Genomic DNA, 115343 nt, shown 5'->3' on the forward strand with positions numbered 1-115343 from the left:
CTGCCGCTTCCGGAAGATTTCGGCCATCCGCTCGGTAGCTTTCGAGGTACGTCCGAACACAACCAATCCGCTGACAGGCCGATCGAGCCGGTGAATGGGGTTTAGAAATACGTCGCCGGGTTTGTTGTATTTTTCCTTGACGTATTCTTTCAGCAGTTCCGTCAGCGACGGGTCGCCGGTGCGGTCGCTTTGGACAAGCACCCCCGGCTCTTTATTCACAATTAACAGGTGGTTGTCTTCATAGACCACCGAGTAAGGCAAACGCTTCTTCATAAAAACAAACCTATAGGGTTTTCAAAACCTTATAGGTTTAAGGTCAACTTAGTACGCTTCCGATTCGTTCGGGAAGTCGTTGGTTTTCACATCATCTACGTAGTGGCTGATGGCTTCCTGCATGGCGGTGTGCAGGTCGGCATAGCGGCGCAAAAAACGGGGCTTAAACTCCTTGTTGATGCCCAGCATATCATGGATAACCAGAATCTGCCCGTCGGCATCTGGCCCGGCCCCAATACCGATGGTAGGGATAGCCAACTCCGTCGACACCTGCTTGGTCAGCGCCGCCGGAATTTTTTCGAGTACCAGTCCAAAGCAGCCGATGTCTTCGAGCATGTGCGCATCGTCGATTAGTTTCCGGGCTTCATCCTGCTCTTTGGCCCGTACGGCATACGTACCAAACTTATAGATCGATTGGGGGGTAAGGCCCAAGTGCCCCATTACGGGCACCCCCGCGCTCAGAATACGCGTGATTGACTCCCGGATCTCCTGCCCGCCTTCCATCTTCACGGCATGCGCCCCCGACTCTTTCATGATCCGAATAGCCGACCGTAACGCCTCGGATGAATTACCCTGGTACGACCCAAACGGGAGGTCAACCACTACCAACGCGCGTTTTACGGCCCGCACCACAGAGGTAGCGTGGTAGATCATCTGATCGAGCGTAATGGGCAGCGTGGTTTCGTGACCCGCCATCACGTTGGAGGCCGAGTCGCCCACCAGGATCAGTTCAACGCCAGCGGCATCGACTACGCGCGCCATCGAAAAATCGTAGGCGGTTAGTGCTGAAATTTTTTCACCCCGGCTTTTCAGCTCCTGGAGTGTGTGCGTGGTAACGCGCTTGATGTCGGGGTTATGTACAGACATGTGGGAATGACTTTTCGCAAAGATAGAGTGGGGAAGAACGCAATGGCCCAGAAACCATTCCCGCCCACTGGTCGTTGAGTGCCGTAGGGCCCTGCTGCGCCGTTGTGGCCAACTGCCCTTCTTTTGTTTCTATATGGTTACCCTTGGTCGGTACTTTATCTTTCTGGGTACGTTGTTTCGCAATCGCGAACGCCTGTCCGTATACATGCGCCTGATCCTTGACGAATGCGTCAGCATCGGCGTCAATTCCATCTTCATCGTCTCGATCGTCGCCTCCTTCATTGGCGCCGTCACCTGCGTTCAGACGGCCTATAACCTGGATAACCCGTTTGTGCCGCGCAATATTATCGCCTTCATTGTGCGTGACAGTACCATCCTCGAATTTGCCCCGACGATCAGCGCCATTGTACTGGCTGGCAAGGTAGGGTCAAACATTGCGGGGCAACTAGGCACGATGCGCGTGACAGAGCAGATCGACGCGCTCGAGGTAATGGGCATCAATTCGAGTTCATACCTGGTTTTGCCCAAGGTGATCGGCGCCATGTTTATGTTTCCGTTACTCACTATTATGGCCGCGTTTCTGGGCATTGTGGGTGGCTACATCGCCGGTATGCTGACCAATGTGATTTCAAACGAAGATTTTCTGGCAGGTCTTCGCCTCGATTACAATCCCTTCGGCATAAAATTCGCCCTGATCAAAACGGAAGTCTTTGCGTTCCTGATCGCCACGATTTCCGCCTATCAGGGCTTCAACGTCAGCGGCGGTGCGCTTGAAGTAGGTAATGCGTCGACCAATGCCGTAACAGCCAGCTGTATATCGATTATCATTGCCGATTTCGTGCTCACGCAGTTGTTATTGGCGTAGATCACCCCCTCCCTAAAGGGGGTCTTTCGGCGCAGTTGTAGTGTCGTCCGCTCTACCGTTGTGCATCAACAATACGCATGCGCAAGCAAAGCTCCCTTTAGGGCGGGGGGTGTTTTGACTCATGATTGAAATCAAAAACATACAGAAAACCTTCGGCGACCGGCAAGTGCTGGCGGGCATCAGCGGGCAATTTCAACAGGGCGAGACCAGCCTGGTTATTGGCGGCTCGGGTACGGGTAAAAGCGTATTGCTGAAATGCATGATTGGCTTGGTGAAGCCCGATGAAGGCGAGGTGCTCTACGACGGCCGTAACTTTCTGACGAGCCACGAAGACGATATCAAGGCTATCCGCCGCGAAATGGGTGTCCTTTTTCAGGGATCAGCGTTGTTCGATTCGAAAAACGTGCTCGATAACGTCCGCTTCCCGCTCGATATGCTTACCGAGATGAAGGAAGACGAAAAGCTCGACCGCGCCCACGCTGCCTTGCAACGGGTTGGGCTGGAAAATGCCGAGCAACGGATGCCGTCGGAGATTTCGGGCGGGATGAAAAAACGAGTGGGTATTGCGCGGGCTATCGTAATGAACCCTAAATACCTGTTTTGCGACGAACCCAACTCAGGCCTCGACCCACTCACGTCGATCAAGATTGATCAGCTCATCAAAGAGATCACCGACGAATACAAGATCACCACGGTCGTGATTACACACGACATGAACTCGATGATGGAGATCGGTGAGAAAATCATGTTCCTCTACCAGGGCAAAAAATTGTGGGAAGGCAACAGCGAAACCCTCCCCCACTCCGACGTAAAAGAACTGAACGAATTCATCTATGCCAACAAGCTATTGCGCGAGATGGAAGGGAAGTAAGAATATGTTCAATGTCCAAGGTTCAAGGTCCAATGTAACTGGTGCAGAAACGTGTTCTGATCGCTACGTTAGACTTTGAACCTTGGACATTGAACGAATGACTATTTCGCCGCAACACCCTCTTTGCGGGTTTTGGCCCGAACAAGTACGTGTTGCCCAACTTTCGCCCCCATGGCAACCCCATTATCCAGCGCCGACCGGTAGTGAATCCCACCATACAGGCGACTAACCGATGCTTCGTTGGCAGCGTCGTTGAAGGACTTGAACGAACGTACCCCGTGGCCGTATTTATATTCCGTCGAATCGGTAAAGGCGATGTTATCACCCATCAACTGAGTCAGCACAGTAGCAGCGGCAGATGAGATGGTGCTGTGCCCGCTTGGATATTCGGGGAACGGCGGCGTTTGCAGGAAGGGGGCCCACTTCGGATCGATCGATTTGTTGATGACCGTTTCGGGCCGGACGGTTCGGCTACGGTACTTCTCATCCCAGCAGGCAATGAAGCCATCAGCCAGCGCGAAAGAGGTCAGCACATACGCCTCGGCCATCCGCATCAGGTCCAGCTTTTGCTGACGACCCACCGTTTGCGCAATCGCCAGCCAGTGACCACCCGGCGTCATTTTTTTGGAAGCGTACATCACGTGCCCGGCTACGTTCATCACAAAGGCATTGTCATCCCAGAAATAGGCAATGTCGTTTTGCTCTTTGGTTAGTTTCCTACCGGTTTCGTATACTTCCATAACCTCTTTCTCGTACGGGCTACCTTTGGCTAAACTGTAAGCGTATGGACGCGGGGGCATAAACTGATTGCAGGTATCCATTGTCCAGCAGCGGATGTTGTTCCACTTCGGCTCGGCGGCATCCATGTAGGCTGGCGGGGTGGGCACCCAGGTGCCATCCTCATTGGTGACGGTGTGTTTGAAACCCCGCGTCTGTTTGTAATGGTCTTTGGCGGCAAACTCGAGGATATTTTTAGCTACGGCCTCACCATAGGCCATCGACCGTTCCCGCACGTCTTCAGGCACGCCATCGGCTTCAAACTGTTTGTAAAAGTCAGGCTCGAATTCGTCGTAGAAATTGGCCGAGAACGTCAGCGCCCGCGCTACCGTTAAGAACGCCTTGGCACCAGCGATTGGGTAGCAATACTCCTGCCCGGCTTCAGGCTTGGCGGCATTGCTGAAGCCCTTCATTTTACCGCTCAGCGACTCATAATTGGCGTTGAAAGGGGCCATTGCCTCGTAACCGGCCAGGGTAGCATAGCCATAGATACGGCTGGCAACCGGCGGCGAGAAAATGTCGTGGATAACTACCTGCGTCAGCTTGTCCAGGCAGGCATTATATCGTTCAGGATTGCTGGCTTTGGGCATGTACTCGGCCGGTGACGCCGATTTCTGGCAACCCGCCAACACCAACAGGCACAAGGCAAACAACCCGCCAAGAAGCCGTGATTTCTTCATTTCTATAATTGGTTAAACAAGAGTACCGCACCGGCGAACCGATCTTACAAAATTAACAAAATAAAGAGGGATCGTGAAAGTCTGGGCATAGCAAAAGCGGCCATTACCAAGCTGGTAATGGCCGCTTTTGTATAAAAATCTAAACCTATAAGGTCTTGGAGACCTCACAGGTTTGATAGGTTTGCCTAATTCCCCTGACTAGTTGCTTCACCTTTCCAAACGTTGTTGCGTGGATTGTAGTCGGGCAGTTTCTCGTCGGGATCGATGGTGACCCGGCTGATCGGCGCGGTTGTGTTGGCGCGAAAGCTCCACGTACCGCCACGTTGCCACACTTCCACGGGCAGGTTCACCCGGCTCTTTTTGCCGTTGCTTTCCTGAATCTCGATCACCGCCGGCATCGCCAGTTTGTCCAGATTTTCAATAGTGATCACGCTCCCTTTCTCGGGCGATTCGGGATACTGCACATTCTTAACGGCCTGATCGAGCTTCCAGGTTTCGAAGAACCAACCCCGCCAGAACCAGCCCAGGTCTTCGCCTGCACCATTTTCCATGCTCCGGAAGAAGTCGTGCGGTGTGGGGTGTTTGAACGCCCACCGGTTTACATATTGCCGGAAAGCGTAGTCGAACCGCTCGGGGCCGAGAATGCTTTCGCGCAGAATGCGCAACCCCATACCGGGCTTGTAATAGGCCAGGATGCCCAGTGCCTGCGCCGGTTGCACATCTGGAATGGTCAGGATGGGTTCTTTGGGTTGATACAGGGCCGGAGCCACATCGTGCATAGTGCCACGCTCCCGGTTGTATTCGCCTTTGTTGAAGGCCGCCAGCGACAGGAAGTTGATGAAGGTATTGAAGCCCTCATCCATCCAGGCGTACTTCCGTTCGTTGTTGCCCACGATCATTGGGAACCAGTTGTGGCCAAATTCGTGGTCGGTTACGCCGAAGAGCGCGTCGTTCTTATCACGGTGGTCGCAGAAAACGATACCGGGATATTCCATACCGCCTACGATACCAGCCACGTTGGTAGCAACCGGGTACGTGTATTCGTAGACGTACCCAGAGTAGAACTCAATGCTGTGTTTGACGTACTCCGTCGAGCGGTTCCACGAATCGTTGGTCGCGCTTTCGGCTGGGTAAACCGACTGAGCCAGTGCCGTTTTGCCACTCGGCAGATTGATTTTAGCGGCATCCCAGACAAACGCTTTCGACGAAGCCCAGGCAGCATCGCGGGTGTTGGTTACGCGGAACCGCCACGTTAGCCGCCCCGATTGCTTGGGCCGCGAGTTGGCGTTATTTACTTCATCTTTGCTACGAATCAGAACGGTTTTGTCGCTCTGCCGCGCCTGCGCCAGCCGCTTGATCTGTTCGGCGGTGAGTACTTCGGCAGGGTTCAGCAGTTCGCCCGAGCCCACGACGATGTGGTTCCAGGGTACGTTGACGGCGTATTCGATGTCGCCGTAGTCGAGGTAAAACTCGCCCGCACCGAGGTAAGGCAGCGTGTTCCAGCCCTGGATATCGTCATATACGCACATACGCGGGTACCACTGCGCCAGTTCGTAGATGATCCCGTCGCGGCGTTTCACCTGCCCCATCCGGTCAGAACCGTATTCGGGAACTTTGAATGAGTACGTGATTTTCACCTTCACCACATCGCCACCGGGCTTCATGGCTTCGCTCAGCTTCACCTGCATCCGGCTGTCGGTCAGCACATAGTTGGCGGGCGCAAACTTCTTGGCACCCTGCTCCACCTGTACAGCCGTAATTCCGAAGCCACCGTTGAAGTCTTTATTTCCGAACCGGCCACCTTGGATGGGCGTCGTTTTAGCTGCCCGCGAGCTATCGCTGAATGCATTCTGATCGAGTTGCAGCCAGAGGTAGTTGAGCGATTCGGGCGAGTTGTTCTTGTAGGTGATCTCGACTTCGCCCATCACGACGTTCTGCTCGTCGTCGAGGTTAACGTTGATTTTATAATCAGAGCGGTTTTGCCAGTAACGCGGCCCCGGCGCGCCGCTGCCGGTCCGGTAGTCGTTGCCCGGCTGCATGTTGAACAGCGGGTGAAAAAGGGCTTTCTGGTCGTAGCCCGCGGTGCCACTGGTTGACGAAGATGTCTGTGCCAGACCCTGCCAGCTTACAAAGCAGGCGGCAGCGACAAGTAGTTTTTTCATTGAAAACAGCGTTGCGGCAGCGTCACCAACGTAGGCAACGTACCTATTTACTTGTAAAAATAACAAGATGCCGGAAACTATAGGGCGAGTATAGGATAGACGGTCGTGGGTACGTTATCACACCGTTTACCGCAGCGCCTCAAACAGCACCTCGGCCGGGTGAAGCGCTGTGCGGTGCGCCCCGTCATGAATCTGATGGCGGCACGACGTACCTGCGGCGGCGATAATCACGTCGGCTGGTTGCTGCCGTACCGTGGGCAACAGCACTAGTTCGCCCACCTGCATCGACACGTCGTAGTGCTCTTTCTCATAGCCAAACGACCCCGCCATCCCGCAACATCCCGACGGAATCAGCTCGACGGTGTAGTTTTTGGGCAAGGCCAGAATTCGTTTACTGTGGGCCATGTTCGACACCGCCTTCTGCTGGCAGTGACCGTGCACTTTCACCAGCCGTTTTTCGTCGGTAAACACCTGCGGATCGATCCGTTTATGATCCAGTTCGCGGGCGATAAACTCTTCAAACGTCAGCGCGTTTTTGGCGATGCGCCGGGCGTCTTCGGCCAGCGACGCATCGACCAGATCGGGGTATTCGTCGCGGAATGTCAGGATAGCCGAGGGCTCCAGACCCACGAGCGGGGTGTCGTCGGTTACCCGTTCACGCAGGGCCAGGATGTTTCGCTCGGCGAGTTTCTTCGCGTATTTCAGCATGCCTTTCGAAAGAGCTGCCCGGCCGCTTTCGCCATGATCGGGCAAGACTACTTCGTAGCCCAGCTTACCCAGCAGCCGCACCGCCTTTTGGCCCACCGATACATCGTTGAAGTTGGTAAACTCGTCGGCAAACAGATACACTTTCTTACCGCCTGCGGGGCGGTTTTCGGGTGCCGTTGGCCAGGTACGTTTGAGCCACCCCGACAGCGTTGTGCTGTGCAGGAGGGGCATGGTCCGGTCGGGGTGGAACCCAACGATCCGGTTGGCAATCCGGCGTAACGACGACGTACCCAGCACGGCGTTCCACGCCCAGGGCACATAACTAGCCAGGCCCGACAGCCGCGCAAAATTGGCGACTAACTGCGACCGAATCGGTACGCCATTGGCGTCGTAATAATGTTGCAGGAATTCGGCCTTTAGTTTCGCCACGTCCACATTCGACGGGCACTCCGATTTGCAGGCTTTGCACGAGAGGCAGAGATCGTACACCTGTTTGATCTCGTCGTGGTCGAAGCGGTTTTCTTTGGGCGAGCGCGTCAGCATCTCGCGCAGGATGTTGGCCCGCGCCCGCGTCGTATCTTTCTCGTTACGGGTAGCCATATAGCTGGGACACATCGTTCCACCTGACAACTCCGTTTTTCGGCAATCGCCCGAGCCGTTGCACTGCTCGGCATGTTGCAGCACCGTCTGATCCTGATACCGGAAGTACGTCTGAAAATCGGGCGTCTGCTGATTGGCCTCGTAGCGCAGGTACGTGTCCATCGGCGGCGTATCCACGATCTTGCCGGGGTTGAAGATGCCTTTGGGGTCCCAGAGCTGCTTTATCTGCCGCATCAGCTCGTAATTGTGCGCCCCCACCATCTGCGGAATAAACTCGCCCCGTAGCCGCCCATCGCCGTGCTCACCCGACAGCGAGCCGTTGAATTTCTTCACCAGCGTAGCAATTTCTTCAGCAATCAGTCGGAATTGGCGGTGCCCTTCCGCCGTTTTCAGGTTAATAATCGGCCGAAGGTGTAGCTCGCCCGAACCGGCGTGAGCATAATGCACCGACGCCATGTTGTGCTTCTTCAGAATCTCGTTGAATTCGCGGATGTAATCGGGCAAATCGTTCACGTCGACGGCCGTATCCTCGATCACTGCTACCGCTTTCTCATCGCCGGGCAAATTACCTAACAGCCCCAGCCCCGCTTTCCGTAAAATCCAGATCTTTTTGGTGTCATCGCCAAAGAGCAGTGGGTAATGGTAGCCTAACCCCGCCGCCCGCATATCGGCCTCCATCTGGGCTGCGGCTTCTTCTACTTCGGCCCGTGTCGGTCGCGACAGATCGACAACCAGAATGATCGGGAAGCCACCCGTAGGCGTTTTCTGCACGAAGAAGCTGTTCTTGCGCTGTTCGGCGTTGGAGTCGGCCCGTTCCAGAATGATGTCGTCTATTAGCTCAACGGCCTGCGGTTTGTACTTCAGCGCCACCAGCGTTGCGCGCAACGATTCGTCGATCGTGTGGCAATGCACACACACCAGCCCGCCTTCTTTGGGCGGCAGCGACACCAGATTCAGCGTAATCTCGGTCAGAAAGCACAACGTTCCTTCTGAGCCGGCAATGAGCTTACAGAAATTGAATGGCTCGCCACCCGGCGTAAACGGCTCACAGTTAAGCAGCTCGTCGAGCGCATATCCTGTGTTGCGGCGCTCAATAGTGGGTTTGGGAAAATGCGCCCGTATCTCGGCCTGATTCGTCGGATTGGCCAGTAGTGCGTTGGTTTTCAGCAGGATCTGATCGGCCAAGGTGGGGTGATCGGTCGGCGTCTGCCCCACCTTACGGCTGGCCTCGGCCACCGCTTTGGTGTATTCCCAACCCGACAGATGGCTGAATGACACCTCCGAGCCGTCGGCCAGCAGTGCTTTTACGGCCAGCGTGTGCTCACGGGTAGCCCGGTATACTACCGAGTTGGACCCACACGAATTGTTACCTACCATGCCCCCGATCATGGCCCGGTTGGCGGTACTGGTCTCCGGCCCGAAATAGAGGCCATATGGTTTCAGAAACAGGTTCAGTTCATCCCGAACGACACCCGGCTGAACACGTACCCAGCGCTCCTCGGGGTTGATTTCCAGAATTTTAGTAAAGTGTTTCGACACGTCCACGACAATCCCCGCCCCCACTACCTGACCCGCCAGGGACGTACCTGCAGTGCGCGGAATCAGCGGGATGCCCTGCTGCTGAGCCAGTTGAATCAAGGCTTTCAGATCGCCAACCGTTCGGGGAATAGCCACCGCACGGGGCATTTCGCGATAAGCTGATGCATCGGTGGCATAAAGGGTACGCAGCGTAGAGTCCGTAAAAAAATCGCCGGTGTAGTCGGCCGGTAAGGCGATTGATTCGTCGTGAGTAATCATTCGAAACGGTCAATGAACAGAAGCCTGACAAGCTTCCGCGGAAGTATTTCTGAAGGCTAAAGGTACGACAAAAGCATACTACAGGAGCTTGTCTGACCCGCTAAACTAAGTCGACAACACCCAAAAAACCCTTACTTACCGATAAGCCAAAAACATTGATAATCAACAAATTATAATCTATGTAATTATACTCATTGCACGATCCACAAAAGCACCCACTAGTTATATTTAATTAGTTCAGAATTGACCATATGAGTATTAATACAAATTAATTTTAAGCAGTTAACTATTGTATCTTACTGACTATTTATTGTAATTCGCCACTCATTTCAGGGCTAACAACAATAATTTCTTCCAGAAATGCAGCATAAAGCGAGTCGGCGTAAGGCGAATACACGAATCGTATCAGCTGCTTTTACTTAGAAATAAGTCTCAGCCCTGTGAATGTTGAATGTTTATCAAAATCTATTGCTAACCATTTTAAACCTATGATGGACAACTCCTACTTAGTAGGTGGCGCCGTAACCACCCGGCGTATGCAGTCTGCCCAGCTTTTTTTGAAAGCTGGGTTTCTGGCAGTGCTCATGCTATTTCTGACGTTGAGCAGCCAGCTGACGTTCGCTCAAGACAATAGCATATCGGGGAAAGTGTCGGATGCGAGCGGGCGGGGCCTGCCGGGCGTGAGTATCAGTGTGAAGGGCACAACGCGGGGTACCAACTCCGATGCCGACGGGAATTACAAGATTAGTGCAGCCAGCAATGCCGTACTCGTCTACAGCTTTGTGGGCTTCGAAAGTCAGGACATTAGCGTCGGCAACCGGTCTACGATTAACGTAACGCTGCAGGAAGACAACAAAACGCTGAACGAGGTTGTCGTTATCGGTTACGGTACCGCCAAGAAAAAAGACCTCACCGGTGCTGTTAACACGATCGGTACTAAAGACTTTAACAAAGGAATTATTTCGTCGCCGGAACAACTCCTGCAAGGTCGCGTACCGGGAGTAGCGATTACCCAAAACAGCGGTGAACCGGGCGGTGGTATCAACATCCGTATCCGGGGTACGTCGTCAGTACGGAGCAACAACAACCCGCTCTTCGTGGTCGATGGTGTACCACTGAGCGGCGACGCCACGTCGGCTGGTGGTGACAACTCGGGTATCGGATCAACAGCTCCCAAAAACCCACTGAACTTCCTGAACCCGGATGATATCGCCAGCGTCGACATCTTAAAAGACGCCTCAGCTACGGCTATTTACGGGTCACGGGGTGCCAATGGTGTGGTCCTGATCACCACGAAAAGAGGCAAAACGGGCCGTGGTAGCCTTGAATATTCGCCTTCTATTGGCTTTAGCACCATTACGCGGCGGTATGACTTGCTAAGCTCCGACGAGTATCGCAAGCTGCAGCCGACGCAAGATCAGGGCGGTAACACGAACTGGCAGGATCAACTGTTCCGCACGGGTGTAACCAACCAGCACAACCTGGCCTACGGCGGGGGCGATGGAAACGGTGGCAATTACCGGTTCTCGCTGGGTTACCTCGATCAGCAGGGTATCATGCAGAAAAGCTCCCTGAACCGGGTGGCGGGTACGTTCAACGGCAACAAAAAGTTTATCAACAATAAACTGGCCATGGGTGTGCAGGTAACTGTATCACAAACGAAAGATGGCAACATCCCCGTAACCGACAACGCCGGCTACCAGGGTGACCTGCTGGGCGGTATCCTGAAGGCTAACCCCACGGCAGTCGTTTACAACGCCGATGGTACCTACAAGCAGTCGACCAACGTAGCTGAGCCCAACCCGGCTGCCCTGCTTGGTCTCTCTAAGGATAACACGGTCACGTTGCGTACGCTGGGTAACATCAATGCGGAGTATGAAATCTTCAGCGGATTGAAGTTCAAAGCCATCTACGGGTTCGACAAATCAATGTCGTCGCGGAAAGCCGCTTTCTCTCGGGACCTGTTGTACCAGGATATTCAGAAAGTGGGCCGGTTGATCCTGAACGACATTGAGGTGAATAACACGCTCTTCGACGGCTATTTCTCGTACGACAAGGAATTTGGCAAAACGACCGTTAGCGCTACGCTGGGTTACGAATACCAGAGCTTCGACGTTTTCTCGAAGCGCACGACGGCTACCAACTTCCGGACAAGCGATCTGGACTTGATGATCAACAACGCCGCTGCCGCCGACAACTCAAAAGGCCTGTCGGGTAGCTTGCTGGCCAACTCGAACGCCTCTTTCGATGAGATCCGGTCATACTTTGGCCGGGTTAACGTTGGCTTTGGCAACATCCTGGCTACGGCAACACTCCGGGCTGACGGCTCAACGCGTTTTGGTGGCAGCAACCAGGTGGGTTACTTCCCGTCGGCCGCTCTTGCTTACAAGCTGAGCGATGCCTCATTCGTACCGAAGACTGTCTTCTCAGATCTTAAATTGCGCGTTGGTTATGGTATCACCGGTAACCAGGAACTGCCGCACAACCTGTACACGCAACGTCAGCGCTACAGCGACTGGGGCACAAACTCGGATGCCAATGACATCAACGGGGGCGGTCTGAACGACGTGGCTTTCCCGAACCCGAACCTGAAGTGGGAGCAAACGGCTCAAACCAACATCGGTATCGACTTCGCGATCGCTGGCAACCGTTTGTCGGGTAACATCGAATACTACTACAAGAACACGACTGACCTGCTGATTCAGGTGACGTCGGCCCAGCCCGCCCTGACGCCCTTCGTCTGGAAGAACCTGGACGCCAACGTGATCAACCAGGGGTTTGAACTAGGCCTGAACCTGGTTGCCGTTGATAAGCCGCAATTTGGCTGGGACATCCAGTTCAACGCCGCTTACAACAACAACGTCGTCAAGAACTTTAACGGGATCATCGACACCGGTCAGATCAGCGGTCAGGGCCTGACGGGGGCATTCGCTCAGCGGATTGCTGATGGCCAGCCCCTGTTTGCTTACTTCCTGCGGGAATTCGGTGGCTACGATGAGTCGGGCAACTCCATCTATACCGGTGGTGACTTCCAGAAGTTTATCGGCAAAAGCCCGCTACCGACAGTTACGGGTGGTCTGACGAACAACTTCCGTTACAAGAACTTCAGCCTGAGTCTGTTCTTCAATGGCGTATTCGGCAACTACATTTACAACAACACCGCCAACGCCTATTTCACGAAAGGTTCGTATAACAACGGTCGCAACGTAACGCGCGACGTACCCAACCTGAAGGAAGGGAATTTCAATGCACCGGACGTATCAACGCGCTTCCTCGAAAACGGCTCATTCATTCGCCTACAGAATGCCAGCCTGGGCTACAAGTTCAACACGGGTAATAGCTCAGTGCTGTCGAACCTGCGCCTGTTCGTGACGGGTCAGAACCTGCTGCTTTTCACAGGCTATACTGGTCAAGACCCGGAAGTAAATACCAACAAAGCCATCAACGGCGTACCGTCGCTGGGTATCGACTACACGGCTTACCCCCGCGCCCGGACCTTCACGGTTGGTGCCAACCTTGCTTTCTAATTGAAAAACACAAAAAAACCAATGAACAAGAGAGGATCTATCAATCTCCTTACACTCGGTTTGAGTGTTGGTCTTGCTACTCTGTCGGGCTGTACCGACCTGGTAGTTAAAGAGAACAGTTCCATTGTCGTGAATACCGCCGGTTCAACGGGTGGCTCAAAAATCAACGCTTCCGAGGCTCTGGTAGCTGCTTACAAGGATCTGGGCATGTATACCGATCAGGGCAATATTTACGCGCTGAACGAGCACACCACCGCCGAGATGATTCCACCTACACGGGGGGTTGACTGGGGCGACAATGGCGTGTGGCGGACACTTGACCAGCACACCTGGGATGCTACGCACTCGGCGGTCAGGGATGCCTGGAACGCCCTGAACCAACGGGTGTACAAGAACACACAGATTATTGGTGGTTCGGATGCCAACGCTCAGCAAATTGCCGAGGCCAAGTTTCTGCGTGCCTGGAACATGTATCACGTCATGGATGCTTGGGGACAGGTACCGTTCCGGGAACTGAGTGAAGGGGTAAACGACAATCCGAAAGTGAAAAGCCGCTCGGAAGCGTTTGACTTCATTGTGAAGGATCTAACGGAAGCGTTGCCTGCGCTACCGGAAGCGAAACCGGCCAACCGCGAAAACTCATTCGCATCGAAAGCCGCCGCTAACTTCCTGCTGGCAAAGCTGTTCCTGAACAAGGCCGTTTACAAGGCCGCCAAACCCGAAGGCCCCTACACCTTCGACAAGGCCGATATGGATCAGGTAGCCAAATACGTAGACGCCATTACGGCAGCCGGTTTTAAGCTGAATACAGACTACTACGCTACCTACACGGAGAAAGGGAAAGATGAGATCATCTTCACCAGCCCGGAAGGTACCGCCCAGAACCGCTGGTACATGACGCTCCACTACGACCAGAACCCGTCGGGTTGGAATGGTTTTGCTACGCTGGCAGACTTCTACGATAAGTTTGAAGATAAAGATGTTCGGAAAGGCGTACCTGCGAAAAAAGACGGTACGCAGTATTCAGGCATCAGCCGTGGTTTCCTGATTGGTCAGCAGTACGACGACAAAGGGGTGGCAATCAATGACAGCCGGGCTAAAAAGCCGCTTCAGTTCACTCGCGACGTAGTACTCTCGGGCTGCCCCACCGACAAAGGGATTCGGGTTATCAAGTATCACCCCGCTGATGCTGGTAAGTACATCCTGATGCGCTATGCCGACGCTTATCTGATGAAAGCCGAAGCATTGCTGCGTAGTGGAAATGCCGCCGGTGCTCTGGCGCTGGTTAACGATCTGCGTAAAATTCGCGGCGCATCAGCGCTGGCCTCCCTGAACGAAGAGTCGATGTTCGATGAAATCGGCCGCGAAACGTATTGGGAAGGGGGCAAACGGCCCGTCGAAGTACGTTATGGCAAATTCTTGGTGAGCACGGGCGTCGACAAAAAAGACGCTACGACAATTTTGTTCCCGATTCCGGCGGACGCTACCTCGTCGAACCCGAACCTGAAACAAAACGCGGGCTATTAAGCCGCTTTATTCAGCAGAGTTCCAGAAAGGCCCGCTAGCGGGCCTTTCTGCATTTGCATTCAACCTGTTTCTTTGTAGTATGTATTGTCTGCGCTTTTTTGGTTTACCCCTGCTGATCAGTCTCTGTCTACTGAGCTGTGCTACCAAACCCGATGCCCAAACGGTGTATCAAAATCTAAAGGAGGGCGAAGCCCACTTTGAGATCAATATGGATGGTGATGCTTTTTACCCAGCCGACAGCCGTTTTAAAGGTGAGGTGACCGTTACGGCCAATACCCTACGGCTCAATCTGTTCGATCAGTACGAAAGCAACACCATTATCACGCTGGACAGCCAAGACCTGTTTGCCCAGCGCCCCGTCAAACGAACCATCACCATCGACAATCAGGTGGCTGGCAGCATCATGATCGGCCGGGTACGTGACAAGGCGAAACGTACCGGCGACGGGTTTCTGATGACCGAGGGCGAGCTGACGATCGAATCGCTTTCAGACGACAAAATCGTGATTCACCTGACCGGCAAAACCGGCAACTTCAATACAATGCAGAACCGCCAGACCTGGAAACGGCTGAATGGCCTGCTGGTCTACCGTAAGCCTACCATCACGGTCACGGGCTCCCCACGCGCGAGCTTACTTTACTGACCGCCAACTCAACGTATTTTTTTAACCACCGCTCTCGTTATCGTTGGGTAAATTTGACAAATGTACCGTAACCAACCTATGCCTGAATCAGCAGCCCTTCGGCTCGCCCTGGGTGCTTGCCTGCTTGTTTTTCTCTTTTCAGCCTGTTCGTCTAAAAAATCCGATACGTTGTTCGAGAAAATGGACAACGAGACCATTGGGGTCACGTTTCAGAACAAGGTCGAAAACCGGGCTGACTTCAACATCTTCAATTATCGCAACTTCTATAATGGCGGCGGCGTAGGCATCGGCGACCTCAACAACGACGGGTGGTCCGATATCTTTTTCACGGCCAATATGGGGTCAAACAAGCTATTCCTGAACCGGGGCAAACAGGGTAGCGAACCCTGGAAGTTTGACGACATCACCGAGCGGGCCGGGGTTGGCAGCAAAGGCAAATGGGGAACGGGCGTGGTCATGGTCGACATTAACAACGACAGCCGCCTCGACATCTACGTGTGTTACGCCGGTTACCAGAAAGGTGTGGATCAGCGTAAAGAGCTGTATATCAACCAGGGTAACGGCCCCGATGGCGTACCCACGTTTAAAGAGGAAGCCCACCTGTATGGTCTCGATGATAACGGCTACACGACCCACGCTGCTTTTTTCGATTACGACAAAGACGGTGATCTCGACTGCTACATCCTGAACAACAGCTTCATCCCGGTCAATACGCTCAACTTCGAGAACAACCGCACCCTGCCCGCCAAAGACTGGCCCGTTAAAGACTTCCTGAAAGGCGGTGGCGACCGGCTCATGCGCAATATGAGCGTGGAGCGGGGGATAAAAGGCGCCCAGACCCCAAGCTCCACGCCCACAGCCCCGCTCTTCGTCGACGTTTCTAAAGAAGAAAATATCTATAGCAGCCTGATTGGTTTCGGGCTGGGCGTAACTATTGGCGATGTCAACGGCGATAACTGGCCCGATATCTACGTCTCTAACGACTTTTTCGAGAAAGATTACCTATACATCAATCAGCACGACGCGTCGGGGCGGCACACTGGGTTTAAGGAGGAAATCGAGGAGCGGATGAAGCACCTGAGCATTGCGTCGATGGGGGCCGATATGGGCGACATCAACAACGACGGCTACGCGGAAATCTTCACGACCGAAATGCTGCCCCGCGATGAGCTGCGGCTAAAAACCACCACGTCATTTGAGAACCATTACGTAGCTGGCCTGAAGCGCGACAAAGGCTTTTACAACCAGCTTCAGCAAAACTGCCTGCAACTCAACAATCAGAATGGTACCTTCAGCGAGATTGCCCACTATGCCGGGGTCGCAGCCTCTGACTGGAGTTGGGGCGCGCTGTTATTCGATGCCGAGAATGATGGTTACAACGATCTGTTTGTTTGCAACGGCATCTACAACGACATCATCGACCAGGATTTCATTGACTTCTTTGCCAACGAAGTCGCCCAGAAAATGGTATTGTCCGGCGAGAAAAAGCAGTTCGATGAGATTGTTCGGAATATGCCATCGCGGCCCATTCCCAACTGCTTTTTCAGCAACCAGAAAAACCTGCGTTTTACCGAAAAAGCCGCCGATCTGGGCCTCGACGAACCTTCCTTTTCAAACGGGGCTGCCTACGGCGACCTCGACAACGACGGCGACCTCGACCTGGTTGTCAACAATGTCAATCAGCCCTGCTTTGTGTATCAAAATCACGCGGACAAGCAGGCAGCAGGCAACCAATTTCTGAAAGTGAAGCTGACCGGCGATGGTCAGAATACGTATGCCATTGGGTCGAAGATCGAGGTGTTTGTCTCAAGTCCAACGGGCAAACAGATCATCAGCCGCTACATAGCGCCGTCGCGGGGCTTTCAGTCGAGTACCGAATACGTGCAGACTATTGGGCTGGGTACGTTGCCCGGCATCGATTCCGTACGAATTACGTGGCCCGATGACCGCAGTACGTTGGTGCGATCGCCGAAAGCGGGCACAACGCTGGCGCTGGCACATGAGGATGCAAAGACCTCGCCCCTCAAAGCCAAGGGCGGGGAACAAAATCTCCGCGAAGGTTCCTCGCTCCTCACCAATGTACCGGCTCCATTTGCTGCGCATGTCGAAGACAGGTACGAAGACTTCTTTGACGAACGGAATATTCCCATGAAGCTATCGCAGGAAGGCCCAAAAGCGGCAATCGGCGACGTGAATGGCGATGGCCGTCAGGATGTGTACATCTGCGGTGCCAAGGGGCAGGGCGGTCAATTGTATATTCAGACAGGTAATGGCTTCACGGCATCGGTGCAACCTGCGCTGGCCCAGTTCCGTGACTTTGAAGACACGGCTGCCCTCTTTTTCGATGCGGATAAAGACGGCGATCTCGATTTATATATAGGCAGTGGTGGCAATGAAGTTCCTACGGGGTCAGGCAGTTTGCGCGATCGCCTGCTGATGAACGACGGCAAAGGACAGTTTACGCTGAATGCCCGCGCGCTACCGCCCGCCACAATGAACACCGCCGTGGCGATCCCGTACGACTTCGACAACGATGGCGACCTCGATCTGTTTGTGGGTAGCCGCAGTTACCCCAAGGAATATGGCGTTACCCCTACCAGTTACCTCTACCAGAACAACGGCACGGGCGAATTTACGGATGTAACCCCACGCCTTGCTCCTGAACTGGTCAACGTAGGCATGGTGCGCGACGCCGCCTGGGCCGACCTGACGGGCGACGGCCGCGCTGAGCTGATCGTTGCTGGTGACTGGATGGAACCCACTGTTTTTGGGTACGTTAACGGTCGGTTTTCTAAGCAAGACGTCGGTTTCACCAATATCAATGGCCTTTGGGGTAGTGTAGGAATCGCCGATCTCGATGGCGATGGCGACAATGATATGGTGCTGGGGAACATTGGTGAGAATTTTTCGCTGGCTGCCGACACTGACCATCCGCTAAAGCTCTGGATCAATGATTTCGATAAGAACGGCATCCTCGACAAGGTGACAACCAAAACTATAGACGGCCGCGACGTACCTGTCTTTCTGAAACGCGAAATGGCCGAGCAGTTTCCGTTCCTGAAAACCAAAATCCTGAAACATAGCGATTACGCTACCAAATCCTTGCAGGATCTGTTTACGGCCGACGTACTCGACAAATGCCAAGTCAAAACCCTTACGTACCGGCGCTCTATTGTTGCTATAAATGACGGCAAAGGACCGGGGGGTATCCCGCATTTTACCATACGCGACCTACCCGCTGCCGTGCAGATGACTTGCGTAAATGCGATCGCCTGCGAAGACCTCAACAACGATGGCCGAAAGGACCTTGTATTGGGTGGCAACTTCACTCACTTTACCCCTCAATTGGGGATGATCGACGCCTGCCAGGGATTGGTACTGATGAACCAGAAGAAATGTTCGTTCCAGGTGCTGTCGAGCCGGCAAAGCGGTTACCTGACCAATGGCGAAGTGAAGCAGGTTAGCCCACTTATGGTAGGCAAGCAACGCTATTTACTAAGCCTGATCAACAACGCCAAACCTGTGTTGAGCCGGGTTCGGTGAGTTTTTTAGTGGTCGAGTGCAGGTGTCACTCCGTAATAGCGCCTGCACTCGACCCACTTTCCCAGACTATTAATCGCTACTACCAGTCGAACCTACCGGCTAGCTACTGACGGGTAGCTTGTCAACGGTAATGGATCATCGTTCCGTAATCTTATACAGTATTGTTTCTATCTTTTTTCCAACCTGTTTTTTAGTAATTATCGACTAATAATTGGCTAATATCAAGATTTTGGCGCCTTTTCTTACAATTAAGTAAGGAACTATTCAATTAATCCCGCACTTTTATTGACAAGATGTGCTAAGCGCCATTTGAACTTTTCAATCTTATTATTGTAATTCGCCCTATAGACCATACCTGTTTTGTGCAGTTATAAAACAGAAAGAGTCAATACTCAACGTGACATCTTTTTTACATACATCTTGCCGGCGTCCCCGTTGTCTGTTTGGCTTTGTCTGCTTTAGTACTCAAGCAAGACGAAAGGAATGGTTTATAAGCCAATTTCTTAACAAGTCAACCATTTATGGACAACAAACCCTACTCAAAAGTGGGTCAGGTTGTTGATGCTGGACACAGACCAGCTATCAGCACACTTGCAAACCTATGGAAGGCAGTTTTCACGCTGCTCATGCTTTTTACTCTCTCCCACGCGTTTGCGCAGGAGGCTGCCGTAACTGGTAAGGTGACCGAATCGGGCGGCAGTATCGGCTTGCCCGGCGTTACCGTTCAGATCAAAGGCCAGACAAGAGGCTCAACCACCGATGCCGAAGGGAAGTACCGGCTAACGGGCATCACGCCCACATCGGTATTGGTATTCAGCTCGATCGGCTATGCAACGCAGGAAGTAACGGTTGGTAACCGCCAGACGATCGACATCACACTCGTCGAAGACAACAAAACGCTGAGCGAGGTTGTAGTCGTTGGTTACGGCACGCAACGCGTGAAAGACGCTACAGGATCGGTTGTATCGGTAGGCACGAAGGACTTCAACAAAGGGGTCATCGCGACACCTGAACAACTGCTTCAGGGCCGTGCTGCTGGTATTCAGATCACGCCAGCCAGTGGCGAACCGGGCGCGGGGGTTAACATCCGTATCCGGGGTACAACGTCGATCCGGTCAAACAACAATCCGCTCTACGTAGTCGATGGCGTACCGCTCGACGGGGGCGATGTCTCAGACGGCGGTCGTGATTTTGGTACCGGTACACAGACAGCCCGGAACCCCCTTACGTTTTTGAACCCCGACGATATCGAGAATATTTCTGTACTGAAAGATGCTTCATCGGCAGCCATCTACGGGGCGCGGGGCGCCAACGGTGTGGTGCTGATCACCACCCGGAAAGGCAAGGCCGGCCAACGGACGCTGAACATTTCGGCTAATACCAGCATCAGTTCACCGCTGAAACGCTACGATCTGTTGTCGGCAGCCGAGTACCCGGCGGCGCTTCAGAGCGCGGGGGTAGCCGTTACGCCCATCAACAGCGCGTCGGCCAACACCAACTGGCAGGATCAGATTTTCCAGACGGGCGTATCGCAGAACTACAACATCAGCTACGGTGGTGGTAACGACGATACCCGCTATAACTTCTCGCTGGGTTATTCAGATCAGCAGGGGATCATCAAGAAAGCTGGCCTGCGCCGGATCACGGGTCGGATCAACGCCTCGCACGAGCTGTTCAACGACAAAGTAACGATCGACATGCAGCTGACAACGGCGGGCGTTCGTGACATCTACATCCCGAACGGCGACAACGCTGGCTACCAGGGTAACCTCATCGGGGCAGCCATTCAGGCCAACCCAACGTACCCAATCTACGACAGTCAGGGACGGTACTACAACCCAGACGGCTATGCTGGTAGCGTGCCCAATGGCGTGGCGTTCCGTAACCCGGTATCGCTGCTCAACGGCATCGATGACGTGGGTAACACCAGCCGGACGTTGGGTAACGTCAGCGCTACGTGGCGGATCATCGAAGGGCTATCGTACAAACTGAACGTAGGTCTCGACAATTCGGTATCGGAGCGGCGCACCTCTATTCAGCGCAACCTGCCCGGTTTCAGCGAATCGATTGCGCAGAACGCCGGTCGGGCGGTAATTCAGAACCGGTCGCGCCGCAGCCAACTGCTCGAGCATACGCTGAGCTACAACCGGAAACTGGGCCCTGGCGCATTCGACGCCCTGTTGGGTTTTGCCTATCAGAAGTTCCAGAGCAAAGGCAGCTATATTCAGGCGCAGTTGTTTCAGCCGACGGCCGTATTCCCCTACGCCAACAACATCACGGGTGTAAACAACTCAGGCCAGAACAAAGCGTTCGAAGCCGGTTCTGATCTGTTGGAAAGTGAGTTGCAGTCGTACTTCGGTCGGGTAAACTACAACATCAACGATAAGTACCTGCTGACCGCCACGGTCCGGGTCGATGGTTCGTCGAAGTTTGGGCCGCAGAACAAGTACGGTACGTTCCCGTCGTTTGCAGCAGGCTGGAAAATCTCGGAAGAGGAATTCCTGAAAGGCAAAGGCGTTGACATCAAGTTCCGGGCTAACTACGGGATTACGGGTAACCAGGAGTTCCCGGCCAACATCACCAACGTTCGCTACGCCTACGACGCCAACAACAACGCCACGAGTCGCGACCTCGTCGACAACCCGAACCTGCGCTGGGAGCAAACCCGTCAGTTTGGCGCTGGTTTTGACCTGGGCTTCCTCGATGGCCGCCTGACTGCCACGATCGATTATTTCGACAAGAATACGACCGATCTGCTCTTCGAAGCTCTGTATGCAGCTCCGGCACCGGCCCGTGCCCGCTGGATCAACCTGCCTGCCAACGTGAGCAACCGGGGTGTTGAATTTGCCGTAAACTACGACGTAGTACGGGGTAGCGAGTTTACCTGGGATGTATCGGCCAACGCGACGTTCATCAAAAACCAGGTGTCGGATTTCAACGGTCTGTACAACGCCGGTGCCATTAACGGACAAGGTCTGTCGGGTGCCTACGCACAACGGATCGTGGGTGGTCGGCCGCTGTTCTCGTTCTTCATGCCCACCTTCACGGGTTTTGACGAGCAAGGCTTCGGTACGTATACCGACCCGACGCTGCAACTGGCCTACGTAGGCTCAGCCATCCCGACCTACAACTTCGGTTTGACCAACAACCTGGCTTATAAGGGCTGGGGCCTGAACCTGTTCATCACGGGTGCAGGTGGCAACTACCTCTACAACAATACCAAGAACGCCATCTTCGTGAAAGGTAACCTGGGTATTGGTCGTAACGTAACGCGCGACGTGGTGACCAACGGCGAAAACCGCCTGAACCCGCCCGTTGTATCGACGCGCTTCCTCGAAAAAGGCGATTTCGTCCGCCTCTCGAACGTAGTGCTGAGCCGGGGCATCAACCTGCCCGCTTCGTCGGGTATCCGCAACCTGCGTCTGTCATTGACGGGCCAGAACCTGTTGCTGCTGACAGGCTATACCGGTATCGATCCGGAAGTGAATACCAACAAAACGCTGGATGGTGTGCCTTCGCTGGGCATCGACTACACGTCGTTCCCGTCGGCCCGCACGTTCACGCTGGGCCTGAGTGCCAGTTTCTAAGCTACTACACAATTCGATTTAGCTAATCCGAATCGGATGTCGTTTAACGTTATTAACTCAATGAACACAACTCTTAAATTTCCGCTCCTTGCTGCCAGTGCCCTACTGATAGCCTCGGCCGGCTGCACGAATCTGGAAGACCGCGTGCTGGACCGACCCACGACCATCGATGCCGGGGGAGCTTCTGCTAACCTCGAACAGCTTCTGAACGGTGCCTACCAACAGTTGAACCCGCTGACCGACCAGGCGAATACCTACGCCATGGAAGAACATTCGTCGGATGAAATGATGGGGCCAACGCGCGGCACCGACTGGGATGACTTCGGTACCTGGCGCCGGCTGCACCAGCACACCTGGGATGCTACCCACAACCAGATTATCGGTGCCTGGAACCAACTGAACACCGGTTTGTTCCGCACCACCGAAGTGGCTGCCGCCGCCGCTACCGCCAACAACACGTCGGTGCAGGCACAGGCGCGTTTTCTTCGGGCGTTCTTCATGTTCAACATCGTGGATCTGTACGGTCAGGTTCCGTTCCGGGAGGCGACCGATAGCTTCGATACCAACCCACGGGTGCTGAACCGTACGGAGGCAACGCAGTTCATCATCGATGACCTGACTTACGCCATTACCAACCTTCCGGCGACCAAAGCACCGGGCCGGGCCACGCGCGATGCCGCTCGTTTCCTGATGGCGAAAGTGTATTTGAACCGGGCCGTTTTCACAAACAGTCCGCAGACGCCAGCTGGTCCGTTTACGTTCCCGGCCGCCGACATGAACCAAGTGATTGCCAACTGTGACGCGATCATTGCCAGTGGCAACTATTCGCTGGAACCCGCTGGTCAGTATTTCGACAACTTCCACTGGGAAAACACAACCCGATCGAATGAACTGATCTTCGTGATTCAGAACGAACGGGGCGCGGCCGTGGGTAGCGTACAGAACCGGTACCGGATGACGATGCACTACAACCAACCGTTTGGTGGTGGCTGGAACGGCTTCACGACGCTGGCGAACTTCTACCAGAGCTTCGAAGCAAACGATCAGCGCCGGAGTGCGTCGATCCCAGGCATGACCGACTCAACCGGTATCCGGGCTGGTTTCCTGGCCGGTGTACAAACCGACAAAAACGGTCGGCAGCTGACAGACCGGGCGGGGAATCCCCTCGATTTCACGCCACAACTGAACTTGCTGTATGCGGGTGAAGCTAACGGTATCCGGGTTATCAAATACCCAATTGACCCGGTTCGTCCCGATAACCCCGGCAATGACTATGTGTTCTTCCGGTATGCCGATGTGCTCCTGATGAAAGCCGAAGCTATTCTGCGCGGTGGCGCGGCTACGGGCGGCGCTACGGCTGCCAGCCTGGTCACCCAACTACGTACCGCACGGGGCGTAACGGCGCTGGGCACGGTAACGCTCGAAAACCTGCTGGCCGAACGTGGCCGCGAACTGTATTGGGAAGGCTGGCGCCGGAACGATATGATCCGCTTCGGTACGTTCACGCAGCCTTTCGATCAGAAACCGTCGGTAACGCCCGACTTCCGTGCCGTTTACCCAATTCCGCAACAGGCGCTGGATACCAACCCGAACCTCAAGCAGAATTTCGGGTACTAGGTAGGGGCGGGCCACCGTGCCCGCCCGCACCAGAACGCGGCAGCGAATAATACCATACACGCCGCATTCAAGTGATTCCCCAAAAAGACCGCGACTATCTAGTCGCGGTCTTTTTGCATAAATCCAGGTACGTTGCTGATTCCCAGCGGTCAATAGCGCGAAAGCGGGTGGACACGATGGCCCGCCCCCACAGATGTATTATCTTTACGTACCTATGAAACCTGCCGTACTGCTAGTTGTATCAATCCTTTGCTTCGGTTGCGGGAGCGAGTCGCCCCTCTTCGAGAAAACCGACGCCGAACAGACAGGCATCCGTTTTGCCAATCAGTTGCAGGAGACCGAGCAGGAAAACATTCTATCGTTCGAGTATTTCTACAACGGCGCCGGCGTTGCGGCTGGTGACCTCAATAACGATGGCCGAGTCGATCTGTACTTCACGGGTAATCAGGTCGGTAACAAGCTGTACCTGAACACCGGCACTCCCGAAGCGCCGCTGAATTTCACTGACGTTACCGACAAAGCCAGCACGGGCCGGTCCGCTGGTGCGGGCAGCTCACTGGCCGGACGGGCGGGCGGCTGGAAAACGGGCGTCACCCTCGCCGACGTAAACGCCGACGGTTGGCTCGATATTTATGTCTGCTACTCGGGCATGCGCCCCGACTCGCTACGGCGGAATCAGCTGTTCATCAACACCACCAACGTACCTGGCAACACACCTACGTTTGCCGAACGCGCTCACGACTATGGCCTCGACGACTCGGGCTATTCCGTGCAGGCCAACTTCTTCGACTACGACCGCGACGGTGATCTCGATTGTTTCCTGATCAACCACAACCTGAAAAACTACCAGCGCAAAGAAGCCGCCGTCATGCGGGCCGAACGCGATTACAACGCCGGCGATAAGCTCTTCAGGAATATGAGCGTGGAGCGTAGGGCTGCGGTAACTAAGGGCGTAGCCAACTCCACGCCCCCAGCCCCAGGCTCCACGCTCTTCGTCGACGTCAGCGAGCAGGAAGGTATCAAGGGGAATCCGCTCGGTTTTGGGCTGGGCGTTTCGGTAAGTGACCTCAACGCCGACGGCTGGCCCGATGTGTACGTGGCCAACGATTTTGTCGAAGACGACTATTGCTACATCAATCAGCTTGGGAAGCAAGGAGCTCAGGGCATAGGGCTGGGGGCAACTACAGGCAAAGCCAACCCCGCACCCCGTGCTCCGCGCCCCATGTCCCCGGCCTTCCGCGACGAACTCCGCGAGCGAATCGGGCATACGTCGTATTCGGCGATGGGGGTGGACGTGGCCGATGTGAACAACGACGACCTGCCCGATATTTTTACCCTCGACATGCTGCCTGACGACAATGCCCGGCAGAAGTTGCTGATCTGGCCCGACAGCTGGCAGGTGTATCAGGCGCAGCTTCGGAACGGGTTCTGGCACCAGAATATGCGGAATATGCTGCAAATGAACCAGCGGACGGCGGATGGGCCGGGGCAGTTTGCCGAAGTTGGGCAACTGGCGGGCGTGTCGGCTACCGACTGGAGTTGGGGCGCCCTACTGGCCGATTTCGACCTCGACGGGCGGAAAGATCTGTTTGTTAGCAACGGCCTCGGTCGCGACCTGACCAACGCCGATTTCACCAAGTACATCAGTGCTGAAGAGGAAATGCAACGCGGTACACCCCTGCTCGAACAGCTGAAGCAGATGCCCTCGACGCCCACCAAAAACTTCATCTTTCGTAACGTAAGCGGTATCCGTCCCGACAGCGTGGCGTTTCAGAATCGCCAGAAAGAGTGGGGTTTCGACGACAATACCCGCTCCAACGGCTGCGCCTACGCCGACCTCGACAACGATGGCGACCTTGACCTGATCACGAATAACCTGAACGAAACGGCCCGCATTTACCGCAATACCCAACGCGACAATCAGCAGGGCCATTTCCTGAAAATAAAGCTGAAGGGGCCCGTCGGTAACCCATTTGGCATCGGTGCTACCGTGCAGGTAACGCAGGCTGGCCTGACCCAGTCGCAGGAGTTTTACCCAACGCGTGGCTACCTGTCGGCCAGCCACGACGCGCTACTGTTTGGGTTGCCCACATCGGAAAAAGTCAGCACCATCCAGGTACGTTGGCCGGATGGACGTACCCAGCAAGTCTCCAACGCTCCTACCAATCAGACGCTGACACTAGATTATAAACAGGCTGACCCCAGCCCCTCCCCTGAAAACCAGGGGAGGGGTATAGTGCGCCCCAGTTTAGCTGAGGCGGCCCCCCTCCCCTTATTTCAAGGGGAGGGGCTGGGGGTGGGGTACACCCACACCATCGCGCCTTCCAATGATTTTGAGCGGCAACAGATGCTGCCCATGCAGTATTCGTATGCGGGTCCGCGCATGGCGGTAGGTGACATTAACGGCGACAACGTACCTGACGTATTCATTTGTGGCACGTCTGAACAGCCAGGTACGTTGCTGCTGGGCGTCGGGGGCGCGGGGCAAGGAGCGCAGGGCGCTACGAATCCTCCCTTTACCCCAAGCCCCATCCCCCCCGCTCCCGGCCCCGCCCGCAAAAACGCCGACGCCGTGCTGGCTGATCTCAACGGCGACAAGCGGCCCGATCTGTTCGTCGCTAACGGGAACTACGCCCCGCGCGACCACGCCGAATTGGCCGATCAGCTCTGGCTTAACCAGAACGGGCAGCTCGTTCCGGCCCCATTGCCAGCCGACAACACCAACAGTTCGTGCGTGAAAGCGCTTGACGTTGACCGCGACGGTGACCTCGATCTGTTTGTGGGCGGACACGTGCGGCCACTTCGGTTTCCGCTGGCCGAGGAAAGCGTGTTGCTCATCAACGACGGAAAGGCGCATTTCACCCGCCGATCCTTGGGTACGTTGGGGCTGGTTACCGACGCCGTCACGACCGACCTGAACAACGATGGTTGGCCCGATCTGGTGGTGGTGGGTGAATGGATGCCCGTCACTACACTGCTGAACGATCAGCATGGCCAGTTGAAAGCTGAAAACACCGAACAGCCGCCGCTATCGGGCTGGTGGACGCGCATCGAGAAAGCCGACCTCGACGGCGATGGCGACGATGATCTGATCGTTGGTAACCTTGGCCGGAATACCCAGTTCCGGGCTTCGGCCGAAGAACCCGCCACGCTGGTCTACGACGATTTCGACCAGAACGGGATGCTCGACTTTTTCATGACCTACTACATTCAGGGCAAAGCCTATCCCGCGCATACCCGCGATGAAGTAGGCGATCAGATTTCGTCGCTCCGGCGCGTATTCCCTACCTATGCAGCTTATTCGACGGCTACGCTCGACCAGTTTTTCGACCCGTCGGCGCTTGAGCACGCCCAGAAGGCCACCATCAACGAAACCCGCACGCTGGTACTGGAAAACAGCAAAGGCGAACTGATTCCGCATGACCTGCCTCAATCGGCCCAATACGCCCCTATTTGCGCCATCCTGCCCGACGATTTCGACCACGACGGCAAACGGGACCTGCTGCTGATGGGCAACAATTCGTATCTGCGCCTGCGGATCGGCAAAGTCGACGCCAACCACGGCGTCGTGCTGAAAAACAAAGGCAATTTTCAGTTTGAAACACTGCCGCCCGACCAGTCGGGTCTGTTTGTTAAAGGCGATGTACGCGATGTGAAGCGCGTGGGTCGTTATGTGCTGGTTGGCGAATGTAATGGCCCGCTGCGGGTCTTTCAGCCAAAATGATCCGTCAAGCCAGCGCCTTCCTCCAACCATCCGTGAGACTCCCCCTCTTTTTTCTGTTCGTTATTGCCCTCGCTGGTTGCCGAACCACACCCGACGAGCCACCACTGTTCGAATCACTCGACTCCACCCAGACCGGCGTACGATTTATAAACCGGGTACTCGACTCGCCGCAGTTGAACATCATCGACTACCTCTATTTCTACAATGGCGGTGGCGTATCGGCGGGCGACGTCAATAACGATGGGCTCACCGATCTGTATTTTGTATCGAACTGGGGGATCAACCGGCTGTACCTGAACCGGACCAAACCCGGCGAAAAACCGCATTTCGACGATGTAACGACCAACGCTGGCGTTGGTGGAAAGGCGGAGTGGCAAACCGGCACCACCATGGCCGACGTTAACGGCGACGGGCGGCTCGATATCTACGTATGCGCCGTCAGCGGTTTCCGTAAGAAGAACGGCTCGACGCTGAAGGGCCATAACGAACTCTATATTAACAACGGCCCCGGCCCCGATGGCGTACCAACGTTTACCGAACAGGCCGACGCCTACGGCCTGGCGTTCGCCGGTTTTTCGACGCAGGCCGCTTTCTTCGATTACGACCACGACAACGACCTCGATTGTTTCCTGCTTAATCACGCGGTGCATTCGGTACGCTCCTACGACCGGATTTCGGCCCGCGATCAGCCCGATTCACTGGCGGGCGATTTTTTATTCAGGAATGAAGGCAGGCCACTGAACGGAGGCCGGCAAAATAGGACTCCGGCGGGGAAAACGCCGCCTCCCGTCTCCTTCCTCCCTATTCCTGCTAGCGGTATTTTTCGCGCGCCGATGGGCTACGGGCTTGGCGTGGCCGTCGCCGATTTTAATAGCGACGGCTGGGAAGACATCTACGTCTCGAATGATTTCCACGAAGACGATTACCTGTACCTGAACAATCAGCGCGGGGGATTCACCAACGTGGCTCCGCAGCAGTTCGCCCACACCAGCCGTTTTTCGATGGGCAACGACGCGGCCGACATCAACCACGACGGTCACCCCGATCTGGTCACGCTGGATATGTACCCCGACGACGAGACTGTAGAAAAAGCCTCGGCGGGCGAAGACCCCTACGACATTTACCAGTACAAACTGGCCTACGGCTACATGAATCAGTATAGCCGCAACTGCCTGCAAATCAACCAGGGCAATGGTCGCTTTGCCGACGTGGCTGCCCTCGCGGGCGTAGCTGCCACCGACTGGAGCTGGTCGCCGCTACTGGCTGATTACGACCTCGACGGGCAAACAGACCTGTTTATTGCTAACGGGATTGCCCGTCGCCCCAACGACCTCGATTACGTCAAGTACGTATCTAACGATTCGGTGCAAATGGCGCTCGGCAACTCTCCCGAAGCGTTACCAAAAGCCATCGAGATCATGCCCGAAGGCAAGGTGCACAACTACCTGTTTCGGGGAACGCCGGAGGGCCGTTTCGACGATAAATCGAGTGCATGGGGTTTCAAAGCACCCAACTGCGCCAACGGGGCCACCTACGCCGACCTCGACAATGACGGCGACCTCGACCTGGTCACGAATAACCTCAACGAAGCCGCCAGCATTTACCTGAACCAAACCAATACGCTCTTTCCGAAGCGAACGTACCTGCGCGTCAAGCTGGAAGGCAGCGGGGCCAACACAGCCGGCATTGGCGCCCGGGTGATCGTGCGTTATGCCAACAGTGATAGCCTGCAAGTGCAGCAATTAATGCCCACGCGCGGCTTCGAATCATCTGTAGAGCCACGTCTGACGTTTGGGCTGGGTACGTCCCAAACCATCGACTCGCTCATCGTGATCTGGCCCGATCAGCGGATGGACGTGCGGCGCAACGTGCGGGTCAACCAGCAGGTGGTTTTGAAACAGACCAACGCCAGCCTGGATGGCCGTGGGTACGTGATCAGCCGCCCCGCCACCCCGCGCTGGTTTACGGAACAGCAGGCAGCCGATACCACCGCGCTCCCGTATCGACACCGTGAAAACACGCATTACCTCGATTTTGCCCGCGAATCGCTGATGCCGTTCAAGGTGTCGACTGAAGGGCCGCGCCTGGCCGTGGGCGACGTCAACGGCGATGGACTCGACGACGTATATGCGGGCGGAGCGCGTGACCAACCAGGTACGTTGCTCGTGCAAACTCCGGCAGGCCGGTTTGTGCCTTCGCCACAGCCCGTGATTGCCGCCGATTCGGCGTCGGAAGACGTCGATGCACTGTTCTTCGATGCCGACGGCGACCGCGATTTAGATCTGTATGTAGTGAGTGGTGGTAACGAGTTTTCGCGAAAAGATCCGCCCCTGCTCGACCGGCTTTATCTCAACAACGGCCCGCCCGGTGGTCAACCCCAGTTTAGCAAAGCCGCGCTACCGCTACTGATGGGCAACAAAAGCTGCGTGCGAGCCGCCGACTTCGACGCCGACGGCGATCTGGATCTTTTTGTCGGCGGGCGGGTGCTGGCCAATCAGTACGGCCAAACGCCCGATTCATACCTGCTCATCAACGACGGGCGCGGGCCGGGTGGCTTACCCCGCTTTACCGTGGCGACCGATGCGCGCGCGCCGGGTCTGCGGCAGGCGGGTATGATCACCGATGCCCAATGGACTGACCTGAACAACGATCGCCAACCCGACCTCGTGGTGGTGGGCGACTGGATGGCACCCCGCGTTTTTCTGAACAGGAAAGGGCAACTGGAAGAAGCCAAAGGGCTCTTCGGCAACGTACCCATGCGCGGACTCTGGCAATGCCTCGCCGCTGCCGACTTCGACCGCGATGGCGATATCGACCTGATGGCGGGTAACCTCGGGCTAAACACCAAGTTCCGCAAGAACGCGGGCGGGCAGCTACGGATGTGGGTGAAAGACGTCGACGGCAACCAAACCACCGATCAGCTATTGGCCTACAACCGGCCCGTTCAGACTGGCCCTGATTCGTATGGCAATCTGGATGAATGGTATCCCGTGGCGACGAAGGATGAACTGGGCAAACAGATGCCCGGCATTATCAACAAACGCTACGTAACGTACCGCAGCATCGCCGGCAAATTGATTACCGACATTTTCACGGCCAACGACCTGGCCAATGCCGAAGAACGCACCGTCGATCAGTTTGCGTCGGTGTATCTGGTCAACAACGGCACGAACGCCGGCGAGTCACCTACGTTTACCGTGCAACCTTTACCGATGCTGGCGCAGGTCTCTAAAGTCTTTGCCCTAACGCCCTTCGATATCGACGGTGACGGCGACCTCGACCTGCTTGGGGGAGGCAATTTCTACGGTGTCAGCACGTATCAGGGCCGTTACGACGCAAGCAATGGCTTCGTGCTGCAAAATCAGAAAGGGCAGTTTACGGCCTTGTCGCCCACCGATACAGGCTTCCTGTTGTCGGGCGAGATCCGGTCTATCGTGCCCGTACGGGGTCGGCTGGGTACGTTCGTTCTGGTTGGACGCAACAACGAACGTACCCAGCTTTTCGGGCAAAGCCAGTCGGCTACCCGACCGAAGACCTTGTAGCTACTCTTTATCAGCTTTCCGATCGGCGCGAATTTCGGGCAGGGTATCGGGGTCGATCAGGCCAATGGCCGCCGCGTGTTCGGCCGCCGCTACGGTATCGGCTACCAGCAGCATGGGTACGTTATAGTCGGATGTTGCCTTGATCAACGCCTTCACAGCCTCATCGCGGTGATCGTCGGTGGTAACGTCGCGGATATACACGGCCTTGATCCGACCCGGATTAGCCCGGATAACGTCAGCGTAAATTTCGGGGTCCTGCTGCCCGCTATCGCCCAACAGCACAAACGGCAGGTCGGGATTGACAGACAGCACCTTATCGATCATGGTTCGCTTGTGCGTATGGTGTCCCTGCGACGACAGCAGGTCGGCACTGAGCCCCAAATCGCGCAACAACAGAGGCCCTTTGGGCAACCCCTGAATCCGGAAGAAGTCGACAAGCAGATCGTATAGATTCCAGGGGCTGCTCGACACAAAATAGATGGGGTTGAAGAGCGTAGTCACCGCTCCACTCTGCAATGCCCGGTAAAACGCCGACACCCCGGCAAAGGGCAGGCGCGTAAAGGCATTTTCCAGAAATGTAAGCCGCAGCGTCTGCCAGATGTTGGTCGCCCCCGTAACCAAGACGGTATCATCGATGTCGGAAATAACACCAAACTGGCTGTAAGCCGGGGCGATCATCAGTTGTCCATCTTTGATCACCTCCTCGCCGGTGTCGGGCTGCTGCACTCCTTCGAGCGCGTATCGGATCGGGAACCAGGCCCGGCCGGCAGGCAACTCGATGTTGGGGTTAATCGTGATATCGAAGTAACCTTCCTCATTGGTTACGGTCCGAAAGGTTTGCCCGAATGTTTCGATCCGAACGGTGATGCCTTCCACTTCGTTGGTCAGAAACCGGCTGACGGTAGCGGATAAATTATTCCAGAAAGAGGCCCGATCGGCGGGCGATGTCAATTCGTTCTGGCGGAGAACCCGGCCTGTTACCCAGATGGCGTTGGGTGAGCCGAAGCCCCGGTAATAAATGATTTGGTATGGTTTTGCCATTGTTACTAACTAGATGCGGTATTGGATCCCACAGGGCTACGCGACACGTTTTTCGCTGACCTATGTGGTTAAAACCTATAACCAAAAAAGCCCGCTTTAGGCGGGCTTTTTGATTCCTTTCGGTTCCTTCATGAAAGACCAAGAGGGTCCGACAGAGCTATTTCAAACAAATAGCGAACGCTGCAGGCCATGCGCTTTACTGCATACATCAGGCACGTAAAGGCTGCTATCGAAGAGGGTCGCATTGGTTTGTGTGAAAAGTGTATGGCCAAAAATACGCTATACGTACGCCAATCTGTATCAAATCGATGGCACGACTTAGTAAACGGACTGGTGACAACGGATTTAAAAATATGGGTGACTGATCATATCAGCACGTAGCAGACGCCAATACAAACACCCGCCAGAAGTAATGCAAAATGGATACCAAGACGGACCTGCCTGTAAGCCATCTAGCCTACGGCCCTGGTCAGCAGGTTAGGCGTACCGCTCATAATCAGCCCATTCGTCAATATCCGTCAGTTCGGGCAGCAGAGTGATCCGTTGCTTTCGGGTTTCCAGCACCGCTTTTGTGCGCGTTAGCAGATCGGGCTGGCTCCAGGGCATGTCGGTAAACAAATCGTCGTGGAGGCGTTTCATACCCAGCAGGTAGTAACCGCCATCGGTAGCGGGGCCAATCACTACATCGGCCTGATCGAGTGCTAGAAAGGCCTGCGCCAGATGTTCTTCCGTAATCGTCAGGCAATCGCTGCCGATGACGACGGCCTTCTCGGCCCGGGAAGCAAACTGCTCCCGAAACGCATTGGCCATTCGTTCGCCGAGGTCATCACCCACTTGCAGGGCTTTTTCATACCCATTCCAGCCATCGTCAGGGTTGATGAAATCAGCATAGTAAACCGCCTTGGTGTAAGGTGTGTAGCGGGTAATCTGTTGCGTGTGCTGAAGCAGGTGCCGATAGACCTGTACGGCCCGGTCATTACCCACGGTTCGGGCGATTCGGGTTTTAACCGTACCGGGAATTGGGTTCTTAACAAAGATTATCAGATGGTGGGTAGCCATGAGGGTTGTACTTTTGCAGACTTTTGAGACTCAAGATTATGTCTAAAGAAATTGTTTATACGGATCAGGCCCCCGCGCCAATCGGGCCTTATAATCAGGCTGTGAAGGTAACGGCTGCGTCTGGCAGTGCAACCCTCTATGTATCAGGGCAGGTTGCAATTGACTTAGCCCCCCTGGGCGACATTAAGGCCGAAACCCAAAAAGTGATGGAGAACGTAGGTGCCATTCTACGCGCCGCCAACATGGATTATGCCAACGTGGTCAAGGCGACGATCTTCGTGAAAGACATGAACAATTTCGCGGCCATCAATGACGTATACGGGAGCTTCTTCACGAGCGATTTCCCGGCTCGCGAAACCGTTGAAGTAGCCCGGCTACCCAAAGACGTCAACGTCGAAATTTCAGTCATCGCTGTAAATTGATTGGCTCGCGGGCAGAGCGGATTTACACGGATTTTAGGTTCATTCAACAGAACATAAAATCCGCGATCATCCTTAAACTCTACGTCATCCGCGTACCATACACCACCAACTATGAAACCACGCGTTCGTTTCGCGCCCAGCCCCACCGGCCCACTCCATATCGGCGGGGTTCGCACGGCGTTATACAATTACCTGTTTGCCCGAAAAATGGGCGGGCAGATGCTCCTTCGGATCGAAGACACCGACCAGAACCGGTTTGTGCCGGGTGCCGAGCAATACATCATCGAAGCGCTGGCCTGGGTTGGCATTCAGATCGATGAAGGCCAAACCGCCAATGGCCCCGTCGGTCCCGATGCGCCCTACCGGCAGTCGGAACGGCAGGCGATTTACCAACGTGAAGCCCAGCGGCTTGTCGACGAAGGGAAAGCTTACTATGCCTTCGACACCGCCGAAGAGCTCGACGCTATGCGTGCCCGACTCGAAGCCGCCAATGCACCCGCCGCGCAGTACAACGCCATCACGCGGATGCAGATGAAGAACAGCCTCACACTGCCGGCGGCCGACGTAAAAGCGCGTATCGATGCTGGCGACCCGTATGTAATCAGGCTCAAAACGCCGCGCAAGGAAGAGGTGCGGCTCAACGATCTGGTGCGCGGTTGGGTAAATGTACACTCATCGGCCATCGACGATAAAGTGCTGCTGAAGTCAGACGGACTGCCCACCTACCACCTTGCCAACGTCGTCGATGATCACCTCATGCAGATTACGCACGTGATCCGGGGCGAAGAGTGGCTACCCTCCGCTCCCTTGCACGTGTTGCTCTATCGCTACCTTGGTTGGGAAGATACCATGCCGCAGTTTGCGCATCTGCCCCTGCTGCTGAAGCCCGAAGGCAACGGTAAACTGAGCAAACGCGACGCTGATCTGGGTGGTTTTCCGGTGTTCCCGCTCGAATGGAAAGATCCGTTCTCAGGTACGTTGGCGCGGGGCTTCCGTGAAGATGGCTACCTGCCCGAGGCCCTCATCAACTTCTTGGCGATGCTGGGCTGGAACCCCGGCACCGAGCAGGAACTGTTCACGATGGATGAACTGATCGAGGCCTTCGACATTGAACGTATCCAGAAAGGAGGGGCGCGTTTCGACATCGAAAAGGCGAAATGGTTCAACCAGCAATACCTCCGGCAGCGGCCCAACGCCGACTTGGCTCCGACGGTACAGCAGCAGGCGCAGGAAGCCGGTTTCGATTGTTCGCCCGAAAAAGCCGAGCAGTTGGTAGCGTTGCTGAAAGAGCGCGTGACCTTTGCCACCGACATTTTCCCCGAAGCCCGCACCATCTTCTTTGCGCCTACGGAATACGACGAGACCGTCAGGACAGCCAAGTGGAACGACGACGCTCGCCGGGCGGTCACGGCCTTCCGCGATGCGCTGCTGACGTATGAAGGTCCCTTCGAAGCCGATGTCATCAAGCACCTGCTATCCGACACGCTGACGGCGGCGGGCATCAAGCAGGGTAAGGTAATGCAGGCGATGCGACTGGCGCTTACTGGCCTCGGTGCCGGCCCCGACCTCATGCTGACCATGCAGATTATCGGAAAAGCCGAAGTCATCAGCCGACTGGAAGCGGCGTTGGCCCATCTCTGATACGAACGCGGATGAAACAGATTGACGCGGATTTACACAGATTTTAAGAGATTTGGCGTTGAATCCTGTTCTATCAAAAACCCGCGCTAATCCGCTTAATCCGTTCATCCGCGTTCCTCTATAGAATCATGGCGAAGAAGAAACCAACTCCTGCAAACCCCGATGAAGCCGAAAAGCCACGGGTGCATAAAGAACTGGAAGGATTCAACATCGAGATCAACTCGTTTGGCGAGATCGTAACCAGCTTCGAGATCGACAAGATCAACCAGTTCCTGAACCGGACTGTCGACGATAAGAAGCTACGCCACCGCGACGACCTGCAAGCCCTCAAAGGCGAAGCCGACCGCCCCGACGATGACGTACCTGACGACGAAGACGAGAAACTCTTCGACGAAACCGACGACATCCTGCCTGACAACGACCCCGAACGATAACCGGCGAGTCGGTACATGGAAGCGCCTTTAAACGACGGTCATTGCATTCGTGCGATGACCGCTTTTTTTGCCCGTTTATCCAATTTTCAACCCACCTAATTTTCGTTTGCTCTTACTTAGTAACTAGCAAACGGCCCCTAATTGGCCGATATTCCTGACATGACCTCACACGAAATCGACTACAAAATTATTGGCGAAGACATCCAGGTGGTGGAGATTGAACTCGACCCCAACGAGACCGTCATTGCCGAAGCCGGCAGCATGCTCTACATGGAAGAGGGCATCTCGTTTGAAACCCGGATGGGCGACGGCTCCCAAACCAGCGGTGGCTTTCTGGGTAAGCTTATGCAGGCAGGATCGCGTATGATCATGGGCGAGTCGCTGTTTATGACCCATTTCACCAACCGGGGTGTGGGCAAGCGGAAAGTGGCTTTCGCAGCCCCTTATCCTGGCACAGTTATGCCTATTAATCTGGCTAGCATCTACCAGAATACACTCATCGTGCAGAAAGATGCCTTCCTCTGCGCGGCGATGGGCACACGGCTCAGTATTCACTTCAATCAGCGGTTTGGAGCTGGGCTGTTTGGGGGTGAAGGGTTCATCCTCGAAAAAATTCAGGGTGACGGTATGGCCTTTATCCATGCGGGGGGCGTCGTGATGGAACGTACCCTCAACAACGAAGTGCTGCGCGTCGATACAGGCTGCGTGGTCGGGTTTGAGCCGCAGATCAACTTCAGCATCGAACAGGCGGGTGGCCTGCGCAGCATGATTTTTGGCGGCGAAGGCCTCTTTCTGGCCACCTTACGCGGCACCGGTAAAGTATGGATTCAGTCGATGCCGATCTCGAAACTTGTTCAACGGCTAGCTCCCTACAGCGCTCAGTCTCACAAAGAAGGGGGCTCCGTACTGGGTCAGCTCGGCAACCTGTTTGAAGGATAAACCAGTAGCAGTTAACCAGTTCGGCATCACTTTTGACTCATTGCGTAGTCGATAAGCTCATCAGTAGTGGGCTTATCGACTACGCTTTTTACGTATACAGGGCTGATCTGGTATAAGAAAAGATCCGGCACCGCATGGATACGTACCTGACCGGAACCGGGGCAGTAGCCCTTCTTGTTGAGTAGCTATGGAAGTAATTTGCACTAATGATAAGTTTCCGGCTCCTGTGCTGGCTTTTTATGCGGAGTTTGGCGTGAAGACGCCCGTGAAAGATACGCTGTACACGATCCGGCAGGTGAAGCAGCATACTACCGGCGAAACGGGTGTATTGCTCAATGAAATCCAGAATCCCGACGTACCTGTGAAACACCCGGTATTGGGCGAGGTGTGGTTTGAGCCTACGTTCAACATCAATCGTTTCGCTACACTTATGGGCCAACCGGTTCGTGAAGAAGAGCTAGCCGATGTAAACGTATAGCCGTGCCATTTTTTTCGTAGCTTAGGGGCTTTGTTTCGTCTAGTATTTTCCCGGAATAAGGCTCTATCCAACTAACATTGCTTTATCAGGTCGATAGCCTCTTGCCTGATATACCCTGTTCCGGGTCTTTCCACCTATCTAGTTGAACGGTGATGGAGGTGAAGACAAGTCTACGACATAGACGTCTTCTCCGGTCTATATATCGGGTCATCTGTCATTCACACCAAAGAACTTTCGGGTACGTGGTATGGATGTACGCCCATAGGTCATAGGAACTTTTTTGGCCCGATCTATGATAGAGTAAGGAAATAGGTAGGCGAAACATTGATTGACACACAGTTGATTACTAACTTGGCCGTTTGTAAGTAGGCCTGAGTAATCAATAAGTATTTCTCTTATCACCTAACCGCGATGAACGGTCTGACTACCGTAACCAATGATCTCTAAAAAAGCGAAGTATGCCATCAAGGCATTGAAGGTTCTGACCGAAGAGTTTGGCAAAGGGCCGGTTTTGATCTCGTACATATCTGCGCGCGAGAACATTCCGAAAAAGTTTCTGGAGGCTATTTTGCTGGAACTCCGCAATCACGGCATCCTGCAAAGCCAGAAAGGCAAAGGTGGTGGGTATTTGTTGCGCATCGACCCGGCCCGGGTAAATCTGGCTCAGGTGTTGCGTGTCATTGACGGCCCTATTGCCCCTACCCCCTGCGTATCGCTGAACTTTTACGTCAAATGCGACGATTGCGAAGACGAAGTTACCTGTGCGCTGAAGCCCATTATGGAACGAGTCCGCGACGCAAACCTCGGTGTCTACGAAAACACAACCTTGCTGACCTTCCAGAACATGGAGTCGCTGGAGACGAAAGAGATTCCCATTGGGGTTACTCCGAATTCGGCTACAGACGCCAGCCTGTTGTCTGCCTAACCTGCCATTGCCTATGCGATAACCGCTACATATTGATATGCCAAAGGCCCGGACATTCCGGGCCTTTGGCATATAATGAGTAATGTGCTGCTCGTTTAATCCTCCAGCGCCACGGGCTGATGCTCGGGCCGTAGCAGGTCGTTGACCGTCTTCACAGGGTTGAACGTGATCAGCGGTACCTCCACAAACAGCGTGTTCCAGTCGGCCATAGCGCCGTTCCAGAGGCCCGGCAGTTCCTGCGCTTTCAGGTCTTTACCGTCTTTAGATTTGGCGGTGATAAAACCGGTGAGCGGGTCGCGGAAATCGGGCAGGTTATAGCGGTTTCCTTCCCGGTTTTTCAGGCCGCACACCAGATCAACGGGGTTAAAGTGGGTTGCCTGCTCAAACAGGGTTTTCTGAGCGGCATCGTCCATGTCGATCTGCGCCGACTCCACCACCTGCAACGAAACCGACCCGTCGGCATTTTTCGCCCAGAACGGCCCGCCACCCGGTTCGCCCACGTTTTTCACCATTCCACAGGCACGAATAGGCCGGTCGAGCTTCTGCCGATAATAGGCAAGCTTGTCGGCAGCCGATCGCTGGGCAAAGTCGTCCGGGGGCGTCACGCAGAGCGTGGTACGCAAAAACTCATCGACTTCGGCCAGATACCCGTCGCTAACGACCTCGCCACTGAGCAACTCCTGTAGGCGGAACAGTTGTTTCTGCGCATCGAGCAGCACCGTTGCCAGCACTTTTTTGTAGGTGATGGTTTGCTCTTTCAGCTCATCGGGCACCACGTTGTCGATGTTCTTGATAAACACCAGATCAGCGTCGATATCGTTCAGGTTTTCGATCAATGCCCCGTGGCCCGCCGGTCTGAACAGCAGCGTATCGTCGCCATTCCGGAACGGGGTGTTGTCGAGGTTCACCGAGATCGTATCGGTGCTTTTCTTCTGTTCCGAAAACGTCACGTCGAAATCGACACCCAGCCAGGTTTCGTAATCGTGCAATTCGTTTCGAATCAGTTCTTCGAAGCGGCTCCGGTGCTCGGGCGATACGGTAAAGTGCAATCGCACCTGCCCGTTGGCATTGGCGTAGGCAGCGCCTTCGACCAGATGCTCTTCGACCGGGGTACGTGGTCCGTCGGCATAGTTATGAAACTTGAGCAAGCCTTTGGGCAGGCTGCCGTAGTCGAGCCCTTTGGCGGTAAGCAGGTACGTCAGAATAGTATGCCGGTCGTTGTCAGCAATGGCCTTGTCGAGGTCAAGGTGATCTTTCGCCATCGCAGCTTTCAGGTCTTCGAAGAAAGCAAAATCGTCGAGGCGTTCAAAAAAGCCGTCTGTTGCTTTATCCATCTTACCATCCAGCGCCGCAAACAGCGATTTAAACATGCGGGTCGCGGCGCCCGAAGCTGGCACAAACTTCATCAGGGTCAACTCACCAGCCTGCTCATCGTACTGATGAATGTAATTGGTCAGTTGCTCTTCGGGTACGCGGATGATGCCGTCGCCCACGGTGGCAGCCCGGATAACATGCAGAAACGGAAACCCGTCGACAAAATGCTGTATCTGTTGCTGAACGACGTCGGTAGTAGTGCCTTGGGTGGCAATTTGGTCAAGGTCTGTTTGGGAAAACATGGCGGTACTTCAAAATCAATGTGTGCGCGGCAAGTTGCCGGTTTCGGGCAAGTATCGCAAGGCCCTTTCCGAAAACTTAGTGATGGGCTACGAAAGCACGCCCGAGACGACATTAATACTCAAGGCGACGATGAGTGTATTGAACGCAAATGACAAGAGGCTATGCACCAGAATCAGCCGCCGGAATGCCGAATTAGTCGGGCCGACGTCGGCAACCTGACTCGTCATGCCAATGCCAAAAGCCACGTATGCAAAATCTTCGTAGACGGGCTGCTTCGTATCGGGGAAATTCAGGCCCTCGCCGGGTTCCTGCCGGTAATATAGGTGCGCATACCGCAGTGTAAAGAGCGAATGCAGCAGTACCCAGGAATTAATTACGGTAATGGCCGACAGGATAATGTAAAGCCGGAGGTGATGTCCATTCAATTGCTTGACTACATCGAGCAGAAAAATGACGGCGAAAAAACTGGCCATAGCTGCCGTGATGGCGAATATCAGAATCAACACCCGGCCCGAATCCTGCAATTTGTAGGCTTTCAATGCCTCAAGCGGGTGCAGGTACGTCATCGACAGCCAGGCTAGCGCATTGACCGTCAGGGCGTAGCTATCGTAAGTAATGAGCAGTTGTAAGGGCCAGATCACGTAACGGCTGGCGATAGTGAACGTAAGGGCTGCTACCCCGAACCCAATCAGGAGCCGATGGTGCGCATCTAAACGGGCAAGTTGATTCATGGCAGTACGGTGTCAATAAGCCGGATAAGCGGGTTTTGTATCCAATAACCAGCATCCTCTTTTCGTAAGTAGCTTTGTACACATATGCATAGCTACCTGCCAATGATACGACTTTTGACCGGGCTGTTTGTAGGCCTTGCCTGTTGGGCCTGCCAGGATCCCAATGTGGTTTATAAGGAAAACGCGGATATTGACGACGGAAAATGGTTTGTGAAGAACACACCCACCTTCCGGTTTCAGATCACCGACGCCAGCCAGCCCTACGATATTTATTATACGCTACGCAACAACCTTACGTACCCGTATTACAACCTATACCTGACGCGCTACCTCACCGACGAACGGGGCAAGGAACTGGAATCGCGCCTCGACGAGCTGATCCTGATGGACCCCAAAACCGGTAAGCCCCGCGGCAAAGGACTGGGCGACCTCTATGACAACAAGGTGCTGATGAAGCGAGCCTACCGGTTTCCCAAGCCAGGTACGTATGCCTTCCGAATCAAACAGTACATGCGCCAGGACCCGCTGCCCGACGTGGTGAGCGTTGGCATCAGCATTGAAAAAAGCCAATAAACAAAGGATATTCCGGCGTCGGATGGTTGATGGTTTAAATCGCCCGCAGCCGACATATAATCGGTTCTTTGTTTACCTCTCTTCGTTCCAGTCCTTATGTTTCTACCCCTGTTTCCGCTCAGTTTGGTTGTCTATCCCGGTGAGGACCTCAATCTGCACATTTTCGAGCCCCGCTACCGGCAGTTGATCAACGAATGCCTCGACGAGGAAAAAACATTTGGCATTCCGGCGTATGTCGACAACAAAATGCCCGGCTACGGTACCGAAGTGCACATTACGGCACTTCATAAGCGGTATGACGACGGGCGGCTCGATGTAAAAACGAAAGGCATTCGCGTTTTTCGACTGGTCGATTTCCAGAACCCAGTAGCCGACAAGCTGTATGCGGGTGGGAACGTGCAGCCCGTTGAGATCAACCCCGACGAGGAACTGCGGGCGTCGGGCGGGGGCCAGTACCTGACTACGCTGCTCGACCGGCTGGTAAAACTGTATGATCTGCTTCAGATCGAGGCCGATTATAACCTGACGCCACCCGAGCAGTTTTCGTATCGGATTGCGCACAAGGTGGGGCTGTCTATCGAACAGGAATATGAACTACTGACGTTGAGTACCGAAGGCGAGCGGCAGCGTTTCCTGATCCGTCACCTCGACAAGGTGATCCCGATGGTGTTCGACATGGAACGCACCAAAGAGCGCATCCGGATGAACGGCCATTTCAAAAACCTCGATCCGCTGAATTTTTGACGCGTAGCTTAGTTTAAAGAAGCTATTACGTATTAAAATCCATAACTGGCTACTGTCGTAACGAATGAATAACGTACCCAGGCGCATATTAGCCATTTCGGGAAGCACGCGGGCTGATTCATCGAATACGCAGCTGTTGCGAATTATGGCAGCGGTGGCGGGTGATCGCTGGACAGTAACCTACTACGACCAACTCGACCAGCTTCCACATTTCAACCCTGATCTCGACCGCGACAACGTACCTGAGCCGGTTTCGGCACTGAGGCAGCAAATTGAGGCAGCCGACGGTATCATCATCTGTACACCGGAATACGTATTCAGCCTGCCGGGTAGCCTGAAAAATCTGCTGGAATGGTTGGTATCGACAACCCTGCTGACCGACAAGCCGACCGCCCTCGTTACCGCTTCGGCATCGGGTGAGAAAGCGCACGAAGCCCTGCAACTGATCGTAGGTACGTTGCAGGCCCGCTTCACCCCGGCCACAACGCTGCTCATCAATGGTGTCCGCGGCAAACTGAATCCCGACGGGCGCCTTACCGACGCTTCTACCCAACTAGCCATCGAACAGGTGGTTAGCGCCTTTACCGACCTGCTTAGCCGCTAATCTTTCTCATCGACCTGCCCTACTTTTTTCACCCGTTTGGGTAGTTGCTCGGTCAGTTGCTGGAGATTCTTTATGGGTGGCCGTGGTTTTTCCGCTTCACCCAGCAGGAAGCCATAAGGCGCCATTGGTTCAACCGCGTCGAAGATCACTTTGATGATGGCTGTCAGGGGCAGCGCCAGTACAAGACCCGGCAAGCCCCAGAGTTTTTCCCAAACTAGCAGTGCGATGATGGCAGCAAGGGGGTTGATACTCACCTTCGACCCGACGATGTAGGGTGTGATGAAGTTTCCTTCAATGGCCTGCACAAACAGAAAAACGCCGATTACACCCAGCGCTTTCAGGGGATTGTCTTGCGTTACAAGCGTGTAGGCGGCGGGTAGCAGCGATCCTAATGAGATGCCGAAGTAGGGAATCAGCACCAGGCAGGCACCGAAGAAACCGAAGAAGATGGCGTAATCGACCCCCAGAATCATCAGGCCGATGGTCATCAGGGTGCCTGTCACCAGAATTACCAGCACCAGTCCGGCCAGGTAGTCCTTCACCACCTCATAAATACGCCCCAGCACCGTGTCCACCTTAGTGCGCCGGGTGTGGCCAAACACCTTGTAGAAAAACGACCGGAAAAAGTCGCGGTACAGCAGGAAGAAGAAGATGAACAGCAGGACGATGAAGATGTCGGTGATGGTGCTGGTAGTGGCCAGCAGCGTAGACGTCAGCATGGCTCCACCTGATTCCAGCAGGCTATTCAAGTACTTACGCCCCTCGGTCATCTGCCGTTTACGGTCGATATTGAAATTGGCATCGGCGTAGGTCTGTAGCTTGTCGAGTGCGTTGTTGCCTTTTTGAATCAGCTGAGGCAATACTTCCGAAAAGTTGCTGATCTGGATGGTAACCGCATACAACAACGTCGAGATAACGGCCAGCGTTAGTATCAGACACAGTAACACCGACACGATACGCGGAATACGCCATTTTTCGAGCCGCACACAAAGTGGGTATAACAATACAGAAAACAGAATGGCAAATACCAGTGGTACCAGCAACGTCTGCAACTCATACAATCCGTAAATTAGAATTAGGATTGAGGTCAACACAGCGGCCAACTGAATGTAGAAGGGCTGTTGAACTTCGGTAGCTCGATTGATCATCTTTGATGTACGATGAATGATGTACAATGTACGATGGCTACGCGCTGTACCCTACTGTGCTGCAACCGCAACGCATTGTACATTGTGCATTATTCATCATACATGAAAATGTTTCACTGGCTGCTTAACGTATTTTTTGGGGTAAAAGTCGGATTTTGTTCGTGTGCGCCCGAAGTTCGACGGTTGGGCGTGGCTCGGGTACGTTCACACTACCAGATTGAACGGCTGGCCCGCCTGCCATGCGTGGTCAATGAAAGCTCCGGATTGGCCCGCCGCACCACCGACGGGCGCACCGTCTGGACGCATAACGACGGCGGTGGCCGACCAACATTGTATGGTGTTGACGTCGCCACGGGTGCCCTACTCGACTCGCTCACCTTGCCGACGCTGCGCAACGTCGACTGGGAAGAAATTACGCAGGCTGATACGGCCCGCCTGTTCATCGCCGATCTGGGTAACAACGCCAACACGCGGCGCGATCTGGCCATTCACGAAGTCAATCGGGCCGGAACACCTACGGCTACCCTCTCCATACACTACGCCAATCAGCTGGCCTTTCCACCTGATCGGGCAACAAAGCCCGGCCGCAACTTCGACTGTGAGGCCGTTTTTTACCGGGCCGACAGTTTATTCCTGCTATCAAAAAACAGATCTGGCCATCAGGTACGTCTCTACGGAGTGCCAGCCCGCGCGGGTACGTATCAGCTTGCCCCGCTCGATTCGGTGTTTATCAAGTCGATGGTGACGGGCGCGGCGCTCAGCCCTCGTGCCAATGGGCAGGCCGGACAAACGCTGGCCGTGCTGACGTATGGCAAAATTCTCTTCTTTGAGCTGGGTACGTCGGCCCGGCTGGCGCGGCCAACCGGTTGCCTTCGTCTACCCCGTGGACAAACCGAGGCCATTGTCTTTCTGAACGGTACCGACCTGTTAATCAGCAATGAACGCGGGTGGCTTTACCGGCTTCGTCGTCGCTAATCAAACGTTATCTTTGTGTTAAGTCTGTAAACCTGGCTCTTAACGTATTCGCAATGCCGCCTAACTTCGGGGCGTAGACCATCCTTCTGCACAAGCCAATGAGTACGGCAAAAGCCTCCCAGCAAGCCCATCGCGTACTGGTCGTCGATGATGACCCCGATATCGTTGAACTGCTGGAATATAACCTTCGCAAGGAGGGTTACGACGTTGAAACGGCTCCTGATGGCCGTAAAGCCGTTGAACAAGCCAAAACCTTCACACCCGAACTGGTGCTGATGGACATCATGATGCCGCACCTCGATGGAATCGAGGCCGGTCGGCAACTGCGCGCCATTCCTGAGTTGCGCAACACCTACATCCTTTACCTGACGGCCCGTTCGGAAGAATATTCAGAGGTAGCGGCCTTCGAGGTGGGCGCCGATGATTACATCACCAAACCCATTAAACCCCGGGCGCTGATGAGCCGCATCAATGCGTTGTTTCGCCGTGAAGCCCAAAAAGCGGATACTGGCGACCTGATTCAGATTGCCGACCTGACGATCAACCGGCAGAATTACTCGGTCAACCGGGGCGACCAGACGATTATTCTGCCCAAAAAAGAGTTTGAACTGTTTTTTCATCTGGCCCAAACGCCCAACAAAGTCTTTAGCCGGGAAGAATTGCTACAAAAAATCTGGGGTGCCGATATTTACGTGCTCGAACGCACCGTTGACGTGCACATTCGTAAGCTCCGCGAAAAAATCGGCGAAGGCTATATCCGAACGCTGAAGGGCGTGGGGTATATGTTTGAAATTGCGTAGAGCCGCAACCCCTTGCGGCTTACTCGCGTCAGCTACAAGCCGTTTACGAGTATTGCTGACGCCTTATTTTGCTGACGCCAGTGAGCCGCAAGGGGTTGCGGCTCTACATGGTTTTCTGTCACATGTCCTTATCTCCCCGTGTTATTGCCCTTTTGCTGGCCCTGCTCATTGCGGGGCTGACGATGGCCTTTCTGGCATTTGTGCCGGGTGCCACGGGCAGTATGCTGTTTGTCGTAGGTACGTCGTCGTTCCTGCTGTCGTTTTTTCTGGTTATGTACACCATCGATATTCTGGTGTATCGCGAAATCACAAAGCTCTACGACGCCATTCGCCGGTTGAAGGTCAAAGACTTCTCCATCTCGCGGAAATCTATCCTGAAAACGGGTAATCCGTTCAAGAAACTGAACGACGAAATATTCGTGTACGTCGCCAAAAAGCAGCGGGAGATCGACGAGCTGAAGCGGATGGAACAGTTTCGGCGGGAGTTTCTGGCCGATGTGTCGCACGAGTTGAAGACACCCATTTTTGCCGCGCAGGGGTTTATCCACACCCTGATCGACGGGGCGGTGGACGACGAGTTTGTGCGCGACAAGTTTCTGGCGAAAGCCGCCCGCAGCCTCGACGGCCTCGATGCACTCGTGAAAGATCTGGTAGCGCTTTCGCAGCTCGAAACCGGCGAACTCCGCATGCACTTCGAGCGGGTAGATATGCGGCAGTTAGTCGAGGAAATTTTCGAGCAGCTGGAGAGCTTGGCGCGCGCCCGCACTACCAGCCTGAAACTCAAAGCCGCGCAAGGCCCGATCTGGGTTAAAGCTGACCGGCAACGCATGACGCAGGTGATGATCAACCTGATTCAGAATGCGGTTAAATACGGCAACGACAACGGCCGCGTGATTGTCGCGCTCGACGAAGACGGCAAAAAGCACATTCAGGTATCGGTGAAAGACGATGGCCCCGGCATCCCGCCCGAGCACCTCAGCCGCATTTTTGAGCGATTTTACCGCGTTGAAAAGAGCCGCTCGAAAGAACAGGGCGGCACCGGGCTGGGTCTCGCCATTGTGAAGCACATTCTCAACGCCCATAAGTCGAAAATCACAGTGCTAAGCCGCCTTGAAAAAGGGACCGAATTCCGGTTTAAGCTAGATAAGGAGTAGTCGCTCGTTGGGTCAGGCGAGCTGCATGGGCCACCGCATCACAAACGTAGCTCCCTCGCCTGGCTGGCTGTGCGCCTCGATCGTGCCGCCGTGATTGTGCATTACCCGCTGGCAAATGGCAAGCCCGATGCCCGTTCCGGGGTATTCGCTCTGAGAATGAAGCCGCTGAAATAGCTGGAAAATCCGTTCGCGATACTGGGGCGAGAAGCCGATGCCATCATCGCTGACCGTCAGTTCATGCTCCTTCGTAACGGGCAGATACTGGTGGCTGACCATTACGACGGGCGCCTGACCAGGCCGATGAAATTTGAGAGCGTTACTCAGCAGGTTTTGCAGAAGCTGCCCAAACATAAACCGGACAGCCGTGATCTGGGGCAAATCTGTGGTACGTATAACCGCCTGACTCGTGGTGATGGCTTCCTGTAAATCGGCTTGCACTTCGACTACCAGCTCAGCTAAACCAAAGGTTTCGTTGACGTGCTCGGCGCCGTTGATACGAGCATAGCTGAGCAGGTCATGAATAAGCTCCTGCATCCGTTCGGCGGCGCCGATAGAGCGCCTGAAAAACTCACGCCCCCGATCCGACAGCCGTTCGACTTCCTGATCCAGTATCATCTGGTTAAAGCTCTTGATCTTGCGAAGCGGTTCCTGCAAATCGTGGCTGGCTACGTGCGTAAACGAGCTAAGTTCGGCGTTGCGCTGCTCTAGTTGCAGATTTTGCCGAGCGAGCGCTTCGTTGAGTTCGCGCAGTTGACGTTCCTGCTCTTTCTGCCGGGTGATGTTCATATCCACACCAAATACACCGATGGCCTGCCCGGCGTCGTCGTGGACAATCCGACCGATCGTGCGGATATAGATTTCACGCCCTAACTTATCGTACCGCCGGTATTCCATCTCCAGATCCGTTCCCTGTAAGGCTTTGGCTACAGCCGCTTCCAGAATGGGTAGGTCGTTGGGATGCGTTGACTTGGCCACACTTTCCAGATCAACCTCGATTTCGTTGGGCTCGTATCCCCAGAATACATACATCTCGGGGCTCCACCGAATCTGAGTATCGCCAAAATACCATTCCCAGCTAGCCATACCAGCCATCCGCTGCGCCTGGCTCAGTTGGGCTTCCCGAATCAGCAACTTTGAGCGAATATCGAGCGGTGGCTCAACGCCTGACTCGCTGGTTGGGGCCGAATAGGTAGCCTGAATCGATTCGTCGGTAAGGGATTTAGGCGGTAGCGCATTCATAGGGTGAATAGGATAAGCAATGGTAGGTCTTCAGACGAGCAGTTTGGCACAGGGTAACTCCTAGTGAACCAAAGCAGCAAATAACACGACAAGATGCATGTACAACGTACTATCAATAAACGTAAAGCAGTCCACCTGAGTAGATAGACTGCTTTACGTAGGCAAGAAAATGCGGTAATAGGGTTAGTTGGCCCGGATAACCGAGTCGGGCAGGAAGCGAACATCCAGGCCTGTGGCTTTTTTCAAAGCGGCGTAGTTGTTCTTGCCATCCTGATAAGCCGGGTTGACTTCCATCGACTTGTTGTAATAGTACGAGGCCAGTTGATACTTGCCTTCGTTCTGGTAGATCACCCCGAGGTTATTGTAGGCAGGCGCATACGACGAAGCCGCCCGAATCGTCTGCTTGTAGTAATACTTGGCCGAGTCGACGTTAGGCGTAATCCGCTGAAATACATATGCCATCGAGAAATACGACTCCCCGAAGTTGGGATAGATGCGGCATGACTCCTGCAGATGATCCAGCGCCCAGCGAGCGTATTTGGATGTCTCTTTATTGTAGTCGGCCAGCATCGCCTGGTATTTCTTTACCGAATCGGGCTTGGTCTGGTAACGCACCATCCGGATATTGGCCGTGTCGATCTTGGCGCGCTCTTTCAGCCCTTTCTCGATCCATTCGTTGGCGACGTGGCGCTGCACCTGACAGCTCGTAGGCGCGTAAGGCAGGGCCGAGTTAAACAACACGAAGTTATTTTCCCAATCTGGGTTGCGCGTGACGGTTTTAAACGAATACAAACCGCACACCACCGCCAGTATTGCCGCTAGGGGCATGTAGTTCATAGCCAGCTTCGGACGCGCTTCCAACGTACCTACGGTTTCACCAGGTACGTCCTCCTTCGGCTTGGCCAGTCCAAATTTCTCAACCAACGCCTGTACCGCCCAGACCAGCACAAACGCAAAGCCCATGACGGACGCGTATAGGAACCGTTCGGCCAGAATACCGCCCCGGCTATAGATAAAGCCCAGCCCCGGTGCCATCGTGACAAAGAACCAGAATAGCCCAAAGCCCCAAAGCGTGCGCCGCCGGAAACCAATCCAGGTGAGCACGATAAGCCCGATCATGCTGAAGAAGCCCAGCCACGACAGCAGATCGCTCTTGCCCCCCGTTGGGATTACATTATAAGAGTAATCGTAAACGAGCGGATGCGGCAGAATCAGCAGTTTGATGTACCAGACAAAGAATTTAAACATCGTCGATGTCTTGGTATTCAGGATTGCGTAGGGGTAGTTGGCCCAGTCGGTGGGCGGGTTGCCACTCAACGTGCCGATCATCTGCTTTTTCTGGTAGAAGAACAGCGCAGCGATGATCAGGAATGGCCACAGACTCACCATCGAGCGGACCACGTTACGGCGGGCAAACCAGTACTGCATGGCCGGAATCAGGGCCAGACTCACGATCGACGATTCTTTCGACAGGAAGGCAAAATACAGGGATGCACAAGCCAGACCCACCCAGGTGGTCGAGAGGCCCGCCATCACCAGCACGCCGATCACGCCGCCCGCTGAGGCACCGAATGAATTAACCAGCAGACTGCTCCCGATCACCCAGCCGCCCACCACGTTGAACACTGTGAGTACACCACCCAGCGCCATATCCGATGTGGGGCCTTGATACCAGAACGGCGTTTTGGCTTCGAGCTGTTTCCAGTAAGTCAGCAGCATCAGCGAGATGAACAGGAAGCTCAGCAGTTCGTCGCGGCCTTTGATGTTGGCTACGATTTCGGTGTGGATGGGGTGTGTGATAAACGCCAGCCCGATCAGGAACGCCACCATGGTTTTGCCCGGCAACCATTTTTGCAGCAACGCCCCGATACTCAAGCCCGTGAGGCCATACAGCACGGCGTTGATCTGATGGCTGTACTCGGGGTGCTTGTCACCGAAGAATTCCTGTTCCAGCGCAAACGTGATCAGCGACAGCGGGCGGTAGTAACCTAACGAGATGTTGCTGAAGTGCCAGAACTCCGTGCGCATGAGGTCGGGCAGGCCTTTCAGTCCATTCTTCACGAACAGGTTCTGCCCGATAGCCGCGATGTCGTCGAGTGCATACTGGTGGCCAAAGGTATTGGCGTAGATCAACACACCTACGGCGGCCAGTACCAGCAATGGCCACCAGGCAACAGGTGCCCGCTCGATGGGCAGATCCGACGCTGCCGGTGCGCTGGGACGCGGTGGAATATTGACCACCGGCTGGGTACGTTGCGGGGTAGCCGGCGCCGAAGGGCGCGGGGCTGGATTCTGCGGCGCGCCAGAGCCGGGACGTTGACTGACCGGCTGCTTCTTTTTACTCATGTGTTGGGTTAAAATGAATCAGAATGTGCGGCCTGCGAGTTAACTCATCAGCCTCTATTGGCACAAGCAGTAAATCACAGCGCGCACATCGTAATTTATTAGTTAGGTACGTTCTAGGTGAGGAAGCTGCTTTTTCACACTCTTCCTAAAGTAAAGTTCTACAAGTATGGTAACAAAATCAATGGTTGGGTGCAATCGACAGCCCAGACTCCTCCTTTGGCTAAGCTTTTTGCTCCTGCTCAACGGCTGTTTGCACGGTCCCGTAGGTCCCTCGACCGGCAATAAAGGGCAACCCGGTACGCAAACGCCCGTCAGCGAACACCTGACGCTCGGCAACCCAAGTGACGCCAGTACCGTCGACCCCGACAATTATCTGCTGGTAAAACCGCAGTTTACACTGTCGTTTAACCGTAGCCGGGGTATTGCCAACTGGGTGAGCTGGCACCTCGACCAAACCTGGCGCGGCGATGCCCCCCGAAGCAAAACCTTCCGACCCGATCCCGACCTGCCTGCGGGTTACTCGACCGTACGAAGCGCTGATTATGAGCGTACTGGATTCGACCGGGGGCATCTTTGCCCGTCTGAAGACCGCGACAATACGCCTGAGGCCAACGCAGCCACGTTTGTCCTATCAAACGTCGTGCCGCAAGCCCCTAATCTAAATCGGGGCGTCTGGAAATCATTGGAAGATTATGCCCGCAAACAGCTGGATACAGGCAATGAAGTGTACATCATGGCAGGTGTCACCGGCACGGGCGGTGCGGGTGAACAGGGAGAGGCAAGTAGTCTGGCCAATGGCAAAATCACCGTTCCAGCCTATTGCTGGAAGGTTCTGCTCATCCTGCCCAACGGCGATAATGATCTTCAGCGCATCAATGCCAATACGCAGGCAGTGGCGGTGCTGATGCCCAATCAGCAGTCGGCCTCGGGGCAATCGTGGACCAATTATCGGCTGACCGTCGGCGAACTGGAGCAGCGAACGGGCATGCGCTTTTTTACGAACCTCCCCCCCGATGTGCAATTGGCCCTGAAACGCCAGACAGCCACGGGCTATTAACAAAAAACCGGCGATCCGTAACCGACTTGCCTGGGGCATATGTCAGCTATGGATCGCCGGTTAGAATTGGGCGCTTTTACTTACAAGCGCGGGATGCGCAGCACCTGACCGGGGTAGATAAGATCGGGGCTCTTCAGCATGGGCTTGTTAGCCTCGAAGATGATACCATACTTCATGGGGTCACCGTATACTTTTTTCGAGATCGCCGATAGCGTATCGCCTTCTTCAACGGTGTGGAATTGCCCTTCCGGCTCCGGATTGTCGACCTGCAACTGATTGTCGACAACGGTCACACCTTCTACGTTCCCAACGGCCAACGCCAGTTTTTCGGCATCTTCCTGCTTGGCTACCTGACCTTCCAGCGTTACGGTATCCCCTTTCGTTTTAACGGTCAGGGTTTTGTAGGGAAGGCCCAGTTGCTTCACGTGGTTGAGCAGTGCACTGGCTTTCAGCGGCTCCGGATCGGCGGGTTGATTGGGGGTAGCGGCCGGAACTTCCTCTTCGTGTTTACCGAAAACTTTTTCGCCAACGCCTTTGAAAAAACTTAAGAGACCCATGCGTAGAATTGATTAAGTGTTAAACATACGGATTGATGGTGCAAACAACTTGTTTTTACCAAAGAAATCAACACTCAGACGAGCCCATTGTTCAGAAGTAACAACATTGGCCTGTCGGAGCGGGCATAAAACTATGGTTAAAACCTATCCTACGCCTGTAAACGACCTGTGCCCTCTGTTATCTTTGTGTAATTCTTCAAGCTAATTTTTTCTTATATTTTTCACAATCTACCTCATGCACATGCGATTAACTCAGCCAGTCCGCCTGGCAGCCCTTGTGGGCCTGGTGGCAGGCTTGGCCGGTTGTTATGAAAACGACCTGGCCCGCCGTGTGGACCCCCTATCGCGCGGGACAGCCAGCTTTGCCCGCTATGTGGCTGTTGGCAACTCATTGACTGCCGGTTATATGGACGGTGGTCTCTACCGCGACGGACAACTCAATAGCTATCCCTATATTTTATCGCAACAGTTCAAGCTGGTTGGCGGTGGCAACTTTATACAACCTCTGTTTACGGCTGAGCAGGCAAACGGAACGGGCTACCTCAAACTAACCAGCTTGCCAACGGCCGCAAGCGGTGGCCTACCGGTTACGTCGATAGTAGCGCCTCAGGCGGTGCGCACGCTGGTAAACGGACGGCCTCTGTACACCAAGTACACAACGTACCCACTCAATAACCTGGGTGTGCCGGGCATTCGCATGAGCGACATCCAGACGCCGGGCTACGGTACCGCCGCAGGTAACCCGTATTTTGAGCGCCTTTTGCCCGACAACTCAACCCAGACGTACCTGCAATTCGTAACCAATCAGGTGAACGGTGCCACGTTCTTCTCCAGCTTCATGGGCAACAACGATGCGCTGGGCTACGCTACCTCGGGCGGGGCGGTCGCGTTCACCCCAACGACCCTGTTTACGGCCAATTCGGAAGCGCTGCTGAACGTCTTGAGCAACGGTGGCCGCAAAGGTGTTGTGATTGGTATTCCTAAAATTACGGTAGCTCCTTTCTTCCAAACCGTAACCCTCACGCAGGTACTGGCGCAAGTCAACGCGGCGGTGCAGAAAGCTACGCCCGGCGCACCGGCCATAACGGCGCTCGTTATTCAGTCGCCACTGGCAGCACAGGGCATCCGGGCCACCAAAGCGGGGGATCTGCTGCTGTTGAACCTACAAGCTGACTACGCCACCATCGGCCGCACCGATGTAGGTACAAAAGTGGGGCCTTACGGTCTTTCGCTCACCAACCCGCTGGCTAACGCCTCAGTGCTCGACGCCGAGGAGGTGGCCGCGCTGAACGCGAAAATTGACGAATACAACGGCATCATGAAAGCGCAGGCCGACGCTCGTGGCCTGGCCTGGACTGACCTGTCGACGTTGGTCAATCAGTTAACATCTGGCCTTACGGTCAACGGCACCACGTTTGGTATTGGCTACATCCTGGGCGGCACTATCGGCCTCGATGGCATCCACTTTACGGCAGCTGGCCAAGCACTCGTAGCGAACGAAATCCAGAAATCAATCGCCGCCAAATACAACACACTACTCCCCGAAATCGACGCCTCGCGTTACCGCAAAGTGTTGGTTCAACCTTAATAACGATGAAAAAACACGCATACATACTGGCTGCGTTGGTGCTTAGCTCGACGGCGGCAATGGCGCAATTACCCACTCGTTCCATTGAAGTAGGTATCAAAGGGGGAGCTACGTTTGTTCACGGCTATACCACGATTCCAGCTCAGCCAACGAGCATTGTGGGGGTGCAGGTGCCGCAATTGGAGAACAAAAACAACGGTGTCGGTACAGGGTATTCATTCGGCGCATTCACCCGGTTCAACAATGCCAACCGCAAAGGTTACATTCAGGTTGAAGTCTCCTATAACCGCTATCTGCTGAAGCAAAAAACCAACGCGACGCTCGACGTCAACGCCAACCCATCGTTGTCGGCTCGTTTGCCCATCAGCTTTGCCCCTGGCCTGCTCAACGCGACAGTCGACGTTACATCTGAATCGTCGATCGAGTCGTTCAACGTACCTGTGCTGTTCGGGCGGCGTATTCTGAAAGACCGCCTGCGCGCCTACATCGGGCCCTCGCTCATCTTCGTCAACAAGTCGCAGGCGGTACGTAATACGCAGGGGCAGGTTAACCCCAATGCGGCGATCGGCTTCGGCACAGCCATTCCGATTCCGGCTACGGAAGAAACGACTAATCTGTTGAGCGTTCGTGAGGCGGCCAATTTGCAGGTGAAGCGCTTTACTTGGGCACTGGAAGCCGGGTTGGGCATTTCGCCGCTACAGTTTCTGGACGTAGACGTTCGCTACGCCGTACCGGCAGGGGGCGTCTACCGCGATGCCAACATCAAAGGGTTTCTGGGCATTGCCACCGTTACGGTTGGGCTGAAGATTCCTTAACCGGTACGTTACGCAGCTTTCGATGCCACCGCTCAACCCTGAGTGGTGGCATCTTTTTTTGGTGTCGTTTACCAGTATCGCAGGGCCATCCGTATTCAGTTAATTCAACCATTACTACGCTTTAGGCATCGTTTCTACCAGTTCAACGGATATACGTTTAGAGGGCGCTCACGCAGTTCTAGTTTTACAGCATCTTCCTCGCTCGAACAGCAACAACGCCCTAAAACAATGATCCATATATGCCACGCCCCTGTCGCCTCGCCGCAACCTGTCCGGCCAATTGCCACGCCCATCAACGTGCCGAAGCTATCACTGCCGTATCGCAATCAGCTTGTGCAGGTACTCGCCACCGATATCGTCTGGCTGGAAGGAGCCAGCAACTACACCTTTATTCACACGCGCGACAAACGCCGGTATCTGGTTGCCAAGAACCTGAAGCGGCTTGAAGCCGACCTGCTTGGTTCACCATTCTGCCGGGTGCACAAATCGACCCTGGTTAACCTAACGTACCTGCTCGACGTACGTTTTGGCGATGATCCCCACCTACACCTGAAAAGCGGTCAGACCATCAGTATTTCGCGGCGCCGGATTACCTCCACCCGGCGGCAGATTCGCGCCTTCCAGGCCGAGCTGGCGAACTAAGCAACGTACCTGACCGAAAAAAGCCCCACCAGATTGCTCTAGTGGGGCTTTTAAACCTTATAGGTTTTTAAGATCTATAAGGTTTTCTTATTTCAACACGCTGAAATCGAACGTATCCAAATACGCGGTGGTGAACTGACCTGACTTGAAGCCGGGATCATCCATCATCTTGATGTGGAACGGAATGGTCGTCTTGATGCCTTCGATGACAAACTCCTGCAAGGCACGCTTCATCCGCGTCAATACCTCTTCACGCGATTGCCCCGATACAATCAGTTTAGCGATCATCGAGTCGTAGTTCGGCGGAATCGTGTAACCGGCATATACGTGGCTATCCACGCGTACACCATGTCCACCCGGAATGTGCAGGTTGGTGATCTTACCCGGCGATGGGCGGAACCCGTTGGCGGGGTCTTCGGCGTTGATCCGGCACTCCAGCGCGAACAGTTTCGGCGTGTAGTTTTTGCCCGAAATAGGCACACCAGCGGCCACTTTGATTTGTTCTTTGATCAGATCATAGTCGGTAACTTCTTCCGTAATCGGGTGCTCTACCTGAATCCGGGTATTCATTTCCATGAAATAGAAGTTATTGTACTTATCGACCAGGAATTCGATCGTTCCCGCGCCCTCGTAGCCAATCGACTGCGCGCCCCTGATGGCGGCTTCGCCCATGCGTTCCCGCAGGTCGTCGGTCATGATGGGTGACGGCGTTTCTTCGAGTAGTTTCTGGTGACGCCGCTGAATCGAGCAATCGCGCTCCGACAGGTGGCACACTTTACCATATTGGTCGCCCACGATCTGAATTTCGATGTGGCGCGGCTCCTCGACAAATTTCTCCAGATACAGCCCGTCGTTGCCAAAGGCAGCACCGGCTTCAGTCCGGGCATCGTTCCAGGCTTTTTCGAACTCGGCTTCGGCCCGGATAATCCGCATACCGCGCCCGCCGCCACCGGCCGTCGCTTTGATAATGACCGGGTAACCCATCTCGGCGGCCAGTTCTTTACCCTGCTCGATGCTTTCCAGCAGCCCTTCCGAACCCGGAATAACTGGTACGCCCGCTGCTTTCATGGTCGCTTTGGCGGTAGCCTTGTCACCCATGGCGTTGATCTGCTCAGCGGTTGCGCCAATGAACTTGATGCCGTAGTCGGCGCAGATTTGCGAGAATTCGGCGTTTTCCGACAAGAATCCGTACCCAGGGTGGATGGCATCGGCCCCTGTTACTTCGGCAGCCGAGATAATGCTGGGAATATTCAGATACGACTGTCGGCTCACCGGCGGACCGATACAGACGGCTTCATCGGCAAAACGCACATGCAGACTATCACGATCGGCGGTTGAATAAACGGCCACCGTGCGGATGCCCATTTCGCGACACGTACGGATGATGCGCAACGCGATCTCGCCCCGGTTAGCGATTAGGATTTTCTTGAACATAAGATCGGTCAACAGGCGTAGAGACGCAATCCCTTGCGTCTCGCAGGCGTCAGCAAGAAATCAGGCCCGGTTTTCAAGCTGGCATACGTTTTTGCTGACGCGTGGGAGACGCAACGGATTGCGTCTCTACGGCGGGTACATTAAATTTCGACAACAAACAACGGCTGATCGTACTCGACAGGCGTGGCGTTTTCCACCAGCACTTTCACGATCCGGCCCGAAATCTCCGACTCAATTTCGTTGAAGAGTTTCATCGCCTCGATGATGCAAACCACTTTGCCGGGTTTGATCTCGTCGCCCACCTCAACAAACGAGGGCGTCTCGGGATTCGACGACCGGTAGAACGTTCCGATCATAGGTGATTTGATGGTAACCTGATTGGCTGCCGGAGCCGCCGCCGGAGCCGGGGTTGGCGCTGCCGCAGGCTGAGCCGGAGCCGCCGCAGGGGCTGCTGCCGGAGCAGGCGCTGCAATTGCCACGGGGGCGGGTGCTGCTGCCGCTACGGTTACCGAAGCCGACCGCTTCACATTGATCTTGAGTTCACTGGTCTCGATATTCACCTCATCGAGGCCCGATTTCGAGATAAAATCGATTAGCTGTTGAATGTCCTGTGTGCTCATAAGCAAGGGTTTATAGGTTGGCATTTGGCGCCCGAAGTTACGCTACCTGGGTACGTTCCCAGGCTACAGCGGAGCCACTTCAGACGTCAAACTCCAACCTATAAACTGATTTATTTTACTCGTTCCTGATACTCCCGTGTGCGCGTATCCACCCGGATTTTATCACCCTGATTGATGAAAAGAGGTACGTTGATCATAGCCCCCGATTCTACCTGTACGCGCTTTTTAGCTCCGTTGGCGGTATCACCTTTCAGACCAGGCTCGGCATAGGATACTTCCAGTTCAACCGACACGGGGAGTTCGCAGGTCAGTGGCGCTTCGTTTTCCGTATTGATCAGCACTTCCACTTCCTGCCCTTCTTTCATCAGGTCGGCCTGATCAATGATCTTTTCGTCGATATTGATCTGGTCGAATGTTTCCTGATCCATGAAGTTGTAGCCCGCTTCGTCTTTGTACAAAAACTGAAATTTGCGGCGCTCAACCCGGACAGGCGTAATGCTTACGCCCGCGTTGAAGGTGTTGTCGATAACGCGACCCGACGAGAGATTTTTCAGCTTCGTACGAACAAAAGCGGCGCCTTTTCCGGGCTTCACATGCTGGAATTCGATGATCTGAAACAGGTCGTTATTGTAGTTGATTACTAAGCCGTTCCGAATGTCTGCGGTCGTTGCCATGATTTTTAATGTACAATGAAGAATGAACAATGTACAATGTGTAGACGGATAATGCTGCTGAGAATCAGCTAACGGGAATTGTAAATTCCCATCGTACATTAATCATTCTTCATTGTACATCAACTTTTTAATAACTCCACTTCACATAAACCGCCCCCCAAGTGAAGCCGCCGCCGAAGGCTGCCAGCACCAGGTTATCACCCTTTTTCAACTTCGATTCGTAGTCGAACAGGCAAAGCGGAATGGTTGCTGCGGTGGTGTTTCCGTACTTATGAATGTTTAGCATCACCTTGTCGGCACCAATACCCATGCGGTTGGCGGTCGCGTCGATAATGCGTTTGTTGGCCTGATGCGGTACCAGCCATGCCACGTCACTTCCGTTCAGGTTGTTTCGTTGCATGATCTCGGCAGACACGTCGGCCATATTTTTCACGGCAAATTTAAACACCGATGGGCCGTCCTGATACACGTAGTGCCAGCGTTTCTCGACGGTCTCGTGGGTGGGCGGGTAGCGGCTACCCCCTGCTTTCTGAAACAGGTGGTATTGCCCCACGCCATCTGACCGGATGATGGAGTCGACGATACCGTAGCCTTCTTCAGCGGCTTCGAGTAGTACGGCACCAGCCCCGTCGCCAAATAGCACACAGGTAGTGCGGTCGGTGTAGTCGACAATGGACGACATCTTGTCGGCCCCAACGACCACGACCTTGCGGTATTTGCCACTTTCGATAAACTGCGTGCCCACCGTGAGGGCATACAGAAAGCCCGAGCAGGCTGCCTGAATATCGAAGCTCCCGACGTTACGGATACCCACCATGTCGCAAATCAGATTGGCGGTGGCCGGAAACACATAATCGGGCGTGACGGTGGCGCAGATCAGCAGGTCGATGTCTTCGGGAGACGTATTCGTTTTTGTTAGCAACCCCCGAACGGCCTCAGCGCCCATGTGCGACGACCCCATGCCTTCGCCTTTCAGGATGTGCCGTTCTTTGATGCCGGTGCGTGTGGTAATCCACTCATCGTTGGTGTCTACCATCCGTTCCAACTCCGCGTTGGTCAGGATGTAGTCAGGTACGTAGCCATGTACACCGGTAATTGCTGCTCTCATCATTGTTTTTTACTTACGGGGCCTCAGCTGAGCGCCTGCGCGATCTTCCGGTGGGCATCGGCTTCAACCTGCCGGATGGCTAAGTTGAGCATATTTTTAATGGCCGTTGCCGACGAAATCCCGTGGGCAATAATCACGTTGCCGTTCACCCCGATGATAGGGCTTCCGCCAACCGATTCATAATTGGTCCGGTCGATAAACTCGTCCTTGAAACCCCGTTCCGTTACAATATTGTAAAACGATTCACCCAGTTTAAACAGGGCATTACCCGTAAAACCATCGGTCACGATCACGTCGGCACGGTTCAGAAACATGTCTTTCCCTTCAATGTTTCCGACGAAATTGATGCGGCGCGACTCTTTCAGCAGTTGATGGGCTGCCTGGGCAATCAACGAGCCTTTCTGCTCTTCTTCGCCGATATTCATCAGCGCCACGCGGGGCTGGTCGATACCAAACGTGTACTGAGCGTAGATAGACCCTAATTCGCCAAACTGAGCCAGCATCTCGGGTTTACAGTCGGCGTTGGCCCCAATGTCGAGCATAATGGCCGTTCCGCCGTTGAGCTGCGGCACAAACCCGGCAATGCAGGGGCGAATTACGCCCTCGATGGCTTTAATGCTAAACAGGGCGCCCACGTGCATCGCGCCGGTATTCCCAGCGCTGCAAAAGGCATCGATCTGTTTTTCTTTCAATAGTTTGAAACCAACGCTGATACTCGAGTTTGGTTTCTGCGACAGGGCCTTTGTGGGGTGCTCGCCCATCTCAACCACATCGTCGGCATGCAACACTTCAAGGGCTGGGTGCTTGGCTACCCCATGCTGTTGAAGTTGCTCGTCGATAACAGCCTGTTGACCGATTAAGACGATACTAACCTGGTCTGGCAAACCGGCTCTGATGGCTAACGCTACACCTTCGATGATGGCATCTGGCGCAAAATCACCACCCATGGCGTCCACAGCAATCTTCATTGAATACAATCGGTCAGTGAATCGAAGGGAAGGAATCGGACTAAAGAAACCCACTGTCTTGTGCTCTCATCCTCACATACCCCGCGCTCCGAACAGTAGAACAAGGGCGTAAAATTAGCAGGGAGGGGCCAAAAAAAAAGTATTCCGCCTTCATCTGAGTCAGACGCCGGCGGAATACCTGCTTCAGTTTACCAGTTTCTGGTTTTACGTTTTCGGTTGCTCCGCATCGGCGCCGCCTCCATACAGGGCGGCATTGCAGGAAACGCCAAAACGATACTTACGAAACTGCTTTGTAGCCTTCAACGATCATTTTGCCACGATAGAAGAGGTTGCCTTCGAATACGTGGGCGTGGTGACGCTCATGAACTTCGCCCGTTGAGGCGTCGGTTGCCAGCGTTACAGGCGTGGCTTTGTAATGCGTCCGGCGTTTGTCGCGGCGGGTCGATGAGTGGCGTCGCTTGGGGTGTGCCATTTTTGGTAAAACAGTTTAATGTTTAAAGTCCAATGTTCAAGGTTGCAGCCGGGGCAACCGCAACGGCGGACCGTGTCAGACTTTAAACGTTGGACATTGAACTTTTAATTATTACTCAATTTACGCAGGGCTTCCCAGCGGGGGTCCACTGCGGGTGTTTCTTCGTTGGACTCGTCGGCGGCGGTGGTTGAGCCAGAGGTATAGATCAACGTTCCTTCCGACTCCTCGTCGTCATCCTCGTTAGCGCGGAACCGGGGGTGCAGCCGTTTCATGGGCAGCGCCAGCACAATGAAATCGAAGATGTAGCGGGCCACGTTGATCGTCTGCGTATTGCGTTCGATCAGTTCAATTTCATCGGTCAGTTCCTCGTTCCGGTCGGCAAATTTGAGGTACAAGGTCTGGTGGGTGTCCACCGATTCATCGTACGGATCAAGGCTCCGATCGCAGATCTGCTCCACACTACCCTGAATCGCGAAGTCTAGACGAATCATCGTCTCTGACTTGTCGAGTACCAGGTGCGTCGTTACGTTACCATCACCAATCAGCTGTTGCTCAAGGACTTGGAAAAACGATTTGTCCGACGTGAAGTCGTATTCATACCGTTTATTTTCCAGGCCGGCGATGTTGATATCGTATGGGCGTAGTGCGTTCACCTCAGTCGTTTGCTAACAAGGCCGCAAAGATACGAACTCTTTCTGAATCAGGGAACCAGCCGCTTAGAAATTTCGGGCACGGGAATGTGGATTATGTGGATAAGCGCGGCGCTATCCATGCGGTTGGGCCAGACGAACGCAAAAAATCCGTGGTCATCTGCTCCATCCGTGTCATCTGCTCCATCCGTGTCATCTGCGTTCCAGCATTTACGCCGACCTTTACGGCATGAAAAAGTTGATTGTCGTAACGGGCGGCTCCAAAGGCATTGGCCGGGCCATCGTCGATAAGTTTGTGCAGGAAGGTTACGATGCCGTTGTCTGCGCGCGTGACGTGTCAGATGTCGAGGAGCCAAACCGGTTTCCGTTTGCCGCCGACCTAAGCACACGGGCCGGCGTGGATGCCCTGGTTGGGTACGTTCGCGGGCTAAATCGGCCAGTCGACGTGCTGGTCAATAATACAGGTACGTTCCAGCCAGGCCAAATTCACAATGAAGCCGAGGGTACGTTCGAGCAGTTGATGAACACCAACGTGGCCAGCGCCTATCACCTCACGCGCGGCCTGGTTGGCGACATGATGGACCGGCGCGATGGCCATATTATTATGATGTGTTCAACGGCCAGCATTACGGCTTACACCAACGGCGGCTCCTACTGCATCTCGAAGTTTGCGCTGCTGGGCATGAGCCGGGTACTACGTGAGGAACTTAAACCCAGCGGTGTACGCGTTACTGCTGTATTGCCCGGCGCTACGCTGACGGCGAGTTGGGAAGGCGTCGACCTGCCTGCCGACCGGTTTATGCAACCTACCGATGTAGCCGATGCCATCTGGACGGCCTGTTCGCTGCCCAAAACCGCCGTGCTGGAAGAAATTTTGTTGCGCCCACAGCTGGGCGATATTTGATGAATGTACACTGCACGATGAATCCTGTATAACGACTTCGCCAATCAGTTGAGTGTAAATCTCAAGTATTGCCATTGTACAGTATTCATTGTGCCTTGTACATGAACTAAGACATGAATACATATTTCCGCCTTCTTTCATTTGGCCGACCGCTGGGGCGGTTTCTGGCGCCGTTTGTGCTCACGTCGCTCCTGGCGGCATTGTTTGCGACGGTCAATTTTGCGCTGCTGATTCCGCTCCTGAACGTGCTGTTCGATCAGTCTAAGCTAGCGGGTTTTCAGGGGGCTAATCCCCGGCCCGAATCGCTGCTGGATGGCGTAGGCTGGTTCAACTATTACTTCGCCTATTTCTTTCGCGAATATGGGCAGGTAGGTACGTTGAAGTTCGTTTGTGCGATGGTGGTTAGTTCAGTACTGCTGAGCAATCTGTTCAAGTACCTATCGGCCAGGCAGTTGGAGAATTTTAAAGCGCGCATGGTAGCGACCCTGCGGGAGTCGGTTTTTTCGCGGACGTTACGCCTGCACCTCGGCTATTTCTCCGATCAGCGCAAAGGCACGCTCATCTCCCACATCACCACCGATGTGCAGGAAGTAGAAGGGTCTATCGCTAATACGCTCTCGGCGGCCTCAAAAGAGGTATTCACGCTCGTTTTCTTCCTGATTACCCTCTTCACGATCTCCACCAAGCTCACGCTGGTGGCGTTTCTGGTGATTCCCATTTCGGGTGGGGTCATTGCCATGCTGGTGCGACGCATGAAACGCGACGCGACGCAGGGACAGCAACGCCTCAGCGGTCTGATGAGCGTGCTCGACGAAACGTTTGGCGGCATGCGTGTGGTGAAAGGCTTCAACGCCGAGTCGTTTATTGTTGACAAGTTCCGCGAAGAAAACAATGGGTATCGGCAGGCGATCCGGGCGTTGGCCAACCGCCGCGAACTGGCCTCGCCGTTCTCTGAATTCATGGGCGTGGCCGTACTGTCGGGCATTTTGCTCTATGGCGGCTCGCTGGTATTATCGGGGCAGAGCGACCTGTCGGCGGCGGAGTTTGTCACGTACCTGGCCCTGTTTTCGCAGGTGACCCGGCCCGCCAAAGACATTTCCAACGCCTTCAGTGCATCGCAGCGCGGGTTGGTATCGGGTAAGCGCGTCCTGGACCTGATGGATACCCAACCGGCCATTATCGACAAACCAAACGCTTACCCACTTACCGACTTTCAGCACGAAATTGCCTTTGAGCACGTGTCGTTTTCGTACGAAACCGGCACGCCCGTTCTGAAAGACATCAGTTTTCAGCTTCAGAAGGGCAAAACCATCGCCTTGGTGGGCTCGTCGGGCGGGGGTAAATCGACGCTGGCCGATCTGGTGCCCCGTTTTTATGATCCCACGGCGGGTCAGGTACGTATCGATGGGCACGACCTGCGCGACTGCCAGACCGCCTCGCTCCGTAACCTGATGGGCATCGTTACGCAGGAGAGCATTCTGTTCAACGACACGGTGTTCAACAACATCGCTTTTGGCAGCAACGCCAGCGCGGCCGAAGTGGAACAGGCGGCGCGAATCGCTAATGCGCACGAGTTTATCAGCCAGATGCCCAACGGCTATCATACGACCATCGGCGATCGGGGCAGTAAGCTATCAGGGGGGCAACGGCAGCGCATCAGCATCGCCCGGGCCGTGCTGCGCAACCCGCCCATCCTGATTCTGGACGAAGCAACCTCGGCACTGGATACCGAGTCGGAACGGCTGGTGCAGGAGGCACTGACCCGGCTAATGGCTAACCGCACGACGCTTGTAATTGCCCATCGGCTCAGCACCATTCAGCACGCCGACGAGATTTTGGTTATCAATCAGGGCCGTATTGTGGAGCGCGGCCGCCACGACGAACTGCTGCTGCTCGACGAAGGTGTTTACCGCCGTCTGCAAATGATGCAGCAAGTGTAGGGGCAGGGGGCGTAGGGCTTGGGACATAAATAACCCTGCGCTCCTTGCTCCAAGCCCTACGCCCCCTGCCCCACGCTCTTCGTTTCCACGCCGTCCAGCTTTCCAAGTTTTCCCAGCACCACTTCCACCAGCGTGCGGCGCAGCTCCAGATCAAGCAGACAGGCGGTGTCGAAATCCTGTTTCAGGATGGTTAACTGGTGCTCTTTCACGATCCGCATTACGTCGTTCATCTGCTCAAACGGAAAGCGGAGCCGATACACTTCATTGACGGTTTTCTCCACAACCGTGGCCACGTCGAGTGCAGCCACGGTTGCCAGTTTATAGGCATTGATCAGCCCTGGTACACCGAGCAACGTACCCCCAAAATAGCGCACGACCACCACGAGAATGTTCGTCAGATCGCGCGACAGGAGCACATTGAGGATGGGTCGCCCGGCCGTACCGCTGGGTTCGCCGTCGTCGTTGACCCGGTAGTGGCTGCGGTCAAGGCCCAGCCGATAGGCATAACAATGGTGATTGGCCTTCGGGTGAATTTTACGCAGGGTGTCCAGGTACGTTCGGGCATCGGCCTCTGAGCGAATCGGATAGGCGAAAGCCAGGAACTTACTGCCCCGGTCGCGAAAATCACCTTCGGTGGCGGCGGTAATGGTCCGAAACGTATCGTCGAAAAGTGTCATGTCAATTGACGGTCATTGGTTATTAATCCTCAAAAATGGGTTACGCCGCTACTGACCAAATACCGGCAAGCCATTACTTATTCTAAACAGCAGCCGCTTTCTGGCAGTTATATAGCCACAAAACCGCCACCAATGCATACCATTCCAATGTCTACACAACCGCCCGAAAATACGCCTGGTCCCATCGACCAGCTAGCGTTACGCTACCTGCGGCGGGCTTTAGACTCGGCGCACCCGACTGACGAACCGTTTGTCATGAACGAGCTGGAAAACCAGGTCATTGGCAAAGTTCGTCGGCAAACGATCGGTATGGCGGTCCTGTTAGGCGTTTTCGGCGTAGTTTTTCTGTATCTGCCTCAGTACCTGTGGCCCTCTTTTTTTGCCTCAACGAACGTCTCGCTTTTTGGGTATTCATTTGCGCTGCCCCTGATCACAACGCTGTACGGTATCCTGCTCGTCTACCTGGAAGTTTATGCATTGCTGTACATCAACCTGCGGGCTGTGCGGTACGTCATGGCTGTCTGTCAGTTTCCCCGGCAACACGACGCCCAGTACGAACGGCACCTGTATGCACTGGCCGAGGCTGTGCGGGAAGGAGCCGACAAAGGGCTGTTACGCTACGGCATTGATCCCTATCTGGGCCTTCCGCAATGGGGGCTGAACGCCTTCTTTCTGGTCAACCAGGTGAAAGGGGTACTGAGTTGCTTCGTGCTGAAGGTGGCCATGCGACCAGTATTGGGGCGGTTTGTCGTTCCTCAAGTCATTAATCTGGTTGGTTTGCCTGTGTATGCTTTCTGGAATGCCTGGGCATCGAACCGGGTCATCCACGAGGCCAAAATCCGGGTTATGGCTCCGCTCACGATTCGGGAATTTGTGGATGACCTTTACGAAGAATGGCGGCATAACGAGGACTTCTGTGCGCTTATCCCCGAAGCCCTGCAATATGTGGCGGTGCTGAAACGCCAATACAACTATGCGCATTTGTTGCTTACCGAAACGCTGATGGATCGGTTTGGCCTACAGGTCATTAACCCAACTGGTCGCTTTCTGGACCGGCTGGCCGAGGCGCCGTCGGAAGTACGGAAGCCACTGGAACGACTGGTTATCTTCGGCGTGTTGATTGACGGCAATCTGTCGTGGTTTGAAAAGCGGCGTTTGCGCCAGTTGAAAGACCGCAATTGGCTCTCTTATTCGATTGCCGACATCGAGCAAATCGGCAAAGAGTATTACCAGGGCCGTGGTCTGTGGGTGTAGTCCCACGCCAGTCTGCGCGTCGAGCGCCTATTTTAGCATCACAGGTACGTTACCGTTACTGACCGTCGCTCCTTGAATTAGCTTCATCATGCGTTTCCTTCCTTATTTCTTACTCCTGGCGTTGTCTGTTGGCTGCACCAAAAAGAGCACCGACAAAGCCAACCAGAACGACGTAAAAGACACTTCACCCGCCAAGCTCCCCCAACCGGCGCCCGGCGAAGCCGTAGCCACCTTTGCCGGTGGCTGCTTCTGGTGTATTGAAGAAGAGTTTGAGTTACTCAAGGGTGTGCGCGAAGCCGTGTCGGGCTACGCGGGTGGCGAGTTGGCCAACCCTACCTATGAGCAGGTCGGCACCGATCAGACAGGGCATGCCGAGTCGGTTCAGGTGTATTACGATCCAAAAGTTATTCCGTACGATACGCTCGTCAAAGCCTTCCTGTATGCCCATGACCCCACCACCCTCAACCGGCAGGGGCCTGATGTGGGGACTCAGTATCGGTCGGTGGCATTTTACCGAACCCCCGCCGAAAAAGCAGCGATCGATAAAGCCATCGCCCTTTACAATACCAGCGGTATGTATACCGACCCCGTGGTGACGCAGGTGGTGCCCTTCAAGGCTTTTTACCCTGCCGAAGTGTACCATCAGGGCTATTACCGCGCCCATCCCGACGACTTCTACATCAACAGCGTTTCGAAGCCCAAAGTCGAGAAATTTAAAAAGAAGTTGGCTGATAAGCTCAAACCAGAAACGGAAGCGAAGTAGTCGATTGAGCTAGCCAAAATTCTCAGAAGAATAAGCGCCGCGTAGCCTTGTCAGTGCCGTCTTATGCGCTATTTTTGTTAGCCGCAAGCTGATCAGCAACACCGATTAGCGACCTAACAATCTGATAAACAACCATCTACTAAGGTATGCTCACTGAAACCTCTGTTGAACCGCTCCTGGAAGAAGATAAAAGCCGGTTTGTGCTCTTTCCGATCAAGCACAACGACATCTGGCAGATGTATAAGAAGCACGAGGCTTCATTCTGGACAGCTGAAGAGATCGATCTGGGACAGGACCTGAAAGACTGGAATAGCCTTAGCGATGGCGAGCGCCACTTCATTTCGCACGTGCTGGCGTTCTTCGCGGCGTCTGACGGCATTGTCAATGAAAACCTCGCCGTAAACTTCCTGTCGGAGGTGCAGTATGCCGAGGCAAAATGCTTCTACGGTTTCCAGATCATGATGGAGAACATCCACTCGGAAACCTATTCGCTGCTGATCGACACGTATATCAAAGATCCAGTCGAGAAAGACCGGATGCTCAATGCCATCGATACCATTCCCTGCGTGCAGAAGAAAGCCGACTGGGCGCTGCGCTGGATCAGCAACGGCAGCTTTGCCGAGCGACTCATTGCCTTTGCGGCGGTCGAAGGGATTTTCTTCTCGGGCTCGTTCTGCTCCATTTTCTGGCTCAAGAAGCGGGGGCTCATGCCGGGCCTGACGTTCTCGAATGAGCTGATCTCACGCGATGAAGGGCTACACCGCGATTTTGCCTGCCTGCTCTACACGGATCACATCCGCAACAAAATGGACCCGCAGGCGATCTACGACATCATCCGTAATGCCGTCGAGATCGAACAGGAGTTTGTGAGCGATGCGCTGCCCGTGTCGCTGATCGGAATGAACGCCGACCTGATGAAGCAGTACATCGAATTTGTAGCCGACCACTTGCTGGTATCGCTGGGCCTGAATTCGATCTACAACGTCTCGAATCCGTTCGATTTCATGGATATGATTTCGCTGCAAGGCAAAACCAACTTCTTCGAGAAGCGGGTTGGCGAGTATCAGAAAGCGGGCGTTATGGCCTCAACGAAGGAAAACGAAGGCGCGAAATTTTCGCTGGAAGAAGACTTTTAAGCGTTCTTCAAAGAAAAGTAAAGCCAGAAAAGGGGCCAACGATCGATTCTCGTTGCGCCCCTTTTTCGTTTAAATCAATGAGGATCAGTATTTCCCTGCTTTATAATACATAGTAGTGATCGACGAGGATGTACACGGCGTTTAGCAACAGGAAAATCACGAACGGGAGCATCGCAGCCTGAACATAGCGACCGTAGCGTCGGCTGAAGGCCGTACGGTTGGCCGCTACCAGCCCAATCAGCATAGCGAAAGGCGTAAAATAGCGACCCTGTATGCCGCGCAGGAAGAAGGTAGGGGTGTAATTCAGAAACGTATCGGTACAGATGGCGATGCAAATGGCTGCACTAATGATAACGGCAATGCCAATCAACAACACCCTGTGCCAGCGTCTCCTGAACAGGCGACCGTCGACGGTGAAGGCCGTTATGGCAATCATCAGGATCGTGACTACGTACAGATACGATGGAAGCGAGGCGCAGCTCCAGCCCAGATGCCCCACAAACCCATCCATGTAGGTACGTCCGTATTTACCACCCGTGGCGGCCAGCATTCGGCCAATGTTCAGGGGGTCGGCCAGAAGAAAGTTAAGCTGTGGATAAGACGTTGGTCCCATGACACCCGTTACGGCTACCGTCTTTTCGGGCGAAAACAGCGGCGTCAGGAAATTGTTGTACGAGAGCAGCAGGGTAGCAATGCACACAACCACCGTCAGCGCGAACGTCAGGATGTAAATTCGTCGCGACCGAAACTTCGACGGGCTGATGAGAAAATGGAGCCCAACCAGCGGAAAATAGACCAGCTTAGCGGCCGTTAGCAGCGCCCCAACCCCGCTTACTACCAGAAATTCGTTGCTCCGTACATACGACGCTTTATGCGCCAGATGCACGTAATACGCAATCAGCAGGAAACTCAGTGACAGCGTAATGCAATCGGCCGACAGCGACCCCGCCTGAAAGATGGTCATAGGCAACAGCGCAATGAAAACCAGCAGATGCTTGGCAACGGGCAGTTTACGGATAGCCAGGTACGTTACGAGCAGCCAGAATAACAGCGCACAAAAACGGGCAGCGTAGAGCGTCACGACTGCGTTGACCTGCAACAACCGCAACGGGATAATCAGGATGAGCTGAGGCAGGTAACTGATAAACGGATAGGCGGCCGTGTCGACGTACCTGACTCGTGCATTGGGCCGTAACTCATCGTCCATCAACGACAACGTATGGCTGATCGTTGTTTTCGAGTCGGGGTCAACGTGTAGGTATTGCGTCTCTTGGATAGCGTTGACCAGACTGACGGGCAACTGATCGCTCGACGGAATCCAGCCCAGCGCATGCAGAACGTCTTCCGAAATTTGGTAAGCCCGCACAAAATGGCGCGACTCGTCGGCGACTTGAAACGGCGGCGTTGTGGCCAGAAATAAGACGCCAAAGAAAAAGCCAATGAGTAGAAACGACGTTTCAAGCGACCACCGCTGCGACTTGGGGACCTCTTTCTCAACTATTACCTCAATACTGGGCCTCGATTTGATTGCTACCATCTGAACTACCGAATTCTACTGTAAACAAATTACTCACTATTGGTAACGTCTTGTGCGGCTTTTTGCTTTTGTTCTCACAGAATAGCCAGCTAGACAACAATAATGAGTCAAGTTCAGCGAAAAGGGTTGGGCGGTAGCCTGATTTTGTTAGACAACGGTTCGTCTACACCTAAGGCTGTACACTTAGAACGAGCGAACAGGGTACTTAGTCTTCGCCCCCCAGTACTTCCCAGATCAGACTCATTTCGAAGCCTTTACTGAGCGCGTAGCGGGCCAGTTTTTGTTTTATCACCAACGGATTATCGTCGTGGATGGTACGGCGTTTTTTATCCAATAAATCGGCGAGTCGCGCCCGGTAATCGGCGGGTTTGATGTCGGCCAGCGCCGTTTCCAGGTTGCGCCCCGTAATACCGCGCTGCTTCAGATGCTGGGCAATTTTCCGCTTCCCCCACCCCTTCACCCGAAATTTCCCACCGGCAAAACTGGTCGCAAACCGCTCCTCGCTCAGGTAGCCCTGCGTAATCAGCTCCGCAATGATCTCTTCGGCATCGTCGCCGTAAATATCCCAGGCATCGAGCCGTTTGCGGACCTCCTGCTGGGTACGTTCCTGATAGGCGCAAAACGAGGCCGCCTTCCGCAAGGCATCTTTGAGGTATTCGGTCATATGGAAAAAACACCGACGGGTTGGGTGGGGTTCGGGTGAAGCTTCGGGCTACGTCACTATTTTTGTTGAATCAAACGTACCTGACCGAACAAGACCAACCGATGAACCACAATCTTAAACTGAAAAAACCCTTAGCCGTTTTCGACCTCGAAACAACGGGCGTCAATACGGCCAAAGACCGGATTGTGGAATTATGTGTTGCTAAAGCGTTGCCGTCGGGCGAGTTGGTCGTGAAAACGTACCGCGTCAATCCGGGCGTCCCGATTCCGCTCGAAACCAGCCTGATCCACGGTATTTACGACGAAGATGTCAAGGATGCGCCGTCGTTCAAGAGTATTGCCCGGACACTGGCGCAGTTTCTGGAAGGCTGCGATCTGGCGGGTTTCAACTCCAATCGGTTCGATATTCCGCTGCTGGTAGAAGAATTCCTGCGCGCCAACGTCGACTTCGACATGAAGAACCGCCGCATGGTGGATGTGCAACGCATTTATCACCTGATGGAACCCCGCAACCTCAGCGCTGCTTACCGGCATTTCTGCGGCAAAGAACTGGTGGGCGCACACGGTGCCGAAGCGGATACACTGGCCACGTTTGAGGTGCTGGATACGATTGTGCAGAAACATGCTGGCCAAACCATCCGCGACGAAGGCCGCAAGCGCGACTTTGTGATCGACAACGACGTGGAGGCGCTCGACGCCATTGGCCGCAATAACAACGTGGATCTGGCAGGCCGGATGGTATTCAACGAAAAGGGCGAAGAAGTCATCAATTTTGGCAAACACGCCGGTAAGCCGGTACTCGACGTCCTGAAAAACGAACCCTCTTTTTACGACTGGGTGCAGAAGGGCGAGTTTTCGCTCGATACCAAGCGCCGCCTGACCGAAATCCGCCTTCGCATGTTCACCGGCGCTTTGAACGGAACGCATTCGCGGGGCGCTTCGCGGGAAAAATAGATTTTATCCTACCTTTGCCCGCAACTTTCCCTTCAACAGGCTCCTATGCAACCTATCGCTACGGCTACCATTCCGGAAGTTATCCAACAAATACCGCTCAATTATTACCTCATTTTTAGCACGGCTCTTTTTGTCATCGGCATCATCGGCGTTCTGACGCGCCGCAACGCCATCGTCATTTTTATGTCGATCGAACTGATGCTCAACGCCGTAAACACGCTGCTGATCGCCTTCTCGTCGTATCGCTCAGATCCAACCGGGCAGGTATTCGTCTTTTTCATTATGGCCGTTGCTGCCGCCGAGGTATCGGTCGGGCTGGCAATCATTGTCATGATCTACCGAAACATCCGCACCATCGACGTGGGGATGTTGAATAAATTGAAATGGTAATTGTAGAGACGCAAGGCATTGCGTCTTACCGCCGGATGGTCCTCTACGCAAAAAATTGCTGACGCTCGTGAGACGCAATCCCTTGCGTCTATACAACGTACCGCCGAAAATTTATGTCTCCTGATCTACTCTGTTTACTCATTCCGTTGTTGCCGTTGATCGGCTTTGTCATTAATGGGTTGGGCTTTCGTAAGGTGCCCAACGGGCTGGTAGGACCGTTGGCGCTGGCTGGGCCGGTAGCGGCGTTTCTGTGCGTCTGTCTGCTGTGGAGTGCGTTTGGCGCTGGCAACGAAGCGACCATCAAAACCACCCTCTTCGACTGGATCAGCGTCGGGTCGATGCCCATCAATTTTTCGTTTCAGGTCGATCAGCTCACGCTGCTGATGTTGACCATCGTGACGGGCATCGGGTCGCTCATTCACCTGTATAGCATTGGCTACATGCACCACGATGAGGGCTATGGCAAGTTCATGGCCTTCCTCAACCTGTTTTTGTTCTTCATGCTCCTGCTGGTGCTTGGGTCCAATTTCGTGGTGATGTTTATCGGCTGGGAAGGCGTAGGGTTATGTTCATACCTGCTCATCGGTTTCTGGAACACCAATACCAGCTACAACAACGCGGCCCGCAAAGCCTTCGTGATGAACCGGATTGGCGACTTAGGTTTCCTGCTGGGCATCTTCACGATCATCGGTACGTTTGGCTCGGTTGAGTTTACCGACGTATTTGAGCAGGTGGTTGGCATGGATGTCAACGACCCCGTCGTCGTGACGATTACCTTGCTCTTGTTTGTCGGGGCTATGGGTAAATCGGCGCAGATTCCGCTGTTTACGTGGCTTCCCGACGCCATGGCAGGCCCCACGCCTGTATCGGCGCTGATCCACGCCGCTACGATGGTGACAGCTGGCATTTACATGGTGGTGCGGTCCAACGTACTGTTCAGCCTGGCTCCTATCACCCTCGACATCATCGGCGGCATTGCTATCGCCACGGCGCTGTTGGCGGCATCGATCGGCCTGCTGCAAAACGACATCAAGAAAGTCCTGGCCTACTCGACGGTATCGCAGTTGGGCTATATGTTCCTGGGGCTGGCCGCAACGGCTTACACGGCGGGCATGTTCCACGTTATCACCCACGCGTTCTTCAAAGCCCTGCTGTTCCTTGGTGCGGGTAGCGTCATCCACGCGATGAGCAACGAGCAGGACATCCGTAATATGGGTGGCCTACGGAAAGCACTGCCCATTACGTTCTGGACATTCCTGATCGGTACCATTGCCATTGCGGGTATCCCGCCCTTTGCCGGTTTCTTCTCGAAAGATGAAATCCTGGCGCATGTGTTTGAACATAGCAAAGTATTGTGGGCGCTGGGTCTGCTGGGTTCAGCCATGACCTCGTTTTACATGTTCCGGTTGTTGTTCCTGACGTTCTTCGGCGAGTTCCGGGGCACGGCTGAGCAGAAACATCACCTGCACGAATCGCCGCTGAGCATGACGCTGCCCCTGATGGTGCTGGCCGTGCTATCGGCGATTGGTGGATTTATGAACGTACCTGAAGTGCTCGGAGGCACTTCGCGGCTGGCGGAGTTTATGTCGCCGCTGTTCGATCAGGCCCGGCAAGCCAACCCGACGTTGTTTGAAGCGAATGCCCTCGACCACAGCACTGAGTTGATGCTGATGAGCATTTCGGCAGGTGTGGCGCTCGTGTCGGCCGCTGTAGCCTACGTCATGTACGTACGCAACGCCGCCGTGCCGCAGCCCGATTCACAGGAGCGTTCGCTGCCGCAGCAGGTTGTCTATGGCAAATACTACATCGACGAGTTTTACGAAAGCCTGATTGTGCGTCCTGTACGCGCATTGGGCGACGCTTTCTATAGCCTTGGCGAATTTGCCATCGATGCCGTTGTGGGCGGTGTGGCCTGGATTGTGCGCAGTACATCGGGGCAACTCCGGCGCGTGCAAAACGGGTCTATTGCTCTTTATGTGTTGCTGATGGTTGTCAGCATTACCCTGCTCTTTGGTCTGCGTTTCTTTAACGTTCCGTTCTTCCACGGTAAATAACCGCCGCTGCTACCATGCTTACTTTATCACTGATTCTTTTTCCTCTTGTAGCGGCGATAGCCACTCTGTTCACGTCCCGCGACACGGCACGTCTGGCGGCCCTGGTGGGCGGGCTGGGTACGTTGGGGATCGCTGTCGTGGCCTTCCTTCAGTTTCAGACCAACGCCACCTTTCAGTTTGGCTTTGACTACGCCTGGTTTTTCAACGCGGCAGATGGCAAGAGTGGCATCCGGTTTAGCGGAGCCATCGACGGGATTAGCTTGCTACCCGTTGTACTGACGGCCCTCGTGACGCCGCTCATTATCCTCTCAACGTTTAAGCAGACCTACGAGCGCACTAACTCCTTCTACGCGCTGATTCTGTTTATGCAGGCGGCCCTGATGGGCGTATTTGTGGCGCGCGACGGCTTCCTGTTTTACTTCTTCTTTGAAGCCGCGCTCATTCCGATCTATTTCCTGGCGGCACTCTGGGGTGGCGAAAACCGCGTGAAAGTCACGTTCAAGTTTTTCGTTTACACCATCTTCGGTAGCCTGCTCATGCTGGTGGCGCTGGTGTATCTCTACATGGCTACGCCGCTGGTCAACGGGGTACATTCGTCGGCCATCGCCGATTTCTATCAACTGACACTCACTCCCGCGCAGCAAGGCTGGATCTTCTGGGCGTTCTTCATTGCTTTCGCCATCAAAATGCCGGTGTTTCCATTCCACACCTGGCAGCCCGACACCTACGTTGAATCGCCCACGCCCGCCACAATGCTGCTGGCCGGTATTATGCTGAAAATGGGTGTGTATGGCCTTATCCGGCTGTTGCTTCCCATCGTTCCGGCGGGGGTAGATACGTGGGGCAAAACCGCCATTATTCTCTCGGTCATCGGGATTGTGTACGGCGCTATCATCGCCATTCGTCAGCGCGACATGAAGCGCCTGATCGCTTACTCGTCCTTCTCGCACGTAGGCTTGATGGCGGCGGGCGTATTCTCCCGCTCGGAGATGGGCCTTCAGGGGGCGCTGCTGCAGATGCTGGCCCACGGTATCAATGTGGTAGGCCTGTTTTTCATTGCAGAACTGATTCTGCAACGTACCGGCACCCGTCAGCTCGATCAGTTGGGTGGTATTACACGTACCACGCCCCGCCTCACGGTCTACTTCATGATCATTCTGCTGGGAAGCGTGGCCTTGCCACTGACCAACGGTTTTGTGGGCGAATTTCTGCTGCTGGCCGGGGTTTATGCCTACAATCATTACATCGGACTTGTTGCTGGCCTGACTATCATCTTCGGGGCAGTCTACATGCTGCGGATGTACCAGAAAAGTATGTTTGGCCAACCTTCGGCACGTACCCAATCGGTGGAAGACCTTAGCGGTACTGAAAGCTATGTGCTGGCAGTCCTTTGCTTCTTTGTATTCTGGATGGGTCTTTATCCAGCCTCCTTCCAGAAACTCACGACCCCTGCCGTGACAAACCTCTTACAATACATAAAGTAGTTTTTAGTTTAAGGTTTTCAGTTTTCAGTTGCGCTGATGCAGGTATTCGAAGTCGCAACGCAACTGAAAACGTCTAAACTGTAAACGGTAAACTCGTTTTCCAATGCTCCCCATCGTTGTACTTTCCGTTTCAGGTATTGCCCTTCTGTTTTTGGGCTTTATGAAATCGCGGGCTCTCTTAATCCCGGCGACGCTGGCCTTTTTAGTGCTGGCTGCGGTCACTAACTTCTACGATTGGAACAAGACCTACAACTATTTCAACGGTATGCTGGTCATCAACAATCTGGCGATGATCTTCACCGGCATCATCCTGCTGTCGGCGTTTATGGTGGTGGCCCTGTCGGGAAGCCTTATCGACGATGAAGATGCCCAACCGGCCGAATACTTCGCCATTCTGCTGTTTTCGCTGGTTGGCGCGATTATGATGACCGGCTTTGAAAACCTCATCATGCTGTTCGTAGGCATCGAGATTCTGTCGGTTGCCATGTACATCCTGACGGGGAGCGACAAACGAAACCTGCGGTCGAATGAAGCCGCGCTCAAGTACTTCCTCATGGGTGCCTTTGCAACGGGCATTCTGCTCTTTGGCATGGCGCTGCTTTACGGAGCAACCGGTACGTTCACCATTACCGGCATTGGCGCCACGGCAAGTACCATCCTTAAAAATCAGGCGTCGCCGTTGTTGCTCTACACGGGCATGTTCATGCTGCTGATCGGGATGCTGTTCAAGGTATCAGCCGCTCCGTTCCACTTCTGGACGCCCGATGTGTATGACGGCGCTCCTACCCTGTTTACGGCTTTCATGTCGACCGTAGTGAAAACAGCGGGTTTTGCGGCCTTGCTGCGCGTCTTGCTGGTTAGCTTTAGCGCCAGCGAGGTTTACGCTTACTGGGTGCAGGCGCTCATGATCGTAACGGTACTCACCTTACTGATCGGCAACGTTACGGCCGTCTACCAGAGCAGCTTTAAACGCATGATGGCTTATTCGAGCATCTCGCACGCGGGTTACCTGCTCATTGGGCTGGTGGGTTTGTCGAAACAGTCGAACGGAGCCATCGCCTTTTACTCACTGGCTTACTCGCTGGCTACCATCTCGGCCTTCGGTATTTTGTTGCTGGTAGCGAAAAACCGGCCGCTGAATGCTGCCAACGTTGGCGATCAGTCGACTCTGGCTCCTGCCGGTGAAAACTACGACGCATTCAACGGGCTGGCCCGCCAGAATCCGCTTCTGGGTTTTGTGATGGCTGTATCGATGCTCTCGCTGGCGGGTATTCCGCTGACGGCGGGCTTCTGGGGTAAATTTATGGTCTTCTCAACGGCCGCAAGCCGGGGCGCGACCTGGCTGCTGGTCGTAGCCGTGCTAATGTCGGCGGTGGGTATCTACTATTACTTCCGGGTGGTCATTGCCATGTATTTCCGCGAAGGACAGGTTGGCACCATCCGCGTGGCGCCGTTTTACCGCATCATTCTGATCGCGGCCACCGTATTGACGATTGTGTTGGGCATTATGCCGGGGCTCTTTCAGCGGCTTATTTAACTATTTTCCGCTATAGCCGTTTACTCAGAGAACGTCTCCCCGATACAGGGTTGAACTGCTTTGGGCGTACCTTTGCGGCACTTTAGACTAGCTCAACCACTTTTTTTGTGACCACTGTCGAAACAAGTACTGTGCAGACCGAAAAATACAAAGCGCAGCGGGAATTTCTCTCGTTCTTCCTGACGGCTCTGCTGGGTGCTTCCATCAACTTCTTTAGTCAGGTATTTTATCGGGATTATTTCAGCTTCAACACGAGCGTGCTGTTGGGTTACCTAACCGCGACTGTGCTTACCTTCATTCCGACTAAACTATACGCTTTTTCAGCGAAAAACTCCGGTAACTCCAGCCGCGAGATGATCAAGTTCCTGGTTATCGCCGCCGTGGCCTGGGTCGTTCAGGTCGGCGTTGCGGCTGCTACCCTTAAATGGATCGCCAATCCGTTTCTTACCGATCAACTGACTGAGTTCTGGCGCGAGAAGTTCTCGCACGTAGTCGGGATGGGGTTCAGCTTTCTGGCTAATTTCTTTGGCCACAAGCTGCTTACCTTCCGTAGCACGGGTATGTATGACCGGATTCGGTCACGTACGAATCGTCAGAATGAAGATGTATACTAAAAAGTCTGTTTATACGTCATAACAAGCATGTTTAGCCGATAACTCCTTATAGCAGATCTTTTCTATAGAATATTAACACTGTACTTTTCCAAGACAAACATCAGCTGAGCAAAGAATTTGGCCTGTTAGTTTGCACATTATCAAGGCGATACTTAGTTTTGTTGTGGAAACTTTAAAGCCACCAAAAACAATATCATGAAAAAAGTTATCGCCCTCCTCTTTGTAGGTAGCACGTTGGCGTTCGCAGCTTGCGAAAGCAAACCCAAAACGGAAGAAACAACGGTTGATTCAACTGCCGCAACGCTGGATTCATCTGCTACTGTAGTTGATTCTGCTGCCACTGCCACTGTTGACTCAGCTGCTGCTTCTATGTCAGCCGTTGCTCCTGCCGACAGCGCGAAATAAGACATTGCCTTTTGGCAAAATGAAAAGCTCCACCTCTGTGGGGCTTTTTTGGTTTTAGGCGGTTGTAAATTTGTAGTACCATGACCGCACGCCAGATTCTTCAGACGTATTGGGGCTATTCGGCCTTCCGCCCGTTGCAGGAAGACATCGTTGAAGCCCTGCTCAGCGGTCTGGATGCGCTTGTGTTAATGCCAACCGGCGGCGGTAAATCGATCTGTTTTCAGGTACCGGCGCTGGCCATGCCCGGCGTTTGCATTGTCGTTACGCCACTCATCGCCCTCATGAAAGATCAGGTCTTTCAGTTGCGGCGGCGGGGCATTCCGGCGGCCGCGATCCATTCCGGGATGCATTACCGCGAGATCGACACGGTGCTCGATAACTGCATCTACGGCAACGTCAAGTTCCTGTATGTGTCGCCCGAGCGGCTTCGAACCGAGATCATGATCGAGCGAGCCAAGCAGATGACCATCTGCCTGCTGGCTGTCGACGAGGCCCACTGTATTGCCGCCTGGGGTCACGATTTCCGCCCGCCCTACCTCCAGATTGCGGAGTTCCGCGCCCTGCTTCCCCTTAGTTCAGGACGCAACGTACCCACAGTAGCCTTGACGGCTTCGGCCACACCCGATGTGCAACGCGAGATCGTGGAAAAACTGGATTTTCGTACGGGCTTCCAGACATTCCGGCAAAGTTTCGCGCGGGCCAATCTGTCGTATTCGGCAATGCTGGAAGAGGGTAAAGAAGCGCGGCTGCTGAAAGTGCTGACCAACGTACCTGGCTCGGCCATCGTGTATATCCGGAGCCGCCGACAAACGCAGCAATTGGCCGAGTGGCTCATGAGGCAAGGCGTCAGCGCCGACTTTTACCATGCCGGCCTTAGCACCCCCGAACGGTCGCAGAAGCAGGACGACTGGATTAACAACAAGATTCGGGTGATGGTGGCAACCAACGCCTTCGGCATGGGCATCGACAAGCCCGATGTGCGCGTGGTGGTGCATCTGGAGCCGCCCGATACCCTCGAAGCCTACTACCAAGAAGCGGGCCGGGCGGGGCGCGATAGGCAAAAAGCCTATGCTGTCCTACTCTATACCGAAGCCGACTGCGAAAAAGTGATTCGGCAAACCGAGCAGCAGTACCCGCCTGTTGACCTGATCCGACGTACCTACCAGGCCCTGGCGAACTACACCGCTGTGCCGGTTGGGAGCGGCGAGTTTTCGGCGTTCGACTTTGATCTGGCCCAGTTTACCAAAACCTTCAACCTACCGCCTAACGATACCCATTATGCACTCAAGCAGCTTCAACTGGCGGGTTATATCGACCTGAGCGAAGCCTATTTCCGCCCAAGTCGGGTGGTGCTGAACCTCGATCATCGCGCGCTCTACGAATTTCAGGTAATGAACCCGCGCTTCGACCCCTTCATCAAATTACTAATGCGGCTCTACGGCGGCGAACTCTTCACCGATTTTGTCCCGATTTCGGAGGGGAATTTGTCCCGAGCCTATCTGGTCTCGGAGAACGACGTGATTCAATTGCTCGACCAATTGGCGGAGCGGGAGGTGTTGCTGTACGAAAAGCAGAAAGACAAGCCTCAACTGACATTCCTGACACCCCGGCACGATGCCCGCACGCTGCCTTTCGACGTGCAGGGGCTCGAACAACGTCGGCAACATGCCTTGCAAAAAGCCGAGGCGGCTGTCGATTACGCTCGCCATCCGACCCAGTGCCGGACACGTCTATTGCAAAGCTATTTCGGCGAACAAACCGACGCAGCCTGCGGTATCTGCGACAACTGCCTCAAGGCCAAGCGCCGTCCCGAAGCCAATCAGGCGGTGCGCGAGCAATTGCGCCAATACATCGCGCTGGCCCGCGAACAAGGTGTTTCGCCCCGGCAAATTGCCCATTATTTCAGCCATACGCCCGAGCAGGCACTCGACGAGACCCTGCGCCTGATGCTGGCCGAAGACGAACTGCGCTACAACGCCGTCGGCAATATCACCCTGAATCGGTAACAGCCGGAGACAGTAGACTTCTGGCCGGTAGAACCCTGAAAAACAGCGAGCCGGACATGTATACGTATCCGGCTCGCTGTTTTGTCAGAACGTACCTCACCAGACGCGCGCCTGAGCCGTTTCTGGTTTATACAGTTTCTCGCCGGGCTTCACGTTGAAAGCCTGGTAAAACGGCTCAAAATTGGCCAGCGGTCCGTTCACTCGGAATTTCGCCGGCGAGTGGGGGTCTGTGGTCACCCTGGCACGTTCGGTTTCGTCACGTACCTTGATTCGCCAGACCTGAGCAAACCCCAGAAAGAAGCGTTGGTCGGGGGTAAAACCGTCGATTTTATCGGTGCTTTGCCCCTGCTTTGTTAGCTTGAATGCCTGATAGGCTAGGTTAATCCCACCCAGATCGGCCAGGTTTTCGCCCAGCGTCAGGCGCCCATTCAGGTGCAGGTTGTCGAGCACAGTGTAGCCGTTGTACTGCTTAACGACCACCTCCGCTTTCGCCTTGAATCGCTCGGCGTCCTGCTTGGTCCACCAGTCGCGCAGGTTACCGCTGGCGTCGTACTGACGGCCCTGATCGTCGAACAGGTGCGTCATTTCGTGCCCGATCACCATCCCAATACCGCCGTAGTTGATCGCATCGTCGGCATCTTTATCGAAGAACGGAAACTGAAGAATACCCGCCGGGAAAACAACCTCGTTGTTGGTCGGATTGGCATAGGCGTTGACCGTGGGGGGCGTCATGCCCCATTCCATCCGGTCGACCGGCTGGTTGATTTTGGCAAAGTCCTCGCGGTACCGATGCTGATTGGCGCGTTGCACGTTCCCGTAATAATCGTCACGGCTAACCTTGATGTCGGAATAGTCTTTCCACTTGTCGGGGTAGCCAATTTTCTTCAGAAACTTGTCCAGCTTGACTAGCGCCACTTTTTTAGTTTCGGGCGCCATCCAGTCCAGCTTTTCGATACGTTCCCGATACACCTTTTGTAGGTTGTCGACCAGCGTCAACATACGTTCTTTCGCCTCCGCCGGAAAGTATTTTTTGACCCACAATTGCCCCAGCGCTTCGCCCATCGCCCCATCAATGCGCCGACCGATGCTTTTCCAGCGTTCGGGCATCTGAGGTTGGCCATAGAGCGTTTTGTTATTGAAGTCAAAGTGTGCCTGCTCAAATGGTTTGCTGAGCAGCGTAGCGTTCCGGTCCAGACAGTCGAACGTAAGCAGATCTTTCAACAGGCCAATGGGCATTGTGGGCAACTGCTTATCCAGCGCCTGATAATAACCCGGTTGCCCCATCAATACGGTATCTACCTTGGTCAGGCTCATGCCGTCGAGCAGGGAGCGCCAGTTCAACGTGGGCATGCGCTTGGTCAGGTCAGCGACGGCAAACTTATTGTAGTTGGCAACGGGGTCGCGCAGGTCGGTTGGGGATTTGTGCGATTTTGCCAGGTTTGTCTCGAATGCCAGGATGGCCTGCCCTTTGCTTTTCGCCTGCACCGAGTCGACGCCCGTCAGCGTGAACAGCTTAGCCACGTAGTCCACAAACGCAGCCCGGATCTTCTTGGTGGCCTCGTCAGTACGGGTGTAGTAGTCTTTCTCGGGCAACGAGAGGCCCGCCTGCATGAAGTTGATCCGGTTGATGCTGCTCTGCCGGTCATCGGCTCCGACATAGAAGCCGATGAACTTTCCGCCCCGGTTGGCATCGTCATTGGCCAGGTACGTCAGGACCTGCTTGTAATCGGTCAGCGCATTGATTTTCGCCAGTTCCGCCTTCACAGGGTCGTAACCGCGTTTGTCAATAGCGGCTGTATCCATACCGCTGGCATAAAAATCGCCTACCTGCTGCTCAATGCTGCCAGCGGCCGCGTTGGCTTTTGCCGCTTCTTCCAGGATGGACTTCGTTTTTCGCTCGTTTTCTTCATAGAGCTGGTAGAAAGAGCCCCAGCCGGTCTGGTCACCAGGAATCTGGGTTTTCTTAACCCAATTTCCGTTGGCGTAGGTGAAGAAATCGTTACCGGGTGCCACGGTCGTATCCATGCCCGACTTGTCAAAAAAGGACGTGCGGGCGGGGGTTTCGTCGTTGTCTTTTTGCCGACAAGCTATAACCGCCATGAGCCAGGCGGCGCTGATAAGCGTTTGTTTGAGGGTAATCATCGGAAAGGGAGTTTTATGAAGGAATCAGGTTTACCGCAGAAATGTACGCATCATCTGTCCTGTCTGCTGCGGGTGCCCTATAAAGACGTTGCACTAGCCCAACTGGACGACGTACCCAGCAGCCGACGATCACGAACGTTTATGGGTTGAAGGAACTTGGCAACGTTCCTTACCCCTATCAGCAGAGGGTTGCCACGACCACGCCAGATCAACGCTAATTAGCGAACCGGCCGTCTGGTCAGCTTCGAGCATGCCTATTTACGTTGTTTCAGCAGCCAGTTGTACAGCTTTTTCTCTTCGTACAGATATTCGATGCCATGCCCTTGACCAGCCAGCCGGGTAAACGTAACCCTGCCCTTGCACGCCTTCAGGCGCCGGATTAGCCGCTCGGTTTCGTCGATCGGAATCACGTCGTCGGTCGTGCCATGAAATGCCCATACAGGTACGTTGCGGATGCGGCAAATCTGCGTTGAATCGTCGCAACCGCCGCACAGGGGCACAATGGCAGCAAACCGATCGGGGTAGGCTACGGCCGTTTGCCAGGCGCCATAGCCCCCCATACTGATGCCCGTCAGGTAAATTCGTTTGGGGTCGATTCGGTAACGGGTCGTCAGTTCGGTGTAAAGCGAATCGAACCAGTTTTCGGTCGACCAGTATTTTCCATCAGGGCATTGCGGGGCGGCCATAATGAACGGCAAGGACCGCCCTTCTGCCACTTCTTTCGGCGGGCCATAGGCTTTCAACTGGTTCAGATCATGCCCACGCTGCGAGCCACCGTGCAGGTAAATGAGCAGTGGGTACGTTGCCTTGCTGTTGGCGTATTCCTCGGGCAGATAGAGCATGTAATCGTATCGAACCTTCGGTTTGACTAACTGACCAGTTGCCGGTACCGAAATCAGTACGGCCAATAAACATATAGGTAAATAGATGATAAACAGACGCATAGATGGTAATTTTAACGACACCGTTCCGACACTGCCTCATGCACGCCTCATCACTCGACAAACCCATCGGCTACTGGATCAAAAAAGCCGACGATGTGCTCACCAGCCATATCGATGCCGTTCAGCAACAGTTTGGACTGACCCGGCTGAGCTGGCAGTTACTACATACGATCTGTACACGCCCCCCGCTTTCGGTCCGGATACTGGCCGAGTTAGTCTCGCCGTTTGCCCCCGTTTCGGATGTTCAACAGGTGCTCGCCGCCCTAACGAATCAGGGGTTACTGACCTGGGACGAACACATCGACAGTGTTCCGGTTTGCACACCGTCGGGCGTGGAACTGCACAGTCGTTGTTTCGCCCAGCAGACCCAGATCCGGCAGCAGGCGATGGAAGACATCACGAATGAACAATACGCTTTGACGGTGCAAACCCTTCAGGCCATTGTGCACAATCTGGAACAGCTCAGCGAAACCACGCCTAATTCGTCAGAATAGCTAGCCAGGTCGTAATGCCTTCGACGTAATTGCCCAACCGGAGATTCTCGTTGGGCGCATGCTGATTGTTATCGAGGTTCACCATCGGTACGTGTATAGCCGGGATAGCCAGCGTACGAATAAATGGCACGATGGGTACCGAGCCGCCCGTCATGCGAATCTTCACAGGTTCGCGGTCAAACGCCCGCACCATTGCCCGTGTGAGCCAGACATCGGCGGGAATGCCAATTTCGGTGCGGAAGGGTAACATCTCACCACCCGCCTGCATTGAGATCAGCTTGGGATACTGGGTACGTTCGGCCTCCGTTGGGGCACGGTCGAGAATATGATAGCCTTTGTTTTCAATATATTGGCGTAACAAAGACAGGAGCCGCGCGGGGTCTGATTCGGGCACCAGCCGCAGGTCAAGCTCGGCTACGGCCCGGTCGGGAATTACCGTACCCGACTGATTACCCACATACGCACTCTGTAGCCCGCGAATGTTCAGCGACGGGTATTGGAGCGCCTCCTGGTAGTTACGCCCAACCCGGTCGGTGCTGGCAATGCCCAGCGTTTTGGCAATCTGGGCGGGGTCATCGGGTACGTTGGCGAGCAGTTTCGCGGCTTTGTCGTCGATGTTGATACCATCGTAGTAACCCGGAATCGTAACGCGGCCGTCGTCGTCCTTCATGCTCGCCAGGAGTTGCGCCATGCGCAGGGCCGGGTTGGGGGCGTAATTGCCGTAGTGCCCGCTATGCTGTGGCCCGCGGGGGCCATAGGTCGTCAGCGTTACGGTGGTAATACCCCGGCAGCCGTAGATCAGCGTAGGCAGGTTCGACAGGTGTCGCCCGCCATCCATGACCAGCAACACGTCGGCCTGAAGTTTATCTTTGTTGGCCTGAACCGTTTGGGCCAGATAAGGCGAACTGATCTCTTCCTCGCTGTCCAAAATCACTTTCAGGTTGTAGCGTTGGGGTATTTTCTCACGTTCCATCGCCGTCAGTGCCGCCAGCAACATCGCAATTGGTCCTTTATCGTCCGACGACGACCGCCCGAAAATCCGCCAGTCGGGGTTATAGTCGGTTTGCAGTTTGGCCCAGTCGAGCGAAGTCCAGCTGCCATCGGGGGCTTTTTGCTTCAAAACCGGTTGGTACGGGTCAGGCTGCTGCCATTGGCTCGCCACCACGGGTTGCCCGTCGAAATGCATGTACAGCAACAGTGTTTTGGGACTACTTCCAGGCAACGTACCTGCTTTCGGATCGGCCATTTTTTCGGCCAGCACCAGCGGGTTCGACGGCGTTTTGAGCGTCGACACCCGAAAACCCCGCTGCTCGAACGCCCGTTGGAGCCAGTCGATGTTGGGCTGCATCTGCCCGGCAATATGCGCGTCGTTGGGTATACGGAGCAAGGCTTCCAGATCCGCATACGACGCCTTCACGTGCCGTTGGGTGATGGCGCTTAGCTGCGCAGTGGTGGGTGACTGGGCGAAGGATGATACCGTGATAAAACAAGCGAACAGGAGTGCTGTGTGTTTCATGTGGGAAGCTACGAAGGAAACCGTTCGCCCGTATCTGGCCCGTCAGGTACGTTTCTGAATCGCTAAGTCAGGAATAAATCGTAATTCACACATCGTATTCGATCGCCAATACGTTAATCAGTTCATGACACGCCTTTCGTTCCTGCTGCTCGCTTTAATCTATCTCTTTATTGCCGCCTGTGGCTCCTCAAAGGAGTCGGCTGACTACGTACCCAAGCCCAAAGGTTACCCGCGTATCGATTTGCCAACGGCCAGGTACGTCGCCCTTGAGCCGGGTCATCCGTATCAGTTCCAGGTCAACCAGATTGCCCGCGTGTTACCCGATACGTTCAAACGTGCCGAACCCCACTGGATTTTCGTGTATTACCCCACGCTGAAAGCTACCGTTCAGCTCACCTACAAGCCCGTCAACAACGACATCGAACGGCTTCGTAATCTGCTGGGCGATGCCTACAAACTGACGGCCAAGCACAACGTGAAAGCGTATTCGATTCAGCAGCAAAAGGTGAAATTAAAAAATGGCATTGCGGCCAGCCTGATCAGCCTCGAAGGCGAAGTACCTACCCAATTCCAGTTCGTTACGACTGACAGTACCCGCCATTTTCTGCGAGGCGCGCTTTACTTCGATACGGCCATCGCCAACGATTCGCTCGCCCCCGTGATCGACTATGTCCGCGCTGATATGATGCAGATGCTGAATACGCTGGTGTGGAAGAAGGAATAACGCCGAATGCCGTGTGGAAATAGGTCGGTCACCGCATCTGCTTTAGACGCGCATTGTGCACACAACCAGCCCTTTCCATGAAACGACTTTTCCTTCTCTTTCTGAGTCTGTTCACCTTCTTGAGTGCGGCAGCGCAACAACAACCTACGCCAGTACCCACCTATCGCGTCGCGGGGCGTTGCCATGATTATTATACGGCCCTTGGCCTAAAGGCCAGCATCTACGCCGTTGTCGATGGCAAACGGCAGAAGTTGGGGGAATGTAATGAGGCGGGCAAGTTTGAGCCCAAGACCGGAACCTTCAGTGTCCCCGTCCCAACTCGTACTACCGAACTGATTTTGGAAATGCCCGGCTATCGAACCGTCACCCTAAAGGTCAATTTTGCCGACGACAAACCAACCGACAGTCCTTTCGCGCTATACTATCTAGGCGACATGACGCCAGTCGATTCGTTGCCAAAGCCCGATCATATCCAGCAAAAACATGGTCAATTTCTAAACTGCCACATTATTCTGCCTGATAGTTTGCACACAGATTTGCTTACTTACAAACTCACCAACTTGGAAACCGGCAGAGGTGCGTGGGTTGGCACATCAACACAGTGGCACAAACGCTTTATTGACCTTCCGGTGACCGCCGAACCCGGCGAATACATGGCGACTCTAACTGACAAGGAGGGTCGTTTGCTGTCAGTCGAAACGGTACTGGTTAAGCCCGGCATCACGTTCAAAACAGTCCGTGCCCAAGCGTCTGCTGGAGTGGCCCAAAATCCTTTACAACGTACCCAATCGCCAACCGCTGTATCCGACAGCGTCGCCACGCCACAAAGCCCTGTCAGCAACGTACCCAGCATCACCGCGCCCAGCACCACAACGCTGTATTTCGACCAGAGCAGCTACGCGCTACGTACCCAAACGCTACCCACACTCGACTCCCTCGCCGACGTGCTCATCAGTAAGCCTTTGCAGGCTACCCTTACCGGCTATACCGATAATGTTGGCGCCCGAACGCCCAACGTTACCCTGTCGGAGTACCGCACCCGCACGGTCGCCACATACCTGACAGGGCGCGGCGTGCCAGCGAGTCAGCTTGTTACGTACTGGAAAGGCCCCGATTCCGCAGCCACGCCCGATGCCCCGGAAGCCATTAAAGCCGGGAGTCGCCGCGTCGAGGTACGTGTAGCGCCCCAGTAGAGCCCGCAAGGGGTTGCACGATTCGCTGCCGGACCGTGCAACCCCTTGCGGCTCATGCCCGTCAGCAATAGGCTCTGCCTCCTAAGCTGTTTGGTGTATTATTAGCTGACGCCCGAGGAGACGCAACGGATTGCGTCTCTACAAGACGGAAACCTTTGCTTTTCAGCTTAATAACCGCTACATTTGCACTCCCGTTTTCGGGCGGGGAATACTTTGCTTCGTGCAATCGTCTGTTAATCAATAAATACCGCTCACAAATCCAGTGGATACGTTAAGCTACAAAACTGTTTCGGCCAACAAAGGGACCGCAAACAAGGAGTGGATCGTCGTTGACGCAAAGGATGCCATTGTAGGTCGTCTGGCTAGCCAGATTGCGGCCCGCATCCGTGGCAAACACAAGCCCAACTTCACCCCCCACGCTGATTGCGGTGACAATGTCATCGTGATCAACGCCGAGAAAATCCGGTTTACGGGCCGGAAAATGACCGAGAAAGTGTATGTGCGGCACACGGGTTACCCCGGTGGCCAGCGTTTCGCGACGCCCCGCATCATGCTCGAAAAAACGCCTGAGCGCGTTCTCGAACACGCCATCCGTGGCATGTTGCCCAAAAACCGTCTGGGCCGCCGTTTATTCACCAATCTGTACGTGTACACGGGTGAGACTCACCCCCACGCGGCGCAGCAACCGAAAGAAATCAAATTCTAACCAATGGAGCGTATTAACACCATCGGTCGCCGGAAAACCGCTGTTGCCCGCATTTACATGCAGCCAGGTAACGGAACCATCACGGTTAACGGAAAAGAACTGAACGCGTACTTCCCGACCGAAGTACTGCAAATCATCACCCGCCAGCCGTTCGCCACGGTGAAAGCCGACACAACCTACGACGTGAAAGTAAACGTTCGGGGTGGTGGCGTAACGGGTCAGGCTGAAGCCACGCGCATGGCCATCTCACGCGCACTGGTTGAAGCCAATGCGGAAAACCGCCCGGCCCTCAAGAAAGAAGGCTTCCTGACGCGGGATTCACGCATGGTTGAACGGAAAAAGCCGGGCCGGAAAAAAGCCCGTCGTCGCTTCCAGTTCAGCAAGCGTTAATAATGAATGTATAATGTACAGTGAAGACTGTATAATGGGTTTGTTGGCGTTAGCTACGCCGATTTAAAAAACATTGTTCATTCTACATTTTTCATTATTCATTCCCTTTCGTCCAGACCCCGCTTAGATGATGCCGATGTGGGGTGCTGCGTACATCAATTTTTCATTCACATTTTTCAGTACTGGAAATGGCACAAGTTGAATATAAAGACCTACTCGACGCGGGTGTGCACTTTGGCCACCTTACGCGCAAGTGGGACCCCCGGATGGCTCCGTACATCTTCATGGAGAAGAACGGCATCCACATTATTGACCTCAACAAGACCCTTGCGTCGCTGGAGGAAGCACAGAATGCCATTAAAGGCATCGTGCGCTCAGGCCGTAAGGTGATGTTTGTGGCGACGAAGAAGCAGGCACAGGAAATCGTGTCGGAAGAAGCACGTCGGCTGAAAATGCCTTACGTGACCGACCGTTGGCTAGGTGGTATGCTGACCAACTTCGCTACGATCCGCAAGTCGCTGAAGAAACTGCAAACGCTGGAGAAGACGCTCAAAGACGAGGCTCTCGTTAAGAACATCGCCAAGCGGGAGCGGCTGACGCTGACGCGCGAAAAAGAAAAATTAGAGCGGGTTTTGGGTGGTATTGTTGACCTGACTCGTCTGCCGGCGGCTATGTTCGTCGTTGACGTGAAGCGTGAAAACATCGCCGTTCTGGAAGCCAACCGTTTGGGCATCCCCGTGTTTGCCATGTGCGACACGAACTCAAACCCGAACCTCGTTGATTTCCCCATCCCAGCCAACGATGACGCCTACAAGTCGATCTCGTTGATTACGCTGGCCGTTGGGAAAGCCATCGAAGAGGGTCTGATGGAGCGCAAGCAGGACAAAGACAGCCAGGCGGCACAAGAAGAGGAAGATGCCAAGCGTCAGGAAGATACCCGCGCTGCTGCTGCTGAAGGCGCTGATGCCCCCGCAGCTGTAGCCGTAGAGGAAGCGCCTGAAGCCGAAGCGACCCCTCTCGACGCGACTCCAGAAGGCAACACCGATTAGTATTAATTAACAGACACAGACGATTGACCGGATAGCCCGTAGCCCCAACACGGCTATGGGCTATTTTTTATTCAGTTAAATAGTCCTCAGTCTTCTGTTCTCAGTTGCATGACAAAGCACAGGTATGTTACCTAGCGAAGCAACTGAGAACAGAAGACTGAGGACTGAAAACTCAAACTACAAATGGCGATCACCGCAGCAGACGTAAACAAACTCCGGCAGGAAACAGGTGCCGGTATGATGGATTGCAAAAAAGCCCTCACTGAGGCAAATGGCGATTTCGAAGAAGCCAAAGCGATCCTTCGCAAGCAGGGTCAGAAAATTGCCGACAAGCGGGCTGATAACGCCACGGCCGAAGGTATTGTGCTGGCCCATGTGAGCGAAGATGGGGCCGTAGGTCGCCTTATAGCGCTGGCCTGCGAAACCGAACCCGTTTCGAAAGTAGCCGACTTCCAGAATCTGGCTATGGCCACGATGAGCAATGCTGTAGCTACGCAAGCCAACAACAAAGAGGCCCTGCTGAGCACGACGCAGGCAGACGGCCGCACGCTGCAAGACCACATCACCGACCTGATGGGTAAAATCGGCGAGAAAATCGACATCACAGCTTACGAAGTGGTAACGGCTGAGAAAGTAGTTTCATACATCCACTCAAATGGTAAGCTGGGCGTACTGGTAGGCCTGACCAACACCAGCGGCACCGACGTAACGGAAGTGGGTAAAGACGTGGCCATGCAGATTGCCGCAATGAAGCCGATCGCCCTGGACAAAGACGGTGTAGACACCTCGGTAGTGGAGCGTGAGATCGAAATCGGCAAAGATCAGGCTCGGAATGAAGGCAAGCCGGAAGCCATGCTTGAGAAGATTGCGCTGGGTCGCCTGAATAAGTTCTACAAAGAGAATACCCTGCTGAACCAGGAGTTCGTTAAAGACGGTTCATTGACGATTGCTCAACTGCTCGATAAAACCAGCAAAGGCCTGACTGTTTCGGCTTTCAAGCGAGTATCAATTGGTTAAGTAGTTATTCACGCACGGGCCAGTCAGTAACATTTTTTGCAAAAATCGCTGTTATTGTCCCGTTGAGTAGTCTAAAAGGGAGTAACCGTAAAAGCCTGACCTGATGGTCGGGCTTTTTTTTGTTGTTTTGTGTTACTTTCCTTGACTTAACAGGTCTTACCGTAACTTAAAAATGAAACATTTATCCGACGAGGAGTTGGTGCGTCTCTACATTGAGACACAGCGCGATACTTATTTTGAAGCGCTCTATACCCGCCACTGCGATAAGGTTTTTCGTAAATGCTTATCCTTTACGAAGAACAAAGCCAAAGCAGAAGACTTTACGCACGATATCTTTTTGCGCATCGTCACGAAGCTGAGCAGTTTCCGGGAGCAGGCCAAGTTTTCGACCTGGCTATACTCAGTAACATACAATCATTGTATGGATCAGATGCGTAGCCCGCGACAACGCGAGGTATACGCTGAGGACATGTATGAAACGCTGGGTACGTATGCCGACGACAACGATGCCGACCTGGTTGAGATGGAAGCGCAACGGTTGAACCGGGCGTTGACTTACCTGACCCCTGACGAACGCGGCCTTTTGCTGATGAAGTATCAGGAAGACATTAGCATCCGCGATATCGCTGATACGCAGAAGATCACCGAAAGTGCGGTGAAGATGCGCCTGATGCGCGCCAAAGAGAAGCTGCGTCGTCGCTATCTGGAGACTATGATCTTCTGGTTACTGGTTGCGATCAAAGCGCTGGCTACCTGGAAATAAACGCTTAGGGCTATACGCCATGGAACATCCTTTCAAACAGATTGAGTCGACAGAGACTTGCCCGCCTGAGTTACGCCAAGCCATCGTTGCCGAAATCGACCTTATTCGCAACGCACTCAAGGTGGTTGAGCTCTACACCGGTGATCTATTTGCGACGATCAACGGCTTGTTAGCGACGTCATCAGACAACCTGAAATAAGGTTTTCATCGTACTCTAGTTAATCAGGTAGGGCCGTCCCGTCATCTGCCTGCATTGTTCCTTCTTTGTTCCCTCCCCCATGACACCGCACCTACCGAACTTGTACGAGATTCTGGTCAATACATTTCGCTCCCTCATAACCCAGTTTGTCAGTTTTGTTCCGAATCTGATCGGCGCTATTGTCGTTCTGTCCATCGGCATACTGGTAGCCCGTATAACGGCCTCCGTAGTCAAGAAACTATTGCAGGGAGCCGGATTCGATCGTCTGGGCGATAAGCTCAACGAGATCGACATCATCCGACAATTGCAGACCGAGATCAAGTTAAGCGACATCGTTTCGAAGGTTCTATATTATTTCATCCTGCTCGTTTTTCTGTCGGCTGCCACCGAAACCCTGGGTATAGCGGCCATTACGGGTATGGTAACGTCGCTGGTCAATTTTATCCCGAAGCTCATTGCCGCCGCGATTATGTTGCAGGTTGGTGTGCTGGTTGCCGACGTGCTGAAGCGGGGCGTGGTAAGCCTTTGCCAGTCGTTTGGGATCGCCTCGGGGCGCTTGCTGGGTATGGTGGTGTTTTTCTTTTTTCTCATCATCACCATCATTTCGGCTCTGGGTCAGGCGGGCATTAACACCGAACTGCTGGAATCAAGTTTTAATCTGCTCATCGGCGGCATTGTCTTCGCCTTTGCACTCGGTTACGGCTTTGCCTCGCGCGATGTCATGGCCAATCTGGTATCGTCTTTCTACAGCAAAAGCCGCTTCAGAGAAGGGCAACTTATTCGCCTGGATGGCATTACGGGTCGGATTATTCAGGTCGATGCGACGGCTATAACGTTGCAAACCGGTACGTCTAAGACGAGTATCCCCATGCAGTTACTTCAAACAAAAACGATTGAATTCTTAGAAGCTTAGTTAGTACCAGTTAGTCTCATATACGTAACCAAACTTACCCATCATGCTTTGTAAAACGCTCTACGCGGCGGCCCTGATCGGCTGCACGCTGACGGCTGCTGCGCAGGACCCTACCACGACGCAGGTAACCACCAATTTCAAGGACACCGTTTCGGTAAAGAAAGACACAACCTACTGGCAAAAATCCATCACAGGCGGTATCAACTTCAATCAGGCCAGTTTCAGCAACTGGGTTGGCGGCGGCGTCAATTCGATCGCGATTGGGGGGGTTATGGCGGCGCGCGCGCTCTACGAGAAGGGTAAGACCTCCTGGGATAATACGGCCGACTTCCAGTTGGGCTACATTAGCCAACGAGGCGTTACGCGAAAAGCCTCCGATCAGTTGATTATCATTTCGGTACTGGGCCATAAAATTGCCCCAAAGTGGGATCTGTTCGCCTCAGGTACGTTCAACTCCTACTTTGCTCCTGGTTTTGTCTACGACAAACTACCGGCAGGCCAATCTGATTTTAAAGTGTCCAGCTTTTTTGCCCCGGCCCAGCTAACGTTTGCCTGGGGGGTTGCCTACAAACCAAACGACGAGTTCTCGCTGCGCCTTAGCCCCTTTGCCCCTCGTTTTACGTTTCTGGCCGACGATGCCGTTCGGTACCGCACGGGAGCCGACGGCGTGATCATCCCCGACCCTACCGCCAAGGCGTATGGGGTTGAGGCCGGGCAGTCATCGCGCTCGGAGTGGCTGTCGCTGCAACTTCAGGCGGTTTGGAATAAGAAACTAAGCGAGAATATAAGCCTGAACGCCCGGTATCAGCTCTACGCCAATTACCAGACGCTGAGTGCCATCGACCATCGAGTTGACCTGCTGCTCACGGCCAAGCTGAACCGGTACCTAAGCACAACGTTCGGTGTCATCGCGCTTTACGACAAAGACTTCTTCGATGGTTTGCAGCTTCAGCAGTCGCTTGGCATTGGGTTGATCTACAACGCCAGCACCTTCCGAAAAAAGTAAAAACATTGCATATTCGACTAGAAACCAATAGGTTTAATCAGGTCCTTAATCCATAAAATGTCTGTCTCATCCTAATCCAAACTGTTATGCTTAAAGAGTTTCGCACATTCATTGCCCAAGGTAATGTTCTTGATCTGGCCGTCGGTGTAATCATTGGCGCTGCCTTTGGTAAAATTACCACCTCATTGGTTGAGGATATCCTGAACCCAATTATTGGTTTAATTCTGCCAGCCGGTGACCTGGCACAGGCAAAAATCGTCTTGAAGGAGGCAGTCGGCACCGAACCGGAAGTTGCGATTCGTTACGGAAACTTTCTCAACATCGTCATTCAGTTTCTGATCGTGGCGTGGGTAATTTTTCTGATTGTGAAGGCAGCAAACCGGCTAAAACTTTCTAGTTCTGGGGAAGCCAAATAGTCGTTTGCAAATCCAACCCATAAAAAGCCCCGGACTAATCCTCCAGGGCTTTTTTGGTTATGCGTAGCTTTGTGAAATGTTAGATCGTCTTCTGTTCGCTGTCTTCTGTTGGTTCGCTGAGGTACCATTGGTGCGTTAATGAATCAACAGACGACAGTGAACAGCGAACATATAAACTTCTGTATGCGCTTAGTAATTCTTGGAGGGGGCGAATCGGGCGTAGGGGCTGCGCTGTTGGGGCAAGCCAAAGGGTATGATGTCTTTCTGTCAGACCGGGGCCTGCTGAAGGCCGCTTACAAACAAACGCTGGAGGCAGCGGGTATTCCATTCGAAGAAGGGCAGCATACCGAGTCGCTCATTCTGAATGCAACGGAGGTCGTAAAAAGTCCTGGCATTCCCGATACCGTTCCGCTGGTTACCAAACTGCGCACGCAGGGAACGGCCATCCTGTCGGAGATTGAGTTTGCGGCCCGGTATACCCGCGCCAAGCTGATCGGTATTACGGGCAGCAATGGCAAAACCACGACCACCCTGCTTACCTATCATCTGCTGAAAACGGCGGGCTACAACGTGGGGCTGGCCGGCAACATCGGTGAGAGCTTTGCCAAGCAGGTCATCACCGACACATTCGAGTACTTTGTGCTGGAACTCAGCAGTTTTCAATTGGATACGATGTATAAAACGCGCCTCGACACGGCGGTGCTGCTCAACATCACGCCCGACCACCTCGATCGGTACGGGTACGTGTTCCAAAACTACATCGACAGTAAGTTTCGGATCTTGCAGAACCTGCGCCCTTCCGACACGTTCATTTATTTCCGCGAGAACGTACCTACGATGCAGGAATTGGCGACCCGCCAACCCGACGTATATGCCTTACCGATTTCGCTCGAAAGTCGGCCGTCGCCCGGTGGGTACGTTGTCGACGGGCAGCTGACAGCGCAGTTTCGCGATCGAACAGTTCAGATCGACACGGCCAATTTACCGTTAAAAGGGCCTCACAACGCGCTGAATATGCTGGCTGCAACCTTGGCGGCGCTGTCAGTCGACGTACCTGACGAGGCCATCGCCGAAGGGCTGGGTACGTTCCAGAACGCCGCCCACCGCATGGAGCCCGCCGGCACGATCAACGTCAGTCACGGCCAGGTACGCTTCATCAACGACTCGAAAGCGACCAACGTCGATTCGGTCTTTTACGCCCTGTCGAGCATGGACGTACCCACAATTTGGATCGCGGGCGGTCAGGACAAGGGCAACGATTACAGCCAACTGGATGCCGTGGCCCGGCAGCACGTGAAGGCGCTAATTTGCCTCGGGGTTGATAACCAGAAACTGATCAGCCATTTTGGGGAGATGTTTGCCTCCATCCGCGAAACGCAAAGTGTGACCGAAGCAGTGCAGCTGGCGCTCGATCTGGCCCAACCCGGCGATGCCGTGCTCCTTTCGCCTGCCTGTGCCAGCTTCGATCTTTTCAAAAACTACGAAGACCGAGGTGAGCAGTTTAAGCAGGCCGTGAAATCTTTAATGAATAATGTAAAATGAAGAATGCACAATCGCTCTAGGCTTTCTTTACTTGTGCATCGATTCATTGCCCGTTGTGCATTATACATTAGTCATTCTCTATTCCGATAACCCATGACCCTCTCCATCCGCGATTTTGTCCGGGACAACCTGAAAGGCGACCGCCAAATCTGGTGGATCGTGCTGTTTTTGTCCATCCTGAGTGTGCTGGTCGTATACAGCGCCACGGGCACCATTGCCTACCAGAAAATGGGCGGCAATACCGAAGCCTACCTATTCAAGCATGGGGCACTGGTGGTGCTGGGCCTCGGCTGTATGTTTCTGGCGCACCGCGTCAACTACATTCATTACGCCAGGCTCTCCAAATTTGGGCTTTATCTGTCGGTGCCGTTGCTGATCTGGGCCTATTTCAAGGGTGCCAACCTCAACGATGCCTCGCGCTGGATCACCATTCCGCTGATCAATCAGACGTTTCAACCGTCCGATTTGGCCAAGCTGGCCCTGATTTCAAACCTGGCGGCGATGCTGGCCAAGCGTCAACGCGTAGCTTATGAACCGCAGGTGCTGGTCAATATGATCGGCTGGATTGGTCTCATCTGCGCCCTGATCGTGATCTCCAACGCTTCAACGGCGCTGCTGCTGGGGGCTACCTGTTTCCTGCTCATGTACATCGGGCGGGTACCGCGCGGTTATCTGGCGGGGATGGTGCTGTTTTGCCTCGTGGCAGGCGGTTTTGCCCTCGTTGTTGGGCAGCGGTATCAGACATTCGTGGGCCGGATCAGCCGGTTTCAGGACAACGAAAAGATCGACTTTCAGGTAGAGCAATCCTACATTGCGCTGGCCAACGGCGGCCTCACGGGGCAGGGACCCGGCAATAGCCATCAGCGCAATTTTCTACCGCACCCCTACTCCGATTTTATCTACGCCATCATTGTGGAAGAATATGGCTTGGTGGGTGGCATCGCGGTGTTGCTGGCCTATCTCTGGCTGCTGACGCGGGGGATGCGCGCCATCCGAAGTAGTACGCGGCCCTTTGGCGGGCTGCTGTCGGCGGGCCTGACGTTCAGCATCGTCATTCAGGCCATGATCAACATGTCGGTAGCTGTGGGGCTGGTACCCGTTACGGGGCTGCCCCTCCCGCTGCTCAGCATGGGCGGAACGTCGCTCCTCTTCACCGGCGCGGCCATCGGGATTGTCATCAGCGTTAGCCGCGACGAAGCCGACGAAAGTAAACTGTAACAAAATGTTGGATCGTCTACAGTCCGCTGTCTTCTGTTGGGTTGCTAAACAACAGGCTGCGCAACAGAAGACAGCGGACTGTAGACGGACAACTGGTTTCTATGAACGTAATTATTTCCGGCGGCGGCACAGGGGGGCATATTTACCCCGCTATCGCCATTGCCAACGAGTTGAAACGGCTCGATCCGACCACCAACATTCTGTTTGTCGGCGCTGAGGGCAAGATGGAAATGGAGAAGGTGCCCCGCGCCGGGTACAACATCGTAGGGCTCCCCGTAGTAGGTATTCAGCGTAGCCTGACGCTCGCCAACCTCGCCTTTCCGTTTAAGCTGGCCCGGAGTCTGCGGCGTGCCCAACAGATCGTGCGCGACTTCAAGCCCGATGTGGCCGTGGGGGTAGGTGGCTATGCCAGTGGACCTACGCTGCTTGCTGCTACCCGGCAGAACGTACCTGTGCTGATTCAGGAGCAGAATTCCTATGCTGGCCTGACCAACAAGGTGCTGGCGCGCTGGGCCAAGCGGATTTGCGTCGCATACCCCGGCATGGATGCGTTCTTCCCCGCCGATAAAATCCGGCTGACAGGCAACCCAGTCAGAAGCGATATTCAACTGGCCGATCAGCAGGTAGAGGCGGGGCGGGCGCAGTTTGGGCTAACGAACCGGGACGCCGGACCGGTACCCACCGTGCTTGTCATTGGAGGCAGTCAGGGCGCGCGCACGTTGAACGAAAGCATCGAGGCGGGCTTACCGCAACTCATGGCGGCGGGCGTGCAGGTGGTGTGGCAAACCGGTACGAGCTTTATCGGGCGAGCCAACGAAGCGGTGGCCAAAGCCGGCGCTACGAACGTACACCCCTACGAGTTCATCTATGAGATGGATCGGGCCTACGCCGTTGCCGACGTGGTGGTATCACGAGCGGGGGCGCTGTCGGTGTCGGAGCTATGCCTCGTGGGTCGACCGGCCATTCTGGTTCCTTTTCCCGCCGCCACCGACGACCACCAAACCAAGAACGCAATGGCCCTGGTTGAACGCGACGCGGCCCTGCTCGTGCGCGATCAGGACGCCCGGCAGAACCTGGTTACTGAAACACTCAACTTGTTAACCGATTCAGCAAAAAAAGAAAATCTGAGTAAACAAATTAAGCTCTTGGCATTTCCTAACGCAGCGTCTGACATTGCACAGGAGGTGCTGAAACTTACCTCAAGAAATAAATTAGTATAGACTGCTTGCCTGAGTGTAAATCATCGACTTACTTTTGTTTAACCACTCCTTCACATTCCTTTGAGTCATTCAACTTTATCCACCATTCGTAATGTTTACTTTCTCGGTATAGGTGGTATCGGGATGAGTGCGCTGGCCCGCTGGTTTCTGGTCAACGGCTACGCTGTGGCTGGCTATGACCGTACATCAACCGCGTTGACCGACGCCCTGACGGCCGAAGGAATGGCCATTCATTTCGATGAGGATGTAGCCAAAATTCCGGCCTCGTTTCGGGAAAATCCGTCCGAAACGCTGGTTGTCTATACACCAGCCGTTCCAAAAACGCATACCGAATACATCTACCTGACCGAGAACGGTTACACCCTTCAAAAGCGGTCGCAGGTGTTGGGCTGGCTCGCGGGCCGGATGACGACCATTGGCGTGGCTGGTACGCACGGCAAAACCACGACCTCTTCGATGGTGGCACACCTGCTACGTAATGCGGGTGTCAACTGCGCGGCTTTTCTGGGCGGCATTACGCAAAATTACGGCACCAATTTTCTGCTCAACGACCCTGCCGATGATCTCTCGAAGGTTATCTGTGTTGTTGAAGCGGATGAGTTTGACCGGTCGTTTCTGACGCTCTTTCCACAGTACGCGATCGTCACCTCAACCGACGCCGACCACCTCGACATCTACGGCGACCACGCCTCGGTCCTCGATTCGTTTGCCACTTACGTCGGTCAGATCAAGCCCGACGGTGTGCTGTTCATGCGCAACGGCCTGTCGTTGGTTGATAAAACGCCTGCGGAGGTACGTACCTATGCGTTGAACGGGGCCACTTACCACGCGGCCAACCTGCGTGTGGAGAAGGCTCGTTTTGTGTTCGATCTTGTGCATCCCGGCGGTACCATTACCGACATCCGGATGGTAATTCCGGGCTTTCATAACGTCGAAAACGCGCTGGCAGCATCGGCTGTGGGGCTGGAAGTAGGTGTCTCGCCCGAAGCCATTCGTGATGGACTAAACACCTATCGGGGGGTAAAGCGACGCTTCGAATACGTACTGGACACCGACCAGCTGGTGTTGATCGACGATTATGCGCACCATCCGGCCGAGGTGCAGGCGTTTCTGTCGTCGGTAAAGGCGCTTTACCCAGAACGTGATCTGACAGTCGTGTTCCAGCCGCATCTGTTCAGCCGTACCCGCGACTTCGCTGATGAGTTTGCGCAAAGCCTCTCACTAGCCGATAACGTGGTGTTGCTCGACATCTATCCGGCTCGCGAGCTACCCATCGAGGGCGTGACATCCGACAGTATCCTCCGTCACATTACCTCAAAGACCAAACAAATTAGTACCAAAGACGACCTGCTCGGCGTTCTGCGAGAAATGAACCCCTCGCTTGTCGTTACGGTTGGCGCGGGGGACATCGACCAACTGTTGCCCCTCCTGAAAGCAGAATTGAAGCCAATGGATAAAATAATCAATTAGCTGATTTAGCTTATTTACAGATGTTTTCTACTTTTAGTAACCGAAAAAAGTGGCTTTGGCGAGCAGCAGGCGGCTTAACCCTTTTTGGGTTGGTGGCGTTTACCGAGCAACGGCTGCGGCACACGCACTGCGAGTCAGTTGTCGTCCGGATCGACGGCACCGACGAGCAGCGGTTTCTGAATCGTAGAGATGTCACGGGTTTTCTGACCAACAACGGGGCCGAGCCTGTAGTGGGCAAAGCCCTGGATCAGATCAACTTTGGGCAGTTGGAGCAACGGCTTCGGCAATACGGGCTTATTCGGCGGGCGCATGTCTCCTACGATTTGGCGGGCAATCTGCTGGTCGATGTAGAACAGCCGCACCCGGTGGCCCGGCTGATCAGCAACGGTCCCGACGATGCCGTCCGGAGCGTGGGTGGTCAGTACATTAGTGACGAAGGGCGGTTTTTTCCGCTGTCGATGAATTACACGGCGCGGGTGCCGGTGGTGTCGGGCGAGTGGTTTCGGCAGCATCGGACTTTGGCCAACAAAGCGGGTGAACCGCTGCTGGCGTTGTTGCGCTACGTACGCGACTCCGACTTGTGGCGGGCGCAGATTGCCGAGCTAACCGTTGACGCGGCCGGTGAGGTGACCCTGTGGCCGCAGGTAGGTACGTACCGTATTGAGTTCGGAACGCCCGACGAGGTAGAGACGAAGTTTAAAAAAATAAAACTGTTCTACACGCAGATAGCACCCCGCAAAGGATGGGATCGCTACCAGCGGGTAAATGTGCAGTACCGTAACCAGTTAGTTTGCGAGTGATGACCCATCACCTTATGGATGACAAGATTGTGGTAGGACTCGACATCGGCAGCACGAAAGTGTGTGCGGTGGCGGGTCGGCTGTCTCGAAGCAGCAACAACCAGCCCATGCTGGAAGTGCTGGGCGCTGGCCGGGCCAGTTCGGAAGGTGTCACGAAAGGCAAAGTGATGAATATCAGCCGAACGGTCGAGGCGATTAACCGGGCCATTGAAGAAGTGTCGAATCAGTCGAATGTTGACATCGGGCTGGTCAACGTCAGCTTCAGCAACCACAACATAAATTCGCAAAAACAGCCCGGCAGTATCACCCGCCTCTCGCCCGGCGACGAAGTTACGCCCGCCGACATCGACCACCTGTTGCGCGACATGTACCGCACGCCCCAACTGGCGGGTAAAGAAATCGTGCACGTGCTGCCTATGGACTTTACGGTCGATAGCGAAACGGGGGTGGAAGACCCTGTTGGCCGAAATGGCGTCAAACTGGGTGCCGATTTCCAGATCATTACCACGCAGGCTGATGCCGCCGTCAACGTGCGTCGTTGCATCGAGCGCACGGCCAGCCACCTTCAACGCGATCAGGTGTTGTTGTCGCCCCTGGCTTCGGCCATGGCGGTGCTGACTCCGGAAGAGCGCGAAGCCGGCGTGGCGCTGGTCGATATTGGCGGTGGCACCACCGATGTAGCCATCTATTACCGGAATGTGCTGCGCCACGTGGCCGTGTTTCCCTGGGCGGGTAATTGCCTCACCAACGACATTCAGGATGGCTGCAAGGTATTGCCCCAACAGGCCGAACTGCTGAAGATTAAGTTTGGCAACGCCAACCCGACCACCTACCGCCTCAACGAAGTGGTGTCAGTACCGGGCTTACCGGGTCGCCAGCCCAAAGATGTGTTGCTACGCAACGTGTCGATCATTCTGAGCGAACGGTTAAAGGAGATTGCCGCACTCGTACAGGCCGAAATCATTCGGTCGGGCTATAAAGACAAATTGCTGGGTGGTATTGTATTGACGGGTGGCACCGCGCTCATCGAAGGCATTGACGAAGTGTTCCGAACCGTCACTGAGATGGATGTGCGTGTAGGGTACCCAGAACAATTGGAATACAATTTGCGTGCTGATCTGGTCAGCGATCCGGCTTACGCCACGGCGGTGGGGTTAGTGTGGGCTGGGTTCCGAAGCGTCGATGATCGGATTTCGTTCATCAGCGATCCGGGTTTGGTCAGTTCGGCACCAGTCAATGGTAACGGGCAGGGCCGTCCTGCGGATACTACTCGTCCGAATCCCGGACCGAAAGGTAACGCAGGTACGTCGCCGGTTAAGCCAGCCGACGATCCGGCCGACTCAGGTCAGTCTGGTGGTTGGCTTGCTTGGCTGAAAAAACTTATTAACCCAAAGCTTGGTGACATCAACGACTCGTATCGGGATTAGCCAATAATTTTGCCGGCCAAAAGCGGAATAAAGCCCGGGTTTGGCCTTGTTTCTGTACAATCGCTTACCCCATACACGCTTTACCACAACCTAACCGCCCCCCATGATTAATCGGACACCATTAAGGAATCAAGCTATGTTGGACCACGGATTTACCCTCGACATCCCCGAGCAAAACGCCCCTATCATCAAGGTCATTGGTGTGGGTGGTGGCGGTAGCAATGCCGTGCAACACATGCTTAAGATGGGTGTGAAGGATGTCGAGTTTGCTATCTGTAACACTGACCGGCAGGCCTTGATGAGCAGCGATGTAAAAACGAAGCTGAAACTTGGTACTGGACTGGAAGGGGCAGGTATGGACGTAGAGGTCGGCCGCCGGGCGGCGACCGAAAGCCTCGACGAACTCCGCAACCTCTTGGGTGGGTCTATCAAAATGGTCTTCATCACGGCTGGGATGGGCGGTGGTACCGGTACGGGTGCCGCGCCGGTTGTGGCTCAACTGGCCCGCGAGATGGGTCTGCTTACCGTGGCGGTTGTGACAGCTCCTTACAAGTACGAAGGGATCGACAAGCGTTCGCAGGCTGCGGAAGGGATCGAACTTCTGAAAAAGAGTTGCGACACGGTGCTGGTTGTGATGAACGACAAGCTGGCCGATCTGTATGGAAAACTCAGCATTCGGAAAGCGTTTGCGCACGCCGACAATGTATTGGCCACGGCGGTAAAAAGTATTGCCGAGGTTATTACCACCCGCGGTGATGTAAATACCGACTTCATGGACGTGAAGAAGGTGTTGCAGGATGCAGGACCCTCTGTGATGGGTTCGGCAGATGCCGAAGGCGAAGAACGGGCGCTTCATGCCATTCAGGAGGCGCTCAACTCGCCGTTGCTGAACGATAGCGATATCCTGGGTGCCAAGCGCATTCTGCTCACGATCTCGTCGAGCTCGGAGTACGAAGCCACGCTGGAAGAGCAAACTATTATCTCCAACTACATCGTAGAGAAGATTGGTGAAGAAGCGCGCCTGTTTAAAATTGGTGCCATCTTCGACGACTCGCTCGGTGCCCGGATGCGGGTAACAATCATTGCGGCGGGTTTCGAAACCAATATGGATGGCATCATTGCTCCGCTGCCTATTGCCAAAGAAGAGCCGGCCAAACCCGCTGAGGTGGTTGAAACACCAGACCAAACGCCTGTTACCGCAGAAGCCGACAAGCCTGAGCTCGTACTCGACGAGGCGGGCGTCAGTACGCCCACGTTCACGCACAGCGGTCCGGTTCCGGTGCCACCTGTACCGGGTCCGTATGCCAACGGGCTGGGAGCCAATGATCATGCCGGCTACAACGGCATTACACTGAACCCCACGCGGCCCGACGACTCGGAAGAGGTGAAACAACTCATCAACGATTTCCTGCAAAACCGCTTCAGTGAGCGTGAGCTGGAAGCACCGGCCTTCAGCCGTCACCGGGTAATGCTGTACGAAATTCCGCTACTGCCCGATCATGAGCTCATTCGCTCACGGTTGTTCGACTAGGCGACCGGCATTTAATTCAATCTTTACTAGCACGGGCTTTGGCTCGTGCTTTTTCGTTGGTACACAATGAACCCAACCTTTCCAATCGTTCGGCAAGCGATTCTGGCTCAAGAGCAACCCGAACGTGCGTCTTTCGTAGCTCGTTATTTCAAGACACAACCGGGTCAGTATGGCGAGGGCGATGTGTTTCTGGGTCTGTCGATGCCGCAGCAACACGCATTGTCCCGGCAATTTCGGACGTTGCCGATCGCAGAAACCGAGCAACTCGTGCAGGACCCGTACCACGAGTGCCGTATGGTTGGCCTACTGATCTGGAATGAACAAGCCAAACGCGGGGGAGCGGTAGTCAGGCAGGAGTTGGCCGACAGGTACGTTGCCAATCGGCAGTTTATCAACAATTGGGACCTGGTGGATAGCAGTTGTCCCACTACGCTGGGATTGCACTTGCTCAACAATGACCGGGCAGTCCTATACGAACTGGCCCAACAGGATCATTTATGGAGCCAACGGATTGCGCTGGTCACCACCTGGCAATTTATCCGGCACAGTCAGTTTGGCGATACGTTTGCGTTGGTCGATCAACTGATGACTCACCGCCACGACCTGATTCACAAAGCGATGGGCTGGATGTTGCGCGAAGTGGGCAAACGTAACATCGACGCTCTTGATGAGTTTTTGCACGACTATGCCCGTCGATTACCTCGTACAACCCTGCGCTATGCACTCGAACGACACGACCCTGCCTCTCGTCGGGAATTTATGGCCAGATGAGGCCTGACGGCCGAGGATTGGGCGCACACCCTCAAACATCAGCCAGCAAACAGCCAACCTCGCTTTCCCCTTCGTATCTTTGCTTTCTTTTAGCTCGACAAACATGTCTTGGTTTATACGAAAGGATAAGGGCATTCAGACCCCGACCGAAATGAAGCGGGAGGCCCCCGATGGGTTGTGGTATCAGTGCCCGAACTGCAAACAGGTGATGCACACCCGTGAGCATAAGCTGAACGCATACACGTGTGTCCATTGTAATTACCACGAAAAAATCGGCTCAGACGCCTATTTCTCGCTGCTTTTCGACGGTAATGAGTTTACTGAACTCGACGAGAACATGATCTCGGCAGACCCGCTGGGCTTTACCGATACCAAGCGATACCCCGACCGCATCCGGGCTACCATGGCTAAAACAGGCCTGAAAGACGCCGTCAGGACCGCTCACGGCCCAATGAACGGCACCGAAATCACGATCGCCTGTATGGATTTTGGCTTCATCGGTGGGTCGATGGGCTCGGTGGTTGGTGAGAAGATCGCCCGCGCCATTGATTATGCGCTGGCCAACAAAACGCCATTTTTGATGATCTCCCGCTCGGGCGGTGCCCGAATGATGGAAGCCGGGTTCTCGCTGATGCAAATGGCAAAAACGTCGGCGAAACTGGCGCGGCTCTCAGAGGCTGGCCTTCCCTACGTATCCTTGCTAACCGACCCCACCACAGGTGGCGTAACCGCCTCTTATGCTATGCTGGGCGACTTCAATATTGCCGAGCCAGGGGCGTTGATCGGTTTTGCCGGTCCGCGCGTGATTCGGGAAACCATCGGCAAAGACTTGCCGAAAGGCTTCCAGAGCGCCGAATTTGTACTGGAACATGGCTTTCTCGACTTCATCGTCGACCGTAAAGACCTGAAAGACAAGCTCAGTAGCTTGTTGAAAATGTTACAATAAACGAGGCGTGTTCACCACAGAGACACAAAGAGCACAGAGAAAAAGGTTTTGCTTTTAAACTCTGTGCTCTTTGTGTCTCTGTGGTGAACACGCCTACTTGGTTCTATGCGCCTCGTTCGTCACCCGGTTTTGTGCAATTATTACGTCACGTACCGCTGTAACGCAACGTGTGGCTTTTGCGACATCTGGGAGAAGCCTTCACCTTATGTGACGCCCGAACAGGTGCAGGCGAATCTACGCGATCTCCGGCGGCTGGGCGTGCGGGTTATCGATTTTACTGGTGGCGAGCCACTGCTTCACCGCCAATTGCCCGAGCTTTTGGCCGAAGCCAAACGGCAGGGCTTCATCACCACCGTTACGACCAACGGATTGCTGTATCCCAAACAGGCCGAACGGCTGCGGGGATTGGTCGATATGCTCCATTTCTCGCTCGACTCACCCGATGCCGACGAACACGATCGGGGACGCGGGGTACGTTGCTTCGACAAAGTGATGGAGTCAATTACGCTGGCCAAATCACTAGGCGAGCGTCCCGACATTCTGTTTACGGTATTCGACCACAATATCGACCAGATCGAGGCGATGTATGAACAGATCTGTCGCCCCAATGGACTGGTCCTGATTTTGAATCCGGTGTTCGAGTACAACGGCGTCGGGGGTACGTTGCCAGAGTCGGCGCTGCAAACCCTTACCCAATGGGGCAACCGACCCGGCGTTTACCTGAACGATGGGTTTGTGCAGCTTCGGCGCGACGGTGGTAACCACATCAACAAGCCCGTTTGCCGCGCCGCCAGCACCACCATCGTGATCTCACCGCAGAATGAGCTGGTGCTCCCCTGCTACCACCTTGGCCTGCAAACGTTCCCGATCGACGGTCAGCTTCACGACCTGTATCGATCAGCCGCAGTGCAGCAACTGGTGGCGCTTGAAGGTCGGCTGCCCGCCTGCGAGGGATGTGCTATCAACTGCTACATGCAGCCTTCATTTGCCGTAGAGGTGTCTAAATACTGGTGGAAAGCCTTACCGAGCACGCTCAAATACAACCGCATGAAGGGCACCTGGAAGCAACTGTTGCCAAGTCGCTAATCATCGGTTTCACGGCTTCACCACTTTCTTAACGACCTGTTGCCCATTGCTTTCGGCGCGGATCAGGTACGTTCCCGCAGCTAAACCACTGATATCAAACGCGTGGCGACGGATCTCAGCGGCCTGCTTCAGTTCGACTGACTGATAAACGCGCCCCTGACTATCCAGCAATGCCAACGTAACGGGTTTAGGCAAAGCAGTCATCAGTTCGATTTGCACTAAGCCGTTGGTTACAGGATTAGGAGCAACCCGCAAGTCCAGATTTACTGCATCAACTGACAGGGCCGTAATAGTATTCAATGGCTCTAGTCGGGCAGGTTCATAGGCAGGCGGCGGCACGGGCGTACCACCCCGATCGATAACAATCAGCATCAACTCTTGCTGAGCCTGACTGATCAGCACACCCGCTCGCCACTCGAATACCAGAATCACAGCCGAATAGCGCCCCTGTTCTATGGGTACGTTCCAGTTGAGTTGGCCCGTTCGCGGATTAAGCCGGTACGCACCCACCTTCCTGACATCATTAGGAAACTGATAGCCAGTAACGACCGAAAAACTGCTGCAAAATCGGGTTGGCTCCGATCCTGGTTCGAGGCTGCTCGTCGGCACTGCTAGTCCATAAGAAAGGCTGTCACAATCGGCATCCGTTGCGGCCAACGATAACGACACGGGCTGATTCAACGCAACCACTAAACCCGACACTGGAAAGGCCAACACTGGCATCTGATTGGCTATCCCTACCTGTACGATAGCCTGGATGGCGAAGTTCAGGCTCGAAGATTGACCATTGTTGATATTTCGGATGTTATTGTTCCGGTTTGATGTCGACGCCCGAAGCTGGTAAACGCCGGGGCCACTGTAGGTATGCGTGACTGTATACTGGTCCATCGATATGATGCCAGCAACATCGCTGGTTGTTATTCGCTGGCTGCTTGTGCGGTAGATGTCGACTGCGCTGCCATCGCCAAAACAAACCGGCAGCGTCTGGGCTACGTCGGCCGGAGCGGCGCCTTCCACCCGATTATAGTACATCGTCACCGTGATTCGCTGGGTACTGGCTTGCCCGGGCACAGGTACTGTTCGGATGTATCCACCCAGAATATGCGTGGCAAATGCAGCTGGCCCAACCAGTAGGGCAACCAAAAATCCATAAAGCGTGCGCATAAAGGTAACGGAATAGACGTGAGCGTTTAGTTATCCCTATAACTCACTAACTGGCCGTTTCCGTATACACTATTCAATCAATTATGTCGCGTTCTGGCCGTAGGTTTACACTCATGTTTGCTCGTTCGCTACTCATCCTGTTGACGCTGCTGATTCTAAGGCCCGCTGCTTCGGCGCAACCCTTGCCGGGTACGTCCATACCGGGTACGTCGCCTGGCGAGTCAGGCATCAATCAGGGGCGTTTCATCGGTGTGGTGGTTGGCACGGCGGCGTTTTATACCATCACGCTGATTCTGCTGAAAAAGCAGTGGTACAAGAAAAAACAGCCGTTCCACACGTTCAATGATAATGGCGAATGGCTGCAAATGGACAAGGTGGGCCACATGGCCACGGCCTACTGCATGAGCCGGGGCGGCTATGAACTGATGCGCTGGAGCGGCGTCGATGAGCGGGCCAGTATCCTGACGGGGGGGCTGTTGGCGTTGCTGTTTCAAACTACGCTCGAAGTGTATGACGGCCATGCCGAAGGCTGGGGGTTCTCCAAAGGCGACATGGTCGCTAACGTGGCGGGTACGGCGCTGTTTATGGGGCAGCAGTTTGGTACGGGGCAGCAGGTGGTCTCGATGAAATACGGCTTCCGGAAAACGATTTATCCCCCTTTCCGGCCCAATCTGCTTGGTAAAACAACCGGACAGCAGATGCTGAAAGATTACAACGGGCAGCAATACTGGCTGTCGGTCAATCTGGCGTCGGTATTGCCGGTTGGGCCATCGTTTCCGCGCTGGCTGAATCTCGATCTGGGCTACAGCGGTAGTGGCATGACGGGTGGCCACGACAATCCGCCCATGGTCGACGCAGCCGGTAAACCCATTAAATTTGAGCGCTTCCGGCAGTTTTTTCTCTCGCCCGACGTAGACCTGTCGCGCATCAATCAGCCTGACCCGCTGCGGCCGCTACCCTGGCAGCGGTTTGTGGGCACAGTGCAGTTTTTCAAAATTGCCGCCCCCTCACTCGAATATAATCGAGTCAATAAACTTCGCTTCCATCCGCTGCTTCTACCGAAAGAATAGAGTTCCACCAGGTACGTTAGGTGATTACTAAACCTACGTACCTGACCCAACTTGCGCAGTTATGGCCCAACTGCTGCCGCCCGCTTTCGTTACCACGGATGTGGTCATACAGCGTACCGAATTAATATAAGTAAAGCTATACTGGGCGGTTTAGACGGTCAAGGTGCCATTGTCGTGCCGTTTATTCATGGTCTTCTTCTCCCGCCGACAAATTCATGATAAGCAGCTACTATGATCACGTCGCGAAGGGCAAGCTTACTTCCTTGCCAGCCAGGCCACCACGACGAGGCAGGCGGCAAACCAAGCAAACGGCAGGCGTAGGTCGATCACCGACAAGGCCCCGAAGACCAGCGTCGTGCCGAAACTCGCCAGCCCCTGCATGGCCTGATTGAGGCCGAAAATTTCGCCGCGGTCGTTATCGGTTGTCTTCTGGGCCATCAGCCCTTCAATTAGCCCCTGAATAAGCGAGTACGTAAAACAGTCGATGGTGACGATGACGTAGAGCCACACGCGCGACGTACCCACCAGGCCATACGAGGCCAACACGGGTGCCCCAATGGCCGCCAGCCAGAAGATCCACCGTTGTTGATTGATGCGATCCGCAATGAACCCGTAAAATCCGTAGCTGATCGCCACGCTCAGCCCGCCGAAGTACATGAAGAAATACGAGATGTCGGTGGCGTTCATCTGCATAGCCCCCAAGCTCACGTAGGCGACGAAATAGTTGTAATAACCCACGGCCATCGTGAGCGCCACCTGCATCAGCACCAGATTCAGTAACCCCGGGTGCTCACGTTCTTTTTGCCGAAGCCGAGCCAGCAGACTACCTACGTTCAGCGACTGCGCCAACGCCGCTTTCAGATCGGCCCACAGTACGCCTTTCGTGTTGGCAGCGCTATCGTTGGGGTGCGTTTCGCGCAGCAAGAAACTCAAGACCACGTTCAGCCCCGACAAGACCACGGCCATCATAACAACGTACCTGGCCTGCTCGACGGGCTCCGTCAAGTTGAGAGTGGTGATGAGCAAACCCGCTATCGCCGGGCCAATCACGAAGCCGAGCGAGATAATTGCCCCCTCGATGCCGAGGTTACGAAACAGTGCTTCTTTAGGCGAAATATCAGTAATGGCCGAACGCACGGTGGCATAAAGGCCATTGGTCAGCCCGTCGCTGAGGCGATTGGCCAGGTACGTTCCCATCCTGACGGGCAACAGCAGGCAGTCGGCCAGGAACGTACCCAGCGCCGACAGTCGGAATATGGGTTTACGGCCGTACGCATCGGACAGTTTGCCCAGCAACGGGGCCGATACCAACTGCACACCCAGAAACAGCGACGTACCCAGCGCCAGCCAAAGTTGCGGCTGAGTATGGCCGCGCACGAACTCGGGAAGCACAGGCCCGATAATTGACCCGACCACGACGTCGAGAAAAATAATGGCGTAAATATGGAGCAGCCGCCGGTCGTTGAACATGCCCGCGAAGGTACACGAATTGACTCCGTCAACGCCGCAAAAACCAGCCTATAGCGTTACGGGTGTGAAATCGGCCCGATAATAGTGCACAACATCTGGCGGTAGGGCTGTGAGCGTTGGGGCCAGGCGGTTCAGGGCTCGCCACTCGTCCGGCTCAATCATTGTCATGGCGTCATGGATCACCTGCTCGTTGGCCGTTGCCCAGCTTAGGGGGCGTGGCTCCAACTGCGCCCAATAGCCTTTGTTATCACCCGAAAACAACGCTACGCAGGGGACTTGTTCGCCAACCTGCTTTGTGTGCAGGGGCAAGGCGTTCACCTCGATTTTCAGGACGCCCCAAAGCACGGGTTCGTTGCTGTCGTCTTTCTGCATGTTGGCCAGCGCAGCGATAGTGAGCGGCGCTGTGCCTGTCACAATAGCAGGCACCAGCAGGCCATTTTCGTAAGGACCACTGCCCGCCCCCTGCCCCAGCATGTAGCCGAGCAGTAGCACAACGAGCCCCAGCAGCCCAACCACCGTCGCCCAGATGCCATGATCACGTTGCCAGAGCCAGACGCCTAAGCCTAATAACCCGATCCCGATGGCGTAGGTAATCCGCGCCAGCCAGACATACTTCGCCTGAAACTGATCATACCGCTTTATTAACTGCCTGTCGGCATCGAGATTGGCGGCCCGGGTAGCCTGCGAGAAGTTCATCGGTTGGCCCCCCTCGCCCAGTTTATTGTTGTCTGGCATAATTCCGTAGCTGCTATTTGTCTACATAAATAAGCATTTACAATACCTAATACCAGTACACCTGCCAAAAAACGGGTTGTAACGTACCTGACCGTTGGGCGTTACACCGATGCGGCGCGGCCCGCAATCAACATGTGTGAACGGCATAGTTTATCTTCGTAGCTGTTTGCAGTCATTACCATGAGCAAGAAAAACCGTTCGGGCATCGTCTTTTCGACCGACCCCGATTACCAGTATCAGGGCGACGATCAGCCGGCGGCTGATACCTTACCGCCTCAGCAACAACAGCTAAAAGTCTGGCTCGACCGCAAAGGCGGCGGCAAAGTCGTGACGGCGGTGCGGGGTTTTGTGGGTACCGACGCCGACCTGAGCGACTTGGGCAAAGCACTTAAAAACGCCTGTGGCACCGGTGGCACCGTCAAAGACGGCGAAATTCAGATTCAGGGTGATCACCGTGATAAGATCCTCACGTACCTGACGAGCAAAAAATACAACGCGAAAAAGGCGGGGGGATGAGATAACGAGTGAAAGGGCTAACGCAGACACAATGGACGCGTCAGCCCTTTTACTCGTTATCTCATTCATTGTTTCACTCTTTCCCTTTGATGTGCACGTCGGCTTCGAGGCGCGATTGCGTCAGGCCGGTGAAGGTACCGCTGACGGGGGCGGTAAGTTCGGCACGGGCCGATGATGCCAGAAAGATGTGTTTATTGACCACCACCGTGTTTTCGGTCGGGTCGAAGCCCCGCCAGCCTGCACCGGGCAGGTATACCTCGGCCCAGGCGTGAAGTTGATGCTCCTGCTGCGCCGAGCCGAACAGGTAGCCACTCACAAAACGAGCTGCCAGCCCCAGACTCCGGCAAGCCGCCATAAAGAGAGTGGTGTAGTCGCGGCACGAGCCGAGTTGATCAATCAGGGTACGTTCGGGAGGCAGCGGCGCACCCTCTTCCCGGACCGTATACGTAAACTGCCGGATAGCCTGATTCAGTGCTATCAGAAACGGCACGGTTTGCCAGTTTACGCTTGCTGCGACCTGCCGGGCCCAGTTTTCAACGATCTCGGTCACCCCCTCCCGAATCAGGTAGGGCTCCAGCAGTGAACGTACCTGCGGCGGATATGGAAAGGGCACGCGTTGCGTTTCGAACGGATAAAGCACAAAATCGAGCGACTGAAACGGATCGGAATCCAGCTCGATCTGGGCGGTAATAGTCAGGTAATCGGTGGGGCCGCCAAAATAGGCCACCTGCTGTACGTTCCCCTCCACGTCCACATTACGCACTACCTTCGAGGGCTCCGGGCTAATCTGTAGCTCGTAGCGTAGAAGCCGTTGGTATGGGTACGTTCGTGGGTAGAGATATAGCGTGTGCGGTGCCAGCACAACCGGCTGATCGTACTGATACCGCAACTGATGCTCAACAGAAATGTGCATAGAATGAACGATTGTCACTATACAATGAACAGCCGCCGGGTCAATTCGTCCCTCAGAAAATCGGTTTATTGTTTACTGCCCATTGTTGACGGGCTTCACAACCTTATCGAAAATGGGGTCCATCCAATAACTGGGTAGCCGCCTGACCGAATTGTTGAGCAACGCACTCCATTGGTGGGAAATCTCGTCCATGTCGTCTTTCTCGAGCCGATGTTCGGTCATGTGGAAGCTGTCTTTGGTGTATACGACCACATCGAGCGGATAATCGACATCGTTGGCACTGACGCGGGTGGCGTCGAACGCGAGAAAACCGATTTTCAACGCCTCCTGCAAGGTTGAGTCGTACTGGAGGTTTCGGAACAAGAGTGGTTTGCCATAGCCCGAATTTCCAATGATTTTGAACAGCGATCCCGAATCGACTTCGACCCAGTTGCCTTCCGGATACAGCAAAAACAGCTTGTGCTCTTCGTCGTCTTCCAGTTGGCCACCAACAATGGCGTGCAGGTTGAAATTCAATCCGCTGGCAATAATCGACGCCCGGTCTTCGGCAGCCACCCGCTTCACCTGCTCGCCAAAAGCATTGACCGCCTTGTAGAGCTTGTTGAACGTCTGGTCTCGCTCGGCCAGCACTTCACGGAAATACGTGATGGCTTTGTCGCGTACCGACCGCAACCCCGATGTCATGATGAATAACGAATGGTTCTTGACCTCATGAACGGTGATTTTGCGGTTTGTCGAGACTTCTGTCCCCGACGTAAGGCGGGTGTCGGCAATCGCGATCAGCCCTGATTTCACTTTAATCCCTAAGCAGTACGTCATACAAGTTAACACCCGGCCCGGCGAGTTGGGGCAAAGATACAATTATAGGCAAACGCCCGACGCCCCTCAGCGAAACCGTAGCAGTAGCTGTGCTTCGTCATCTTCGCCCCGCGCCGCGCTGAGATTCCCCGGCTGGCTATCCGGATCAGGCTGATTGACGGCCTTAATTTCAGCCTTCAGTGGTAATCCCATACCACTTGTGCCGCTTCCCAGTGTCGCCGTGAATACCAGCGTCGCCGACTCTCCAGCCCGCAGCAGGCTGATGGTTCCACCCACCCGATTCGCCGTGGTAGTCAGGCCAGACGGGGACGACAGGAACGTCAGCCCGGTTGGCAGGGGGTCGGTCTGCACCTGCACATTCGTCGCGTCGAGCCCGCCTTCGTTATGCACGAGCAAACTAAACGATACTACCTGCCCCGGCTCGCCGATCAACAGATTACTGGCCAGAGCCAAACTAAGATCGGCTTTGTTGGCATCGGGCGGCGGCTGGTTGGGCAGCACCGACGGTAGCGGCACCTGGTTAGGGTTAGGCGACACGTAGATGGCGCCAGCCTCTTGCGTCCGGATGTCGACTAGCGCGCAATCATCCTGCCCATCGCCCGTGCCTGACCCAACCTGACTATCCGGGTCAGGCAATGAAGCGGCCGTTATCTGAAACGCGTTGGTGTAGTAGCCCGACACCGTTGGTTTCACGGTAAAAGTTTTGCTTACATAATCGCCGGGGGCCAGTGCAGGCATGGTCCCGGTCAGTTTCGATGCGGTATACGTCAGCCCAGCGTCGGCAGCCGTTACGAGCAGGTTACTGGGTAGCTGATTGTCAAACTGAATACCCGATGCACCACAGGGCCCCTCGTTACGGATGGTCACGGTCAGGGTAAGCGTTTCATTGGTAGCCACTGCCCGACTGGAGCCAGCCACCTGAATGCTCAGGTCAGCGGCGGCGGGGGTAACCGTTACGCTGCGGCTTCCCGATACGCAATCGTAGGCCGGATGCCGATCCTGCACCGAATATTGGCCCGGCGTGGTCACGGTGATACCGGCAGTCGTAGCGCCCGTGTTCCAGATAGCGCGTCCCGCCGCCGATGATTGTAGCGTAACCGATGGGCTACAAAGTACCAGCCCGGATGCGGTAATGCTGGGTACGTCGGGAATCTTCTGACCCGCCGCCACCGACACAGCAGGCGGGAAATAAATCCGCATCTGATCCCGAGAGGTGGGGGTGGCCATCGTACCGCTTTGTACCCGCGAGGCATACGAGCCCTGATCGACCAGCCGCTCCTGACCGGGGGTATTTTCGTCCCAGCGGTACGTTGTAAAGTTGTCTGGCAGGCGTAGTTTTAGTTGTTGGGCGTTGGCGCAGGTGATCGACGCCAACGGCTGCGGTTCGGCCAGATACGGCGTCGACGTCGTGAAGAATGCATTGTTATTGGCGGTGAGGTTGTCGGCCCACAACTGCGCATAGTACAGTTGCCCTGACGTTGAGTAGTGCGCACCGTCGGGTCGGTAGGGCGTTGGGCCGGTAGTTCCCACAGGAGGGTCCAGATCTGGGCCTAGATACACCTTTGCCTGCGCAGGGTCATTGTTGATGTCGGCTACCGACAGCAGCTGGGCATTGCGCACGTGGTCGTGGCGCATGCTGACGTAGGATGAAACGGCAATGACCCAGGCGAGCTGATTCTTGTTCAGTTTCTGCCGAATCTGCTTCATCGACTCACGGAAATACATCCTGATGTCTTCCTGCGACTTGTCTCGATCGTTTTCACCATGAATGACCAATATGCCACGTATGCCCGTCGAAGGCACATACAGGTTCATGAGGTTACGCAGGTTGGCATAGGGCATCTGCAAATCCCAGCGACAGAAGCCGTGCTCGAAGTACTGATTGTTCATCGAGAGGTAAGTCATGTGTATACTGGTCCCGCCAAAACCCGCCCCATAAAGCAAAACGGGCACCCCCAGTTTCTGTACCAGAAAATCGCCCATCCGCGCCCAAAGCCAGGGTTCGCCGTGAAAGGGAGCTGCCCCCTGCCCAGTTACCCATTGTTCAAACACCGGGTCGGGCAGATACTGCGGATCACCCGTTTGTTCGTACGTATGAAAGCGCTGGTTAATATCCAGTCTGACCTTTACAACGCGTTCGTCCGTAGCACCGCCCGGCGAGTCACACTCGTTGGTGCCATTGCAGGTACTGCCCTGTGCGTTGGAGTGGCCATAAATGGCAAACACTTCGCCGATGCCAAAATGAGCCAGTGAACTCGTGCCCACGATTTGCCCATTTCGTTTACCACGGATCTCAATGCGATACCACCCACCCTGAGCCGTGAGCGTGCCATTGAACTGACCATTGACGGGGTTCATCTGAAGGGTGGCCCAGGCTGTTGTCTGACCACCCTGAAGGCTCACGAACCGGCCTTCCACCTGATCCAGTTGCACCGAGTAACTACCCGCGATCTGTACAGACGCCGTATTATCATTTGACCGCTGTACTACCATCCGCTCGAGCGGATAAGTGAGTTGTATCTGTGCAATGCTTTTCGCACTTGTACAACAAAACAGAAATACGAAAATACCAAATACCCCTATTCTGCTATTTCGACACAGAATAGACACCAATTTCTGTATAACTATCTCCATATTAAGGTACATAATTTGCACCCTAATTGAGCAATAACTATGCCTTTCAGCCTACCTATGTAGGCTGAAGCCTCCTAGCTTAACAACCTGAATAGGCCATCTATTCACCGTTGGGCGGGCTGTTTGTCGGCGCAGACCCGCTCATCCGCGCTCGTAGCGCAAATAAGTCGAATCGGCTGCGGCCCAGTTCCTTTTCCATGTCGCTGAGCTCGATCTGCAACGCATTGATCGAAATCGAAATTTCCCAGACAGAAATCACCAGCGCCGCAATCTGGAGCAACAGCGCCAGCCCAAACAAATAGCTGGCCAATACCTGGCTCCCTTTATAAATCACGAACATACAAACGGCACTCACCAGCAGGCTCAGTACCGCCAGAATCTGGATGTTACGAATCAGTCGCAGCCGCTTATGCAGGCTTTTGATCTGCTGCACGTAAACCGTTTCGGGGTTGGTACGAAATTTCTCGTGCAGGTCGCGGATGAGGCTCGAAATAGCCAGAAAGCGGTTTGTGAAAGCAATCATCAACAGCGAAACAGTCGAGAAAAGCAGGGCAGGTGTACTGATGGTGAGTTCCATAAACTGGCGTAAATAGGTATGCAGCCGCGGTCTAAAACCCCTGTGGACTGCGATCGGTTACCGTTGGTTTGGTAAACTTCGCGTCTGAGATTAAAACTGGCTATCCTGATTTGGTAACGCCGTAACTTGCGCGGGCGTTTCAATGAGCAACCAACCCAATTATGGCTGAAAAGCGGAATCCGGCATTAGTTTTTATTTTCATCACCGTCCTGATCGACTGTATTGGCATTGGCGTAATTATCCCCGTTGTTCCGAAGTTGATCGAAGAACTTACGGGCAGCGGTCTCAGCACGGCCTCGCAGTATGGGGGCTGGCTGACGTTTGCTTATGCCATCATGCAGTTTGCCTTTGCGCCTGTATTGGGTGGCCTGAGCGATCGTTTCGGGCGACGACCGGTGCTGTTGATTTCGCTGTTTGGACTGGGCATCGATTTCCTGGTCTCGGCCTACGCGCCCACCATCGGTTGGTTGTTTTTTGCCCGGATTGTGGCGGGGCTCTGCGGGGCTAGTTTCACCACAGCCAACGCATATATCGCTGATATCAGCACGCCCGACAAACGGGCTCAGAATTTCGGGCTAATCGGGGCTGGCTTTGGGCTGGGCTTTATTATCGGCCCCACTCTTGGTGCCTTTTTCAGCTCCTACGGCCCTCGGGTGCCTTTTCTGGTGGCGGCGGCGCTTTCGTTGCTCAACTGGTTGTATGGCTTCTTTGTACTCCCCGAATCGCTGGCTCCCGAAAACCGCCGGGCGTTCGACTGGCGGCGGGCCAATGCGCTTGGCTCCTTCCGGGCACTTATGCGCTACCGGTCGCTGCTGACGCTGATTGTGGCGCTGGTGTTTATGTATCTGGCCGGGCAGGTGATGCAATCCGTCTGGACGT

Annotated in this window: 97 protein-coding genes (2 of these 97 cut by a window edge); 64 read left to right on the plus strand and 33 right to left on the minus strand. The window is 54.5% G+C overall.

The genetic code is table 11. The features are described 5' to 3' along the window. A protein-coding gene (locus ACAW74_RS07155; RefSeq protein WP_370697508.1) for an RluA family pseudouridine synthase crosses the window boundary here: on the minus strand, window positions 1-273 show its beginning. The gene continues 459 nt to the left of window position 1, outside the view; only the first 273 of its 732 coding nucleotides appear in the window; its start codon is at window positions 271-273; its stop codon lies off the left edge, out of view. 48 nt (window positions 274-321) lie between these two features. Then, the gene (panB, locus tag ACAW74_RS07160; protein WP_370697509.1) at window positions 322-1140 is read right to left on the minus strand and encodes a 3-methyl-2-oxobutanoate hydroxymethyltransferase; all 819 of its coding nucleotides are present in this window, start codon (window positions 1138-1140) and stop codon (window positions 322-324) included. Window positions 1141-1273: 133 nt separating this feature from the next. On the opposite strand from panB, the gene ACAW74_RS07165 reads away from it, so the two are divergent. Together ACAW74_RS07165 and ACAW74_RS07170 are read left to right on the plus strand one after the other, a co-directional pair. Further along, the gene (locus tag ACAW74_RS07165; RefSeq protein WP_015330099.1) at window positions 1274-2005 is read left to right on the plus strand and encodes an MlaE family ABC transporter permease; all 732 of its coding nucleotides are present in this window, start codon (window positions 1274-1276) and stop codon (window positions 2003-2005) included. A 121-nt stretch (window positions 2006-2126) separates the two neighbouring features. Beyond that, the gene (locus ACAW74_RS07170; RefSeq protein WP_015330098.1) at window positions 2127-2876 is read left to right on the plus strand and encodes an ABC transporter ATP-binding protein; all 750 of its coding nucleotides are present in this window, start codon (window positions 2127-2129) and stop codon (window positions 2874-2876) included. A gap of 101 nt (window positions 2877-2977) precedes the next feature. On the opposite strand, the gene ACAW74_RS07175 is transcribed toward ACAW74_RS07170, so the two are convergent. The 3 genes from ACAW74_RS07175 to ACAW74_RS07185 form a co-directional block, all read right to left on the minus strand. Then, window positions 2978-4333: a vanadium-dependent haloperoxidase gene (locus ACAW74_RS07175; protein WP_370697510.1), complete on the minus strand. Its 1356-nt coding sequence runs from the start codon at window positions 4331-4333 to the stop codon at window positions 2978-2980. 185 nt (window positions 4334-4518) lie between these two features. Continuing rightward, window positions 4519-6495 (minus strand): M1 family metallopeptidase, encoded by a 1977-nt coding sequence (locus ACAW74_RS07180; protein ID WP_370697511.1) that lies wholly within the window; start codon window positions 6493-6495, stop codon window positions 4519-4521. A 126-nt stretch (window positions 6496-6621) separates the two neighbouring features. Then, window positions 6622-9600 carry an FAD-binding and (Fe-S)-binding domain-containing protein gene (locus tag ACAW74_RS07185; protein ID WP_370697512.1) on the minus strand — a complete coding sequence of 993 codons (2979 nt, stop codon included), beginning with the start codon at window positions 9598-9600 and terminating at the stop codon, window positions 6622-6624. A 488-nt stretch (window positions 9601-10088) separates the two neighbouring features. On the opposite strand from ACAW74_RS07185, the gene ACAW74_RS07190 reads away from it, so the two are divergent. The 8 genes from ACAW74_RS07190 (at window position 10089) to ACAW74_RS07225 (ending at window position 31310) form a co-directional block, all read left to right on the plus strand. Continuing rightward, entirely contained in the window at window positions 10089-13127 is a 3039-nt protein-coding gene (locus ACAW74_RS07190) for a SusC/RagA family TonB-linked outer membrane protein (RefSeq protein ID WP_370697513.1), read from the plus strand. Between the two features lie 21 nt (window positions 13128-13148). Beyond that, complete coding sequence (locus tag ACAW74_RS07195) at window positions 13149-14654, plus strand: RagB/SusD family nutrient uptake outer membrane protein (RefSeq protein ID WP_370697514.1); 1506 nt, start codon at window positions 13149-13151, stop codon at window positions 14652-14654. A gap of 79 nt (window positions 14655-14733) precedes the next feature. Beyond that, the gene (locus ACAW74_RS07200) at window positions 14734-15297 is read left to right on the plus strand and encodes a hypothetical protein (RefSeq protein ID WP_370697515.1); all 564 of its coding nucleotides are present in this window, start codon (window positions 14734-14736) and stop codon (window positions 15295-15297) included. 78 nt (window positions 15298-15375) lie between these two features. Beyond that, on the plus strand, window positions 15376-18840 hold the full coding sequence (locus ACAW74_RS07205; RefSeq protein WP_370697516.1) for a VCBS repeat-containing protein: 3465 nt from the start codon (window positions 15376-15378) through the stop codon (window positions 18838-18840). 626 nt (window positions 18841-19466) lie between these two features. Beyond that, complete coding sequence (locus ACAW74_RS07210) at window positions 19467-22427, plus strand: SusC/RagA family TonB-linked outer membrane protein (RefSeq protein WP_370697517.1); 2961 nt, start codon at window positions 19467-19469, stop codon at window positions 22425-22427. 60 nt (window positions 22428-22487) lie between these two features. Next, window positions 22488-24044 (plus strand): RagB/SusD family nutrient uptake outer membrane protein, encoded by a 1557-nt coding sequence (locus ACAW74_RS07215; protein ID WP_370697518.1) that lies wholly within the window; start codon window positions 22488-22490, stop codon window positions 24042-24044. A 214-nt stretch (window positions 24045-24258) separates the two neighbouring features. Then, window positions 24259-27768 carry a VCBS repeat-containing protein gene (locus tag ACAW74_RS07220; protein WP_370697519.1) on the plus strand — a complete coding sequence of 1170 codons (3510 nt, stop codon included), beginning with the start codon at window positions 24259-24261 and terminating at the stop codon, window positions 27766-27768. Next, window positions 27765-31310 (plus strand): VCBS repeat-containing protein, encoded by a 3546-nt coding sequence (locus ACAW74_RS07225; protein WP_370697520.1) that lies wholly within the window; start codon window positions 27765-27767, stop codon window positions 31308-31310. Before ACAW74_RS07220 ends, ACAW74_RS07225 begins: the two co-directional genes overlap by 4 nt. Here the strand turns inward: ACAW74_RS07225 and ACAW74_RS07230 are convergent, their stop codons facing one another. Then, a complete protein-coding gene (locus ACAW74_RS07230; RefSeq protein ID WP_370697521.1) occupies window positions 31311-32351 on the minus strand; it encodes an App1 family protein phosphatidate phosphatase in 1041 nt (346 codons plus the stop codon). Between the two features lie 477 nt (window positions 32352-32828). Then, the gene (locus tag ACAW74_RS07235) at window positions 32829-33410 is read right to left on the minus strand and encodes a TIGR04282 family arsenosugar biosynthesis glycosyltransferase (protein WP_370697522.1); all 582 of its coding nucleotides are present in this window, start codon (window positions 33408-33410) and stop codon (window positions 32829-32831) included. Between the two features lie 38 nt (window positions 33411-33448). Between ACAW74_RS07235 and ACAW74_RS07240 the strand changes: the two genes are divergently transcribed. From ACAW74_RS07240 to ACAW74_RS07265, 6 genes are all read left to right on the plus strand, one after another. Then, window positions 33449-33832, plus strand: coding sequence for a Rid family detoxifying hydrolase (locus ACAW74_RS07240; RefSeq protein WP_370697523.1), 384 nt, complete (start codon window positions 33449-33451; stop codon window positions 33830-33832). Window positions 33833-33943: 111 nt separating this feature from the next. Continuing rightward, window positions 33944-35473 (plus strand): glutamate--tRNA ligase, encoded by a 1530-nt coding sequence (gene gltX / locus ACAW74_RS07245; RefSeq protein ID WP_370697524.1) that lies wholly within the window; start codon window positions 33944-33946, stop codon window positions 35471-35473. Between the two features lie 128 nt (window positions 35474-35601). Then, on the plus strand, window positions 35602-35907 hold the full coding sequence (locus ACAW74_RS07250) for a hypothetical protein (protein ID WP_370697525.1): 306 nt from the start codon (window positions 35602-35604) through the stop codon (window positions 35905-35907). Window positions 35908-36066: 159 nt separating this feature from the next. Beyond that, window positions 36067-36846: a TIGR00266 family protein gene (locus ACAW74_RS07255; protein WP_370697526.1), complete on the plus strand. Its 780-nt coding sequence runs from the start codon at window positions 36067-36069 to the stop codon at window positions 36844-36846. 187 nt (window positions 36847-37033) lie between these two features. After that, the gene (locus ACAW74_RS07260; protein WP_370697527.1) at window positions 37034-37324 is read left to right on the plus strand and encodes a hypothetical protein; all 291 of its coding nucleotides are present in this window, start codon (window positions 37034-37036) and stop codon (window positions 37322-37324) included. Between the two features lie 436 nt (window positions 37325-37760). Beyond that, window positions 37761-38249, plus strand: a complete 489-nt coding sequence (locus ACAW74_RS07265; RefSeq protein WP_370697528.1) for an RrF2 family transcriptional regulator — start codon at window positions 37761-37763, stop codon at window positions 38247-38249. A 95-nt stretch (window positions 38250-38344) separates the two neighbouring features. Here ACAW74_RS07265 and ACAW74_RS07270 read toward each other — a convergent pair whose 3' ends face one another. Both ACAW74_RS07270 and ACAW74_RS07275 read right to left on the minus strand, forming a co-directional pair. Then, a complete protein-coding gene (locus tag ACAW74_RS07270) occupies window positions 38345-39865 on the minus strand; it encodes a DUF4301 family protein (protein ID WP_370697529.1) in 1521 nt (506 codons plus the stop codon). Between the two features lie 87 nt (window positions 39866-39952). Then, window positions 39953-40597 (minus strand): DUF1345 domain-containing protein, encoded by a 645-nt coding sequence (locus ACAW74_RS07275; RefSeq protein ID WP_370697530.1) that lies wholly within the window; start codon window positions 40595-40597, stop codon window positions 39953-39955. Window positions 40598-40681: 84 nt separating this feature from the next. On the opposite strand from ACAW74_RS07275, the gene ACAW74_RS07280 reads away from it, so the two are divergent. The 3 genes from ACAW74_RS07280 to ACAW74_RS07290 all read left to right on the plus strand — a co-directional run bounded on the left by ACAW74_RS07280 (window position 40682) and on the right by ACAW74_RS07290 (window position 42518). Next, window positions 40682-41170: a gliding motility lipoprotein GldH gene (locus ACAW74_RS07280; RefSeq protein WP_502918607.1), complete on the plus strand. Its 489-nt coding sequence runs from the start codon at window positions 40682-40684 to the stop codon at window positions 41168-41170. Between the two features lie 96 nt (window positions 41171-41266). After that, window positions 41267-41914 (plus strand): LON peptidase substrate-binding domain-containing protein, encoded by a 648-nt coding sequence (locus ACAW74_RS07285; RefSeq protein ID WP_370697532.1) that lies wholly within the window; start codon window positions 41267-41269, stop codon window positions 41912-41914. Between the two features lie 64 nt (window positions 41915-41978). Then, the gene (locus ACAW74_RS07290) at window positions 41979-42518 is read left to right on the plus strand and encodes an NADPH-dependent FMN reductase (RefSeq protein ID WP_370697533.1); all 540 of its coding nucleotides are present in this window, start codon (window positions 41979-41981) and stop codon (window positions 42516-42518) included. On the opposite strand, the gene ACAW74_RS07295 is transcribed toward ACAW74_RS07290, so the two are convergent. Then, window positions 42515-43666 (minus strand): AI-2E family transporter, encoded by a 1152-nt coding sequence (locus ACAW74_RS07295; protein WP_370697534.1) that lies wholly within the window; start codon window positions 43664-43666, stop codon window positions 42515-42517. The two genes, ACAW74_RS07290 and ACAW74_RS07295, sit on opposite strands and share 4 nt — an antisense overlap. A gap of 108 nt (window positions 43667-43774) precedes the next feature. Between ACAW74_RS07295 and ACAW74_RS07300 the strand changes: the two genes are divergently transcribed. From ACAW74_RS07300 to ACAW74_RS07310, 3 genes are all read left to right on the plus strand, one after another. Beyond that, window positions 43775-44641: a hypothetical protein gene (locus ACAW74_RS07300; RefSeq protein ID WP_370697535.1), complete on the plus strand. Its 867-nt coding sequence runs from the start codon at window positions 43775-43777 to the stop codon at window positions 44639-44641. A 98-nt stretch (window positions 44642-44739) separates the two neighbouring features. Next, the gene (locus tag ACAW74_RS07305; RefSeq protein ID WP_015330071.1) at window positions 44740-45441 is read left to right on the plus strand and encodes a response regulator transcription factor; all 702 of its coding nucleotides are present in this window, start codon (window positions 44740-44742) and stop codon (window positions 45439-45441) included. 122 nt (window positions 45442-45563) lie between these two features. Continuing rightward, window positions 45564-46595: a sensor histidine kinase gene (locus ACAW74_RS07310; protein ID WP_370697536.1), complete on the plus strand. Its 1032-nt coding sequence runs from the start codon at window positions 45564-45566 to the stop codon at window positions 46593-46595. Between the two features lie 12 nt (window positions 46596-46607). On the opposite strand, the gene ACAW74_RS07315 is transcribed toward ACAW74_RS07310, so the two are convergent. Both ACAW74_RS07315 and ACAW74_RS07320 read right to left on the minus strand, forming a co-directional pair. Next, window positions 46608-47834: a sensor histidine kinase gene (locus ACAW74_RS07315; RefSeq protein WP_370697537.1), complete on the minus strand. Its 1227-nt coding sequence runs from the start codon at window positions 47832-47834 to the stop codon at window positions 46608-46610. Window positions 47835-48017: 183 nt separating this feature from the next. Beyond that, on the minus strand, window positions 48018-50180 hold the full coding sequence (locus ACAW74_RS07320) for a tetratricopeptide repeat protein (RefSeq protein WP_370697538.1): 2163 nt from the start codon (window positions 50178-50180) through the stop codon (window positions 48018-48020). A 229-nt stretch (window positions 50181-50409) separates the two neighbouring features. On the opposite strand from ACAW74_RS07320, the gene ACAW74_RS07325 reads away from it, so the two are divergent. Further along, window positions 50410-51237 carry a DNA/RNA non-specific endonuclease gene (locus ACAW74_RS07325; RefSeq protein WP_370697539.1) on the plus strand — a complete coding sequence of 276 codons (828 nt, stop codon included), beginning with the start codon at window positions 50410-50412 and terminating at the stop codon, window positions 51235-51237. A gap of 80 nt (window positions 51238-51317) precedes the next feature. Here ACAW74_RS07325 and lysM read toward each other — a convergent pair whose 3' ends face one another. Beyond that, on the minus strand, window positions 51318-51794 hold the full coding sequence (lysM, locus tag ACAW74_RS07330; RefSeq protein WP_370697540.1) for a peptidoglycan-binding protein LysM: 477 nt from the start codon (window positions 51792-51794) through the stop codon (window positions 51318-51320). A 241-nt stretch (window positions 51795-52035) separates the two neighbouring features. On the opposite strand from lysM, the gene ACAW74_RS07335 reads away from it, so the two are divergent. From ACAW74_RS07335 to ACAW74_RS07345, 3 genes are all read left to right on the plus strand, one after another. Then, on the plus strand, window positions 52036-53382 hold the full coding sequence (locus tag ACAW74_RS07335) for an SGNH/GDSL hydrolase family protein (protein ID WP_370697541.1): 1347 nt from the start codon (window positions 52036-52038) through the stop codon (window positions 53380-53382). Window positions 53383-53387: 5 nt separating this feature from the next. Then, window positions 53388-54197 (plus strand): outer membrane beta-barrel protein, encoded by an 810-nt coding sequence (locus ACAW74_RS07340; RefSeq protein WP_370697542.1) that lies wholly within the window; start codon window positions 53388-53390, stop codon window positions 54195-54197. A 228-nt stretch (window positions 54198-54425) separates the two neighbouring features. Then, a complete protein-coding gene (locus tag ACAW74_RS07345; RefSeq protein ID WP_370697543.1) occupies window positions 54426-54839 on the plus strand; it encodes a LytR/AlgR family response regulator transcription factor in 414 nt (137 codons plus the stop codon). A gap of 87 nt (window positions 54840-54926) precedes the next feature. On the opposite strand, the gene accC is transcribed toward ACAW74_RS07345, so the two are convergent. From accC to ACAW74_RS07380, 7 genes are all read right to left on the minus strand, one after another. After that, entirely contained in the window at window positions 54927-56273 is a 1347-nt protein-coding gene (gene accC, locus ACAW74_RS07350) for an acetyl-CoA carboxylase biotin carboxylase subunit (protein WP_370697544.1), read from the minus strand. A 140-nt stretch (window positions 56274-56413) separates the two neighbouring features. Continuing rightward, window positions 56414-56893 carry an acetyl-CoA carboxylase biotin carboxyl carrier protein gene (gene accB / locus ACAW74_RS07355; protein ID WP_370697545.1) on the minus strand — a complete coding sequence of 160 codons (480 nt, stop codon included), beginning with the start codon at window positions 56891-56893 and terminating at the stop codon, window positions 56414-56416. 110 nt (window positions 56894-57003) lie between these two features. Next, a complete protein-coding gene (efp, locus tag ACAW74_RS07360) occupies window positions 57004-57567 on the minus strand; it encodes an elongation factor P (protein WP_015330060.1) in 564 nt (187 codons plus the stop codon). A gap of 127 nt (window positions 57568-57694) precedes the next feature. Next, window positions 57695-58678: a beta-ketoacyl-ACP synthase III gene (locus ACAW74_RS07365; RefSeq protein ID WP_370697546.1), complete on the minus strand. Its 984-nt coding sequence runs from the start codon at window positions 58676-58678 to the stop codon at window positions 57695-57697. 20 nt (window positions 58679-58698) lie between these two features. After that, window positions 58699-59643, minus strand: coding sequence for a phosphate acyltransferase PlsX (gene plsX, locus ACAW74_RS07370; RefSeq protein ID WP_370697547.1), 945 nt, complete (start codon window positions 59641-59643; stop codon window positions 58699-58701). 277 nt (window positions 59644-59920) lie between these two features. Next, a complete protein-coding gene (gene rpmF, locus ACAW74_RS07375) occupies window positions 59921-60115 on the minus strand; it encodes a 50S ribosomal protein L32 (protein WP_370697548.1) in 195 nt (64 codons plus the stop codon). 104 nt (window positions 60116-60219) lie between these two features. Next, window positions 60220-60768, minus strand: coding sequence for a YceD family protein (locus ACAW74_RS07380; protein WP_370697549.1), 549 nt, complete (start codon window positions 60766-60768; stop codon window positions 60220-60222). Window positions 60769-60994: 226 nt separating this feature from the next. On the opposite strand from ACAW74_RS07380, the gene ACAW74_RS07385 reads away from it, so the two are divergent. Together ACAW74_RS07385 and ACAW74_RS07390 are read left to right on the plus strand one after the other, a co-directional pair. Then, window positions 60995-61669, plus strand: a complete 675-nt coding sequence (locus ACAW74_RS07385; protein WP_370697550.1) for an SDR family oxidoreductase — start codon at window positions 60995-60997, stop codon at window positions 61667-61669. 113 nt (window positions 61670-61782) lie between these two features. After that, window positions 61783-63609, plus strand: a complete 1827-nt coding sequence (locus ACAW74_RS07390) for an ABC transporter ATP-binding protein (RefSeq protein WP_370697551.1) — start codon at window positions 61783-61785, stop codon at window positions 63607-63609. 56 nt (window positions 63610-63665) lie between these two features. On the opposite strand, the gene ACAW74_RS07395 is transcribed toward ACAW74_RS07390, so the two are convergent. Continuing rightward, window positions 63666-64286, minus strand: coding sequence for an IMPACT family protein (locus tag ACAW74_RS07395; protein ID WP_370697552.1), 621 nt, complete (start codon window positions 64284-64286; stop codon window positions 63666-63668). A 147-nt stretch (window positions 64287-64433) separates the two neighbouring features. On the opposite strand from ACAW74_RS07395, the gene ACAW74_RS07400 reads away from it, so the two are divergent. From ACAW74_RS07400 to ACAW74_RS07410, 3 genes are all read left to right on the plus strand, one after another. Then, window positions 64434-65540, plus strand: a complete 1107-nt coding sequence (locus ACAW74_RS07400) for an LBF_2804 family protein (RefSeq protein ID WP_370697553.1) — start codon at window positions 64434-64436, stop codon at window positions 65538-65540. An 88-nt stretch (window positions 65541-65628) separates the two neighbouring features. Beyond that, window positions 65629-66303 carry a peptide-methionine (S)-S-oxide reductase MsrA gene (gene msrA / locus ACAW74_RS07405; RefSeq protein WP_370697554.1) on the plus strand — a complete coding sequence of 225 codons (675 nt, stop codon included), beginning with the start codon at window positions 65629-65631 and terminating at the stop codon, window positions 66301-66303. A gap of 146 nt (window positions 66304-66449) precedes the next feature. Next, a complete protein-coding gene (locus ACAW74_RS07410; protein ID WP_370697555.1) occupies window positions 66450-67439 on the plus strand; it encodes a ribonucleoside-diphosphate reductase small subunit in 990 nt (329 codons plus the stop codon). 100 nt (window positions 67440-67539) lie between these two features. Here ACAW74_RS07410 and ACAW74_RS07415 read toward each other — a convergent pair whose 3' ends face one another. Together ACAW74_RS07415 and ACAW74_RS07420 are read right to left on the minus strand one after the other, a co-directional pair. Next, window positions 67540-68976: a DUF2142 domain-containing protein gene (locus ACAW74_RS07415; RefSeq protein ID WP_370697556.1), complete on the minus strand. Its 1437-nt coding sequence runs from the start codon at window positions 68974-68976 to the stop codon at window positions 67540-67542. A 205-nt stretch (window positions 68977-69181) separates the two neighbouring features. After that, window positions 69182-69640 (minus strand): regulatory protein RecX, encoded by a 459-nt coding sequence (locus tag ACAW74_RS07420; RefSeq protein WP_370697557.1) that lies wholly within the window; start codon window positions 69638-69640, stop codon window positions 69182-69184. Window positions 69641-69741: 101 nt separating this feature from the next. Here ACAW74_RS07420 and ACAW74_RS07425 point away from each other — a divergent pair, with 101 nt between their 5' ends. The 8 genes from ACAW74_RS07425 to ACAW74_RS07460 all read left to right on the plus strand — a co-directional run bounded on the left by ACAW74_RS07425 (window position 69742) and on the right by ACAW74_RS07460 (window position 79083). Then, window positions 69742-70593: a 3'-5' exonuclease gene (locus tag ACAW74_RS07425; RefSeq protein WP_370697558.1), complete on the plus strand. Its 852-nt coding sequence runs from the start codon at window positions 69742-69744 to the stop codon at window positions 70591-70593. 45 nt (window positions 70594-70638) lie between these two features. Then, on the plus strand, window positions 70639-70983 hold the full coding sequence (gene nuoK / locus ACAW74_RS07430) for an NADH-quinone oxidoreductase subunit NuoK (RefSeq protein WP_370697559.1): 345 nt from the start codon (window positions 70639-70641) through the stop codon (window positions 70981-70983). Between the two features lie 113 nt (window positions 70984-71096). Next, window positions 71097-73037 carry an NADH-quinone oxidoreductase subunit L gene (gene nuoL / locus ACAW74_RS07435; RefSeq protein WP_370697560.1) on the plus strand — a complete coding sequence of 647 codons (1941 nt, stop codon included), beginning with the start codon at window positions 71097-71099 and terminating at the stop codon, window positions 73035-73037. 14 nt (window positions 73038-73051) lie between these two features. Beyond that, entirely contained in the window at window positions 73052-74521 is a 1470-nt protein-coding gene (locus tag ACAW74_RS07440; protein WP_370697561.1) for a complex I subunit 4 family protein, read from the plus strand. Window positions 74522-74624: 103 nt separating this feature from the next. Further along, the gene (locus tag ACAW74_RS07445; protein ID WP_370697562.1) at window positions 74625-76058 is read left to right on the plus strand and encodes an NADH-quinone oxidoreductase subunit N; all 1434 of its coding nucleotides are present in this window, start codon (window positions 74625-74627) and stop codon (window positions 76056-76058) included. 107 nt (window positions 76059-76165) lie between these two features. Beyond that, window positions 76166-76672, plus strand: a complete 507-nt coding sequence (locus ACAW74_RS07450; RefSeq protein WP_370697563.1) for a GtrA family protein — start codon at window positions 76166-76168, stop codon at window positions 76670-76672. Window positions 76673-76867: 195 nt separating this feature from the next. Further along, window positions 76868-77077 carry a PG1828 family lipoprotein gene (locus ACAW74_RS07455; RefSeq protein WP_041257556.1) on the plus strand — a complete coding sequence of 70 codons (210 nt, stop codon included), beginning with the start codon at window positions 76868-76870 and terminating at the stop codon, window positions 77075-77077. An 80-nt stretch (window positions 77078-77157) separates the two neighbouring features. Then, window positions 77158-79083 carry a RecQ family ATP-dependent DNA helicase gene (locus tag ACAW74_RS07460; protein WP_370697564.1) on the plus strand — a complete coding sequence of 642 codons (1926 nt, stop codon included), beginning with the start codon at window positions 77158-77160 and terminating at the stop codon, window positions 79081-79083. Window positions 79084-79179: 96 nt separating this feature from the next. Here ACAW74_RS07460 and ACAW74_RS07465 read toward each other — a convergent pair whose 3' ends face one another. Both ACAW74_RS07465 and ACAW74_RS07470 read right to left on the minus strand, forming a co-directional pair. After that, entirely contained in the window at window positions 79180-81225 is a 2046-nt protein-coding gene (locus ACAW74_RS07465) for a M13 family metallopeptidase (protein ID WP_370697565.1), read from the minus strand. Window positions 81226-81479: 254 nt separating this feature from the next. Next, window positions 81480-82067 carry a carboxylesterase family protein gene (locus tag ACAW74_RS07470; RefSeq protein WP_370697566.1) on the minus strand — a complete coding sequence of 196 codons (588 nt, stop codon included), beginning with the start codon at window positions 82065-82067 and terminating at the stop codon, window positions 81480-81482. A gap of 140 nt (window positions 82068-82207) precedes the next feature. Between ACAW74_RS07470 and ACAW74_RS07475 the strand changes: the two genes are divergently transcribed. Further along, window positions 82208-82663 carry a MarR family winged helix-turn-helix transcriptional regulator gene (locus ACAW74_RS07475; RefSeq protein WP_370697567.1) on the plus strand — a complete coding sequence of 152 codons (456 nt, stop codon included), beginning with the start codon at window positions 82208-82210 and terminating at the stop codon, window positions 82661-82663. Here the strand turns inward: ACAW74_RS07475 and ACAW74_RS07480 are convergent. Continuing rightward, entirely contained in the window at window positions 82647-84179 is a 1533-nt protein-coding gene (locus ACAW74_RS07480; RefSeq protein ID WP_370697568.1) for a M20/M25/M40 family metallo-hydrolase, read from the minus strand. The genes ACAW74_RS07475 and ACAW74_RS07480 overlap by 17 nt on opposite strands. Before the next feature lie 124 nt (window positions 84180-84303). Between ACAW74_RS07480 and gldD the strand changes: the two genes are divergently transcribed. From gldD to ACAW74_RS07585, 21 genes are all read left to right on the plus strand, one after another. Continuing rightward, a complete protein-coding gene (gene gldD, locus ACAW74_RS07485; RefSeq protein WP_370697569.1) occupies window positions 84304-84903 on the plus strand; it encodes a gliding motility lipoprotein GldD in 600 nt (199 codons plus the stop codon). A gap of 77 nt (window positions 84904-84980) precedes the next feature. Continuing rightward, window positions 84981-86096 (plus strand): OmpA family protein, encoded by a 1116-nt coding sequence (locus tag ACAW74_RS07490; protein ID WP_370697570.1) that lies wholly within the window; start codon window positions 84981-84983, stop codon window positions 86094-86096. Between the two features lie 262 nt (window positions 86097-86358). Then, complete coding sequence (gene rplM, locus ACAW74_RS07495; protein WP_015330034.1) at window positions 86359-86802, plus strand: 50S ribosomal protein L13; 444 nt, start codon at window positions 86359-86361, stop codon at window positions 86800-86802. A gap of 3 nt (window positions 86803-86805) precedes the next feature. Beyond that, window positions 86806-87192 (plus strand): 30S ribosomal protein S9, encoded by a 387-nt coding sequence (rpsI, locus tag ACAW74_RS07500; protein WP_085411339.1) that lies wholly within the window; start codon window positions 86806-86808, stop codon window positions 87190-87192. A gap of 188 nt (window positions 87193-87380) precedes the next feature. Then, entirely contained in the window at window positions 87381-88241 is an 861-nt protein-coding gene (gene rpsB / locus ACAW74_RS07505; RefSeq protein WP_370697571.1) for a 30S ribosomal protein S2, read from the plus strand. 183 nt (window positions 88242-88424) lie between these two features. Further along, window positions 88425-89258 carry a translation elongation factor Ts gene (tsf, locus tag ACAW74_RS07510; protein ID WP_370697572.1) on the plus strand — a complete coding sequence of 278 codons (834 nt, stop codon included), beginning with the start codon at window positions 88425-88427 and terminating at the stop codon, window positions 89256-89258. A gap of 172 nt (window positions 89259-89430) precedes the next feature. Continuing rightward, the gene (locus ACAW74_RS07515; protein ID WP_370697573.1) at window positions 89431-90021 is read left to right on the plus strand and encodes an RNA polymerase sigma factor; all 591 of its coding nucleotides are present in this window, start codon (window positions 89431-89433) and stop codon (window positions 90019-90021) included. A 19-nt stretch (window positions 90022-90040) separates the two neighbouring features. Continuing rightward, the gene (locus ACAW74_RS07520) at window positions 90041-90220 is read left to right on the plus strand and encodes a hypothetical protein (RefSeq protein ID WP_370697574.1); all 180 of its coding nucleotides are present in this window, start codon (window positions 90041-90043) and stop codon (window positions 90218-90220) included. 79 nt (window positions 90221-90299) lie between these two features. Continuing rightward, the gene (locus ACAW74_RS07525) at window positions 90300-91133 is read left to right on the plus strand and encodes a mechanosensitive ion channel family protein (RefSeq protein WP_370697575.1); all 834 of its coding nucleotides are present in this window, start codon (window positions 90300-90302) and stop codon (window positions 91131-91133) included. A gap of 43 nt (window positions 91134-91176) precedes the next feature. Next, window positions 91177-92139: a DUF3078 domain-containing protein gene (locus ACAW74_RS07530; RefSeq protein ID WP_370697576.1), complete on the plus strand. Its 963-nt coding sequence runs from the start codon at window positions 91177-91179 to the stop codon at window positions 92137-92139. 86 nt (window positions 92140-92225) lie between these two features. After that, window positions 92226-92555, plus strand: a complete 330-nt coding sequence (gene mscL, locus ACAW74_RS07535; protein WP_370697577.1) for a large conductance mechanosensitive channel protein MscL — start codon at window positions 92226-92228, stop codon at window positions 92553-92555. Window positions 92556-92738: 183 nt separating this feature from the next. Continuing rightward, window positions 92739-94097, plus strand: coding sequence for a UDP-N-acetylmuramoyl-L-alanine--D-glutamate ligase (gene murD / locus ACAW74_RS07540; RefSeq protein ID WP_370697578.1), 1359 nt, complete (start codon window positions 92739-92741; stop codon window positions 94095-94097). A 93-nt stretch (window positions 94098-94190) separates the two neighbouring features. Beyond that, window positions 94191-95315 carry an FtsW/RodA/SpoVE family cell cycle protein gene (locus ACAW74_RS07545; protein ID WP_370697579.1) on the plus strand — a complete coding sequence of 375 codons (1125 nt, stop codon included), beginning with the start codon at window positions 94191-94193 and terminating at the stop codon, window positions 95313-95315. Between the two features lie 101 nt (window positions 95316-95416). Continuing rightward, window positions 95417-96535 (plus strand): undecaprenyldiphospho-muramoylpentapeptide beta-N-acetylglucosaminyltransferase, encoded by a 1119-nt coding sequence (gene murG / locus ACAW74_RS07550; protein WP_370697580.1) that lies wholly within the window; start codon window positions 95417-95419, stop codon window positions 96533-96535. Window positions 96536-96658: 123 nt separating this feature from the next. After that, entirely contained in the window at window positions 96659-98005 is a 1347-nt protein-coding gene (gene murC, locus ACAW74_RS07555; RefSeq protein ID WP_370698028.1) for a UDP-N-acetylmuramate--L-alanine ligase, read from the plus strand. Window positions 98006-98025: 20 nt separating this feature from the next. Next, a complete protein-coding gene (locus ACAW74_RS07560; RefSeq protein WP_370697581.1) occupies window positions 98026-98805 on the plus strand; it encodes a cell division protein FtsQ/DivIB in 780 nt (259 codons plus the stop codon). Next, the gene (gene ftsA / locus ACAW74_RS07565) at window positions 98805-100232 is read left to right on the plus strand and encodes a cell division protein FtsA (RefSeq protein ID WP_370697582.1); all 1428 of its coding nucleotides are present in this window, start codon (window positions 98805-98807) and stop codon (window positions 100230-100232) included. Before ACAW74_RS07560 ends, ftsA begins: the two co-directional genes overlap by 1 nt. 136 nt (window positions 100233-100368) lie before the next feature. Further along, window positions 100369-101763, plus strand: a complete 1395-nt coding sequence (gene ftsZ, locus ACAW74_RS07570) for a cell division protein FtsZ (protein WP_370697583.1) — start codon at window positions 100369-100371, stop codon at window positions 101761-101763. 66 nt (window positions 101764-101829) lie between these two features. Continuing rightward, window positions 101830-102534: a DNA alkylation repair protein gene (locus tag ACAW74_RS07575; RefSeq protein WP_370697584.1), complete on the plus strand. Its 705-nt coding sequence runs from the start codon at window positions 101830-101832 to the stop codon at window positions 102532-102534. Window positions 102535-102637: 103 nt separating this feature from the next. Next, the gene (gene accD / locus ACAW74_RS07580) at window positions 102638-103480 is read left to right on the plus strand and encodes an acetyl-CoA carboxylase, carboxyltransferase subunit beta (protein ID WP_370697585.1); all 843 of its coding nucleotides are present in this window, start codon (window positions 102638-102640) and stop codon (window positions 103478-103480) included. A gap of 105 nt (window positions 103481-103585) precedes the next feature. Continuing rightward, window positions 103586-104566, plus strand: a complete 981-nt coding sequence (locus ACAW74_RS07585; protein WP_370697586.1) for a radical SAM protein — start codon at window positions 103586-103588, stop codon at window positions 104564-104566. A gap of 9 nt (window positions 104567-104575) precedes the next feature. On the opposite strand, the gene ACAW74_RS07590 is transcribed toward ACAW74_RS07585, so the two are convergent. Further along, complete coding sequence (locus tag ACAW74_RS07590; RefSeq protein ID WP_370697587.1) at window positions 104576-105730, minus strand: T9SS type A sorting domain-containing protein; 1155 nt, start codon at window positions 105728-105730, stop codon at window positions 104576-104578. A 113-nt stretch (window positions 105731-105843) separates the two neighbouring features. Between ACAW74_RS07590 and ACAW74_RS07595 the strand changes: the two genes are divergently transcribed. Next, window positions 105844-106800 (plus strand): DUF2279 domain-containing protein, encoded by a 957-nt coding sequence (locus ACAW74_RS07595; RefSeq protein WP_370697588.1) that lies wholly within the window; start codon window positions 105844-105846, stop codon window positions 106798-106800. A gap of 255 nt (window positions 106801-107055) precedes the next feature. Here the strand turns inward: ACAW74_RS07595 and ACAW74_RS07600 are convergent, their stop codons facing one another. After that, window positions 107056-108270 (minus strand): MFS transporter, encoded by a 1215-nt coding sequence (locus ACAW74_RS07600; protein WP_370697589.1) that lies wholly within the window; start codon window positions 108268-108270, stop codon window positions 107056-107058. A gap of 48 nt (window positions 108271-108318) precedes the next feature. Beyond that, window positions 108319-109005, minus strand: a complete 687-nt coding sequence (locus ACAW74_RS07605; RefSeq protein WP_370697590.1) for a DUF3239 domain-containing protein — start codon at window positions 109003-109005, stop codon at window positions 108319-108321. 180 nt (window positions 109006-109185) lie between these two features. Between ACAW74_RS07605 and ACAW74_RS07610 the strand changes: the two genes are divergently transcribed. After that, a complete protein-coding gene (locus ACAW74_RS07610) occupies window positions 109186-109521 on the plus strand; it encodes a translation initiation factor (RefSeq protein WP_370697591.1) in 336 nt (111 codons plus the stop codon). A gap of 73 nt (window positions 109522-109594) precedes the next feature. Here ACAW74_RS07610 and ACAW74_RS07615 read toward each other — a convergent pair whose 3' ends face one another. From ACAW74_RS07615 to ACAW74_RS07630, 4 genes are all read right to left on the minus strand, one after another. After that, complete coding sequence (locus ACAW74_RS07615; protein WP_370697592.1) at window positions 109595-110434, minus strand: transglutaminase family protein; 840 nt, start codon at window positions 110432-110434, stop codon at window positions 109595-109597. Window positions 110435-110506: 72 nt separating this feature from the next. Beyond that, window positions 110507-111253, minus strand: coding sequence for a proteasome-type protease (locus ACAW74_RS07620; protein WP_370697593.1), 747 nt, complete (start codon window positions 111251-111253; stop codon window positions 110507-110509). Window positions 111254-111319: 66 nt separating this feature from the next. Further along, complete coding sequence (locus ACAW74_RS07625; protein WP_370697594.1) at window positions 111320-113746, minus strand: DUF11 domain-containing protein; 2427 nt, start codon at window positions 113744-113746, stop codon at window positions 111320-111322. A gap of 241 nt (window positions 113747-113987) precedes the next feature. Beyond that, entirely contained in the window at window positions 113988-114464 is a 477-nt protein-coding gene (locus ACAW74_RS07630; protein WP_370697595.1) for a DUF2721 domain-containing protein, read from the minus strand. A 161-nt stretch (window positions 114465-114625) separates the two neighbouring features. Between ACAW74_RS07630 and ACAW74_RS07635 the strand changes: the two genes are divergently transcribed. Beyond that, window positions 114626-115343 carry the 5' portion of a TCR/Tet family MFS transporter gene (locus ACAW74_RS07635; RefSeq protein WP_370697596.1) on the plus strand. Its footprint extends 536 nt past the window's final position, so 718 of the gene's 1254 nt are visible here — the first part of the coding sequence; it begins with the start codon at window positions 114626-114628; the stop codon falls past the right edge of the window.

The sequence above is a fragment of the Fibrella musci genome, from assembly GCF_041321105.1.
GTDB classification, from domain to species: Bacteria; Bacteroidota; Bacteroidia; order Cytophagales; family Spirosomataceae; genus Fibrella; species Fibrella musci.

Coding starts and splice junctions, on each gene's coding strand:
- ACAW74_RS07365 (WP_370697546.1), bottom strand. CDS start 58,678: ATGATGAGAGCAGCAATTACCGGTGTACATGGCTACGTACCTGACTAC.
- ACAW74_RS07345 (WP_370697543.1), top strand. CDS start 54,426: ATGATCCATATATGCCACGCCCCTGTCGCCTCGCCGCAACCTGTCCGG.
- ACAW74_RS07515 (WP_370697573.1), top strand. CDS start 89,431: ATGAAACATTTATCCGACGAGGAGTTGGTGCGTCTCTACATTGAGACA.
- ACAW74_RS07395 (WP_370697552.1), bottom strand. CDS start 64,286: ATGACACTTTTCGACGATACGTTTCGGACCATTACCGCCGCCACCGAA.
- ftsA (WP_370697582.1), top strand. CDS start 98,805: ATGACCCATCACCTTATGGATGACAAGATTGTGGTAGGACTCGACATC.
- ACAW74_RS07255 (WP_370697526.1), top strand. CDS start 36,067: ATGACCTCACACGAAATCGACTACAAAATTATTGGCGAAGACATCCAG.
- ACAW74_RS07475 (WP_370697567.1), top strand. CDS start 82,208: ATGCACGCCTCATCACTCGACAAACCCATCGGCTACTGGATCAAAAAA.
- accD (WP_370697585.1), top strand. CDS start 102,638: ATGTCTTGGTTTATACGAAAGGATAAGGGCATTCAGACCCCGACCGAA.
- ACAW74_RS07385 (WP_370697550.1), top strand. CDS start 60,995: ATGAAAAAGTTGATTGTCGTAACGGGCGGCTCCAAAGGCATTGGCCGG.
- ACAW74_RS07575 (WP_370697584.1), top strand. CDS start 101,830: ATGAACCCAACCTTTCCAATCGTTCGGCAAGCGATTCTGGCTCAAGAG.
- ACAW74_RS07265 (WP_370697528.1), top strand. CDS start 37,761: ATGATCTCTAAAAAAGCGAAGTATGCCATCAAGGCATTGAAGGTTCTG.
- ACAW74_RS07170 (WP_015330098.1), top strand. CDS start 2,127: ATGATTGAAATCAAAAACATACAGAAAACCTTCGGCGACCGGCAAGTG.
- ACAW74_RS07205 (WP_370697516.1), top strand. CDS start 15,376: ATGCCTGAATCAGCAGCCCTTCGGCTCGCCCTGGGTGCTTGCCTGCTT.
- murG (WP_370697580.1), top strand. CDS start 95,417: ATGAACGTAATTATTTCCGGCGGCGGCACAGGGGGGCATATTTACCCC.
- murC (WP_370698028.1), top strand. CDS start 96,659: ATGAGTGCGCTGGCCCGCTGGTTTCTGGTCAACGGCTACGCTGTGGCT.
- rpmF (WP_370697548.1), bottom strand. CDS start 60,115: ATGGCACACCCCAAGCGACGCCACTCATCGACCCGCCGCGACAAACGC.
- ACAW74_RS07625 (WP_370697594.1), bottom strand. CDS start 113,746: ATGGTAGTACAGCGGTCAAATGATAATACGGCGTCTGTACAGATCGCG.
- ACAW74_RS07180 (WP_370697511.1), bottom strand. CDS start 6,495: ATGAAAAAACTACTTGTCGCTGCCGCCTGCTTTGTAAGCTGGCAGGGT.
- ACAW74_RS07280 (WP_502918607.1), top strand. CDS start 40,682: ATGCATAGCTACCTGCCAATGATACGACTTTTGACCGGGCTGTTTGTA.
- ACAW74_RS07545 (WP_370697579.1), top strand. CDS start 94,191: ATGACCCTCTCCATCCGCGATTTTGTCCGGGACAACCTGAAAGGCGAC.
- ACAW74_RS07610 (WP_370697591.1), top strand. CDS start 109,186: ATGAGCAAGAAAAACCGTTCGGGCATCGTCTTTTCGACCGACCCCGAT.
- ACAW74_RS07530 (WP_370697576.1), top strand. CDS start 91,177: ATGCTTTGTAAAACGCTCTACGCGGCGGCCCTGATCGGCTGCACGCTG.
- ACAW74_RS07455 (WP_041257556.1), top strand. CDS start 76,868: ATGAAAAAAGTTATCGCCCTCCTCTTTGTAGGTAGCACGTTGGCGTTC.
- ACAW74_RS07465 (WP_370697565.1), bottom strand. CDS start 81,225: ATGATTACCCTCAAACAAACGCTTATCAGCGCCGCCTGGCTCATGGCG.
- ACAW74_RS07605 (WP_370697590.1), bottom strand. CDS start 109,005: ATGCCAGACAACAATAAACTGGGCGAGGGGGGCCAACCGATGAACTTC.
- ACAW74_RS07420 (WP_370697557.1), bottom strand. CDS start 69,640: ATGACCGAATACCTCAAAGATGCCTTGCGGAAGGCGGCCTCGTTTTGC.
- ACAW74_RS07185 (WP_370697512.1), bottom strand. CDS start 9,600: ATGATTACTCACGACGAATCAATCGCCTTACCGGCCGACTACACCGGC.
- ACAW74_RS07560 (WP_370697581.1), top strand. CDS start 98,026: ATGTTTTCTACTTTTAGTAACCGAAAAAAGTGGCTTTGGCGAGCAGCA.
- ACAW74_RS07220 (WP_370697519.1), top strand. CDS start 24,259: ATGAAACCTGCCGTACTGCTAGTTGTATCAATCCTTTGCTTCGGTTGC.
- nuoK (WP_370697559.1), top strand. CDS start 70,639: ATGCAACCTATCGCTACGGCTACCATTCCGGAAGTTATCCAACAAATA.
- ACAW74_RS07225 (WP_370697520.1), top strand. CDS start 27,765: ATGATCCGTCAAGCCAGCGCCTTCCTCCAACCATCCGTGAGACTCCCC.
- ACAW74_RS07305 (WP_015330071.1), top strand. CDS start 44,740: ATGAGTACGGCAAAAGCCTCCCAGCAAGCCCATCGCGTACTGGTCGTC.
- ACAW74_RS07415 (WP_370697556.1), bottom strand. CDS start 68,976: ATGGTAGCAATCAAATCGAGGCCCAGTATTGAGGTAATAGTTGAGAAA.
- plsX (WP_370697547.1), bottom strand. CDS start 59,643: ATGAAGATTGCTGTGGACGCCATGGGTGGTGATTTTGCGCCAGATGCC.
- ACAW74_RS07525 (WP_370697575.1), top strand. CDS start 90,300: ATGACACCGCACCTACCGAACTTGTACGAGATTCTGGTCAATACATTT.
- ACAW74_RS07310 (WP_370697536.1), top strand. CDS start 45,564: ATGTCCTTATCTCCCCGTGTTATTGCCCTTTTGCTGGCCCTGCTCATT.
- ACAW74_RS07520 (WP_370697574.1), top strand. CDS start 90,041: ATGGAACATCCTTTCAAACAGATTGAGTCGACAGAGACTTGCCCGCCT.
- ftsZ (WP_370697583.1), top strand. CDS start 100,369: ATGTTGGACCACGGATTTACCCTCGACATCCCCGAGCAAAACGCCCCT.
- ACAW74_RS07285 (WP_370697532.1), top strand. CDS start 41,267: ATGTTTCTACCCCTGTTTCCGCTCAGTTTGGTTGTCTATCCCGGTGAG.
- gltX (WP_370697524.1), top strand. CDS start 33,944: ATGAAACCACGCGTTCGTTTCGCGCCCAGCCCCACCGGCCCACTCCAT.
- efp (WP_015330060.1), bottom strand. CDS start 57,567: ATGGCAACGACCGCAGACATTCGGAACGGCTTAGTAATCAACTACAAT.
- ACAW74_RS07190 (WP_370697513.1), top strand. CDS start 10,089: ATGATGGACAACTCCTACTTAGTAGGTGGCGCCGTAACCACCCGGCGT.
- ACAW74_RS07235 (WP_370697522.1), bottom strand. CDS start 33,410: ATGGCTACCCACCATCTGATAATCTTTGTTAAGAACCCAATTCCCGGT.
- ACAW74_RS07440 (WP_370697561.1), top strand. CDS start 73,052: ATGCTTACTTTATCACTGATTCTTTTTCCTCTTGTAGCGGCGATAGCC.
- ACAW74_RS07215 (WP_370697518.1), top strand. CDS start 22,488: ATGAACACAACTCTTAAATTTCCGCTCCTTGCTGCCAGTGCCCTACTG.
- ACAW74_RS07390 (WP_370697551.1), top strand. CDS start 61,783: ATGAATACATATTTCCGCCTTCTTTCATTTGGCCGACCGCTGGGGCGG.
- ACAW74_RS07290 (WP_370697533.1), top strand. CDS start 41,979: ATGAATAACGTACCCAGGCGCATATTAGCCATTTCGGGAAGCACGCGG.
- tsf (WP_370697572.1), top strand. CDS start 88,425: ATGGCGATCACCGCAGCAGACGTAAACAAACTCCGGCAGGAAACAGGT.
- ACAW74_RS07230 (WP_370697521.1), bottom strand. CDS start 32,351: ATGGCAAAACCATACCAAATCATTTATTACCGGGGCTTCGGCTCACCC.
- ACAW74_RS07335 (WP_370697541.1), top strand. CDS start 52,036: ATGCGATTAACTCAGCCAGTCCGCCTGGCAGCCCTTGTGGGCCTGGTG.
- murD (WP_370697578.1), top strand. CDS start 92,739: ATGCGCTTAGTAATTCTTGGAGGGGGCGAATCGGGCGTAGGGGCTGCG.
- msrA (WP_370697554.1), top strand. CDS start 65,629: ATGCGTTTCCTTCCTTATTTCTTACTCCTGGCGTTGTCTGTTGGCTGC.
- ACAW74_RS07620 (WP_370697593.1), bottom strand. CDS start 111,253: ATGACGTACTGCTTAGGGATTAAAGTGAAATCAGGGCTGATCGCGATT.
- ACAW74_RS07425 (WP_370697558.1), top strand. CDS start 69,742: ATGAACCACAATCTTAAACTGAAAAAACCCTTAGCCGTTTTCGACCTC.
- ACAW74_RS07410 (WP_370697555.1), top strand. CDS start 66,450: ATGCTCACTGAAACCTCTGTTGAACCGCTCCTGGAAGAAGATAAAAGC.
- ACAW74_RS07590 (WP_370697587.1), bottom strand. CDS start 105,730: ATGCGCACGCTTTATGGATTTTTGGTTGCCCTACTGGTTGGGCCAGCT.
- ACAW74_RS07195 (WP_370697514.1), top strand. CDS start 13,149: ATGAACAAGAGAGGATCTATCAATCTCCTTACACTCGGTTTGAGTGTT.
- ACAW74_RS07275 (WP_370697530.1), bottom strand. CDS start 40,597: ATGAATCAACTTGCCCGTTTAGATGCGCACCATCGGCTCCTGATTGGG.
- ACAW74_RS07400 (WP_370697553.1), top strand. CDS start 64,434: ATGTCTACACAACCGCCCGAAAATACGCCTGGTCCCATCGACCAGCTA.
- ACAW74_RS07470 (WP_370697566.1), bottom strand. CDS start 82,067: ATGCTCTATCTGCCCGAGGAATACGCCAACAGCAAGGCAACGTACCCA.
- ACAW74_RS07175 (WP_370697510.1), bottom strand. CDS start 4,333: ATGAAGAAATCACGGCTTCTTGGCGGGTTGTTTGCCTTGTGCCTGTTG.
- gldD (WP_370697569.1), top strand. CDS start 84,304: ATGACACGCCTTTCGTTCCTGCTGCTCGCTTTAATCTATCTCTTTATT.
- ACAW74_RS07585 (WP_370697586.1), top strand. CDS start 103,586: ATGCGCCTCGTTCGTCACCCGGTTTTGTGCAATTATTACGTCACGTAC.
- mscL (WP_370697577.1), top strand. CDS start 92,226: ATGCTTAAAGAGTTTCGCACATTCATTGCCCAAGGTAATGTTCTTGAT.
- ACAW74_RS07250 (WP_370697525.1), top strand. CDS start 35,602: ATGGCGAAGAAGAAACCAACTCCTGCAAACCCCGATGAAGCCGAAAAG.
- ACAW74_RS07210 (WP_370697517.1), top strand. CDS start 19,467: ATGCTTTTTACTCTCTCCCACGCGTTTGCGCAGGAGGCTGCCGTAACT.
- panB (WP_370697509.1), bottom strand. CDS start 1,140: ATGTCTGTACATAACCCCGACATCAAGCGCGTTACCACGCACACACTC.
- ACAW74_RS07295 (WP_370697534.1), bottom strand. CDS start 43,666: ATGATCAATCGAGCTACCGAAGTTCAACAGCCCTTCTACATTCAGTTG.
- rpsB (WP_370697571.1), top strand. CDS start 87,381: ATGGCACAAGTTGAATATAAAGACCTACTCGACGCGGGTGTGCACTTT.
- ACAW74_RS07630 (WP_370697595.1), bottom strand. CDS start 114,464: ATGGAACTCACCATCAGTACACCTGCCCTGCTTTTCTCGACTGTTTCG.
- ACAW74_RS07490 (WP_370697570.1), top strand. CDS start 84,981: ATGAAACGACTTTTCCTTCTCTTTCTGAGTCTGTTCACCTTCTTGAGT.
- accB (WP_370697545.1), bottom strand. CDS start 56,893: ATGAGCACACAGGACATTCAACAGCTAATCGATTTTATCTCGAAATCG.
- ACAW74_RS07260 (WP_370697527.1), top strand. CDS start 37,034: ATGGAAGTAATTTGCACTAATGATAAGTTTCCGGCTCCTGTGCTGGCT.
- ACAW74_RS07600 (WP_370697589.1), bottom strand. CDS start 108,270: ATGTTCAACGACCGGCGGCTGCTCCATATTTACGCCATTATTTTTCTC.
- ACAW74_RS07320 (WP_370697538.1), bottom strand. CDS start 50,180: ATGAGTAAAAAGAAGCAGCCGGTCAGTCAACGTCCCGGCTCTGGCGCG.
- ACAW74_RS07460 (WP_370697564.1), top strand. CDS start 77,158: ATGACCGCACGCCAGATTCTTCAGACGTATTGGGGCTATTCGGCCTTC.
- ACAW74_RS07270 (WP_370697529.1), bottom strand. CDS start 39,865: ATGTTTTCCCAAACAGACCTTGACCAAATTGCCACCCAAGGCACTACT.
- ACAW74_RS07300 (WP_370697535.1), top strand. CDS start 43,775: ATGTTTCACTGGCTGCTTAACGTATTTTTTGGGGTAAAAGTCGGATTT.
- ACAW74_RS07340 (WP_370697542.1), top strand. CDS start 53,388: ATGAAAAAACACGCATACATACTGGCTGCGTTGGTGCTTAGCTCGACG.
- ACAW74_RS07445 (WP_370697562.1), top strand. CDS start 74,625: ATGCTCCCCATCGTTGTACTTTCCGTTTCAGGTATTGCCCTTCTGTTT.
- nuoL (WP_370697560.1), top strand. CDS start 71,097: ATGTCTCCTGATCTACTCTGTTTACTCATTCCGTTGTTGCCGTTGATC.
- rpsI (WP_085411339.1), top strand. CDS start 86,806: ATGGAGCGTATTAACACCATCGGTCGCCGGAAAACCGCTGTTGCCCGC.
- lysM (WP_370697540.1), bottom strand. CDS start 51,794: ATGGGTCTCTTAAGTTTTTTCAAAGGCGTTGGCGAAAAAGTTTTCGGT.
- ACAW74_RS07165 (WP_015330099.1), top strand. CDS start 1,274: ATGGTTACCCTTGGTCGGTACTTTATCTTTCTGGGTACGTTGTTTCGC.
- ACAW74_RS07200 (WP_370697515.1), top strand. CDS start 14,734: ATGTATTGTCTGCGCTTTTTTGGTTTACCCCTGCTGATCAGTCTCTGT.
- ACAW74_RS07615 (WP_370697592.1), bottom strand. CDS start 110,434: ATGCACATTTCTGTTGAGCATCAGTTGCGGTATCAGTACGATCAGCCG.
- accC (WP_370697544.1), bottom strand. CDS start 56,273: ATGTTCAAGAAAATCCTAATCGCTAACCGGGGCGAGATCGCGTTGCGC.
- ACAW74_RS07480 (WP_370697568.1), bottom strand. CDS start 84,179: ATGAAACACACAGCACTCCTGTTCGCTTGTTTTATCACGGTATCATCC.
- ACAW74_RS07240 (WP_370697523.1), top strand. CDS start 33,449: ATGTCTAAAGAAATTGTTTATACGGATCAGGCCCCCGCGCCAATCGGG.
- ACAW74_RS07315 (WP_370697537.1), bottom strand. CDS start 47,834: ATGAATGCGCTACCGCCTAAATCCCTTACCGACGAATCGATTCAGGCT.
- ACAW74_RS07595 (WP_370697588.1), top strand. CDS start 105,844: ATGTTTGCTCGTTCGCTACTCATCCTGTTGACGCTGCTGATTCTAAGG.